The following is a 115,343-nucleotide window of genomic DNA, read 5'->3' on the forward strand; positions in this document are numbered from 1 at the left end:
CCGTTAGGTGGCGTACAGGGGCAGGCTTCTGATATTGAAATTACCGCTCGTGAAATATTGAAGGTAAAGAAAGAATTATATACAATCATTTCTCAACATTCGGGTAAATCTTATGAAGAGGTGGAGCGTGATAGTGATCGTGACTTTTGGATGACTGCGGCAGAAGCGAAAGAATATGGCATGATTGATGAAATTCTTACCCGCAAGTAATAAATCTGGAGACAAGGCATATCGCCTTGTCTTAAATTATTAATTTTAAATAAGGAATATGGCCAAAACAACAGGCGATAATTGTACATTTTGTGGACGCAATGCCCGTGATGTAAATATGTTGATAAATGGTATATCCGGGGCGATATGTGATGATTGCGCAAGACAAGCGTATGAAATTGTGAAAGAACAAACTGCTGCTGGTAAAACATCATTTGGATTGAATCAGCAAGACTTGCCTAAGCCGGAAGATATAAAGAACTTTTTGGATCAATATGTTATTGGTCAAGATGATGCTAAACGTTATCTCTCTGTATCGGTATATAATCATTATAAACGTTTGCTGCAAAAAGTCGATGCGGATGATGTTGAGATTGAAAAATCTAATATAATCATGGTGGGAGCAACGGGCACAGGTAAAACTTTACTGGCACGTACAATTGCCAAATTACTTCATGTGCCGTTTTCAATTGTTGATGCAACGGTTTTGACTGAAGCCGGATATGTGGGAGAGGATATTGAAAGTATCCTGACACGTCTTTTGCAAGCTGCAGATTATGATGTGGAAGCTGCACAACGAGGAATCGTTTTTATTGATGAAATTGATAAAATAGCCAGAAAGAGTGATAATCCTTCTATTACCCGTGATGTTAGTGGTGAAGGTGTGCAACAGGGTTTGCTGAAATTGTTAGAAGGTTCTATTGTAAATGTCCCTCCTCAGGGAGGACGTAAGCATCCGGAACAGAAAATGATTGCTGTAGATACAAAAAATATTTTGTTTATTTGCGGCGGAGCTTTTGATGGCATAGAAAAGAAAATAGCGCAACGGTTGAATACACGGGTCGTAGGGTATGCGGCGAGTAAAGAAGTTGCTTCAGTCGATAGAAATAATTTGCTGAAATACATAACTCCGGTAGATTTGAAATCATTCGGATTGATACCTGAGATCATCGGGCGTTTGCCAATCCTTACATATTTAAATCCGTTGGACCGAAATACGCTTCGTTGTATTCTTACTGAACCAAAAAATTCTATTGTAAAACAATATGTGAAATTGTTTGAAATGGATGATATAAAGCTTACCTTTGATGAGGAGGTATATGATTTTATAGTGGATAAAGCTATGGAATTTAAGCTTGGAGCCAGAGGGCTGCGCTCTATTGTTGAGGCCGTGATGATGGATGCGATGTATAGTATGCCTTCGGAAAATAAAAAGAAATTGCATGTGACATTGAAATATGCAAAAGAAAAATTTGAGAAATCGGATGTGAATCGTTTGCAGGTTGCATAAGTAAAAACGGTCTGTTTAAAATATTACAGGTATGGCTAAGAAGGATAATTTGACTGAAGAACTGAAAAAATATTTTGGCTTTGATACTTTTAAAGGGAATCAGAAAACAATCATTGAAAATGTGTTGGCGGGGAACGATACGTTTGTATTGATGCCTACTGGCGGTGGAAAATCTTTGTGTTACCAATTGCCTTCTCTATTAATGGACGGAACTGCTATTGTAATTTCCCCTTTGATTGCATTAATGAAAAATCAAGTGGATGCCATGCGTAATTTTAGTGAAGAAGATGGGGTAGCTCATTTCATTAATTCTTCATTAAATAAATCGGCAATTGACCAGGTAAAGGCTGATATTATGGCTGGACGTACAAAGTTGCTGTATGTCGCTCCGGAATCATTGACCAAAGAAGAAAATGTGGATTTTTTACGTCAGGTTAAGATTTCTTTTTATGCAGTAGACGAAGCGCATTGTATTTCAGAATGGGGACACGATTTTCGTCCTGAATACCGTAGAATTCGCCCTATTATAAATGAAATAGGAAAACGTCCGCTTATCGCTCTTACCGCAACGGCAACACCCAAAGTGCAACATGATATTCAGAAAAATCTGGGTATGATAGATGCTACGGTTTTTAAATCATCCTTCAATCGTCCTAATCTGTATTATGAAATTCGTCAGAAAAATACGAACATAGACCGCGATATTATCAAGTATATAAAGGCTAATGAAGGTAAATCCGGTATTGTATATTGTCTTAGCCGCAAGAAAGTAGAGGAGTTTGCCGATATTTTAAAGGCAAATGGTATTAAAGCCCTTCCTTATCATGCAGGAATGGATTCGGTACAACGTTCGGCTAATCAAGATGCCTTTTTGATGGAGCAAGTAGATGTTATTGTAGCAACTATAGCTTTCGGCATGGGAATAGATAAACCGGATGTACGTTATGTTATCCACTATGATATACCTAAAAGCCTTGAAGGATATTATCAAGAAACCGGTCGTGCCGGCCGTGATGGTGGAGAAGGGCAATGTATCGCTTTTTATGCGTATAAGGATTTGCAGAAATTGGAGAAGTTTATGCAAGGTAAGCCTGTTGCCGAGCAAGAGATTGGACGTCAATTATTGCTTGAAACAGCAGCTTATGCAGAAACTTCCGTATGCCGTAGAAAGGTTCTATTGCATTATTTCGGAGAAGAATATTTGGAAGATAATTGTGGAAGTTGTGATAATTGTTTGAATCCTAAGAAACAAGTGGAAGCAAAGGAACTGTTGAGTGCCGTATTGGAAGTAATAGGCACATTGAAGGAAAAATTTAAAGCAGAATATATAGTGAACATGCTGACTGGTAATGAAACCTCAGAAATCCAATCTTATAAACATAATGAATTGGAGGTTTTTGGTTCTGGTCAAGATGAAGATGAAAAAACATGGAGTGCAGTTATTCGTCAGGCATTGATTGCCGGGTATCTGATAAAAGATATTGAAAATTATGGTCTGCTGAAAATATCGGATAAAGGAAAAGACTTTATTAAGAAGCCTGTTTCTTTTAAGATTACAAAAGATAATGAGTTTGAGGAAGAAGAGGAAGAAGTTCCGGTACGTGGTGGTGCATCATGTGCTGTAGATCCGATTCTTTATTCAATGATGAAAGATTTACGAAAGAAACTGTCTAAACGTTTGGAAGTCCCTCCGTTCGTTATATTTCAAGATCCGTCACTGGAAGCAATGGCTACTACTTATCCTATTACTTTGGATGAATTACAGAACATTCCGGGAGTAGGTGCCGGTAAGGCCAAGCGTTATGGTAAGGAGTTTGTCGAGCTTATTAAAAAGCACGTTGAAGAAAATGAAATTGAAAGGCCTGAGGATTTGCGTGTTCGTACAGTTGCGAATAAATCTAAATTGAAAGTCTCAATTATTCAGCGTATTGATCGTAAGGTCGCATTAGATGAAATAGCTATGACCAATGGTTTGGAGTTCTCTGAATTGTTGGATGAAATTGAAGCTATCGTATATTCCGGAACACGTATCAATATTGATTATTTTCTGAATGATGTGATGGATGAAGATCATATTGAAGATATTTACGAATATTTTAAAGATTCGGAAACTGATGGTCTGGAAGATGCTATTGAGGAATTAGGCGGAGATTATACAGAGGAAGAGATTCGCCTGGTACGAATTAAATTTCTCTCGGAAATGGCGAATTAGTAAATTTTGATATGATGTCAGTGTTCTTTACGTTTTATAAAAAACACTAATTTAAAGGTATAGCATACTTTTCTTGCTTACTAACCGTTAGGTTAATGTTATTTTGTAAATGTAATTCATAGGTATGGAAAAAGTATTTTTGATGAAAAAGTTACTTGTATTATTTTTTGTGTTGGCTTGTTTTACAGGAAAAGCAGAGACGAAAACGGATTCTGTGGCGATGACTATAGCCGGCAAACAGATTCCTGTTTCAGAGTTTGTTTTTATTGCTGAGAAAAATAAGGAAGTTGATTTATCGGATAGTAAATCTTTAAAAGCCTATGTGGAATTGTTTAAGAATTTCAAGTTAAAGGTAGCCGAAGCAGAAGAATTGGGCTTGGATAAGACTGATGCTTTTAAAGAAGAATTGGAAGGATATCGTACTCAACTTATTTCGAGCTATTTGTCTGATAAGAAAGCAGAGGAAGCAGCTGCTCGCGAAGTCTATGATCGCGGAAGCGAGATGTTGGAATTAAGTCATATTTTATTTCGTTTGAAAGGCAAAGTCGTTTCTAAAGATACGATAGATGCTTATGAAAAGGCGATGAAAGTATATGACAGGATTAATAAAGGAGAAGATTTTGATGCTGTAGGTAAAGAAATTAACGGACAGGATAATGATAATGTACATTATGAATATGTTCGTTGCTTGCTTCCCTTACAAACATTAAAAGCTTTTGAATATGCAGCTTATGGCATGCGGACCGGAGAAGTTTCTAAACCGGTGCGTACGAATATGGGATTTCATTTAATAAAAATTCATAGTCGTAAACCTAATCCGGGGAAGATTCATGTTGCACATATTTTAATAGCATTCCCCAAAGATTCTACTATAAATGGGGAAGCTGATGCTTTGGCTCGGGCAGAAGAGGTTTATAAGAAAGCGAAGAATGGAGAAGACTTTGCCGAGTTGGCAAAACAATATTCGGATGATACGGCTTCTGCAAAAAAAGGAGGAGACCTACCTGTTATCGGTCCTGGCGAGATGATTGATCCTTTTGAAAAAGCGGCATATGCTTTGACTATTCCCGGACAAATATCGGAATTGGTGAAAACACGTTTTGGCTATCATATAATAAAACTTATAGATAAACCGGAAGTCCTTCCTTTTGATAAGGAGAAGAAAAAAATGATGCGTGTTATGGGACAAGGTGAACGTAACTTTGAATTGTTTAAGGCTTTCGATGATCGTATGAAAAAAGAATATGGTTATATTTTCTATCCCGAAGCATACGCAGAACTACAGGCTTTATGTAATGACTATTTTCCAACGGATCCGGCTTTTTATGAAAAGGCGAAAAATATGAACAAAACTTTATTCCATGTAAATAATAAAGATTTTCCGCAGAGTGAATTTGCCTATTATATACAACGTTGTCCGTATTCTACTAAAATATATGCCGGTGATTTCATGCAGGAAGTCTTTGATCTTTTTGTTCGTGATATTGTAACAACAGCAGAACGTGAAAATTTAACGATAAAGCATCCCGAGTTCCAACATCTAATGCAAGAATATAGAGATGGTATTTTGCTTTTTGAAATTAGTAACCGTGAAATTTGGAGTAAACCGGCAGAAGAACAAAAGACACTTGAAGCTGAATGGCTAAAGAAACTAAATCAAAAATACCCGGTCTCTATAAATTGGAAATTGATAAATAATATCAAGAAATAAAAGATAAATCTATGAAATATAGCTTCATTCTTATAGCATTTGTATCTTTGCTGTGTTCTTGTAACAGGACACAACAAATGGATGATGCTGATGTTTTGGTAAGAGTGAAAGATCGTATACTAAAACGTTCGGAAATCGTTAACTTGATTCCTAAGAACGCAACATCCGCAGATAGTTTACTTTTGGCAGAAAGCTATGTAAAGAAATGGGTTAAGGATGCTTTGGTTTATCAGGTAGCCTTACGTAATTTGGGGGATGAAAAAGCAGAAGTAGATAAGTTGGTTGAAGAATACAAAAATTCCTTAGTGCGTTATCGTTATTTGGAAAAATTGGTGAATGAACGTCTTTCTTCTGACATCCCGGAAAGTGATAAATTGAGTTATTACGAAGAAAACCAGAAAAAATTTGTTCTGGATAAGAGTCTTATTAAAGGATTATTTCTGAAAATTCCGGTAGATGCGCCAGGCATTTCAGACGTAAAGGGATGGTATAAATCCACATCTGAGGCTGCATTGGAAAAAATAGAAAAGTATAGTGTGCAGAATGCCACTATTTATGATTATTTCTATGATAAATGGGTCGCTTTTGATGAAGTAATGGATAATATACCGGTTCATGTTTCTGATCCGGCAGACTTCCTAAAGACAAATAAGTTTGTGGAAGTGGCTGATAGCAACTATTGCTATTTGTTGAATATTAAGGAATTCCTTCCGGTTGGAAGTGTATCTCCTTATGATTATGCGACACCTCAGATTACAGAAATGCTAATTAATCAGCGAAAGGTTGATTTTTTGAAAAAGTTTGAAGACGAATTATATAACGATGCTATCAGGGGAGGGGATGTTACATTCTATACTGATCCTGATAAATGATTATAAATATGGACATGATGAAAAAAATTTTAACGGTATTCTTTCTTGCCTGTTGTTCTTGTGTGGTAATGGCACAGGATAATGTGATTGATGAAGTTGTGTGGGTGGTAGGAGATGATGCGATTTTACGTTCGGATATAGAAGCCCAACGTTTGTATCTGCAACAAGAAGGACAACGTCTGGAGGGTGATCCCTATTGTGTGATTCCTGAGAATATGGCTATACAAAAATTGTATTTGAACCAGGCGAAGATAGATAGTATTGAGGTTAGTGAATCTCAAATTATTCAGCAGGTAGATCAATGGATGAACTTCGCTATCAATCAAATTGGTTCGAGGGAAAAACTGGAAGAATATTTTAATAAAAAGTTTTCCCAGATCAAGGAAGAGCGTAAGGAAATGGTGCGTGAACAGCAAATTGTAGACCAGATGAAACATCAATTGATTGGTGAAATTAAGTTGACGCCTTCCGAAGTACGTAAATATTATAATCAGTTGTCTAAAGACAGCTTGCCTTTTATACCGACTACGGTAGAAGTTCAGATTATTACTTTTGAGCCTAAGATTCCTTTTGAAGAAACAGATGCAATCAAAGCGCGCTTACGTGATTTTACGGAACAGATAACAAGTGGGAAAATGGAATTTTCTACTTTGGCTCGCTTATATTCGGAAGACCCTGAATCTGCAAAACGGGGTGGAGAGCTTGGTTTTATGGGCAAGACTCAATTACTGCCAGAGTTTGCCAACGTTGCATTTAATCTGAATGATCCTAAACGTGTTTCTCCGATTGTCCAAACGGAATATGGTTATCATATTATTCAATTGATTGAAAAACGTGGCGACCGTTTGAATTGCCGCCATATTTTATTAAGACCTAAGGTGGCTGATAAAGAATTAAATGATGCGATGATCCGTATGGATTCTCTTTATAATGATTTGAAGGCGGATAAGTTTACGTTTGATGAAGCTGCTACATGGTTATCTTACGATAAAGATACCCGGAATAATAAAGGTTTGATGGTAAACCAGAATTATGAAGGTAATCATGTAGGTACACCTAAATTTGAAATGCAGGAGCTTCCTCAAGAAGTTGGAAAAGTCGTTTATTCCATGAATGTTGGGGAGATATCCAAACCGTTCAAGATGATTACGGACAAACAGAAAGAAGTGGTAGCCATTGTAAAGTTGAAATCTCGTACAGAAGGGCATAAAGCAAACCTGTCTGATGATTATCAAGCATTGAAGGCTCTTGTGGAAGGAAGAAAACGGGCAGAACTATTAGATGACTGGATCCGGAAAAAGCAAAAGACAACCTATGTCCGTATTGCGGAAGGCTGGAGAAATTGTGATTTCAAATATCCTGGTTGGATTAAAGAATGAAATTAAGTAACAGATTTATTTTAATTGGTATATTTTCGATACTATCTTTTGTCTCAGGATTGTCGCAGACAAAGGATAGTATTGCTGTATCTCAGGATAGCGTTCCGCAAAAGATAACAAAGGTTTTTCTGGAACATGCCAATATTTTATCCTATGATAAGGACATAAATGTTGACGCCCAGGTACTGGTTGGTGATGTTTGTTTCCGGCATGACAGTTCTTATATGTATTGTGACAGTGCTTATTTCTATGAGCAGACTAATTCCCTGGAAGCATTCAGTAATGTCCGGATGGAACAGGGAGATACTCTTTTCGTATACGGAAACTATTTGTTCTATAACGGAAATACGCAAATCGCTTATCTGCGTGAGAATGTTCGTATGGAAAATGGACAAGTTACATTGTTTACCGACAGTTTAAACTATGAGCGTATTCCAGATATCGGATATTATTTTGAAGGTGGTATGATTGTCGATTCTTTGAACCAGTTATCATCTTTCTATGGACAATACTCTCCCGCTACAAAACTGGCTGTCTTTAATGATAGTGTACGGTTGGAAAATCCTCAGTTTACATTATATTCAGACACATTGCATTATGATACGGAGACAAAGATTGCTACAATTCTGGGGCCATCGGTTATAGTATCGGATAGTGGCACTATTTATTCGTCTCGTGGCTGGTATGATACGATGAGTAATACTTCATTGCTTTTAGACCGATCCCAAGTTGTATCGGGAGATAGAATATTAACCGGAGACTCTATTGCTTATGACAAGGAATCCGGTTTTGGCGAAGTCTTTGGTAATATGAGTTTGCAGGATACCGTTAAGAAAATTACACTGGAAGGCCAATATGGTTACTATAATGAAAAGACCGAATTTGCTTTTGCAACAGATAGCGCCCGCTTTTTGGAATATTCTCAAGCGGATACTCTTTATCTGCATGCTGATACTTTGAAAATGCAAACTGTAGATTCATTATATCGTGATATTAAGGCTTATTACGGTGTCCGTTTTTATCGTACGGATATGCAAGGGGTTTGCGATTCTATGCAATTCAATACGCGCGACTCTATATTATATATGTATACCGAGCCTATTTTGTGGAATGAGCAATATCAGATATATGGTGATACCATACTCGTCTATATGAACGACAGTACGATAGACCATGCACACGTGAAAGAATTTGCATTTGCCGTTCAATATGTGGATACATCATATTACAATCAGCTGAAAGGAAATGATTTGAAAGCCTATTTTGAAGGACAGGCCGTGCGTCAGATAGACGTTGCGGGAAATGCCGAATCTATCTTTTATCCGTTGGAAAATGATGGTGCTATGGTGGGAATGAATGAGACGAAGAGTGGATTCCTCACAATATGGGTAAAAGACAATAAACTGGAAAAGCTGAAAATATGGCCTACTCCTCAAGGAACGCTTACCCCAATCCCGGATTTGAAGCCGGAGCAGAAGACCTTGAAAGACTTCTATTGGTTTGACTATATCCGTCCAAAGAATAAAGATGATATTTATCAAGTTGTGAAAAGAAAAGTTAAGGATGCACCGAGGAGAAGCAATAAATTCGTACATTAGCAACATTAACATAGTAAAGTAATTAAGTATTATGGCACTTTTCTCATTTTATAATGTACGCAAACCGCGTCAATTCGAGCATAAGCCCATCTACTGGGATCCTCATAAAGAGGCAATGCAAGAGCGTGTGAGTAAAATCAAACATGAGATGGGAATGGAAGAACCTCTTGAAGAGTACAAACCTCAGATAAAAGGAACTTTTATAGAGGGCACGTCTCATTTAAAGAAGAGTCGTGATAAAGGTCAAGACTCCAGAAGCCTTAGATATAGAAATGCAAAATTATTGGTAGCATTAGCCGTCTTGGCGGCTTTGTTTTGGTATTTATTTTGGCAATGAGCGATATAATCCATTTATTACCCGACAGTATAGCAAATCAGATTGCGGCAGGCGAGGTTATCCAGCGTCCGGCTTCCGTAGTGAAGGAACTGGTGGAAAATGCGATAGATGCCGGAGCTAATAATATTCAAGTAAATATTAAAGATGCCGGTAAAACCCTGATACAAGTTGTTGACGACGGAAAAGGGATGTCGGAGACAGACGCCCGTATGGCATTTGAACGGCATGCGACCTCTAAGATATCTACAGCGGAAGATTTGTTTTCATTACACACCATGGGCTTCCGCGGCGAAGCCCTTGCGTCTATAGCGGCAGTTGCCCATATCGAATTGCGTACTCGTCTGAGAGGCTCAGAACTGGGAACCTGTATCACTATAGCCGGCTCGGATGTACAGGATGTAGAGCCGGATGCCTGTAATGAAGGAAGTATTTTCTCGGTAAAAAATCTCTTTTTTAATGTTCCTGCACGTCGTAAGTTTTTGAAATCGAATGAAACGGAGTTTCGTAATATAATTAATGAGTTTGAACGGATCGCTTTGGTGAATCCGCAAGTAGCTTTATCTCTCAACCATAATGAAACAGAGATATTCAACTTGCCCGTGTCCGGACTTCGGCAGCGTATAATAAATGTATATGGAAAGGCTTTAAACCAAAAGTTGCTTTCTTTGGATGCACAAAGTTCGTTGGCAACTATATCCGGTTTTGTGGGCCGTCCCGATTCTGCTAAAAAGCGGGGAGCTTTGCAGTTCTTTTTTGTGAATGGACGTTTTATGAAGCATCCTTATTTTCATAAAGCGATTATGCAGGCTTATGAACAGCTGATTCCTGCAGGGGAAATGCCCAATTACTTTATTTATTTCACATTAGATCCAGCTTCGATTGATGTGAACATCCATCCTACAAAGACAGAGATTAAGTTTGAGAATGAACAGCCCATCTGGCAAATACTGATGGCTGCAACTCGCGAGGCTTTGGCGAAGTCTAGTGCAATTCCTTCCATTGATTTTGATGTAGAAGACGCAATAGATATTCCTGTATATACTCCAACGAAAGAAACTCCTACATATAAAGCTCCTAATGTGCAGGTAAATTCCAACTATAATCCTTTTGAAACCTCGTCATCTTCTTATAAGAAGCCGGAGTTTGATTGGGCGCAGTTATATAAAGGCTTTGAGTCTGAGAGAGCTTCGGTGCAAACCGAGCCTCAGGTCTTTAATGATCTTCCTGCGAATGGAGCGGAAGAAATGTCTGCATCGGATACATTCTTTACCGAAGTGACAAATCCTTGTTACCAATACAAAGGACGGTATATTGTGACTTCTTTGAAGTCCGGTTTGGTTTTGATAGACCAGCATCGGGCTCATGTACGTATATTGTTTGATCAATATATGACGAATTTAAGTCAACAAAAAGGAGCTTCACAGCAGGTCCTTTTCCCCGAAATTATAGAATTTACTACATCAGAAGCTACCGTGTTGCCGTCATTGATGGACGACCTGCATGCTATAGGCTTTGATTTGAGCAATCTGGGCAGTGATAATTATGCGATAAACGGTCTTCCTTCCGGTTTGGAGAATGTTGACTCGTTGGCCCTTTTGAGAGATATTGTAAGTCAGGCATTGGAGATAGGATCAAACGTTCAGGAAGAAATTCGCAAGACGATTGCACTCTCTTTGGCAAAAGCCGCCGCTATCCGTTCGGGCAAAACGCTGTCTACGGAGGAAATGGATCATCTGATTGCCTCTTTATTCTCTTGCTCCGAATCGAATTTGACACCGGATGGCAAAACGATTATATCGGTACTGACAGACGATGAACTGGAGAAGCGTTTTAAATAAATTCGGTTATGAAAGGATGGATAATCTTGAGTGTGTTTTTATGTATTTCTTTTTTTTCTAAAGCAGAGGAAGGAAGAGAACGGATAGATCGCAAAGCTCTTGTTGATCGTCATCGTATAATTACCAATCAATTATCTACTAAAAGTCCCGCGCAGGTTGGGAATGGAGAATTTGCTTTCGGCGTGGATATAACCGGATTGCAGACGTTTGTTCCATTCAATACAATGGCGCAATGGAGCTGGCACAGTTTTCCGTTACCACAAGGACAGAAGGCAGAAGATTTTAAACCGACTCCCTGGCTAACACATGGAAGGCCTGTTTTATATGATTTGCCGGATACGAATAATCCTGAATTATCCGATTGGCTGGCTGCAAACCCCCACAGGTTTAATTTAGGACGAATAGGATTGACACTGCTTAAGTCGGATGGAACAATTGCTACTCCTGATGACTTGACAGGAGCACGTCAGGAAGTTGACCTGTGGAAAGGTATTATTACAAGCCGTTTTATATTGGATGGTGATTCTGTTATCGTTAAGACTGCCTGCCATCCTGTATTAGATGCCATAGGTGTTGCTATAGAAAGCCCACTTCTCAGGAAAGGGCAGATTGCCTTGTTCTTGGATTTTCCTTATCCGGATAAAGGGCAGATGACTGATTATGTAGGAACTTACGCGTTACCGGAGGCACACCAGTCTAAAGTTACAAAGTCTACAAATTCATTTGCTTCTATTGATCGCCGGATGGATGATACGCAATATAAAACGGCTTTGTCTTGGGCCACGCCTGCCCGTTTTGTCTCCATAGATTCTCTTCACCATTATGAATTGATACCTGAAAATACGGATCGTTTGGCCTTTACCTGTCTTTTCTCTCAATCGCCTGTAAATTCTTTACCGGATGCAGAAGAGGTGTTTTTGGAAAGTGCTAAAGGATGGGAAGCATTCTGGCAGTCGGGAGCGGCAATTGATTTGTCGGAAAGTACCGATCCCCGTTGGAATGAACTGGAACGCCGCATCGTTTTATCCCAATATTTAATGCGTGTTAACGAAGCCGGCTCTTTGCCTCCTCAGGAAAGCGGTTTGGTGAATAATGGCTGGTATGGACGCTTCCATTTCGAGATGATCTGGTGGCATGGTGTGCATTATGCCCTATGGAACAGGTGGCCGTTATGGGAGAAGAGCCTTGCTGTTTATAAGGAGTTCTTGCCTACTGCTTTCAAGAGAGCGGAACGGCAAGGATATAAAGGTGCTCGCTGGCCAAAGTGTACGGCCGACTTCGACCGCGAATGGCCTCATATCATCCATGCTACTCTTATCTGGCAACAGCCGCATCCTATCTATTTTGCCGAACTGGATTACCGCTTGCATCCAACTAAGGAGACGTTGGAGAAATGGAAAGATATTGTTTTTGCAACAGCCGACTTTATGGCAAACTATGCTTTTTATGATTCAACTAAAAATGCCTATGTGTTAGGGCCTCCCGTTTATATAGTATCGGAAAATACAGACCCGGGCAAAACAACGAATCCGGCTTTCGAGTTATCATACTGGCGTTTCGGCTTGCGAACGGCCGAAGAATGGGCCTCCCGTCTATCTCTTCCGGTTGATCGGAAATGGAAGGAAGTGCGGGAAAAACTGGCACCGCTTCCGGTTGAATATTCTGTGTATGTTACCTATGAAGGCATCGAAAATATGTGGACAAATTATACGTTCGAGCATCCGGCCTTGACTGGTGTATATGGCATGCTGCCGGGCGATGGAGTGGATAAAGAAACCTTTATACGTACATTGAATAAAGTTGCAAACTGTTGGAACTTTAACTGGACGTGGGGATGGGATTTCCCCATGCTGGCAATGGCGGCAGCTCGCAGTGGAATGCCTTATCAGGCTTTGAATTATCTGTTGCATCCTTCGCTGGGTTTCCAATTTGACGAGCATGGACTGGCAACCGGAGGTCCATTTCCATATTTCCCTTCTAACGGCGCCTTGCTGACGGCTATTGCCATGATGGCAGGAGGGTGGGATGGAGCAACCTCACCAACCCCGGGTTTCCCGAAGGATGGCAGTTGGGTAGTACGTGCCGAAGGTTTTATTCCAATGCCTTAATTATTTCTTTTCCTTCCCCTTACCTTCCAAAGTAACCTGTATTAGCAGTATATGCCGGAAAAAGGTGTGATTCTTCGTTTTATCAAATGTTCCATTTAGTTTCATGGGCTTGAAACTTTTGTTCCATCGGGATGAAACACTTGTTCCTTCAGCTTGAAACATTTGTTCCACCGGCATGAAACAAATGCGTTATCCGCATCCCTTTGACGCAGGGTGTCTGTTCACGTTTTCAGTTGACTATATTTTGTCTTATTAATAAAAGAGGTAGACTCGGTTTAAACTTATTAATAAAAAAGGTTGTCCTGCTTTCTTGTTTATTCATGAACGTATCATCATACTATTCTTATTCGTACGGATATCTTCGTTATAACCTCATTGAATTGTTAATTATATATAAATAGACAAACGCCTTGCCTTGTGGAACGGGAACAAATATGTAACTTTGCACCGTTTTTAGCGCAAATTATATGGAAAAAGTGCGGCAACTTGTTGATAGTCCGAATTTAAATATGTAACTTTGCAGCTCGAAATTTGAAAAAGAGATAATTAAATAATAACACATTCAAAGTTTAAAAAAGAAAAGAAATGCCTACAATTCAGCAATTAGTTAGAAAAGGAAGGGAAACTTTGGTGGTAAAGGGTAAATCACCCGCATTGGATGCATGTCCTCAAAGACGTGGCGTTTGCGTACGTGTTTACACAACAACACCGAAAAAACCTAACTCTGCAATGCGTAAAGTAGCGAGAGTTCGTTTGACAAATGGTAAAGAAGTAAACTCTTACATTCCGGGAGAAGGACACAACTTGCAGGAACACTCAATCGTGTTGGTGCGTGGTGGTCGTGTAAAAGACCTTCCTGGTGTACGTTACCATATTGTACGCGGAACCTTGGATACTGCTGGTGTAAACGGCCGTACACAACGTCGTTCTAAATACGGAGCTAAACGTCCGAAAGCCGGTGCAGCACCTGCAAAAGGTAAGAAGTAAAAAACCTTTTCAATCAGAGAATTAAAATTTAAGTATTAAAGCTGGTTTAGTTATTTGGATAGGCTAGGTTGAGTAAATGGTTCGGCGGAACCGTTGAAGACGATATGAAAGGCAACCAAAAACAAGATCGAAATTTTTGAAACAAAATGAGAAAAGCAAAACCAAAGAAAAGACAGATCCTGCCGGATCCTGTTTTCGGTGATGTAAAGGTTACGAGATTCGTTAACCATTTAATGTATGATGGCAAGAAAAATACTGCCTTCGAGATTTTCTATTCAGCGTTGGAAAACGTAAAGGCCAAACTGCCTAACGAAGAAAAGTCTGCTCTTGAAATTTGGAAAGCTGCGCTCGACAATATTACTCCTCAGGTAGAGGTTAAATCTCGCCGTGTCGGTGGAGCAACATTCCAAGTCCCTACTGAAATCCGCCCGGATCGTAAAGAATCAATTTCAATGAAGAATCTTATTATCTTCTCTCGTAAGAGAGGTGGTAAAACTATGGCTGATAAGTTGTCTGCAGAGATTGTAGATGCTTTCAATAACCAGGGTGGCGCATTCAAAAGAAAAGAAGATATGCACCGTATGGCTGAAGCTAACCGTGCGTTCGCTCACTTCAGATTTTAATTAGCAAATTAAGGAGAAATTAAATAAGATGGCAACAAAAGCTGACGAACAGTTAAAATATACCAGAAACATCGGTATCATGGCGCACATCGATGCGGGAAAGACTACGACTTCTGAGCGTATCCTTTTCTACACGGGTCTGACTCACAAGATTGGTGAAGTTCATGACGGTGCTGCTACTATGGACTGGATGGAGCAGGAACAGGAACGTGGTATTACAATTACCTCTGCTGCTACTACTACATTCTGGAATTATTATGATAATAAGTATAAAATTAACTTGATTGACACTCCGGGGCACGTGGACTTTACTGTTGAGGTAGAACGTTCATTGCGTATCTTGGATGGTGCCGTTGCGGCTTTCTGTGCTGTAGGTGGTGTAGAACCTCAGTCTGAAACTGTATGGCGTCAAGCTGATAAATATAATGTACCTAGAATCGGTTACGTTAATAAAATGGACCGTTCCGGCGCAAACTTCTTTGAAGTTGTTCGTCAGGTTAAAGATGTACTGGGTGCTAATCCTTGTCCGGTTCAGATTCCTATCGGAGCAGAAGAGAAATTCAAAGGTGTTGTTGACCTTGTGAAAATGAAAGCTATCTTCTGGCATGATGAAACGATGGGTGCTGAATATACAACAGAAGAAATTCCTGCCGACTTGTTGGCAGAAGCTGAAGAATGGAGAGATAAAATGCTTGAAGTTCTGGCTGAATGCGATGATGCTTTGATGGAAAAATATTTTGATGATCCTTCTACAATTACAGAAGATGAAATCAAAACAGCGATCCGTAAAGGTACATTGGCAATGCAGATCAACCCTATGATTTGCGGTTCTTCTTTTAAAAACAAAGGTGTTCAGACTTTGCTTGATGCCGTTTGTGCATATTTGCCTAGTCCTGCAGATACAGAAGCTATTGAAGGTACTGATCCTAGAGATCCGGAAAAGGTGATTACTCGCAAGCCGTTGTTCGAAGAACCGTTGACAGCTCTTGCGTTTAAGATCGCAACAGACCCGTATGTAGGTCGTTTGTGCTTCTTCCGTGTTTATTCAGGTTCTTTGTTGGCTGGTTCTTATGTTTACAACTCTCGTTCAGATAAGAAAGAACGTATTTCTCGTTTGTTCCAGATGCATTCAAACAAACAGAACCCGATGGAAGCTATCGGTTGTGGTGATATAGGTGCCGGTGTTGGATTTAAGGATATTCGTACAGGTGATACACTTTGTGACGAAGCTCATCCTATCACACTTGAATCTATGGAATTCCCGGAACCGGTTATCGGTATCGCAGTAGAGCCTAAAACTCAGAAAGACTTGGATAAGTTGGGTATGGGCTTGGCTAAATTGTCAGAAGAAGATCCTACATTCCGTGTTCAGACTAACGAAGAAACAGGCCAGACTGTAATTAGCGGTATGGGTGAGCTTCACTTGGATATCATCATCGACCGTCTGCGTCGTGAATTCAAGGTTGAATGTAATCAGGGTAAACCTCAGGTTACATATAAAGAAGCAATTACCAAATCTGTTGAACTTCGTGAAGTTTATAAGAAGCAGTCCGGTGGTCGTGGTAAGTTTGCGGATATTATTGTTCGTATCGAACCTGCCGACGAAAACTTTGACGGTACACTGCAGTTTATCGACGAAGTGAAGGGTGGTAACATTCCTAAGGAATTTATCCCGTCTGTTCAGAAAGGTTTTGAAAAGGCTATGAAGAACGGTATCTTGGCCGGTTATCCGTTGGATAAACTGAAAGTTACTTTGATCGATGGTTCTTTCCACCCGGTAGACTCTGACCAGTTGTCATTCGAAATATGTGCTATTCAGGCATTCAAGAGTGCTTCTGAAAAGGCAGGTCCTGCTTTGATGGAACCGATCATGCAGATGGAGGTTGTTACTCCGGAAGAAAGCATGGGTGATGTAATTGGTGACTTGAACAAACGTCGTGGCCAGGTGGAAGGTATGGAGTCTAGCCGTACAGGAGCCCGTATTGTAAAAGCAAAAGTTCCATTGGCTGAAACATTCGGTTATGTTACTGCTTTGCGTACAATAACTTCAGGCCGTGCGACTTCTTCAATGCAGTTCTCACACTACGCTCAGGTTTCTTCAGCTATTGCTAAGCAAGTATTGACTGAGGTTCAGGGACGTGCTGATTTGATCAAATAATTTAGAAACATATAATCAATATGAGTCAAAAGATCAGAATTAAATTAAAGTCTTATGATTATTCTCTGGTAGACAAGTCTGCAGAGAAAATCGTAAAGACTGTAAAGGCTACCGGTGCTGTAGTAAGCGGTCCTATACCTCTGCCTACTCACAAACGTATCTTTACTGTGAACCGCTCGACTTTCGTTAACAAAAAGTCTCGTGAGCAGTTCGAACTCTCTTCTTATAAGAGATTAATCGACATCTACAGCTCTACTGCAAAAACAGTTGATGCTTTGATGAAACTGGAATTACCCAGTGGTGTGGAAGTAGAAATTAAAGTGTAAGTTTATTAACAATTAGTGAAATGCCAGGATTATTAGGAAAAAAAATCGGAATGACATCCGTTTTCAGTGCCGAGGGAAAAAATCTTCCATGCACTGTTATCGAAGTAGGTCCTTGTGTAGTTACACAGATTAAGACTTTGGAAAATGATGGCTATGAAGCTGTTCAGTTGGGTTTCGAAGATAAAAAAGAGAAACACACAACTCAGCCGGAAATGGGCCACTTTAAAAAAGCAGGTGTAGCTCCCAAGAGATACTTGGCCGAGTTCAAGAATTTTGAAACTGAGTACAAGTTGGGTGATGTAATCACAGTAGACTTCTTGGAAGATGCAGGTTTCGTAGATGTAGTTGGTACATCTAAAGGTAAAGGTTTCCAAGGCGTTGTAAAACGTCACGGATTTGGTGGTGTAGGTCAGTCTACTCACGGTCAGCACAACCGTTTGCGTGCTCCGGGTAGTATTGGTGCTTGTTCTTATCCTGCAAAGGTATTTAAGGGCATGCGTATGGCAGGTCAGATGGGTAATGAACGTGTAACTGTTCAAAACCTGCAAGTGATCAAGGTAATGCCGGAACATAATCTTTTATTAGTAAAAGGATCTGTTCCAGGAGCAAAAGGTTCAATCTTATTAATTGAAAAGTAATGGAACTGAGCGTATTTAATATTAAAGGTGAAGATACCGGAAGAAAGGTAACTTTGAACGATGCGATCTTCGGCATTGAACCCAATGATCATGCTATCTACTTGGATGTAAAACAGTATTTGGCTAATCAACGTCAGGGAACACATAAGTCAAAAGAGAGAAGTGAGGTATCAGGTAGTACTCGTAAACTAATCCGTCAGAAAGGTGGTGGTGGTGCACGTCGCGGTGATATCAATTCTCCTGTATTAGTAGGTGGTGGCCGTGTATTTGGTCCTAAACCTCGTGATTACAGGTTCAAGCTGAATAAGAAAGTTAAATCATTGGCACGTAAGTCTGCATTGGCTTATAAAGCTAAGAATAATGCAATTGTTGTAGTTGAAGACTTCGCTATGGAAGCTCCTAAGACTAAAGAATTTATAACAATTGCTAAAAACCTGAAAGTGGCTGATAAAAAGTTACTTATGGTTTTACCGGAGAAAAATAATTTTGTATATTTGTCGGCTCGTAATTTAGAAAAGGCAAATGTTATAACAGCTTCTGAACTAAACACATACGGAGTTTTAAATGCTGCGAATGTTGTTATTACCGAAAGTTCTGTTGCTGCTATAGAAAAACTTTTTAACGCATAAGGAGTAAAATAATGGGAATTATTATTAAACCTATAGTAACAGAGAAGCAAACGGCGATTACAGAGAAAATGCCTAATCGCTATGGTTTTCGTGTTTCTCCTGATGCCAACAAGTTAGAGATCAAGAAAGCTGTAGAAGATATGTATAATGTAACTGTGGTTGATGTGAATACTATTAACTATTCAGGCAAGCAGAAAAGCCGTTATACAAAATCGGGTATTATCAATGGTAAGCAGACAGCTTTTAAGAAAGCAATCATAACGTTGAAAGAAGGAGAAACAATTGATTTCTTTAGTAATATCTAAAAAAAGAAATGGGAATACGTAAATTAAAGCCCACAACACCGGGGCAGAGACACAAAGTTATTGGTGCATTTGATAAAATCACTGCAAGTACACCAGAGAAGTCTCTTGTAACAGGTAAAAAGAGTACAGGTGGTCGTAATAACACTGGTAAGATGACAATGCGTTATCTTGGTGGCGGTCACAAACAAAAGTACAGATTTATCGATTTCAAGAGAAATAAAGATGGCATTCCTGCAACAGTAAAGTCTATTGAGTACGATCCAAATCGTACATCACGTATCGCTTTATTGTATTATGCTGACGGAGCAAAGAGCTATATCATTGCTCCTAACGGTTTGGAAGTTGGCCAGACAGTGGTTTCAGGTAGCGAAGCCGCTCCTGAAGTAGGTAATACTTTGCCGATGGCAAATATTCCCGTTGGTACAATTATTCACAATATTGAGCTTCGTCCTGGACAGGGTGCTAAGTTAGTACGTTCTGCAGGAACATTTGCTCAGCTGACTTCTAAAGAAGGTGCTTATGCAATCATTAAGATGCCTTCCGGTGAAACAAGAAAGATTCTTGCAGCTTGTAAAGCTACAATAGGTGCAGTAGGCAACTCAGACCATGGTCTTGAAAAATCAGGTAAAGCCGGTCGTTCTAGATGGTTAGGTCGTCGTCCTCGTAACCGTGGTGTTGTTATGAACCCGGTTGATCACCCAATGGGTGGTGGTGAAGGTCGTGCTTCCGGAGGTCATCCTAGATCTCGTAATGGCTTATATGCTAAGGGCTTGAAAACAAGAGCTCCTAAGAAGCATTCTTCAAAGTATATTATTGAAAGAAGAAAGAAATAATCTGATTAATTAAGTAAACTATGAGTCGTTCGCTAAAAAAAGGCCCGTATATTAATGTAAAGCTTGAGAAAAAGGTGCTGGCTATGAATGAGTCCGGCAAAAAAGCTGTAGTTAAGACATGGGCAAGAGCTTCAATGATTTCGCCTGATTTTGTAGGCCATACTATTGCAGTTCACAATGGAAATAAATTTATTCCTGTTTTTGTAACCGAAAATATGGTAGGTCACAAGTTAGGAGAATTTTCTCCTACACGTACTTTCCGTGGTCACGCCGGTAACAAGAAGAAATAATATCGGTAGTAACAGGAATTCAGGAATCTGAAAATAAAAAGAATCGAATAAAATGGGTGCTAGAAAAAGAATATCAGCTGAAGCAAGAAAAGAAGCCCAGAAGACCATGTATTTCGCGAAGTTGAATAACGTGCCTACCTCTCCTCGTAAGATGCGTTTGGTAGCCGATATGATTCGCGGTATGGAAGTATTCCGTGCACTTGGTGTTTTGAAGTTTTCTAATAAGGAAGCTGCAGCAAGAGTAGAAAAGTTGCTTCGTTCAGCAATCGCAAACTGGGAACAGAAGAATGAACGTAAAGCAGAAGCAGGAGAGTTGTGCGTATCTTCAATTAGCGTTGATTGCGCTACTACATTGAAGAGAATGCGTCCGGCTCCTCAAGGAAGAGGTTACAGAATTCGTAAACGTTCGAACCATGTAACATTGTTTGTAGATACACTTAGTAAAAAAGATAGTCAAAATTAATTTGTAGATGGGACAAAAAGTTAATCCGGTTAGTAATCGTTTGGGAATTATCCGTGGTTGGGATTCCAATTGGTATGGCGGCAAAAATTACGGAGATACTTTGTTAGAAGATAGCAAGATCCGTAAATATTTGAATGCCCGTCTTGCAAAAGCTAGTGTATCTCGTATCGTTATTGAACGTACGCTAAAGTTGATTACAATTACAGTTTGCACATCGCGTCCGGGCATTATCATCGGAAAAGGTGGTCAGGAAGTTGATAAATTGAAAGAAGAGTTGAAAAAGATTACCGATAAAGAAGTTCAGATCAACATCTTTGAGGTAAAAAGACCTGAATTAGACGCTGTTATTGTTGCAAATAATATTGCTCGTCAACTTGAAGGAAAAATTGCTTACCGTCGTGCTATTAAGATGGCTATCGCCTCTACCATGAGAATGGGTGCCGAAGGTATTAAAGTGCAAGTCTCTGGTCGTTTGAATGGTGCTGAAATGGCTCGTTCAGAAATGTATAAAGAAGGAAGAACTCCGTTGCACACATTCAGAGCTGATATAGATTATGCTTTGGCTGAAGCGTTGACAAAAGTGGGATTGATCGGTGTTAAGGTTTGGATTTGTCGTGGTGAAGTATATGGAAAGAGAGATCTTGCTCCTTCATTCACTACTTCTAAAGAGTCTGGCCGCAGAAATGAAAATACCGGTGGCAACAGAGATAAGAACTTCAAGAGAAAGAAAGCTAATCGTTAAACGTTAGAATTTAAGAAGAGATGTTACAACCGAAAAAGACAAAGTTCAGAAGACAGCAGAAAGGCCGTATGAAGGGTGAAGCTCAGCGCGGTAATCAGCTGGCTTTTGGTTCTTTTGGCATAAAATCGTTAGAAAATAAATGGATTACCGGTCGTCAGATCGAAGCTGCCCGTATTGCTGTAACTCGTTACATGCAACGTCAGGGTCAGGTTTGGGTTCGTATCTTCCCGGATAAGCCAATTACAAAGAAGCCTGCAGAGGTACGTATGGGTAAAGGTAAAGGTAATCCGGAAGGATTTGTTGCGCCTGTTACTCCTGGTCGTCTTATTTTTGAAATCGAAGGTGTTCCTTTTGATATCGCAAAAGAGGCTTTGCGCTTAGCTGCTCAGAAGCTTCCGGTAACAACGAAGTTTGTTGTGAGACGTGATTATGACATGCAAAATCAAAATGCGTAATTGTTATGAAGATTGCAGAAATTAGAGAATTAAGCACTAAAGAGTTGCTTGAAAGAGTAGATGCAGAAGTTGCAGCCTACGATCAAAAGGTGATAAACCATAGTATTTCTCCTATGGATAACCCTGCTCAGATTAAACAACAACGCAGGATGATCGCGCGCATGAAAACAGAATTGCGCCAGAGAGAACTTAACAACAAATAATTGAGCCTGATGGAAACTAGAAATTTAAGAAAAGAAAGAACGGGCGTGGTTACAAGCAATAAGATGGATAAAAGCATCACAGTTGCTATTAAATGGAAAGAAAAACACCCCATTTATGGTAAGTTCGTTAATAAAACGAAGAAATATCATGCTCACGATGAAAAGAATGAATGCAACATTGGCGATACCGTAAAGATTATGGAAACTCGTCCTTTGAGCAAAACAAAAAGATGGAGATTAGTTCAAATAATCGAAAGGGCTAAGTAACATGATACAACAAGAATCTAGATTAGTAGTAGCTGACAATAGTGGAGCAAAAGAAGCTTTGTGTATCCGCGTTTTAGGTGGAACAAGAAAGCGTTATGCCACTGTAGGTGATGTGATCGTAGTAGCAATTAAGAGCGTTATTCCTGCTTCTGATGTGAAGAAAGGAGCTGTTTCTAAAGCTATCATCGTTCGCACTAAAAAAGAAATCCGCCGTCCGGATGGTTCATACATCCGTTTTGATGATAATGCATGTGTATTGCTGAATGCCGGTGGAGATATTCGTGGAAGCCGTATCTTCGGTCCGGTTGCCAGAGAACTTCGTGCAACAAACATGAAAATTGTATCACTTGCACCTGAAGTGCTTTAATTTTGTAAAATTTAAAGTAATGAGTAAATTACATATCAAAAAAGGCGATATAGTATTTGTTAATACCGGTGAAGACAAAGGTAAGACTGGTCGTGTTTTACAGGTGCTTGTAAAAGACAGTCGTGCTATTGTTGAAGGTATTAATATGGTATCTAAGCATACCAAGCCTAATGCAAAGAATCCTCAGGGAGGAATCGAGAAGAAGGAAGCCCCTATTCATATTTCAAACCTTAATGTTGTTGATCCTAAATCAGGAAAACCGACACGTATTGGACGTAAATTGAATGAAGAAGGTGCTTTAGTGCGTTATTCAAAAAAATCAGGGGAGGAAATTAAGTAATGAGCAATACTGCCAGTCTTAAGAAAGAATATCAGGACAGAATTGTTCCTGCTTTGACGAAAGAATTCGGTTATAAATCAGTAATGCAGGTACCGGTGTTGAAAAAGATTGTTATCAATCAAGGGTTGGGTATGGCTGCTGCTGATAAGAAAATTATCGATATTGCAATCAGTGAATTGGGCACTATTACAGGCCAGAAAGCTGTTGCAACAATTTCAAAGAAAGATATTTCAAACTTTAAGTTACGTAAAAAAATGCCGATTGGTGTAATGGTTACATTGCGCCGCGAGCAGATGTATGAATTTTTGGAAAGACTTGTTCGTGTAGCCCTTCCTCGTATTCGTGACTTTAAAGGAATTGAAAGTAAGTTGGATGGAAGAGGTAATTATACACTCGGAATCCAGGAACAAATTATTTTCCCGGAAATAAATATCGATAATATTACTAAAATATTGGGAATGAATATTACCTTTGTGACCTCTGCGAAAACAGATGAAGAAGGTTATGCTCTTCTGAGAGAATTTGGATTGCCTTTTAAAAATGCAAAAAAAGACTAAGTAGTTATGGCAAAGGAATCAATGAAAGCCCGCGAGGTGAAAAGAGCAAAGCTTGTAGCTAAATATGCTGCTAAAAGAGCAGAATTAAAAGCTGCTGGAGACTATGAAGCTTTACAGGCTTTACCTAAAAATGCTTCTCCTGTACGTTTGCATAATCGTTGCAAAATAACAGGTCGTCCGAAAGGCTATGTACGCCAATTCGGCATTTCTCGTATTCAACTGCGCGAAATGGCATCTCATGGTTTGATACCAGGTGTAAAGAAAGCAAGTTGGTAAGCGTTTTTTTATTTAAATATTGTCCGGAAGTCCGGATCAATTTAATTTTATATATAATATGACAGATCCTATTGCAGATTATTTGACGAGATTGCGTAATGCAATTAAAGCGAAGCACAGAGTTGTTGAAGTGCCGGCGTCAAATTTAAAGAAAGAGATCACAAAGATTCTTTTCGACAAAGGCTACATTCTTAATTTTAAGTTTGTAGAAGATGGTCCTCAAGGCACAATTAAGATAGCCTTGAAGTATGACTTGGTAAACAAAGTGAATGCAATCAAGAAGCTTGAGAGAGTTTCTTCTCCAGGTTTGCGTAAGTACACTGGTTACAAAGACATGCCGAGAGTATTGAATGGTTTAGGTATTGCTGTTCTTTCTACTTCTAAGGGTGTGATGACAGACAAAGAAGCCCGCGATCTTAAGATCGGTGGTGAAGTATTATGTTATGTTTATTAATTAGGAGGAAGAAGAATGTCAAGAATAGGAAAATTACCAATTCATGTACCGGCCGGTGTTACAGTTACAATTAAGGATAATGTAGTAACAGTTAAAGGTCCTAAAGGTGAACTTGTTCAGGAAGTAAATCCTGATATTAATGTTACTTTGGAAGACGGAGTTCTTCATTTAACTAGACCGTCAGATGATAGAAATCATCGTGCATTACACGGTTTGTATCGTTCTTTGATTAATAACATGGTTATTGGGGTTTCTGAAGGATACAAAAAAGAACTGGAACTAGTAGGTGTTGGTTATCGTGTTACAAATACAGGTCAGTTACTTGATCTTTCTTTGGGTTATACACATAATATTTATATGTTATTACCGAAAGAAGTAAAGGTTGAAACAAAGTCTGAGAGAAATAAGAATCCTCTTATTATCCTTGAATCAGCTGACAAACAATTGATAGGTCAGATTTGTGCTAAGATTCGTTCATTCCGTATGCCGGAACCTTATAAAGGTAAAGGTATTAAGTTTGTGGGTGAAGAAATTCGCAGAAAGTCTGGTAAGTCAGCAGGTAAGTAATCTACGTAAACTGAAATTATCATGACAACGAAGGAAGAAAGAAGACAAAAAATAAAGAAAGGGGTACGTGGCAAGATTTCAGGTACAACTGAACGTCCACGCCTGACTGTGTTTAGAAGCAATAAGCAAATCTATGCACAGGTGATAGATGATATTACAGGCAAAACAATTGCAGCTGCTTCATCTTTAAAGATGGATGTGAAGGCTCCGAAAAGAGAAATCGCAGCAAAAGTAGGTGAGATGATTGCAAAGAGTGCACAGGAAGCTGGCATTCAAACAGTCGTTTTTGATCGTAATGGTTACCTGTATCACGGAAGAATTAAAGAATTAGCAGATGCTGCACGTAACGGCGGCCTTAAATTTTAATGAAGATGGCAGGAGTTAATAATAGAGTTAAATCGACCAACGACTTAGAGTTGAAGGACAGATTGGTTGCAATCAACCGCGTAACTAAAGTTACCAAAGGTGGACGTACTTTTAGTTTTGCTGCTATTGTTGTAGTAGGAAATGAAGATGGTATTGTTGGCTGGGGTTTAGGTAAAGCAGGTGAAGTGACGACAGCTATCGCTAAAGGTGTTGAAGCTGCTAAAAAGAACTTGATCAAGGTACCGGTTCATAAAGGTACTATCCCTCATGAACAATTGGCAAAATTTGGTGGTGCTCAGGTTTTGATTAAACCTGCATCTCATGGTACTGGTGTGAAAGCTGGTGGTGCTATGCGTGCTGTATTGGAAAGTGTTGGTGTTACTGACGTTTTGGCAAAGTCTAAAGGTTCTTCAAATCCTCATAATTTAGTAAAAGCAACAATCGCTGCTTTGAGTGAGTTAAGAAGTCCGTTTATGGTTGCTCAGAACAGAGGTGTTTCGGTAGAAAAAGTTTTTAGAGGTTAATTAGGGAGGATAATGGATTATGGCAACTATTAAAGTTAAGCAAGTAAAAAGTAGAATTAAATGCCCTAAAGACCAAAAGAGAACTCTTGATGCACTAGGTCTGACAAAGATGAATCGCGTAGTGGAACATGAAGCTACTCCGGCTATTCTGGGTATGGTTGAGAAAGTGAAACACTTGGTTTCAGTAGAAAAATAATAATTGATTGAAAAAATAAATTATACGATATGAATTTGTCAAATTTAAAACCTGCTGAAGGATCTACCAAGACTAGAAAAAGAATCGGCCGTGGTCCTGGTTCTGGATTAGGAGGAACTTCAACAAGAGGTCATAAAGGTGCGAAGTCAAGATCTGGTTATAAAAATAAGATCGGTTTTGAAGGAGGTCAGATGCCTATTCAAAGACGTTTGCCTAAATTTGGATTCAAGAATATTAATCGAGTAGAATATAAGGCTATTAATATTTCAACATTACAACAAATGGCTGAATCTCAGCAATTGACAAAGATTGGTGTTGAAGAATTAATTAATGCTGGTTTTATTTCTGCTTCTCAATTGGTTAAGATTCTGGGTAATGGTAATCTTACTGCAAAATTGGATGTTGAAGCACATGCTTTTTCTAAGAGTGCGGAAGCTGCAATTCAGGCAGTAGGTGGAACTGTTGTTAAACTCTAAGCTATGAGAGCAGTCGAAACAATAAAGAATATCTGGAAAATTGAGGATCTGAGAAATCGGATCCTCACCACTCTTTTACTGGTGGCCATATACCGTTTCGGAACGTATGTGGTGCTTCCGGGTATTGATCCAAAAGCGTTAACTGCTTTGCAAGAGCAGACGAAAGGCGGATTACTTGCACTGTTGGATATGTTTTCTGGTGGTGCATTCTCTAACGCGTCTATTTTTGCATTGGGAATTATGCCGTATATTTCTGCATCAATCGTTATGCAGTTGTTAGCCATAGCAGTTCCTTCTTTCCAAAAATTACAGAGAGAAGGTGAAAGTGGCCGTAGAAAAATTAATCAATGGACTCGCTATTTAACTGTTGCGATTCTTTTGTTCCAAGGTCCTACCTATTTAGTGAACTTAAGTGTACAGTTAAAGGCAGCTGGAGCTGCTTTGCCGGCGGGTATCTGGTTTACAATTTCTTCTACCGTAATTTTGGCTGCCGGAAGTATGTTTATCTTATGGCTAGGTGAAAGAATCACGGATAAAGGTGTAGGTAATGGTATTTCATTCATTATCTTAGTTGGTATTATAGCTCGTCTGCCACATTCATTGTTCCAGGAATTTATTTCAAGAACAAGTGAAAAAACTGGTGGTTTGGTTATGTTCTTATTTGAAATGTTGTTCCTTTTACTCGTTATTGCAGGTGCTATTTTATTAGTACAAGGTACTCGTAAAGTTCCTGTACAGTATGCAAAAAGAATAATTGGAAATAAACAATACGGTGGTGCAAGACAGTATATTCCATTAAAAGTTAATGCTGCAAATGTAATGCCTATCATTTTTGCTCAGGCAATCATGTTTATCCCTATTTCAATTGTAGGTTTTTCTCATACAGGCGAACGTAGTGGTTTTTGGGCTGCTTTTATGGATAATTCAGGGTTCTGGTACAACTTTGTATTTGCGGTATTGATTATATTGTTTACATATTTCTATACAGCTATTACAATTAATCCGACTCAGATGTCTGATGATCTAAAGAGAAATAATGGATTTATTCCTGGTGTCAAGCCTGGAAAACATACCAAGGATTATTTGGATACCATTATGGACCGTATAACTTTGCCAGGGGCATTTTTCTTAGCCTTAGTTGCTATTATGCCTGCTTTTGCAAGAATTGCCGGTGTAAGTATGGCGTTCTCCCAATTCTTTGGAGGAACTTCTCTGTTGATTCTGGTTGGTGTAGTGTTGGATACATTACAACAAGTTGAAAGTCATTTGTTAATGCGTCACTATGACGGTTTGTTAAAGTCAGGAAGAATTAAAGGTCGTACAGGCTCAGTTGCCGCTTATTAACTAGGATGATCTATTTAAAAACAGATGAAGAGATTGAGTTGATGCGTGAAGCAAATCAACTGGTGGGCAAAACTTTGGGCGAATTAGCCAAACATATAGCTCCAGGTGTTTCAACGCTTCAACTTGATAAAATTGCGGAAGAATTCATTAGAGATAATGGTGCAGTCCCGGCTTTTTTGGGATACGGAGGTTTCCCTAATTCAATTTGCGCTTCTTTAAATGAGCAAGTAGTCCATGGGATACCTTCATCTAAGACCATTTTGAAAGAAGGTGATGTCATCTCTGTAGATTGCGGTACAATTCTGAATGGATTTGTTGGAGATTCTGCTTATACTTTTTGTGTAGGTGAAGTCGATCCAGCGGTAAAGAGATTATTGAAAACAACAAAAGAGTCTCTATATCTTGGAATCCAGCATGCTCTTGAAGGAAAACGTTTGGGTGATGTAAGTAATGCCGTACAAACATATTGTGAATCCAAAGGATACTCTGTAGTAAGAGAATTGGTTGGACACGGTATAGGGCATAAGATGCACGAAGAACCGGAAGTGCCTAATTATGGAAGACCGGGATGTGGCCCTTTATTACGTAGTGGAATGTGTATTTGCATTGAACCTATGATTAATATGGGAAGCAAGAACGTCGTTTTTGAAAAAGATGGCTGGACTGTACGAACAAAGGATAGAAAATGTTCTGCTCATTTTGAGCATTGTATAGCGATTCGTCCGGAAGGTCCGCAAATTTTGTCTTCATTTAAGTTTTTAGAGGAAGTACTAGGAAATAACGCAATTTAATTTGATTTTATATGGCTAAACAGTCAGCAATAGAACAAGACGGAGTTATTGTAGAAGCGTTATCAAACGCTATGTTTCGTGTGGAATTGGAGAATGGACATGAAATTACTGCTCACATATCAGGAAAGATGCGTATGCATTATATAAAAATTCTTCCTGGTGATAAAGTAAGAGTGGAAATGTCTCCATATGACTTATCGAAAGGTAGAATTGCTTTTAGATACAAATAAAAATAATAAGATATGAAAGTAAGAGCATCTTTAAAGAAGCGTACTCCTGAATGCAAAATAGTAAGAAGAAAGGGACGCTTATACGTAATTAACAAGAAAAATCCGAAGTATAAACAACGTCAAGGATAATTTATTATTTTTGCAAAATAATTATTAGTAAGTAATATGGCTATAAGAATAGTTGGTGTAGACTTGCCACAAAATAAAAGAGGAGAGATTGCCTTGACTTATATCTATGGTATTGGTCGTAGTGCGGCAAACTCAATTTTAGCAAAAGCAGGAATTGATCGTGATATTAAGGTTAAAGACTGGACGGATGACCAGGCTGCAAAAGTGCGTGAAGTAATTGGCGCTGAATACAAGGTAGAAGGTGACCTTCGTTCGGAGGTTCAGCTGAATATTAAACGTCTGATGGATATCGGATGTTACAGAGGTGTTCGTCACCGTATTGGCTTGCCTTTAAGAGGACAGAGTACAAAAAACAATGCTCGTACTCGTAAGGGTAAGAAGAAAACTGTTGCAAATAAGAAAAAAGCTACTAAATAATAAGAGTTGATATGGCAAAAAAAACAGTCGCAGCAAAGAAGAGAGTCGTAAAGGTTGACGCTTACGGTCAAGCTCATATTCATTCTTCTTTTAATAATATTATTGTGTCTCTTGCCAACAGTGAAGGGCAAGTAATTAGTTGGTCTTCTGCAGGTAAGATGGGCTTTAGAAGCTCTAAGAAGAATACTCCTTATGCTGCTCAGATGGCAGCACAAGATTGTGCTAAGGTAGCTTATGATCTTGGTTTAAGAAAAGTAAAAGTATTCGTTAAAGGACCAGGAAACGGACGTGAATCTGCTATAAGAACGATTCATGGTGCAGGTATTGAAGTGACTGAAATTGTAGATGTTACTCCGCTACCTCATAACGGTTGTCGTCCTCCTAAAAAGAGAAGAGTATAATTAAATTATAGTTTCTTGAATATTGAATTTGAAATTGTGAATAGATTGCATATTGACCTTATCCTCTCTGTAATCGCGGCTGCACGGTTTCTGATTCATACAGAACATTAAAAATAATAAGAAAATGGCAAGATATACTGGACCAAAAACAAGAATTGCCCGTAAATTCGGAGAGGCTATATTCGGTGCAGATAAAGTTCTTTCTAAAAAGAATTATCCTCCGGGACAGCATGGAAACTCAAGAAAGAGAAAAACCTCTGAGTACGGCATTCAGCTTCGTGAGAAGCAAAAAGCTAAATACACTTATGGTGTGTTAGAGAAACAATTTAGAAATTTATTTGACAAAGCTCAGCGTTCAAAAGGTATTACCGGGGAAGTGCTACTTCAATTATTGGAAGCTCGTTTGGACAATGTAGTTTATCGTTTGGGTATTGCTTCTACAAGAGCTGCTGCCCGTCAGTTAGTTTCTCATCGTCATATAACAGTAGATGGAAAGGTTGTAAATATCCCTTCTTATGCTGTGAAACCTGGTCAGGTTATAGGAGTTAGAGAAAAATCTAAATCTTTGGAAGTTATTGCTGATGCGTTGTCTGGTTTCAACCATAGCAAGTATCCTTGGATAGAATGGGATCAGTCATCTTTGAGCGGAAAATTACTGCATCTGCCTGAAAGAGCTGATATTCCTGAAAATATTAAAGAGCAGTTGATCGTAGAATTGTATTCTAAATAATAATTGATTCCATGGCGATATTAGCATTTCAAAAACCCGATAAAGTATTAATGTTGGAAGCGGACAACTTCTTCGGAAAGTTTGAATTTCGTCCGTTGGAACCCGGCTATGGTATTACCATTGGTAATGCCTTGCGCCGTATTCTCCTGTCGTCTCTTGAAGGTTTTGCTATTACATCCATAAAAATTGACGGTGTTGATCATGAATTTGCAACAATACCGGGAGTTTTGGAGGATGTGACAAACATTATCTTGAATTTGAAACAAGTGCGTTTCAAACATATAGTAGACGATATTGAGAATGAAAAAGTAAGTATTACTGTTTCGGGTTCGGAAGTGTTCAAAGCTGGTGATATAGGTAAACAACTAACAGGTTTCGAGGTATTGAATCCTGACTTAATTATTTGCCATTTAGATCCGAATGCAAGTTTTCAAATTGAATTGACGATCAATAAAGGTCGTGGTTATGTTCCGGCAGATGAAAATAGAGATCCGAATGCAGACCTTCATGTTATTGCAATTGATTCTATTTATACTCCGATCCGCAATGTAAAATATTCAATTGAGAATTTCCGCGTTGAGCAGAAGACGGACTACGAAAAGTTGGTTCTTGAAATAGCCACAGATGGTTCCATTCATCCGAAAGAAGCATTGAAAGAAGCTGCTAAGATTCTGATTCATCATTTTATGTTGTTCTCAGATGAAAAGATTGCAATCGAGACAGTAGACACTGATGGAAATGAAGAATTTGATGAAGAAGTACTTCATATGCGCCAGTTGCTTAAGAGCAAATTGGCTGATATGGATCTTTCTGTTCGTGCATTGAATTGCTTAAAAGCCGCAGATGTTGAAACATTGGGTGAATTAGTGAAGTTCAACAAAAATGATTTGTTGAAGTTCCGTAACTTCGGTAAGAAGTCGCTCACTGAACTTGATGAACTGCTTGAAAGCTTGAACCTTTCATTCGGTATGGATATCACAAAATATAAATTAGATAAAGAGTAAGTAAAGCGATGAGACATAATAAAAAAATAAATCATTTAGGTCGTACGAACACTCACCGTGACGCAATGCTTTCAAATATGGCTTCTTCTTTGATTAAGCATAAGAGAATTTTTACAACAACAGCAAAAGCAAAAGCGTTACGTAAGTTTGTTGAACCTCTTATTACAAAGTCTAAAGACGATACAACTCATTCAAGGCGTATGGTATTTAGTACTTTACAAGATAAATATGCGGTAACTGAATTGTTTAAGGAAGTTGCACAGAAGATAGGTGATCGTCCAGGTGGTTATACCAGAATTATTAAAACAGGTAACCGGTTAGGAGATAATGCTGCAATGTGTTTTATTGAATTGGTTGATTATAACGAAAACATGTTGAAAGAAAATGTAGCTAAGAAAACTTCTAAAACAAGACGTTCTCGTAAGAAGGCAACTGCTGCAACTGAAGCTGCTCCTGTGGCTGAAGCTCCTGCAACAGAAGCTCCGGAAGCAACAAGCGAAGAAAAAGCTGCTGAATAAAAAAGATTATTCTTTTAATAATATAAAAAGCCGTTTCCTATACAAGGAAATGGCTTTTTTGTTTAGAATCGGGTGCATAGTTCGTTACAATAGAATATGAATGATTGGCTGCGTTAATTGGATTATAGATAAACCCGATGGACTTTTTCAACATTATCTATTCTCCGTTTGTTATATTTGCAAAGGACATGAAAGATAAAAGAACCATTAAATATATTTGTAAATATGGAAATTGTAAAAGTAATAGGTAGAGAAATTCTTGATTCCCGTGGTAATCCAACTGTAGAAGTAGATGTACATTTAGCTTCCGGCGCATTTGGTCGTGCAGCTGTTCCCTCCGGAGCTTCTACCGGTGAGAATGAAGCAATAGAATTACGTGATGGTGATAAGAAACGTTACGGAGGCAAAGGCGTGTTGAAAGCCGTAGAAAATGTTAATAATGTCATAGCTCCTGCTATTTTGGGCATGAGTGCATTGAATCAAAGAGAAATAGATTATAAGTTACTCGAATTGGACGGTACAAAAACAAAGTCTAATCTTGGAGCAAATGCAATGTTAGGCGTTTCGTTAGCGGTAGCTAAAGCTGCAGCAAACTATCTGGACTTACCTCTTTATCGTTATATAGGAGGAACAAACGCATACGTAATGCCTGTACCAATGATGAATATTATTAATGGAGGTTCACATTCTGATGCACCTATAGCCTTTCAGGAGTTTATGATTCGCCCTGTTGGCGCTAGCAGCTTCCGTGAAGGATTGCGTATGGGCGCCGAAGTTTTCCATGCTTTGAAGAAAGTACTCCACGATCGTGGCCTAAGTACAGCTGTAGGAGATGAAGGTGGATTTGCTCCGGCTCTGGAAGGAACAGAAGATGCCTTGAATTCTATTATGGCGGCTATTAAAGCTGCAGGCTATGAACCGGGTAAGGATGTTACTATTGCCATGGACTGTGCTGCTTCTGAGTTTTATAATGATGGTATATATGACTATACAAAGTTTGAAGGAGCTAAGGGAGCAAAACGTACTGCCCAGCAACAAGTGACATATTTAGCAGAGTTAGTAGGCAAATATCCGATTGATTCGATAGAAGACGGCATGGATGAAAACGATTGGGATGGTTGGCAGATGCTGACATCTACTCTGGGGGCAAAATGCCAGCTGGTAGGTGATGATTTGTTTGTAACCAACGTTGAGTTCTTGAAGAAAGGCATTGAGAATGGCTGTGCCAATTCAATATTGATTAAAGTAAATCAAATAGGTACTTTAACAGAAACGCTGGATGCCATTGAAATGGCACATCGGAATGGCTATACATCGGTAACTTCGCATCGTTCGGGTGAAACAGAGGACGCAACAATTGCAGACATTGCAGTTGCCACAAACTCAGGGCAGATAAAGACCGGCTCGTTGAGCCGTTCGGATCGTATGGCTAAGTACAACCAGTTGCTCCGCATAGAAGAAGAATTGGGTAGTCTGGCCGTTTATGGCTACAAGACTTATAAAAAGTGCAAGAATTGCTAATACTACCGTACTCGCTACATAATCACTTCGATTATGTAAACATATACACAAAAAGCCGGCTATAGAAAAGCCGGCTTTTTTCTTAGAGTGTGCTAACCTATTCCTTTTGCTTAAAGAGATACTTTATATCATCTTTTGTAATAGAGAAGTCTTGATTGCGATTTAATCTTTCCAGCACTAATGAACCTGCAGCTTTAGCACTTGTTTCATTGGGAAAAGACATCATTGTATCAATTGAAGGGATGGTAGGTTGGTAAATCAACACTTTCCTGTTCATCCTGATTTTATACCCCCAGCCATCCTCCAATTGAAATGTTTGCAACTCCAGTTGCCGTCTGTCCGGAGACCCCATTTCTCCGGAACGATAAAATAATAAACCAATAAGTACCAGTAGCAGTAACGAACATGATGCAATCATGCTCTTCCTGTCTTTAATAATCGTCATCATCATACTCATAAGGGTGAAGTTCCCAAATGTCATCAAAACATAAAGTACTGCTCTTGCCTGATACTATAAACCCTCTTTCTCCGGAGGAAAAAGAAGCTGTTGATGTACGAGCCGTGCCTTTGAACTTAGCAACATTTTCCCACAAGTCTGTTGCAGGGCTGTATTTCCAAGTATCACTGCGGACACTTCCGCTCTCACCGCAAGCTATATAAGCTGCGCCGTCGATAACGAAAGCCACTCCGTTGGTTCGTACAATATTGTAATCGTCATCATAATCATCATCGGAAGTATCGGAAATGTCGCGTAGTTGTGTCCACAAACCGGTAGAAGGATTATACTTCCAGAAATCATTTACATAATCGCCATTATTTAATCCGCAACATACATATGCTTCATCATTAATAACAAAGCTGGTGGCGCCGGTCCGTTTACTGCCTCCGATACTTATAATCTGTTCCCAAGCGTTGGTTGAAGGGTTGAATGAATAGAAATCCTTCAGGTAATTACCATCGTAACCACAACCGATATATCCTTTTCCCGCCACTCCGAATCCTACGGCTCCATAGCGGGCCGATCCCGGAAAATCGGCTTTCTGTTCCCACGTATTACCGGCAGGATTGTATTCCCAGAAATCTTTCAGGTAGTTCTCTTTGTCGTAGCCGGTCCCCAGATAACCTTTTTCATTGACCGTAAAGGCAACCGCGGTATGGCGGGCTGTTCCGGGAAAAGAAGCCAATTGCGTCCAGCTGTCCATTTCTATGTCATAAACCCATAAGTCGGATAAGCATTTCTTGTTGTCGTATCCGCAAACCAGATACCCTTTATTGCCGATCGTAAAGGAAGAAGCGGCATACCTGGCTAACCCGTCGAAGTCGGAAACGCGATACCACTTGCCTATTAAATCGTCGTCATCATCGCTTTTGCATGATGGTAGGACTGCCAGCAGCAGAAATAGCATGACTGCCAATAATCTTTTTTGTTTCATTCTATAGTGTATTACTGTTCTTTATGGATGCAAAAGAACATGACATTTACGGGCTGCACAACAAAAATCGACAGACGGCCCTTTTCTCTCGGTAAAAGGCTATAGATAAAAGGTTAGCCATTTCACAGAATGAAGCCGCCCGTTCACCGATTATTCTTGTATCCTTTTATGAGATGTCTGTCCTTTGCCGGCAATTAAGGCAAACTGCTGCCCATTCATAAACTGAACACACTATGTATAAATCTGCATGTAGCTTCTCGCTTTTATTCTTTTGCCTGTGCCTGTCGGCTTGTTATGACAGTAATAGCACGTATGGCAGTGGACTGGTAGAGTCTTCTTTCCGGAATGTGACAATGGATTCGTGTACGGTAAACATAACATCCGTGCTGATAGACTCTTTGGAGACATCCGGCAAGGGGCTGGCTTTGATCGGACAGTACCGGCATCCGTTATGGGGAACTGTCAGGGCTTCCGGCTATGTTGCTTATGAACGCCCGGCATACGATACGGAGGCGGAGGCAACGGTTGTATTAGATTCCTGTATGCTGTCACTCTCTTATAGCGGGAATTTCGTGGGAGATACAACACTGGTGCAACAGTTCAACGTATATAAGCTGGCCGATAAGATTATCTTGAATGATAACGGGTATCTGTACAACAACTCTTCGTTTCCGTATGATGCCGCTCCACTGGGTACCTGTTCCTTTAGACCTAAACCCCGTAGTGGAGAGAAGCTGGAGATCCGTTTGCCGGACGAATTGGGGCGGAACTTACTGGACCGCTTCCATAGCCGCGACGAGGCGGTGTCGGCAGACCGCTTCCCCGATTATTTCAAGGGCATTGTCGTTATGCCGGACGAAGCGGTCAGCCAGTCATTGCAGACTTTCAGCGTCTCCGACTCCTCTGCTATCATCGTGCTGTATTACCATGTATCCGAAGAGGTGAAGAGGGAGAAGACCCTGATATTCTCGCCCAATACCGAGACTCAGTTTAACCGCATAGAACACGACCGGACAGGCACTTTGATGGACGGATACCCCTTAAAGCAGGTGGAGATTCCTTCGCAGGCATTGGACGGGAGGGGGGTGCTGTTTGGCGGAATAGGCTGGTACACCCGTTTGGAGTTTCCTCATTTGAATAATATCATGCAGCATGGCGAGCAGGTGAATATAGAGAGTGCACTCTTAAAGATCTATCCGGAGCCGGGCATTTATTCCGACTTCAACCCGTTGCCGGACAGCATCTTCTTATACATTGCCGACGAGAACAATGTGGTAACCGATGCCGTAACCGACTATCTGGGCTCGGAGGTACAAAGCGGGGTGTTGGTAAGGGACTATGCTTTCGAGAGCAACACGTATTACTACTTCGACGTAACGGATTTCATGCAGGAAGAGCTGGGCACGATAGGCATGTACAAACATAACCTGCAACTGGTATTTAGCTCCGACGACTATACGGGAACTGTGCGCAACCTTACGTTTAGCGACCAGAGCGGGCGTTCGCCCATCGTTTTACAACTAACCTATAAGATTTATGAAAGCTATTAAATACGCCGTCGGCTTTGTGCTGATGGCAACGTCCCGCTTGATGGGACAGGGAGTTATGACCTCGTCGCCCTACTCCATGTTTGGTGTGGGCGAGATTGCCTCCGGGCTGTATGGTCAGAATGTGGCGATGGGAGGGGTGGCCTACGGCATGCGCGGGGCTTCGCTTATCAACAGTGATAATCCGGCAGGGCTGACGGGCTTGGACAGCTGTTCGCTGATGGCCGAAACGTCGCTCTTTCTGAGGAGTGAGCGTGCCCAATCCGGAGGAAGTTCCAACCACGCCGTGTCGGGCAACATGTCGGCCTTCTCGCTGGCCGGGCGCATCATTCCCCGTTGGTACGTGGCGGTGGGGATAATGCCTTACAGCTTCGTGGGTTACTACTTCAAAAGCTCCCAGCCGCTGGAAGGTTCTCTCGATACCGGTTACGACAGTGAGTTTGAGGGTAGCGGCGGGCTGTCTAAAGCCTGTCTGACCCATGCTTTCAGGCTTATGCGGCATTTGTCGATGGGCGTAAACCTGAACTATGTGTTCGGGAATATGGAGCAGTCCGAAACGCAAAGCTCCATGTCCGTCACCCAGACCCTTTACGGGCGGGCTTTTCTTGCCGACTTCGGCCTGCAATATTACCGGCAGGTGGGGCGTGAGGCGGCTTTGACGCTGGGGGCTGTGTACGGCTACCGCCGGAAGATCTCTTTGGAGAACTCGATAACGATTATAAACGATGATGCCAGTACGGAGGTGAAGAAAAAGACCGTCAGGCAGTCTCTTCCACAGTTTGCCGGTGCGGGTGGCGCGCTTCAATATAAAAAGATGACCTATGCACTGGATTATACGTTCCGTCAGTACGGTTCGTTATCGTCCGGCGACAGCCGCGTAAAGTTTAACGATGCCCACGAGCTTCGGGCCGGGGCTTGCCCGTAGTGCGGTGAATCTTTACATAGTCGCCGTACCCTTCCAGAAAGAGGATCTCTTCCCTTTGCAGTCGGATGATGCGGCTGCCTTCGCGCACAAAGACAGGTTGCTCTACCTGCTCCTTGTTCAACACCTCGTGTACGTCGGCCAGCGCCTTGTCCAGCTTCTCATTCAGCGCGCCCAGCTGATGGTCTATCGGACGCAGTTTGCCGTTCGGCGTACAGTCCGCAGCTTTCTCGTTGGCCGTGTAGGGGTAAAGAAGGCGTAACTTGCTCAGCGCACGCTCCAGCGACACGGTTGTTACGGGCTTCAGCAGATAATCTATGCTGCTAACCCGGAAGGCCTGCAAGGCGTATTCGTCGTATGCGGTGGTGAATACAACAGGGGCTTCTATTTCCACCTGCTCGAAAATCTTGAACGCCGATCTGTCCGCCAGGTGGATGTCCATAAAGATGATGTCGGGATGCGGATGGCTCCCAAACCAGGCCACGCTCTCCTCGATGCTTTCCAGTTCGGCAACCACCCGTATGTCTGCTACGGAGTTGCGGGCCAATACGGCTTTCAGGCTGCTGACGGCAGCGGTTTCGTCTTCTATAATGATGGCATTCATGGCAGTGGTGCGGGCGAATTAAGTAATGGAAGGCTTACCTTGAAGTATTCCTTCCGGTTGGAAATCTGTATGTCTTTGCCGGTGAGCATGCGGTAGCGTCCCCAAAGGTTTTTGAGCCCGATGCCGCTGCCGGAGCTTTCTTCGGCTTTCGGTTGTATCTTGTTGGATATCACGATCATGTTATCGGCCGTTGTATAGATGTCTATCTGCAGGGGATATTGCTTGCTTATCACGTTGTGCTTTACGGCATTCTCTATCAGCGGGAGGATGCTGAGAATGGGCAGGTACCATAGCAGCAAGAAGGGCGTGTCCACCTGCATGGAGAAGAACAGCTTGCCTTCATATCGTACGCCGAGCAGGTAGGTGTAGGCCTTCACGAACTGGAGCTCTTCGGCCAGCGTAACCAGTTCCTTTTTGTTGCTTTGCAGGATGTAGCGGAATACGTTGGAAAGCTCGTTCAGGTAAGTAATCGTCTTCTCCTTCTCCTCGCTTTGTATCAGGGAGCTCAGCCCGTTTAGAGAGTTAAAGAAGAAATGCGGGTTGATCTGCCCCATGAGGGCGTTGTAAGAGTTCTGGAGCTTCTCGGTCTTTAGCTTCTCGTATTCCAGCATCATCTGCTGCTTGCTGTTGAGCAACCGTACCAGCAATACCGACAGCATCACGGTGAGCAATACGAAGAGGTGCTCTGTCTCCAGCGGATGGGGGAAGGGGAAGCGGTTTCTTATGTCGAATAGGTTCACCATTATCATATCATTTACCGGAGGGTATAGCTTGAATACTCCGAATGCCGTCACAACGCTGGCTACTGCAACGAGCAGCATTGTCTTATATTCCTTTTTACGGAATATCCGGTCTCCCAGCTTGTATAATTGGTCGTTTACAATGAACAGCAGGAATGCGTATATGAAAAACCAGATGAGGGAGAAGTACAGGAAGTCGTTATTCTGTGGTGGAACAGGCATGGGAAAGTTGTCAGGCATATTGATGGCTTTAGCGTTATCGTTGTAATTCCGCATCAGCATGGAAAAGTTTACAAACAGGGTGATGAGTACGGATACTGTAAACCCTATGAGCAAATCGTTCTTTTTGGGGAGGTGCATAATCTGTTCGTTTATGCAGCCAAAGGTAGATAAAGTGCTTGTGCGGAAGAAAGAGAATCGATGAAACGGGCAAACGAATCGATGAATCAGCGGTTTTTCTTGTCTGTTCTATATTCCCGATATTATCGGTTGAAGGATAAATGGTTCGTTGTGGTTATTTTCTGTTTGCATTGGATATAAAAACAAAAAAGCCATTCCGGTAATCGGATGGCTTTTTTGTATGGCAATAGAACCAGAGAGGTATTAAACTCTCTTTTCTTTGATTCTTGCTTTCTTTCCGGTAAGAGCGCGCAGATAGTACAATTTAGCGCGACGTACTTTACCAACTTTGTTTACAGTGATGCTTTCGATAAACGGTGATTCGATAGGGAAAATTCTTTCTACACCAATGTTATCAGACATCTTACGAACAGTGAAACGTTTTTTGTCACCATGTCCTGAGATACGGATAACAACGCCTCTGTACTGCTGGATACGTTCTTTGTTACCTTCTTTAATACGGTAAGCTACTGTAATAGTGTCACCACTTTTGAATGAAGGATGCTCCTTCTTTGTAGCAAACGCTTCTTCTGCAATCTTAATTAAATCCATTGTTTATAGCTTTTTAATTGTAATTTAAAATGAAACGCAATATAACGGGCAACTTTTCCCGACAGAGATTACGCAAAGCGGATGCAAAGTAACGAAATAAATATTTATTGTGCAAGAAGGTGTGGCTTTATTTTTAATAAGACCGGAAGTCTCGTATAATAACGATCCCGATGATTTTGTGAAATGATCCCGATGATTTTATAAAGTCATCGGGATCATTCTATAAATTAACTATTGTCGCTTTAAATACTTTCTTTGTTATCTTATCAGTGGATTCTCGTATTTTTCTTACTTTTGGGGTGGTAAAAGGATTTGGAGAAGATGAAGAAAATATATTTTTGGGTATTGTGCTGTTTCTGTGTATGTTCTGGTTGGGCTCAGACGGAGCCTGCGTTAATGGCTAATGTAGATAAAGAAAAGATGAATCATTGGGTTGATTCGGTTTTTGATGCTATGAGTTATGACGAACGTATCGGCCAATTGTTTATGGTAATTGCTGAACCAAAGTCGGATATGCGGAATATGCAGAAACTGATGCGTTATGTCAATGAAATAAAAGTTGGTGGTGTTTTGTTTCATAAAGGAAATCCGGTTACACAGGCAGAAGTGACAAACCGTCTTCAAAAAGCCTCGCGCATACCTTTGTTTATTTCCTTGGATGGAGAGTGGGGGTTGTCTATGCGTTTAAGTAATACTACTCGTTTTCCGAAAAATATGATGCTGGGCGCTATTGAAGATAATACGCTGATAGAGGAATATGGCAAAGAAGTAGCCCGTCAGTGCCGGGAGATGGGCATCCATATTAATTTTGCACCTGATCTGGATGTAAATAGTAATGTGGATAACCCGGTAATAGGTCTTCGTTCTTTTGGAGAGAACCCGGATATGGTTGCCGATAAAGGAATTGCTTATGCCCGCGGACTTGAAAGTAAAGGCGTACTTTCTGTATCAAAGCATTTTCCGGGACATGGCGATACATCTGATGATTCACATAAGACATTACCCTCCGTATTCCATTCAATGGCGCGTTTGGATAGTGTGGAATTATTACCGTTTAAAAGATATATATATGATGGTTTCTCGGGAGTAATGACAGGGCATTTGTATATTCCGGCTATAGATAAAACACCAAACCGTCCGGCTTCTTTATCCCATGCTGTAGTAACAGATTTGTTGAAAGAAAAGATCGGATTTCAAGGTTTATGTTTTACCGATGCTTTGGCTATGAAAGGAGCAACAACAAAGAAAACGGATAATCCTTCTGTTATGGCACTTTTGGCCGGTAATGATGTGTTGTTGGCTCCTGCTGCTCCGATAAATGATTTTACAGCCGTGAAAGAAGCTATTAATGAAGGTATACTCTCCCTTGAAGAAATAGAAGCGAAATGTATCAAAATATTGCAGTATAAATATATAGCAGGTCTTAATCAATATCGACCGATAGATACGCAAGACTTGATGAAGCGTTTGAATTCTCCCCATGCTGCCTGGTTGGCTGCTAAACTGAATTCGGAGGCAATTACTGTTTTAAAAAATACGTCGGATATTCTTCCGTTGAAGCAATTGGGCAAGAAAAAAATAGCAGCATTAGCTATAGGGGATGATGCAGGAAATGAGTTCCAGACTATGCTGAATCGTTATGATTCGATTGCAAGCTTTAGTATAGGACGTAATACGTCGGCTGCTGCTATTCAAAAAGTTTATAATCAATTGAATAATTATGATATTATTATATGTAGCGTACATACGGTTCGGATTCCGGAGAGTTTGCCGTTGAGGCAGCTATCCGCTAAAAAAGAACTGGTATATGCTTTTTTTACATTGCCGTATTTCTGTAAGGATTATAAAAATTCTATCCAAAAGGCAAAAGCTTTAGTAATGGGGTATGAAAATACTCCTTTAGCTCAAGAATATGCAGCTCAGGTTATTTTTGGAGGTATAGGGGCAAAGGGTAAATTACCTGTTTCAATTCCAGGACTGTATTATTCAGGGACAGGTGTGTTTACAGAAAAGACCCGGCTTGGTTACCATGAGCCCGAAGAAGTTGGTGCAAATGCTGTACGTTTGGATGTGATAGAGTCTATCGTATCGGAAGGTCTGGAGGAAAAGGCTTTTCCCGGCTGCCAAGTCTTGGTTGCAAAGGATGGTATGATAATTTATGATAAGTCGTTTGGATATTATGATTTCGATAAAAGTCGGATAGTAACGGAAACTTCTGTTTATGATCTGGCATCTGCATCTAAAGCTTCCGGTACGTTATTGGCTGTCATGAAAGCGTATGATGAAAAAAAATTTACGCTAAATAATAAGATTGCGGATTTTGTTCCGGCGTTGAAAGGTTCTAATAAGCAAGATTTGTCGATAAAAGAATTACTATATCATCAATCCGGATTGATATCATCCATTAATTTTTATCTGAAAGCTATTGATAAAGACAGTTATACGGGGAGTTTGTATAGTAATGCTAAAAATGCGGTTCACCCCATTCGTTTTGATGCAAAGACATATGTAAGGAATGACTTCTCTTATCTTCCGGATTTGGTATCGGATAAAAAGAAGCCAGGCTTTACGACAGAAGTGGCTCGTAATTTTTATGTGAATGATTCTTTTAAAGATTCTATTATGCAATCTATTGTAGACTCACGTTTGGGAAAACGAGGAAAATATGTATATAGTTGTATCAATTTTATCCTTCTGAAGATGATGGTGGAAAATTTGATGGATAAACCGATGGACCGTTTGCTTCACGATGATTTTTATGCAGGTTTAGGCGCATGGCATGTTACTTATACGCCTTTAAAGATTATGGATACTCTGCAGATTGTTCCTACGGAGGATGACCGGTTTGTACGTCGTCAACTTCTGCGAGGTTATGTGCATGATGAGGCTGCTGCTTTTCAAGGAGGTGTTTCTGGAAATGCCGGACTTTTTTCAAATGCTAATGATTTGGCAAAAGTTCTTCAATTATTCCTTAATCAGGGCGTTTATGGTGGAGAACAATATTTATCTATGGAAACTTGTCGGTTATTTACCCAGAGCAAAAGTCCAACAAGTCGTAGAAGGTTAGGCTTTGATAAACCAGCAATAGGCAGTCCTCAGTCTTCTCCGTGTGCCCCACAAGCTCCTGCATCTGTATATGGACATACGGGGTTTACGGGTACTTGTTTTTGGGTTGATCCGGAAAATCAATTAATCTATATCTTTTTGAGTAATCGTGTAAACCCATCTCGTGCCAATAATAAATTAGGATCTTTAAATATTCGTCTTCGTATACAGGAAGCCATTTATAAAGCAATAAAATAATTAGTATATTTGTGAACTTTTATAGAACTATTATTTATTCATAAAACTAATGGAATATGTTGTTCGGACACGGTGATGATTTTTATAATTCACAGAATGAAATAAAGATAAATTTCAGTTCAAATGTTTGGCATGGAGCCAATTTGGATAAACTAAAAGAGCATTTGATTTTAGAGTTTGATAAATTAACTCGTTACCCGGAGCCGGATGCCGCTTCTTTAAAGCGATTACTTGCCCGTCGTCATGAGATAAAAGAAGATAATATTGTTGTAACGAATGGTTCTATTACTGCTTTTTATCTATTGGCTCAAGCTTGGCAGGGGGCAAAGTCTAAAATAGCAATACCGTCGTTTGCTGAATATGAAGATGCTTGTCGTTTACATGGACATGAAATAACATTCTTCTCTACTTCCGACGATCTTTCGGAATTATCATTGGATGGACAGGATTTTTGTTGGATTTGTAATCCGAATAATCCGGATGGCAAATTAATACATCGTACGGAGTTATTGACGCTGATTGCCGCTAATCGTCAGACAACATTTATTGTAGATCAGGCGTATGTCGCTTTTACAACGGAGGATATGCTAAAACCCAGTGATATACATAATCACGAAAATCTGATAATTGTACAATCTATATCGAAGGCATATAATGTTCCTGGGTTGCGTATTGGTTATTTGGTGGCTTCTCCGGCAATAATAAAGGAAATCAATAAATATATTATTCCTTGGTCTATCAATGCTATAGCAATAGAGGCTAGTAAATATATTTTAATTCATCCTGCACAGTTCACGTTACCTATCCGTAAATGGCAGCGAGAAACGGCAGAACTAATTTATCAACTAAGTAAATTGGATGGAGTGGAAGTGATACCTACGGCAACTACCTTTTTCTTATTGCGCCTAAAAAAAGGTACGGCTGCTGAGCTAAAAAAGTATTTATTGGATAATCATGGTATTTTAATACGTGATGCGTCGAATTTTCGAGGGCTGGATGAAACTTATATTCGTCTTTCTACACAAAAAAGCGATGAGAACCAATTATTGGTAAATGCAATGAGAGAGTGGTTGGATCAACAATAAATAAAAAAGGACGATTATCAAAATCGTCCTTTTTTATTTTGTTTTCTTGAAAGAGTGCTTACTCCACTTTTTTATTGATAACGATGTGTCCGATATAGCCCAAAAGAATTACTCCTAAACCTGCCAAAAGGATACCATTATTCATACCGCCAGTTAATGCCGGTACTGCCAAAATGATTACACCGATAAGGAGTACGATTACTCCAAGATTTTTGATAAACTCGTTCATGGTTATAGATGTTTTTAATTATTTCCTTTTCTACCGCAAATAAAGTAATAATAACCCGATTGCAAAAATATTTTGGAATAAAAATATCAATTCCTTTCAATTTAGCATATATATTTGTAGAATAATAAAAATTGCGTATGGTGCGAATTCTTTACATGATTTATTTGTGGCTGTTTTTTGTACCCATTTTTGTGGTACTTACGATCCTTACTGCATTGACGGTTATTATTGGTTGTTTATTGGGAGGAGAAAGGTTTTTCGCTTATTATCCCGGAATGATATGGTCTCGTTTAGCCTGTTATTTGGCTTTATGTCCGGTACATGTGAAAGGACGTGAAAATATAAATCGCAAAAAATCGTATGTATTTGTTGCCAATCATCAGGGAGCTTTTGATATATTCTTAATTTATGGATTTTTAGGTGTTCCTATCAAATGGGTGATGAAAGCTGGTATTGCTAAAATTCCATTTGTCGGAGCAGCTTGCCGGGCTGCCGGTTTTATTTTTGTAGATAATTCAACGCCTAAAGCAGCAGCGCGTAGTGTAGTGGAGGCTGAGCATTGTTTAAAAAATGGAGCGTCGGTGGTTGTGTTTCCCGAAGGCTCTCGTACTTATACCGGAAAAATGGTTCGTTTTAAGAAAGGGGCTTATCAAATGGCGGCAGATCAACACCTTCCAATTATCCCGATTACATTAAATGGTCCGTTTGATGTATTGCCTATCGGATCATTAAATCTGCGTAGGCATTGTATGGAAATGGTGATTCACCCTGCGATATCGACGGACGGTATGGATGTTTCCCATAAAGGATTGCAGGAAATGGCGAAGGTAACGCAGGAAATTATAGCTTCTTCTTTATGGGAAAAATACAAATAGGCGTATGGTTATTTCCATACTTTTAATATACCTCTTTTGGCTACACTAAAGCTGAAGCCAATACCTTTTCCAACCATCGTCCCTGTATCTGCAGCTACAGAACCGGTGAATGTCCATCCTGTTAAATGTGGATGTGTGTAGGAAATATCAACTAAACAAGACGTTCCGTCTTTCTTATTTCTGAATGGTTGATAGGATGTTCCCCAACCGTTCATAACCGTAAATAGGACTCTATAAGATACTTGTGTGGAGATGTCTCCTTCGGCTCCAATGTGCCAGTCTTTGATTCGGTTATTTGTAAAACCTAATTTTCCGTCGTTATATTCGGGTGAGACTATTAATGGTGATCCGATACCTCTGTTGAAATAAGAAAGTCCTGTCAAGTATTCTAAGTTGTTGTAATAATCATCATTACCCCCTCCAATTCCGGAATACTTATTGTGGTCAAAATCAATAAAATGCATTGGTCCTGTTTGATCGCGGGTCAGAACATATTCCGTAACGATCTTGCGTAGCCAGGGAAGTTTAGGCAAGTCGATTTGTATGCCATATAATCCATCTGTTCCATTATTGAAAATCATACCGGATTTATCGTTAAAATAATGTTGATGGTAAGCATGCAAAGCCCAATCTTTCTTAGTAAAACTTAGCTTGAAATCATAAGAGCCGTAGTGGCTGCCCAATACATTTACTTGATCGGATATAGTAGCATCGTCTCCTCCTTTGCTGCCACAAACAACGCGAATGAAATCTTTGAGAGAATGAGGTTGAACTCCTATTTTAGGATCGGTGGATGTGCCACCCCATTGTGCAAAATGTTGTACGCCGATAGTTGCTGATAGAGGAAAATTATTTCTGGTATCTTTTATTTGTATAAATATTGATTTATGATGCCACAATACGTTTTTGATGTATATTTGTTCTTTACCTGTATACATACCGGTGAAATCTTTGAGGTAATCTGTGTCAAAAGAACGTCCGACGGCAAAGTCTCCTTTTACTTGCATCCAACCTTTTGTGCCTGGAATAATCGTAAATTGCGGCATACTGATTTTTATTTCAGGAATGGGACGCGCATTGGCCGACTGTACCAGGTCTCCGGAGCTTAGATTTCTGTCCCATAAAGAATTATAATCTTCTTTACTACCTATCTTTAGCAACATACTTTTATATCCAATCTCGGCAAATGCTTGCTGTATAAAGATGTTTCGATTTCGAGGCATAGCGCCAATCAAATCAAGTCCTGCTTCCCAATAGAAACCTTTTCCGAATTTCTGATTGTGGAAGACTGCGGCATTCAAATATCCATTGTTAGCATCTAATGGTACTACTCCATACCGATTACTAACCATCCAAAACGGAGTATTGCTGCCACTTGCTGCAGACCCGAATACTTCGGCCTTGTAAGTCGTAGTATTTTGTATGTTGTTTTCGCTTTGGGCAAAAGCTGCGGTTGTGAAACAAGATAGGGCAAAACCTATAAAAATCAATCGCATTAATTTCATTGTATTATTTTTAATATTTTGCAAAGATACATATTTATAAATTCTCGTTGTCATGCCTTGTAAAAAAGAGTCTTAAGCTTTATAAAAATACAAAATAATAGTTGTATATTTGCTCTCAATGCTTGATTTACAAACAGATATGATATGAATAATAGATACGTTTTTGAGGAATTTGTTAAAGCTGAAAAGTATAGATTATCATTGGGTTTGGGCGATTTTGTATTAGAGCCGATGCCATTGGGGTGCGGTGAAAACGGAATTGTTTATAAGGCTCGGCTGAATGATGCGGAAGTTGCTTTAAAGTTTTTTCTTTTTGGAGAAAGGAATAGTAGGCAAGACTGTTTAGATAATTTTAAGAAAGAATTTTTTTCCGTATCTTTACTTGAAACACGCCGAAATATAGTTCAATATATAGACTATGATGTCTTGGAAGTAAAAGGAGAGCAAATACCTGTATTGGTAATGAAATTATACAAGGGCTCTTTAAAGGATTATTGTTCTTCCTTATCTCCCGAAGTTTTTGTGAAATTATTTCGTTTTCTTACAGATTCAGTGCAGTTCCTGCATAGTATGGGCTTATCTCATCGAAATATAAAACCTCAGAATATATTAGTAGACAATCATAATGAATTTGTATTGACGGATGTTGCAATCGGAAATCCTGAAAAAGCTATTAACGATGATATATATGCAATTGGAGAGGTTCTAAAATGGTATGCATTGGGTGACGTAAATGCAGATGTGCAAATAAGTAATGTTTTTCCCGGATTAAAGATGTATGATGAGGTGGTTGAGCGTTGTATGCTTCCGGATAATGAAAACCGTTTCCATACAATAGACGAAATTTTGGCTTATGTGGAAATGCAAAAGGAGCGTGATCCGAAAGAATTGATGCAAGAGTTTAGTTTGATTTGTCGAAAAAATTTTCCCAAAGAACTACCTGAATTTGTCCATTGTACTGATCATAAAAAAATGGCTAAACTTTTTTCTAATTTCACGCAAAAGATGGATTTTTTTGGTAATCATATTATCTATTTTACAGATGTGGAGCGCAAAGTTTTTTCTCCTCAAATAGGTAAAAATGGCTTTTATAAGTTGGATAATGCGACGGAAATTAAAATATTGGATATTTGGATACATTGTGATTATAGTATGCAAAATGATTATATTTTAATACATCATGCCAATACTTTGCCGGAGAAAGTGAATGGCAAAGACTCTTATAAATGGGCCATATATGATAAGAAGATGATTATAACCTGGACAGAAGCTATGAATGGCTATGCCGAAATAGATGGAGACATTATTGCTTTGGATAAAACTAAGATCGAATTTTTTAACAGAATTCCACGTGAAGGCTATATTTTTATTGCTTTAAATCAACTTCACAGTTTGACTTTTCCGGCAAATATAGGGACCCTGCGGGATTATTTTTTTCGTTTTAGTTTTAACTATGTAAACCGTAATATTCTTGAAGATATGAATAATCTGGCACGCCAACATTTAGCAGCAGTAAAAGGGTAAAGAAGGCGATTTTTGGTTATAATCCCTTCATCCAATCGAATACAGTACGGTAGACGTGGTTTCTTGATGATTTTTCCGAGAGAATTAAATCGTGCATTCCGTTTTGTATTGTATCTTGTGTAATATGAAACCCTAATCCTTTTCCGTATTTTTGAATATCTTGAACGTTTAAAACAATATCCGAAGTCATATATTCATTATGCCATTTCTTTGTTTCCGGAAATGATTTATTGGAAGACATTATTAATATCGGACAATCTAGCTCTATCCCTTTTTGGATCGTTTGTTGTGCTTCTTGGATGGCATGAATCCATCCGGCTTTTTTAGGATGTCCGAATATCATTTTCCAATTAGTGTCATATTCCCATTCTCCTTTGAATTGTTTTAACAAGCTGTAAGAATAGTTTGGGTTGCCATAGCCTTGTACTGTTAAATTGGGGAAAAGTTTTCCGATGAATGATACTGTTGGGATTATTATTCTCTCCATAAACCAGCCAAAGTTCCAGTCCAGAAACGGACTATTAAGAATTAGACCGTCTATTGGCATGTTTCCTTTTTTACTATTAAGATAATAAGGGGTAATGAGTCCACCTGTTGAATGAGCCATTAGCAAAATTTTATCATTTCCTTCTGCCTGTATTGTTGCGATAGCCGTGTCTATATCTGCAAAATATTCTTTCAGGCTTTTGCAAAAAAATGGGTTTTGGTTTGGGAGGATTGAGCGTCCGTACTTCCTTAAATCCATAGCGTAAAAATTATAGCCATGTGCATTGATGCTATCTCCCAATTGTTTCTGAAAAAAATAATCGTTGTAACCATGAATATACAGGATTGCTTGTTTTACATCGGGCAACTGAGGTTTTTTTACCAATGTGCAAACCACTTTTCCTTCGTAATCGTCGGGCATTTGGAATGTTCTACGGAGGTAATCGTCTCCTAATACATCAGGTGTATACTGCGCATGTAAACAAACACTTGTAAGTATTAACAGGTAAACGAAAAGTAAACGTCGTGCTATGCTTTTTCTCATTATATTTAAAGTTTCTCTTTTTTATATCAAACAACAAAGGACGATGAATGTTGCTAGTAAAGGTAGAGTTTTTTTTAGAATCTATATGATAATGAGCCTTATAAATACAAGCTGTTTTTCTTTGTTTATTGGCGCTTTTTATCAAATAGTAGAAATATAATAATCAAAATGTTTGTAAGTTAAGATATTCTGCATACCTTTGCACCGCAAAAAATATTAATTATTAAAACAGAGTTTTATGAACAATTACGAAACCGTTTTCATTTTGACTCCCGTTTTGTCTGACGCTCAGATGAAGGAAGCGGTAGAAAAATTCACAAACCTTCTAAAGGCAGAAGGTGCCGAAATTGTGAATGAAGAAAATTGGGGATTGCGCAAATTAGCTTATCCTATCGACAAGAAAACAACAGGCTTTTATCAGTTGGTTGAATTCAAAGCAAATCCTGAAACAATCGCTACTTTGGAAGTTAATTTCCGTCGTGACGAACGTGTGATTCGTTTTCTGACTTTCCGTCAGGATAAATATGCAGCAGAATATGCAGCTAAGAGAAGAAGTTTGAAATCATCTAAAGAAACAGTAAAGGAGAATTAATCATGGCAGCAACTCAATCAGAAATTAGATATTTGACTCCGCCTTCAGTAGACGTTAAGAAGAAGAAATATTGTCGTTTCAAAAAGAACGGTATTAAGTATATCGATTACAAAGATCCTGAATTTTTGAAGAAGTTCCTGAATGAACAAGGTAAAATTCTTCCACGTCGTATTACAGGTACTTCTTTGAAGTTTCAACGTCGTGTAGCTCAGGCTGTAAAGAGAGCTCGTCACTTGGCGTTGCTTCCTTATGTAACCGATTTAATGAAATAATAAAATAAGAGGAGACAGAATATGCAAGTTATTTTGAAAGAAGATGTAATCAATTTAGGTTACAAAGACGATATCGTAACAGTTAAAGACGGTTACGGACGTAACTTTCTAATCCCCACGGGTAAAGCAGTAATCGCTTCAGAATCTGCTAAGAAAGTATTGGCTGAAAATTTGAAGCAACGCGCTCATAAACTGGCTAAGATTAAGGAAGATGCTCAAGCTTTGGCTGCTAAACTGGAAGGTGTTTCATTAACCATCGGTGCTAAGACTAGTTCAACAGGTACTATTTTCGGTTCTGTTACTAATATTCAAGTTGCAGAGGCATTGGCAAAAGCAGGTTTTGAAGTAGAACGTAAGATTATCTACATCAAAGAAGCTGTTAAGGAAATAGGTAGCTATAAGGCCATTCTTAAACTTCACAAAGAGGTTTCTGTAGAAATCCCATTTGAAGTGGTTTCTGAATAATACAAGATTTATTATAGAAAAGAAGAGGATAGTTGTCAATAACTATCCTCTTTTTTATGCTTGTTGACAGCGAAAAGGACTAATATAGAGTTGATAGAAACTACATAAATTATCGTAAAAGGCTCCTATTAATCAGTAAAAAACATTACATTTGCTCCCAATTTGTAAGAAATATTTAAAGTGGGTCCAAGGTCGCTTCTATATATAAATCTATTAATTGCGTTATTCTTCTTTTTGCCCTCTGTCGATGCAAAAGAGAAGACGTTTACAGTTGTTATAGACGCTGGACATGGAGGAAAGGATCCGGGAGCTAGGGGTACGGTCATTAATGAAAAGGAAATAAACTTATCTGTAGCTCTGAAATTAGGACGTTTAATTGAAGATAAAAATGAAGACGTGCGTGTTATTTATACACGCAAAACAGACCGTTTTATTGAATTGGATGAGCGAGCTAATATTGCAAATCGAAATAAAGCTGATTTGTTTATATCTATACACACTAATTCTGTAAAACGCGGTAGCGCAGCAAAAGGTACGGAAACATATACCTTAGGACTTGCACGTAGTGATGAAAATTTGGCTGTTGCTATGCGTGAAAACTCAGCTATTCTTTTAGAAGATAATTATCTGCAAAAATATGAAGGATTTGATCCAAATTCGTCGGAGTCTTATATCATATTTGAATTCATGCAGAATAAACATATGGAACAAAGTATTAGTCTGGCTTCGGAGATTCAAAAATCGTTTGTGCTGGTAAAACGTGCAAATCGAGGAGTACGGCAGGCTGGTTTTTTGGTGCTTCGTAAAACAAGTATGCCTAGTGTTCTTATCGAGTTGGGATATATTTCCAATCAGGAAGAAGAACGTTTTCTGAAATCTGCTGATGGGCAAAGTAAATTGGCTCAGGCAATTTATATGGCTTTTAATCAATATAAGCGGGATTTTGATAGAAAAAGGGGGGCATTGTCTGGTAAGAACTTACCGACAACAGACGTTTCTTCTGCTAATCAATTGAATAAAAAATCAGATGGTAAGAAATTGTCTCAAAATCCTCCTCCAGGAAGTGAAGAAGATATTCGTCGTAAACATAATGAAGTTGCTCAGTCAAAGCAAACAACTTCAAGACAGCTAAAGTTACCCCAACAAACGGTGCAATCAACCTCTTCTAATCGTGTGAACACAGACACAAAGGGAAAGGTTATATATAAGATACAGATTCTTACTTCAGATAAGAAGCTGCCTGCAAATTCTAAACTGTTTAAAGGGTATAAGAATGTGAATTTTTATAAAGAAAAAGGACTCTATAAATATACTTATGGAGAGACAACTGATTTTGATAGCATACGGAAGATGCGCCGTGTGGTGGCAAAGGATTTTAAGGATGCCTTTATTGTCGCATTTAAGGATGGAGTCAAAGTCAAATATTGATGATTAAAAGGGATAAAAATTTTATAAATAGAAAAGATGAAAAGTACATTCACCAAAGAGGCAAAAATAGGTCTTGTTTCTATAGTAAGTCTGGCATTGTTGTATTTCGGAATTAATTATCTGAAAGGAATCAACTTGTTTCAACCGGTAAATCATTATTATGTATCTTTTAGTAATGTGAAAGATGTTACTGTATCAAGCCCGGTGTTTGTTGATGGTTTTAAAGTTGGTTTAGTTCGGGATATAAAATACGATTATGATACCACCGGAAAAATAACAGTTGAAATTAGCTTGGAGGAAGAAATGAAGATAAATAAGGGCAGTTATATTGTGATCTCGAAGAGTTTCTTGGGAGGTGCGGAATTGCATATTTATCTGAATACATATGTAAATGATTTCTTGAAGCCTGGTGCAACAATTGAAGGCCGTATGGGAGAAGATATGATGCAAGCGGTACAGGATAATATTCTTCCACAGGTTGAGCAAATGCTTCCGAAGATAGATTCTATTTTAATCGGGTTGCAGACCCTGGTGAATCATCCGGCTCTATCTCAGTCATTCGATCATGTAGAACGAGCAACTGCAAATTTGGAGATCTCAACACGCAAATTGAACTTGTTACTTGATAAAGACGTTCCTGTTATTGTAAATAATTTAAAAACTATGACGGATAACTTTTCACAGGTAAGTACGAATTTAAAAGATTTAGATTTGGCTTCTACTGTCAATACAATAAATGCGACTTTGAATAATCTTAAACTTACTACAGATAAGTTGAATTCGAATGATAATACATTGGGATTATTGCTTAATGATAAGGCATTATACGAGAATCTGAATGGAACAATGGGGAATGCTTCTAAATTGTTGTTGGATTTACGTGAAAATCCAAAGCGTTATGTGCATTTCTCTGTTTTTTAAAATTGCTTTGAAAATCATAGTTGAAAGATGTATTAATTTAGAATCATTCTAATTAATAAGAAATAAAAAGATTACTTTAAAAAATACTCTCTAAGGCCTTCAAATAAAAACATATAACAATATTTGAAGGCCTTATTCTGTCAAATATGAAGATAATTAGAAGGTTTTGAAAACATGCTATAATAAAGGCTTTTTTAAGTTGTTTTTGTGTAATGTTCATATTGTCAGATTGTTACAAGTAACTTGTTGAGGTTAAATAGGATATTAAACAATTAAAATAACCAAATAAAATAACACTTTTTTTTTCAGAATTAATTTCTAAACTTTGTAGTCATAAAGTATAAAAGTTATAGTTGGGAGATTTTATAAAAATGCAGATTGATTATCAGATATTGTGGAATAAATGCCTCGCCGTTATTAAAGATATTGTACCGGAGGCCGCTTTTAACACATGGTTTATGCCGATTGTTCCATTATCGTATGAGGATAATAAGTTTACTATCCAAGTGCCTAGTCAATTCTTTTATGAATACTTGGAAGAGAAATATGTAAATGTTCTAAAAGTGACATTGTATCGCGTATTTGGACAAGGAACAATTTTAAACTACCGTATAATGGTAGATAAAACAACTGGTGGTACTGTAGATTATCTTGCAGAGACAGGTTCTGCTCCTGTAAAAGCTTCCAAAGATATAAATAAAGCCCCCTCTCCATTTGTTCAAACAGCACCTCAAGATTTGGATCCGCATTTGAATCCGAAATATAGTTTTGATAACTATTTTGAGGGAACGAGTAATCGTTTGGTCCGTGCAGCGGGTGAGGCTATTGCGCAGAATCCGGGAAAAACGACTTATAACCCTTTATTTATTTTTGGTCCGTCGGGAGTAGGTAAAACTCATTTGTGCCATGCAATAGGCTCTCGTATCCGTGAGTTACACCCAGAAAAGAAGGTCCTGTATGTGTCTTCTCATCTTTTTCGTGTTCAGTTTACAGATGCTATTCGTAAAAATACAACGAATGATTTCTTAAACTTCTATCAAAATATAGATGTGCTTTTGTTGGATGATATACAAGAGTTAATAGGTATGGATAAGACACAGAATACGTTCTTCCATATTTTTAATCATTTGCATCAATTGGGGAAACAATTAATTTTGACATCAGATAAAGCTCCGGTAGATTTACAGGGAATGGAAGAGCGTCTGATTACCCGCCTAAAATGGGGCTTGACTGCAGAACTATTCCGTCCCGATTTGGATTTACGTAAGAAAATACTAAAGAATAAGATAAGTCATGATGGTATAGTTATTCCTGATGAGGTATTTAATTTTATAGCAAATAATGTTACTGAAAATGTTCGTGATTTGGAGGGAATTTTGGTTTCTTTAATGGCTAATGCCGTAATTAATAATAAGGAAATTGACCTGTCTTTGACTAAACGCGTGGTTAGTCAGGCTGTTCGTCTGGAGAAGAAACAATTGTCTGTTCAGTCTATCCAAGAAATTGTTTGTAAATATTTTAATTTAGAACAATCTGCCATTCAAACCAATTCCCGTAAACGAGAAATTGTGCAAGCTCGACAAATAACAATGTATTTAGCAAAAAAATATACGGATTGTTCATTTTCTCATATAGGAAAGATTGTAGGAAAGAAAGATCACGCAACTGTTTTACATGCATGCAAAGCAATAAAAGATCAAATGGAAACAAACAAATCTTTTTGTTCCTCTGTAGAGGAAATTGAAGTTTTGTTGAAGAATTAGATTTTATAAAATAGATAGAGAAAGGGTATGTTCATTTGGAACGTGCCCTTTTTTATTTAGGAAACTTGTATATAGGATAGCTTTTCTTTTTGGTAAAACATTGTACGGAAAAAGAAATGATAACTCATTGATAATGTATATGTATTTTCTTGTTTTGGTAAAACTTTTCAACATTATTACTTTTTGATGTTGAATAATTTGGACAATAAATAAAGTATTTATAAACTTGCATTCTCAAATAATAGAAAATATTGTGGACCATAAAACTTACACTTTCGATGAAGCGTTTAAAGCTTCACTAAATTACTTTACCGGTGATGAATTAGCCGCTAAAGTATGGGTTAATAAGTATGCCTTGAAGGATGCCTTTGGAAATATCTATGAACAATCACCAGAGGATATGCATCACCGGCTGGCTAGAGAAATTGCCCGTGTGGAAAAAAAGTATCCAAATCCGTTGTCGGAACAAGAACTTTTCGACCTGTTTGATCATTTCCGTTATATTGTTCCACAAGGAAGTCCAATGACGGGAATTGGCAATGATTATCAAATTGCCTCACTCTCTAACTGTTTCGTTATTGGATTAGATGGACAGGCTGATTCGTATGGTGCAATTATTCGTATTGATGAAGAACAGGTACAATTGATGAAACGTCGCGGTGGCGTAGGACACGATTTGTCTCACATTCGTCCTAAGGGATCTCCTGTGAAAAATTCAGCTCTTACTTCTACCGGGTTGGTACCTTTTATGGAACGATATTCCAATTCTACTCGAGAGGTAGCTCAAGATGGGCGTCGTGGAGCTTTGATGTTAAGTGTTTCTATAAAGCATCCGGATTCAGAATCATTTATTGATGCCAAAATGGTAGAGGGAAAAGTAACGGGTGCGAATGTTTCCGTAAAGATTGATGATGAATTTATGGATGCTGTGGTAAATGGGACTTCTTATAAACAACAATATCCAATAGACTCTTCAAATCCTACAACAGTAAAAGAAATAGATGCTGCTGCTTTATGGCAAAAGATTATCCATAATGCTTGGAAATCAGCAGAGCCAGGTGTTTTGTTCTGGGATACGATTTTAAGAGAATCAGTTCCTGATTCTTATGCGGATTTAGGATTCCGTACAGTGTCTACCAATCCTTGTGGTGAAATACCTTTATGCCCGTATGATAGTTGTCGCTTGCTGGCTATTAATTTATATTCATATGTAGTTAATCCGTTTACCAAAGAGGCTTATTTTGACTACGATTTGTTTAAGAAACATGTCGCTTTGGCGCAACGTATTATGGATGATATTATTGATTTGGAATCTGAAAAGATTGAAAAAATTTTAGATAAAATCGATGCGGATCCAGAATCAATGGAAGTGAGACAAACAGAGCGTCATTTATGGGAAAAGATACAGCGAAAAACTTTACTTGGTCGTCGTACGGGAGTTGGTATTACGGCCGAAGGTGATATGTTGGCGGCTCTTGGTTTACGTTATGGAACTGAGGAAGCGACGGAATGCGCTGAAAATGTGCAGAAAACATTAACGTTGGCTGCTTATTCTTCTTCTGTTGTTTTAGCAAAGGAACGTGGCGCTTTTGAAATTTATGATGCAAAGCGTGAAGAAAAGAACCCGTTTATAAATCGTTTACGTGATGCGGATCCTTCTTTGTATGAAGATATGGTAAAATACGGGCGTCGTAATGTTGCTTGTTTGACAATTGCTCCGACAGGTACAACTAGTTTAATGACGCAGACAACTTCTGGTATAGAACCTGTATTCTTACCGGTTTATAAACGTCGGCGAAAAGTAAATCCGAACGATTCGGAAGCACGAGTCGATTTTGTGGATGAAACGGGTGATGCATTTGAAGAATATATTGTATTTCACCATAAGTTTGTTACTTGGATGCAGGCAAACGGATATTCGGTAACTAAAAAATATACACAGGAAGAAGTCGATGAATTAGTTGCGAAATCTCCTTATTATAAAGCTACTTCTAATGATGTGGATTGGTTACAAAAAGTCCGTATGCAAGGACGTATTCAAAAATGGGTAGATCATTCTATTAGTGTAACAATCAATTTGCCGAATGAAGTATCAGAGGATTTGGTGAATAGCTTGTATGTTGAAGCTTGGAAATGTGGATGCAAGGGTTGTACGGTTTATCGTGATGGTTCTCGTGCCGGTGTTCTTTTGTCTACAGACGGCAAGAAGAAAAAAGATGATTGTAATTGTATGCAACCTCCGGTTATTGTTTCAACCCGTCCTCGAGAGTTGGAAGCAGATGTTGTGAAGTTTCAAAATAACCGTGAAAAATGGATTGCTTTTGTTGGTTTGTTAAATGGCCGTCCATATGAAATTTTCACAGGTCTTGCTGATGATGATGAAGGTATTATGTTACCTAAAAATGTATCTAAGGGTACTATTATCAAAAGTTATGATGAAGATGGCCAGAAGCATTACGACTTCCAGTTTAAGAATAAGCGTGGCTATAAAATGACGATTGAAGGTTTGGACGGTAAGTTTGATCCAGAATATTGGAATTATGCAAAGCTTATATCCGGTGTATTGCGTTATGGTATGCCTATTGATCAAGTTATTAAACTAGTTCAAGGAATGGAGCTAAACAATGAGTCAATTAATACCTGGAAAAATGGAGTAGAACGTGCTTTGAAGAAATACCTGCCTAATGGAACGGAGGCCAAAGGACAGAAATGCCCAAATTGTGGATTGGAAACTTTAATTTATCAGGAAGGTTGTTTGATCTGTACAAATTGTGGTGCATCAAAATGTGGATAAATATATATACATGAATAAATTAAAAAATGCAGAGATTATTCTCTGCATTTTTTATATCTTCGCATCTAAACTAAATTTGAAACACCATGAAAGTAACCTTTAATATTAACTTTCATACTATTTGGGGGCAAAAATTGTATATTGTAGGTTCCATTCCTGAATTAGGTTCTTGGGAGCCTGCTTTAGCAATAAATATGGATTATGTGGGGGATGGAAATTGGCAATTAAAATTAGATATTCCTTCTGATCTGAAATCGATAGAGTACCGATATTTCTTGAGAGCAGGTGATAAACAAGTATTTGAAGAATGGGAAAAAAATCATCAAATAATCTTTGAAGATTGCGCGGTTAAATATATACTTTATGATTATTGGCAGATAAAACCTGATAATTTAGCATTCTATACTTCTGCATTTACAAAAAGTCTGTTTGCGCATCCATGTAATACACATGAGAGAGTTGTGAGAAGCGGTCGTAAATTAGTAATTAAAATTTCAGCGCCCCGAATAGACAAAAATCAAAGTGTGGCAATTACTGGAAATCAGGATTGTTTGTCTAACTGGAATTCGGATAAAGCTCAGATTTTAAGTTGTGATACATTTCCTGAATGGTATATTGAGTTAGACGCAAATGAGATAAAATATCCACTGGAATATAAGTTTTTGGCTTGGGATAATGATAAAAAGCAGCCTTTATACTGGGAATCTGGTGAAAATCGCGTGTTGAATTTGCCGGAACAGGAAATAGGAGAGACCGTTACAATATCAGGTTTATATTTTCGTGATAATTTGGAACCTTGGCGTTGTGCAGGAACAGTTATTCCTGTTTTTTCTTTACGTTCCGAACAAAGTTTTGGCATTGGTGATTTGGGCGATTTACGTATGTTGGTTGATTGGGTAAGGAAAACTCATCAACGAATAATCCAAGTATTACCAATGAATGATACAACGATGACACATTCTTGGAAAGACTCATATCCTTATAGTGCTATTTCTATTTATGCATTGCATCCAATGTATATCTGCTTGCCTTTATTAGGAGCATTAAACGATCAGGAAAAAACTTCGTTTTTTATAGAAAAGCAAAAAGAACTGAATGCGAAAGATTCTGTAGACTATGAGAATGTTGTTAAATATAAAATAGAATATTGCCGTACTTATTTTGAACAAGAAAAGAATAATATTGTACATAATGATGATTTTATTGAGTTTGTTGCACAAAATGACTCATGGTTAATGCCTTATGCGGCCTATTGTTATTTCCGAGATTTATATGTTACTTCAGATTTTACGAAATGGGAACAGGATGCTGTTTATAATAAATCTCGAATAAAACGTCTTTGTGCTAAAGACAGTGAGGCTTATCCTGAGATAGTGTTCTTTTATTTCTTGCAGTATGTGTTACATATTCAATTTAAGGCTGTGTCTGATTATGCCCGTAAGAATGGTATTGTTCTAAAAGGAGATTTGCCTATTGGAGTGAATCGTACCAGTATAGAAGCATGGACAGAACCACAATACTTTAATATGAATGGGCAGGCTGGTGCTCCGCCTGATAATTTCTCTGTTATAGGTCAGAACTGGTCATTTCCAACCTATAATTGGGATGTTATGGAAAGAGACGATTTTTCTTGGTGGAAAAAACGTTTTCATAAATTAAGTGATTATTTCGATTGTTTCCGCATTGACCACATATTAGGCTTTTTTCGTATATGGGAAATCCCTTTGAACTACATACAGGGGTTATGTGGGCATTTTAATCCGGCTCTCCCTTTGACAAAGTATGAGATAGAACAATGTGGTCTCCATTTTAATGAAGCCCGATTTACTACTCCCCATATTAATGATAAATATCTTTCGGAATTATTTGGCGATATTGCAATGGTTGTGAAAGATTCATATTTAGCTCAATCTTCGTCTCATCATTTTGTGTTGAAACCTTTTTGCAATACGCAATACAAGATTGCTCAATTGTTTGACGGAAAGACGGATGAAGTCTCAATGCGTGTTAAAAATGGATTATTTGCTATTGCAAATGAAGTGTTATTTTTGGAGGATCCTTTAGAAAAAGGGAAATTTCATCCTCGCATCTCGGCCAACCAATCTCGAATTTATCAAGAATTGAGTGAAGAAGACCGTTATGCTTTTGATCAATTGTATTGGGATTTCTTTTATCGTCGTCATAATGATTATTGGAAAGATCAGGCTTTTAAACGTTTGACTCCATTGGTCAATTGTACCGATATGCTTGTTTGTGGTGAAGATTTAGGAATGATACCGGACTCTGTACCTGATGTCATGAACAAGCTTCAAATATTTAGTTTGGAGATAGAACGTATGCCAAAGTCTCCATATAGAGAATTTACGGATTTATCTAATTTACCATATCATTCTGTTTGTACAACATCTACACATGATATGTCTCCGCTTCGTAGTTGGTGGAAAGAGAATACAGAAAAAACGCAACATTACTATAATGGTGTATTGCAACGTATAGGAATAGCTCCAAACGATTTAACAGGTGAATTAGCTGCACAGATTATCGCTAATCATTTAGCATCTCCTTCTATGCTTGCTATTATTCCTTTGCAGGACTGGTTTGCAATAGATGACAAAATTAAGCGGAAAGACATTGAAGCGGAGCGAATAAATGTTCCGTCTAATTCTTCTCATTACTGGTGTTATAGGATGCATATTACCCTGGAAAAGCTTTTACAAGCGGACGAATTGAATCAAAAGATTATTTCTTTAATTTCAAAATCAGGAAGAAAATAGAATAAAATAAAAAAGCAGGTGTGTATAGTCAACATCTGCTTTTTCTATTTTATTAGAATTTATTTGGAGGAAATGTGCTCCGTCTTTTCTGTGGACATAGAACATGCTCCATTGAATCTAGCATTAGGTTCTATTTCCAAGGTTTGCGCAAATATATCTCCTTTTATTACGGCTGAACCTTTTAATATTAGCTTAGCGTTTACTCGTATAGACCCTTCTACTTTTCCTAATATTTCCGCATTTGCCGAAATAATATTTCCTGTAACATTACCTTTGGGACCTACTACTATTTTCCCATTGCAATTAACATCCCCTTCCACTTTTCCATCAAGGCGGAAGTCTGTTTCGGTAATAATATTACCTTTTACTGTCGTCCCCGCAGCCAAGGTATTGTGTAATCCACCTCCTGCAGCTTCCTCTTTTTGTTTCATACCAATCATATCTACTTAATTGCTTTATGCAAATATAGGTTATTTTTTGCAGAAGGACTCATTTTTATATACATTTACATATTAAAATATGCGATATGATATCACAAATAGAACTGAGAGAGCTGAAATTCTATGCTTATCATGGTGTTTCTCCTCAAGAGCTAAAAGTTGGGAATACATTTATTGTTGATCTTACGTTGACTGTTTCATTAGAGAATGCTATAGTAAGTGACAATTTGCATGATACTGTTAATTATGCAGAAGTGTACGCTGTTGTTAAAAAACAAATGTCTATACCTTCCAAATTATTAGAACATGTAGCCGGACGTATTATGACTGCTTTAAAAGATAGGTTCCCTCAGCTATTGGGGATCGATTTAAAGCTTTCAAAATTAAATCCTCCTTTTGGTGGTGATATATATAGTGCCTCTATTATTCTTAAAGAAACTTTTTAGCTGAGTGATGATTTTTAACTACCTTTGCACTTTGAAAGCACAAATAAGATAGATTATGGCATTTACCAACAATGTAATGATTGTTCGTCATGGATTACTGGCGAAATTAGTAAAACTTTGGAAAGAAAATCGTCTTTTAGATGAAATAGATCGTTTACCGATTGAGTTATCTCCACGTAAATCTAAAATAAGGGGACGTTGTTGTGTTCATAAAGAACGTGCTGTATGGAAATATAAGACACTTCCTTTATTGGGTTTCGATATGCAAGATGAAGTGGACGAACTGACTCCTCTTTCAGAATATGCTAAACGAGCTTTACTGCGTTCTGAAAATAGAAAAGAAAACATAATGTGTGTTGTGGATGAGGCTTGTTCTTCTTGTGTATCTGTGAATTATGAAATAACAAACCTTTGTCGGGGATGTGTTGCACGTAGCTGCTATATGAATTGCCCCAAAGATGCTATTCGCTTCAAAAAAAACGGACAAGCTGAAATAGATCATGAAGCTTGTATCAGTTGTGGTAAATGTCATCAGAGTTGCCCTTATCACGCAATTGTTTATATCCCTATTCCATGTGAAGAAGTATGTCCGGTAAAAGCTATTAGTAAAGATGAATATGGAGTAGAACATATTGATGAATCTAAATGTATTTATTGTGGTAAATGCGTAAATTCCTGTCCTTTTGGCGCTATATTTGAAATATCTCAGGTGTTTGATATATTGCAACGTTTACGCAATGAAGAAGAAATGGTTGCAATAGTAGCACCTTCTATTCTTGCACAATTTAGTGCTCCGGTGGAAAAAGTATATGGAGCTATAAAATCTTTAGGATTTTCAGAAGTTGTTGAAGTTGCTCAAGGTGCAATGGAAACAACTCGCCATGAAGCAGAGGAACTGAAAGAAAAGCTTAAAGAAGGACAACCTTTTATGACAACAAGTTGTTGTCCTTCATACGTACAATTGGCCGAGAAGCATATCCCGGATTTAAAGAGGTATATCTCTTCTACGGGTTCACCTATGTATTATACAGCACGTATTGTAAAGAAGAAATATCCGGATGCTAAAATTGTTTTCATTGGTCCGTGTGTTGCAAAGCGTAAAGAGGTGAAAATGGATCCTTGTGTAGATTTTACATTAACGTTTGAAGAAATTGGCTCTATATTAACTGGATTTGATATAAAGTTAGAAGAAGTTCAGCCATTTTCTATTTTGTTTAATTCTGTACGTGAAGCTCATGGTTTCGCGCAGAGTGGAGGTGTAATAAACGCAGTCAAAGTATATTTGAAAGATGAAAGTGTAAATGCAGTACAAGTTTCTAATTTGACAAAAAAGAATGTTGCTCTTTTGCGCGCCTATGCTAAGACAGGTAAAGCTCCTGCTCAATTTATAGAGGTGATGGCTTGTGAAGGAGGTTGTGTTACAGGGCCTTGTACACATGCTGATAAAACAGCTGGTCAAAAACAACTTATCAAAGAACTTACTAAATTCTAAACATTAATGATTGTAAAGAAAATTGTATTAATGGTCTCTGTTTTGATGGCTTATATGTTAACCTCATGTGGACCGAAAGAATTACCTGCTATGGGTGATTATTCTCTATGCGTGTTTGATAATACCCCGATATGTTTTAATCCAGATAAATATCCCGGAGCTTATGATCCCGGATTGGATAGCATCTATCATTTAGTGAATGGACGTATTATATTAAAGAAAATAACATTACCCGACTATAAACGAAATGTGGATGTGAATTTACGCGTTACTATTGCTTCTAATGGAGATCGTTGGGACAAGTCTGGTTCTTGTTTTGTATTACCAAAAGCTTCAGGGGTAAATTTGTTAAATGTGGCTCGTGGAGAAAAACAATTTCCTACTGTGGATAGTACAAAATTAGAACAAATGCTAGGTATAGTTCCGGGGAATGATTATTTGCCAACGGTAGAACTGATGCGTTTTATGACTCCATTTGGTGTTGGTTATTACAGTAATCCAGACAATAGCTTAACTAAACATCGTAAACCTGTATATATAGATCATTGGGAGGATAGTGTAAGTTGGGTTCAAAATATTACAGATCTTTATCCTTTGCTGGAAGGTGGGGCTTATGTGGGAGTTTTTATTGATAGTTGGACAGCGGAAGGATATATAGTAAATATGACGATAGAAATTAAAGAATCTGATATTATTAATGATGCCCTTCCGAATAAACATGTTGAGCCGCTTATAAATACTGTGTATTATGTTGGGCAAGCTTATCCGGATATTTTTGCTCGTAAAGATGTCTCAATGGATTTTTATATTCCTGAAAATGCGAAAGATGTCCGCCTAAAATATATTGTAACGGGACATGGAGGCCATTCAGGAGGGGATGAGTTTGTTCAGAAGCGAAATATTGTATCAATAGATGGGAAGCCTGTATTAGACTTTATTCCTTGGCGTACCGATTGTGCTTCTTTCCGTCGTTTTAATCCGGCTACAGGCGTATGGTTACAGAAACGATTGGCTTCCTATATTACAGATAAAGGATACGCTGAGAAAGAGGTGGAAGAACCGATAGGATCTTCAGATTTTTCTCGTTCAAATTGGTGTCCGGGGACAGATGTAATTCCGGAAGAAATTGAATTGACTGATATTCAGCCGGGCAGGCACTCATTTACAGTAAGTATCCCTGATGCACAAGAGATGAAAGGAGACGAATTGAATCATTGGTTGGTTTCCGCTTATCTTATTTGGGAAGAATAATAAAGAGTCGGTGCTTCAATCTCAATAAGAGACCGATATACTAACTTAATATATTTTTTATGGAAACTCTGTTACCTTTTGCTCTATTATGTTTTACTTCATTTTTTACACTTACAAATCCGTTAGGAACAATGCCTGTTTTCTTGACTATGACGAATGGATTAAGTGATCAAGAGCGTCGGGCTATTGTAAAACGGGCAACGATTATATCGTTTATTACCTTAATGATTTTCACTTTCTCCGGTCAGTTTCTGTTTAAGTTTTTTGGTATCTCGACGAATGGTTTTCGTATAGCTGGAGGATTTATTATTTTTAAAATTGGCTACGATATGCTACAGGCTCGTTATTCAAATGCCAAATTGAAGGAAGAAGAAGTTAAGACTTATGCCGATGATATTTCAATTACACCGTTGGCCATACCTATGCTTTGTGGACCAGGAGCAATAGCTAATGGTATTATGTTGATGGATGATGCAAATACATATACCCTAAAAGGCATTTTGATAGGCATTATAGCTATCGTTTATTTCATAACTTTTCTAATTCTTCGTGCTTCTACCCGTTTGGTAAAAATGCTGGGTGAAACTGGTAATAATGTGATGATGCGTCTTATGGGACTTATCCTGATGGTAATAGCAGTGGAATGTTTTGTTAGTGGCATTCGGCCTATATTGACTGATATATTAAAACAAGCACTTTCTTAATATAAATATTCCGATCATCAATTGGAGGTTTTTAGTCTACCAATTGATGATATGTTTTCTTCCCTTTTAGATAAAATTGTAAGATAAGGCTTTGTTGCATCAGTTCGGGGATCTTTTTCAAAATTGTTTTTTTGAGATTCTCTTTACGAATGGATAAATATGAGTTCTTTAGTGAGAAAAATTCCTTACGTGCATCATAAACAGCCTTTGCATTTTTAGGATGTCCACTGAGTAGAAATTTAGTTGCAGCAATATAGTCCAGCCAGAAGCGAACACGCATAACATGCCTTATTTTATCTTCTGGTAAGTTTTTATATAGCATTAATAGATTATTGCGAAAGTTGAGAAATGTTTTCTGAGGACTTTCCATATTAAGGGTTGCTCCACCTACATGATACACTATTGATTGAGGAATACATACTAGACGGTACCCTCGGCAACGGAGACGCCAGCACATATCTACTTCTTCCTGATGAGCGAAAAATTGAGCATCAAGTCCGCCGACGTCCTTATACGTTTGAGTACGAACAAACAGGCAAGCACCTGTCGCCCATAAAATATCTGTAGTTGTGTCATATTGCCCCTGATCTTTTTCGATTATGTGTAATACGCGTCCTCGGCAAAAAGGGTAACCGTAAATATCTAAATAACCTCCGGCAGCTCCAGCATATTCAAAATATTCTTTGTTGCGTTGAGATCGAATTTTAGGTTGAGCGCAAGCTATTGAATTATCAGAGTCTAAAACCGTAATAAGAGCATCAAGCCAACCCGAAGTCACTTCTACATCACTGTTTAACAGTACTGTGTATTCGCTATCAATATGATTCAAGGCTTGATTATATCCTTCTGCAAATCCATAATTCGTGGTAAAAGGAATAATACGAACAGTTGGGAATTTGTCTTTCAATATTTCCAAAGAGTTGTCTGTGGAGCCATTATCTGCTACTACAATTTCAGCTATTTCAGCCGGGGTATAGGTTATGACGGAGGGAAGGAATTCCTCCAATAGTTTAGCTCCGTTCCAGTTGAGGATGACAACGGATATTCTTTTTGTGGTATTGTCTTTCATTCTTTTTCTGTCGTGTTATTTGTTTCTGATTCTGTAGATGATTGAGGTTTTTTGTGTTTGTATTTCCAGCGTTTGTGAGTCCATAACCAATAAGCCGGATTACGAAGAATACATTTTTCCATCAGTCGTGCATATTGTTCTGTGATCCAATATTCTGGAGTTAATTGCGGAGTCTTAGTTATTAAAACCATGTCAACTGTGTAATATCCTCTCTTTACTCGTTTTGTATCTAAAAAAATAACAGGTAAATTGAACTTTTGAGAAATTCGTTCAGGACCAGTTAGCATTGGGGTATCATGGTTTAAGAAATTTGTCCAGTAATGCAAATTCGCTTCACTTGGGGTCTGGTCAGCAAGAAAAATAATTAATGCCCGGGCTGACTTCTGCTTTAGTTTTACAATGTCACGTACAGCTTCTCTCTTTTTTATACCTAAAGAACCGAATCTTGTTCGCAGTTTAATGAACAACTTGTCTACTGCGACATTATTAAGTGGACGGTATATCTGGTAAAGTTTTACATTGTCAAAAAAGGATGATGCCCCCGAGAACCATTCCCAATTGCCATAATGTCCCATTAATAAAACAAAGCCGGTATACCCTTCTTTCAATAGCTGATCGACTACTTCCGGATTTCTTACACATGCTCTGCGTTGTAATTCTTCCAATGGTATATCAGCCAGTTTAATTGTCTCAATTATGTAATCGGCAAAATGGTGATAAAAGTCTTTTTCTATTTGAAGTAATTCTTTTTCTGATTTTTCAGGGAAAGAGTTTCTTATGTTCTGGCGTACTACTTTCAGGCGATATTTTACCACTTTATATATGATTATATAGAGCAAGTCGGCCAATATGTAAAGTATGCACAGTGGAAAAATGGCAATAATCCTGACCAATACGTAGATAATGATGTATAACAAACTAGTTAACATGGTTATTTATTTTGTTTATCAGTTTCTTCTGGGAACTGGCAAGTTAATGCTGTTTTATTCTTATTCCAATCTCCCAGTCTAACTTTTGTTGTTTTATTTATTAAAAAAGGATTGTATGGTATTTCTACCTTAATGTAATTTTCAGTAAAACCGTGCATCATTCCTTCTTTTCGGGTATGCTCAAATAAAACGTTTGCATCATTTCCAATATGAGACTCGTAAAATGCTTGCAGTTTGCTTTCTGACATATCCAATAATTTCTGGCTTCGAGTGTGTTTTGTTTTTGGATCTACTACATACTCTATTTTTAAAGCTTGGGTACCAGGACGTTCTGAATAGCTGAATACATGCAATTGGGAAATATCCAAGCTTTCAATAAAAGTACGTGCCTCCTCAAAATATTCATCAGTTTCTCCCCGGGTACCTACAATGACATCTACACCAATAAAGGCATGCGGCATCAATTTCTTGATCTTTTCTATTTTATGACGGAAAAGAGCAGTGTCATATCGGCGACGCATTAACTTTAGTACAGCATCACTTCCACTTTGCAAAGGAATATGAAAATGTGGAGCAAAACGTTTGCTGGATGCAACAAAATCTATTACTTCATCAGTAATAAGGTTGGGCTCAATGGATGAGATACGATAGCGGGTAATACCTTCAACTTCGTCTAATGCTTGGATTAGGCTTATAAATGTTTCTCCTGTACTTTTCCCAAAGTCACCTATGTTAACTCCTGTCAATACAATTTCTTTTCCCCCTTTACTGGCAACTTCTTTGGCCTGCTCAATCATACTGGCGATTGTCCCGTTGCGACTGCGTCCACGAGCGAACGGTATTGTACAGTAGGAACAATAATAATCGCATCCATCTTGAACTTTTAGAAAGTGCCGGGTGCGGTCATCTGCTGAGCAAGATGGTGAGAATGTTCGTATATCTTTTGATTGGGAAGCAACAATTGTTCCTTCTTCTTTTTTCGCTATATTATCCAGATATTGAAGAATTTCCAATTTTTGCTCAGCTCCTAATACAAGGTCAACTCCTTCAATGTGGGCAACTTCTTCTGGTTTGAGTTGGGCATAACAACCGGTTACCACTATAAATGCTCCTGGATGTTGTTTGTTAATACGACGGATTGCCTGTCTGCACTTTTTGTCTGCCAATTCCGTTACTGAACAGGTGTTGACAACGCAAATGTCTGCTTTTTCACCGGCGCGCACTTTACGTACTCCTTGTTCTGCTAAAACTTTTCCAATAGTTGAAGTTTCTGCAAAATTAAGTTTACATCCTAATGTATAATAAGCAGCTTTTTTATTATTGAATATAGATTGATCTATCATGCTCTATTTTGTTGAGATGCAAAAGTACAAAATATTCCCGACATACTCCTTGTCGTGAAGGCTTTACCAATACGTCAGTTGAGTTTTTTTCATTTCTTACTTGCTTATAAGCCGTTTAGATATTTTCTGTCGTTAAAAATAAAATGAGAGCAAAGAAGAGGCTCTCTGATAAGATATAACTTATTTGTGTAAACTTCTTAATAACTTGCAGATAGTTTGTGTATTTCTCTAAGAGTCTGTATTTTTGCACAAATTTCACAGATGTGTGCTATGATAAAAGAAAATTTCATCAAAATCTACGAAGAGAGTTTTAAAGAAAACTGGGCTTTGCCTGCTCTTACCGATTACAGTAAGAACATTTGTTTTACATTTGGCGATGTGGCAACGGAAATTGCCAGAATACATATTCTATTTGAAGAATGCCAGATTCGTCGTGGAGATAAAATTGCATTAATTGGTAAAGACTGCGCACGTTGGTGTATTGTTTATATGGCAGCGGTTACTTATGGTGCCATTATTGTTCCTATTTTACAAGATTTTAATCCGAATGATGTACATCATATTATTAATCACTCTGAATCGATATTCCTTTTTGTAAGTGATCGTATTTGGGACTCTTTGGAAGAAGATAAGATAGAAGAAGTGAGAGGTGTATTTTCTTTATCCGATTTTCGCTGTCTGCATCAACGTGATGGTGAATCTATTCAGAAATTAATGAAAGGGATGGATGAGAAAATGGCGGAAAAATATCCGAAAGGTTTTACAAAAGAAAATATTAAATATGCAGAACTGGACAATGATAAGGTTGTTTTGCTGAATTATACGTCCGGTACTACTGGATTCAGTAAAGGTGTTATGTTGACCGGCAATAATTTAGCAGGTAATGTAATGTATGCGAAAACGCTGGATTTGTTGTTTCGTGGTGATCGGGAACTATGCTTTCTCCCGTTGGCACATGCTTATAGTTGTGCATTTAATTTTTTAGTGCCTATGGCTGTTGGCGCCCATGTTTATTTATTGGGAAAAGTTCCTTCTCCAAAAATTCTTTTGAAGGCATTTGAAGAGGTAAAGCCGAATCTTATTCTTACAGTTCCGTTGATATTAGAGAAGATTTATAAGAAAATGATTCTTCCTCAATTAAGTAAAACAACGATGAAACTAGCTCTTAATATCCCATTATTGGATAACCGTATTTACTCACAAATTCGTAAACATTTGGTGGATGCAATGGGTGGACGGTTTCGTGAAGTGATAGTTGGAGGTGCGGCTATGAATCAGGAAGTAACGGATTTTTTGTATAAGATTAAGTTTCCGTTTACAATAGGATATGGAATGACGGAATGCGGACCTCTTATCAGTTATGATCATAATGATGAATATATACCAGGATCGTGTGGACAGGTGTTAAAAGGAATTATGCAGGTTCGTATAGATTCAGAAGATCCATATAATAAAGTAGGAGAAATACAGGTCCGGGGTGAAAATGTGATGAAAGGTTATTATAAAAATGATGAGGCTACAAGTAGTGTATTTACAGAGGATGGTTGGTTGAAGACTGGTGATTTGGGTACAATAGACCACGATAATCGTATTTATATACGGGGACGTAGTAAAACAATGATACTGGGAGCTAGTGGGCAAAATATTTATCCGGAAGAAATTGAATCAAAACTGAATAATCTTCCATTTGTTATGGAGAGTATCGTTATTGAGAAAAATGGAAAACTGATAGGGTTGGTTTATCCTGATTATGACACGGTCGATAGTACTGGTGTGTCTCATGAAGATTTGCCGCTTATTATGGAACAAAATCGGATGGAGCTGAATAAGTTGCTGGCTCCTTACGAAGCTGTATCCGAATTACAGCTTTATCCAATGGAATTTGAAAAAACGCCGAAAAAAAGTATTAAGAGATACTTATATAGTAATTATTAAAAAGAGTAATTATTCCTTATTTTCAACCTTTTGCCTAAGCGGTCGAAAATATTTTAAAAAAAAGATACTTATGTTGTACAACATATATGATTAATACATACATTTGCATCGTTTTATAACAAGAAGATATTATAGACCGTTTAAATTTTAAGACAAAATGAAAAAGTTAGTTGCATTTGCTGCTGTTATTGCAGCTGTTTCATTCACATCTTGTGGAAACAAATCTGCTGAGTCTACAGAAGAATCTGCTGTTGCTGAAACTGAAACTGTAGAAACAGAAGCTCCTGTTGTAGAAGAAGAAGCTGTTGCAGTTGAAGAAGAATCTGCTCCTGCCGACTCTACTGCTACTGTTGAAGCTGCACCTGCTGAATAATTTCAGTAAACAGTAAAGAAAAGGATAGTCTGTATGCGTGAACATACAGACTTTTTTTTTGTTTATAAACCTTCTATAATGATTGAGTATGAAAATAAGCTTACTCCTTGTTGCTGTCGTTTTGTTCTCACACCAAGCATTTTCACAAGTTCCTGTTGATACTGTTTTATTCATACAAAATATTGAAGTACAAGGAAGGCGTTTTGCAAGTATTAATGGCAGTGAAATAAGAAGACTGCAAGTTGAAGATAATTTGAGTAGTGTAACCGGAACTACAGCAGATGCTTTTCGCCAAATTCCATCGTTGATTACAGATATTGAAGGAGGTGTAACCTTGCGTGGTTCCAATAAACCTGTCATGTTGATTGATGGGATTCCGTATGGCTTATTGGAAGAATACAGCGGAGATGCATTGCTCCAATTGCCAGCTCTGTTTTTTAATAAAATAACACTAGATCAATTTCCTCCTGTTAATGTTGTGCCTGATGGGGATGTAGGCGTGATAAATTTATCTTCTTCAAAATTGGGTGGAACAAAGGACTCCCCATTAACTCTGACTTTAGGTGCCGGATGGAATGAACGCTATAATGCAGGAGCTATAATAAGTCTGAATCCTAAAAATTTCCATGTTACGGCCAAATATAATTATCGTCGGGAGTATCGAGAACGTAGTTTTAGTAAATCAACTACTACTTCTAAAAATCGCACAGAAATGAACAATAATGCTGCTGCCCGTCCGGACGTACATTTAGCTGATTTAAATGTAGGGTATGATTTGTCTCCACATGATATATTTACAGTTCACGGATTATATCATCTCATGGATTATAGCCGTTACGGACGTATTAATAATCAAGTGTTTAATTTACAAGGTGAGCAAATGAAGTATGTGATTCGTAATCGTTATAACGATCAGCGGCAGGAGGCTTATGCTGCTGAAACCCACTGGAATCATATTTTTTTAGAATGCTGTTCACTCTATGCAGTGTTTAACTATAATAACTTTACGTATAACGAAGATAATGATTTTAAAAATGAAAATCCGGAAAACGGAAAGATCATAGCGGAAGATAATCAATTTTTCAATCAGGAAAAGCATAATTATTATTGGAGTACCGGTTATAGTCGGATGCTTGCTGATAATTGGTCATTAAAGGTTGGGTATACAGGAAGAATAAAAAAAGAAAATTATAAAACTGAGGCAAATAATATAGTAAACGGAAATTGGATATCTAATGAGCAGAAAACTTACAATTATCAATTCCATCGTTATATTAACTTGTTGTATGCTTCTCTGGATAAGGATTGGGGTATGTTTAATGCCGGAATGGGTGTTCAAGCTGAGTTTAATAAACAAGAAATGGATAGAGATAATAACTTCCGTTTTCATCTATATCCTCGTGCCCGTTTTGTATATCTGATGAATAAAAATAATAAGTTGGTTTTAAGTTATCAACAACGTGTAATACGCCCTACAGGGGCTAATTTGAGTTCTTTTATTGATAACAGTGATGTTACTCATGTGTTACAAGGTAATCCTGACTTGAAAGACGAATTTATTCATACTTTGGACTTCGGTTATCAATTTACATCTTCTTGTTTTCGTTTGTTTCCTTCTCTATATTACCGGAATCGGACAAACCGGATTATGGAAATAGCTTTTCAGGAAGGAGAAGAGACAATTTGGAGAAAAGAAAATATGGGCCATAGTCAAACAGTTGGTCTGGATCTGTCTGCAAATTGGAGCCCTTTCAGAATTTTATCAGCCGGACTGGCTGGTGATATATATCGTGATGAAATAGATGGTCGGTTCATAGGATATGAAAATGTGAAAAAATCGCTTGTCTGTTGGGATATAAAGGGTAACGTAAATGTAAATATAACCTCAACGACAGAATTGCAAATTGATGGCTTTTATGTTTCCGATCAACTTACTCCACAAGGAAAAGTAAAAAGTCATTATAGTATAAATGCTGGTTTATCTCAGTATTTAATGAACCGAAAATTTCGAGCAAACCTTAGTATTAACAATATATTTGATAGTTTGGAAGAAAAAACTATTATAGATATGGGAAGTTTACAAATGGTACAAAAACGAAACCGAGATGCTCGTGTTGCATGGTTGATCTTAACGTATTATATATGAGTATTGTTGATATCTGCTTTTGTAAATTAGTGATTATTCAATAATCCAGATAGCAAGATAACCGTATAAAAAAGAATCATCGGGATGATATTACAAAATCATCCCGATGATTCTTTTTTATACGGTCAAAATATTTAACCTTGCCATTTTCGATTTATTTTTGTCGGAATATTGAATTTATGTTATTCATACCTTTTTTGTAAAACAAGTTGTGTTAATGATATATAGATGTTAAATCATATATCTTTACGCTGAAAAATCAATGATTCGAATGAATATAACAAAAAAACTTTGGATATATCATGTAATGGCCATTGTAACTGTGGTTGTATGGGGAACGACATTTGTATCTACAAAAATATTACTTACTTATGGACTGTCTCCGATGGAGATTTTGTTATATCGTTTTTCATTGGCTTATATTGGAATATGGTTTTTTTCTCCTCGTGAAATTTTGTCTAGAAATTTTAAAGATGAACTATTGTTTGTTGCTGCCGGTTTATGTGGTGGCTCTTTGTATTTTGTTTCTGAAAATACAGCATTAGGAATTACTTTAGCATCAAATGTGTCATTGATTATATGTACGTCTCCTATTCTAACTGCATTCTTGTCTTTTCTTTTTTATAAAAAGGAAAAACTGCAAAGTAAGTTGGTCTGGGGTTCTTTAATGGCATTTGCAGGTGTTGCTCTTGTGGTTTTTAATGGTAGTTTTATCCTCAAAATAAATCCTATAGGAGATATGCTTACTGTAATTGCTGCTTTGATGTGGGCTTTTTACGGTTTTATACTGAAACGTTTGGATTCTCATTATCCGGTTTTGTTTATTACTCGTAAAGTTTTCTTTTATGGTATTCTAACGCTGCTTCCGATGTTTTGGTTTAAACCTATTAAAACTGAATGGATGGTATTGACTCAACCTGTAGTTTTCTTGAATTTGTTATTTTTAGGCTTAATAGCCTCTATGCTTTGTTATATAATGTGGAATACTACAGTTAAACAATTAGGAGTGATACGCGCAACTAATTATATTTATATAGTACCATTGGTTACATTATTAACATCGGCTATTGTAATAGATGAAACTATTACGATGATTGGATTATTAGGCTCTGTTCTTATTTTGAATGGTGTATATGTCGCAGAAAGAGGTGTGAATGCTTTTAAATTTTTATCGCGGTGAAAAGATAGGTTTGGAGGAACTAATGAAAGATTTTTTTCTTATGTAACATATGGATTGATTGGATATTAAAGGGTGTCACCAGTTTTTATATGAAAAATAACAGTCAAAATATTTGGAGTATATGTTTAAGAACACTACTTTTGTCCCCGCATTCAAGCGAGAGGGCATTAAATTTAAGTATTAGAAGGAAATGTTTTCCGGGTATCGGGTCACTGAGGTTAGAAGTATCTAAGCAATATGTCGGTTTGTGCGGTGGAAAACAGGTATAAAAACTTTCCACAAAATTTTGTTCATAAAATTTGCGTGAAAGAAAAAAGTCCTTACCTTTGCACTCGCTTTTCAAACGAAAGCAAACAACGTTCTTTGAAAAATTTACATACAACTAAAAAGTAGTACAAGTATTAAAAAATTAATACCGTCAATACTTACAATAAACAAGGTTATTCTGAGCAGAGATAAAAACAATTTAACAACGAAGAGTTTGATCCTGGCTCAGGATGAACGCTAGCGACAGGCTTAACACATGCAAGTCGAGGGGCAGCGAGGTGTAGCAATACACTGTCGGCGACCGGCGCACGGGTGAGTAACGCGTATGCAACTTACCTATCAGAGTAGGATAGCCCGGCGAAAGTCGGATTAATACTGCATAAAACAGGGGCTCCGCATGGAGATATTTGTTAAAGATTCATCGCTGATAGATAGGCATGCGTTCCATTAGGCAGTTGGCGGGGTAACGGCCCACCAAACCGACGATGGATAGGGGTTCTGAGAGGAAGGTCCCCCACATTGGTACTGAGACACGGACCAAACTCCTACGGGAGGCAGCAGTGAGGAATATTGGTCAATGGGCGAAAGCCTGAACCAGCCAAGTCGCGTGAAGGATGAAGGTTCTATGGATTGTAAACTTCTTTTATAGGGGAATAAAGTGCGGGACGTGTCCTGTTTTGTATGTACCCTACGAATAAGCATCGGCTAACTCCGTGCCAGCAGCCGCGGTAATACGGAGGATGCGAGCGTTATCCGGATTTATTGGGTTTAAAGGGTGCGTAGGTGGATAGATAAGTCAGCGGTGAAAGTTTGTGGCTCAACCATAAAATTGCCGTTGAAACTGTTTATCTTGAGTATGTTTGAGGTATGCGGAATGCGTGGTGTAGCGGTGAAATGCATAGATATCACGCAGAACTCCGATTGCGAAGGCAGCATACTAAACCATCACTGACACTGAAGCACGAAAGCGTGGGTATCAAACAGGATTAGATACCCTGGTAGTCCACGCAGTAAACGATGATTACTAGGAGTTTGCGATATACAGTAAGCTCTACAGCGAAAGCGTTAAGTAATCCACCTGGGGAGTACGCCGGCAACGGTGAAACTCAAAGGAATTGACGGGGGCCCGCACAAGCGGAGGAACATGTGGTTTAATTCGATGATACGCGAGGAACCTTACCCGGGTTTGAACGCATTTGGACCGGAGTGGAAACATTCTTTCTAGCAATAGCCATTTGCGAGGTGCTGCATGGTTGTCGTCAGCTCGTGCCGTGAGGTGTCGGCTTAAGTGCCATAACGAGCGCAACCCTAATCACTAGTTACTAACACATCAAGGTGAGGACTCTAGTGAGACTGCCAGCGTAAGCTGTGAGGAAGGTTGGGATGACGTCAAATCAGCACGGCCCTTACATCCGGGGCGACACACGTGTTACAATGGCGTGGACAAAGAGCAGCCACCTGGCGACAGGGCGCTAATCTCCAAACCACGTCTCAGTTCGGATCGGAGTCTGCAACTCGACTCCGTGAAGCTGGATTCGCTAGTAATCGCGCATCAGCCATGGCGCGGTGAATACGTTCCCGGGCCTTGTACACACCGCCCGTCAAGCCATGGGAGCCGGGGGTACCTGAAGTCCGTAACCGCAAGGATCGGCCTAGGGTAAAACTGGTGACTGGGGCTAAGTCGTAACAAGGTAGCCGTACCGGAAGGTGCGGCTGGAACACCTCCTTTCTGGAGCACAGAATTACCGAGTATAGTAACGAAGGTATTAACTTCCTTACTTGTGCTGCTTTAGTTGTAATGTATTTATATATGATCTTAAAACTGGACAACCCAGTAGAGAAAACAGAAGCTTCGACGCGGTATCCCCGCGGAAAGAAAGTTTCAGGAAGAAAAAGATAAGCCAGTCCTATAGCTCAGTTGGTTAGAGCGCTACACTGATAATGTAGAGGTCGGCAGTTCAACTCTGCCTGGGACTACACTCCGGGAGAAGTAGTAAAAGTAGTCAGGAAGTTAAAGTAGATAAGTCTACTAACTACTAACTACCAACTACTATCTACCAAACCAAGAGGGGGGATTAGCTCAGCTGGCTAGAGCATCTGCCTTGCACGCAGAGGGTCAACGGTTCGAATCCGTTATTCTCCACAACACTCAGTAATGAGAAAAGATCTTTGACATGATGGACAGAATCAATAAAGTAAAGAAGTAGAGCGAACTTACAGAGATATCATCCCGACACGNGGTAACCGGTCGTAGAGTGTAATGGCATAAGGGTGCTTGACTGAGAGACCGACAAGTCGATCAGGTAGGAAACTAGAGCATAGTGATCCGGTGGTTCCGTATGGAAGGGCCATCGCTCAAAGGATAAAAGGTACTCCGGGGATAACAGGCTGATCATTCCCAAGAGCTCATATCGACGGAATGGTTTGGCACCTCGATGTCGGCTCGTCACATCCTGGGGCTGGAGAAGGTCCCAAGGGTTGGGCTGTTCGCCCATTAAAGTGGCACGCGAGCTGGGTTCAGAACGTCGTGAGACAGTTCGGTCTCTATCTATCGTGGGCGCAGGATATTTGAGGGGTTCTGACACTAGTACGAGAGGACCGTGTTGGACAGACCACTGGTTTACCGGTTGTACCGCCAGGTGCACTGCCGGGTATCTAAGTCTGGATTGGATAAGTGCTGAAAGCATCTAAGTACGAAGCCAGCCTCAAGATGAGATATCCCTGAAGGGTCGTTGTAGACTACGACGTAGATAGGCTACAGGTGTAAGTGCAGTAATGTGTGAGCCGAGTAGTACTAATCGCCCGAGACTTTCAGAAGGGAAAGTGGGATGATAGTTTTGTAGGAAAGGAGTTTTACTGAAAAGACTTTATTGATAGTCCAGAGTGTTTAAGAAATAAAAGATATTAAGGTGGTTATAGCACGAGGGATCCACCTCTTCCCATACCGAACAGAGAAGTTAAGCCTCGTCACGCCGATGGTACTGCGTAAAAGTGGAAGAGTAGGTAGCCGCCGTTTTTAAGGCTGAGACAGAGATCAGCCGAAGAAAAGAAGGAATCAATCGAAAGGTTGGTTCCTTTTTTTATTTATGCGATAATAGGAAGAGATATCTTAAAAAGTAAGTTTTATAATCTCTCCATAACTCGGAATATTTTTGAAAGCATCTGTTATATCATATTCTCCTGCGTAAACTCTTGCACAGGTTAATACGCCTCCATGAGCAAAGACACATACACGCTCCAGTCCGCTCTCCTTTAGTTCTTCAATAAATGCAGATACGCGTATATATTGGTCTTTAAAAGATTCTCCGCTAGGAATACGGACGTTTAGCCAATCATTGAACCAGTTTTGTGAACGTGGATCAGTAGAAATGTCTTCCCATGATTTCATTTCCCATTCGCCAAAATTCAATTCTTTCACCCTCTCATCTCGTTCCGCATCCGGATAACCACAATAGTCTGCTAATTTAACACATCTACTAAGTGGACTACACCAAACCTTATCAAAGGAAATATTTTGCAGATTGTTTTTTACGATCTCCGCTTCTGTCTGGAAAGAAGAACGGAGTGGAACATCTGTTTGCCCATATGCATATCCTGCCGGAACATCAACAGAAGTATGTCTTATGAAATAAATCTCCATAGTAGATAGTTCTTTATATATTATATATAACAACGACTCCTAAATAAAAGCTCAATTCACAAAGTAAAAAAGTGGCCCCACAACAATCGCCTGTATAACCTTGTATTTTCTTGTTCATAAGAGAAGTGAGTAAGTACCAGGTAATGATTGGAAATATTGCCGCAAATAAATAAGTAGGAGCGGGTAGCCAGAAAAGAGGAAGCAGGCTGCATGTTATACATAATGCACATTCCGTTCCGGACATCCGGCTGTAAATTGTTTTATTTTTAGCTTCCTCTTCTTTTCTTGCATAAGGTAAGCGATTTATTATCATGCTGGAGACTCCTTTGGAATAAGGATCTCCTGCTAAAATAGCACATCCCGCCAGTTCAATAGGCAAGCTGGACAGTAATGCATAATACAATCCAAAGTAAAATATAAGTCCTATTACTCCATAGCTGCCAATAAATGAATCTTTCATGATTGCCAGGATACGTTCCCTGTTTGTCCCTCCTCCAAAACCATCAAAAAAATCGGCTAACCCATCTTCATGGAGACATCCTGTAATAAGAAGGCGGGAAACCATAGCCAGTAAAACGGCTATACTTGCAGAAAACAGTAAAGAACTGGCATATAGAACAAGTACGGATATTCCTGCCGTAAACCACCCGACCAATGCCCAGTAAGTTACTATGTTCTTGAAATACTGGGCCGGAACTTCTGCCAGTTTCCAAAAAGGCAGGCGGGTGAAAAATATGAATGCTGCTAAACCCCGTAACATACTAAAAATATTTGGTGATAGCTTCTTGTTCAAAAGTATGCATTTCGTTGATCATCCGGATAGCCGAGTCAACTATCGGGTAAGCACATACGGCACCTGTTCCTTCTCCAAGACGCAGACCAAGGTTCAGTAATGGGTTTGCTCCCAGAATATCCAGTACGCGTTTATGCCCGGCTTCATCCCCACAATGTCCGAATATACAGTATGGGAGTATTTCAGGATATAAACGAGAAGCAACCAATACGCAATTCGTCATTATAAATCCATCTATCAGGATAATCATTTTCAATTCGGCCGCACGTAACATTCCTCCTACGGCCATTACCATTTCATACCCTCCGAAGTAACGCATAATGTCTAAAGTACTGCCGTCTCCTCTGTAGTTGTCCAGAGAGGCTTTCAATACATTATACTTATGTTTTATGCCTTCCGAGTTAAGTCCGCTTCCGGCACCGACACAATCTATTAGCGGAATTTTGGTCAGGCAGGTCATCCACATACTGGATGCAGACGTATTACCTATTCCCATTTCACCGAAACTTATAATATTGCAGCCTTCTTTGTAACAATCAGTCACAACATCCGCTCCATATTGCAAGGCCAATTCCATCTCTTCCTGAGTCATTGCTGCTTCATGAAGGAAATTTCGCGTACCGTTTTTTCTGATTTTCTTATTAATAAGCTCAGGGATAGTTGGAAATTCAAAATCCACGCCACCGTCTACAATCTTTATTTCGAATCCGTGTTGCCGTGCCAGATAGCATATACCGGCTCCTCCATTCAGAAAATTATAGACCACTTGCCTAGTTACTTCTTTGGGAGATTGGCTTACTCCTTCATCTGCTATACCGTGGTCGGATGCGTAAATTACATTTATAGGATGTGAAAGAGTTGGATTTAAAGTCTGTTGAATAAGACCTATTTGAATGGCTAACTCTTCTAATCTACCCAATGAACCTTTGGGTTTAGTGAGGCTGTTTATTTTCTCTTCTAATGCAGGAGCAAGAGCATTGTCCGGTTTTTCAATATGGAATGTTATCATTGCTATATATACTTAGTTACTACTTTTAATTTTTACAGGTATACCGCTAACCATCATTACAACTTCATCGGCTTTAGATGCAATATACTGGTTTAACCAACCTTGTAAATCTGTAAATTTTCGTTGCAATTCATCTGCCGATACCTCTCCCATACCCAGTTCGTTTGTTACGAAGATAAAGTAGGCATTTTGCAGGATCAGCTTGTCAAATTCATTTTTGGCTTCGGTCAGAGAAAGTTCAACATCACTCTTATTATCGAAAAAGAAGTTAGTTCCCCATAATGTTACACAGTCTATTACAACGACTCTACCTTCCAGATTATGCTTGCTTAATTGCTTTTCCTCTTCTATATTGGTCCATTCCGGGCCTCGTTCGCGTTGGTGTCTTTCAACCCTTTTACGGTATTCATCATCCCATATCCTGGAAGTAGCAAGATATACCGGATTGCCTGATAAAGATAAAGCAAGCCGTTGCGCATATCCGCTTTTACCGGAGCGTTGTCCGCCAGTTACCAATATAATGTGTCTCATCCTATATAAATAATAAAATAATTGTAACGATAATACCTGTTATTAATTCCACATTGCTGTTTATCCGGATGGCCAGTAACATGTCTTCTGTCGTGAAAGAACGTTCATTTGTCCCAATATACGGCTTTTCCACAGGTTTGCCAAAGTAGTCATGAGTTCCTCCGAAACGACAATTCAGTATAGCGGCTAGAGCTGCTTCCGGATAACCGGAATTCGGACTGGCATGCATTGGCCCATATTGCCGTACAAAACTTCTTTTATCCCAATTGCCGGAAACGGCAAGCATTAAGCAGGCAGTTAAGCGTGCCGGTATATAATTAGCCACGTCATCCAGCTTTGCGGCAGCACATCCAAATTCCCGATAACGCTCGTTCTTGTATCCTATCATAGAATCCAGCGTATTCACCATCTTATAAGCCAGCATTCCAGGCAATCCTAAAATAGCAAACCAGAACATGGGAGCAATTACACCATCACTCAGATTTTCAGCTAATGTCTCTAATGCGGCAGCCCTTATCTCCTGTGGAGAAAGATTTGTTGTGTCGCGTCCAACAATACGGCTTACTTGCCTTCTGCCTTCTTCCGTACTTCTGTCAACAGCTTCAAATACGGCTTTTACTTCACGGATAAGAGTTTTTCCTGCCAGGCAATAAAAGACGCCAATACCGGTAAAGATAGTATAAATAGAGGAATCTATTCGATTTGCTAATTGAAGTATCGCTTCACAGACGTAGAAAGTTATTACAATAAGCGTGATGGAGAAAAGGCTTCCTTTCAGGAAACGGTTATTTCCTTTATTCAGTGATTTTTCACCTGTTGAAATAATCTTGCCAAAGACAATGACCGGATGAAACCATCCTTCCGGATCTCCCAATAAACGGTCTGCCAACCATCCACTGAGAAAAGGTATTGCTTTAGACGTATTAATCGCTTGAGTTATCCAATACATGTTCTTTTGTTATGGTGGTACAAACTTACATAAACATATCCGATCTTCAATTACTCTTACCGGAAAATTAAATTGTGCGTTAAAACTGTACAAGAATCCGGATGTTTTCTTACTTTAGCAACCTATTTGCTATTTACTTTAAATCTAAATAATATTATGAAGTACATCTATTGTCTTTTACTATTGGTTTTATCCTGTTTGAATGTGGATGCCAAGACAAAGAAAGCTGTTTATATAATTGTTGATGGAATTCCTGCAGATCAGATAGAACGTTTGCATACTCCGGCTATTTTCGATATTGCGTCACATGGTGCTTACAGTCGTGCTTATACAGGTGGAGAAGTAGGCGCATATTCTGAAACTCCTACTATTTCGGCAATAGGTTATACCAATTTGCTAACATCTACCTGGCTGAACAAGCATAACGTAGGAGGAAATGATAACCTGAAACCTAATTATAATTATTGGACTATCTTCCGGATAGCAAAAGAACAGGCCAAAGATTATAAAACGGCTGTTTATTCGAGTTGGACGGATAACCGGACAGTTTTGATAGGGGAGGGCAAACCTGAAACGAATCATCTTAAAATAGATTATGTTGCTGATGGTTACGAATTGGATACTACCCGCTTCCCACAAGAACCTAAAGATTTGCATATATATAAGATAGACGAATTAGTATCTGAAAAAGCCGCCAAAGGCATCCGTGAAGATGCTCCCGACTTGAGTTGGGTATATTTATGGTATACAGATGATGCCGGACATTTGGAAGGTAATGGCGCCTATTTTGATGACTATGTGTATAAAGCGGACAAACAGATCGCTCGTGTTTGGGAAGCAGTAAAGTACAGGGAAGCTAACTTTGACGAAGAATGGATGATTGTTGTTACTACTGATCATGGAAGGGAAGAGAACGGACATGGTCATGGAAAACAATCGGAAAGGGAACGTACCACCTGGATAGCAACTAATATTGCGGTCAATGAGCATTTCAATCCTCCGTATTTATCTATAACGGACATCGCTCCTTCTATTTGCCGTTTTATGGAGTTTGAAATCCCTCAAGCAATAAGATGGGAACAGGATGGTATGCCATTTACAGGCAAGGTTGATATTTATGATCTGCGTACTTTACCTTATGATAATACAGTGTTGCTTACGTGGAAATGCTATTCGGAAGAAGCTCCGGTAACAATTTACGCTGCTTCTACAAATACATTTAAAGAAGGTAAAGAGGACAAATGGATTAAAATTGCTACGGTTTCGTCCGGACAAAAAGAATATACGGTGGATTTATCCATGCTGCCGGCTTCCGGTTTTTATAAATTTGTATTGGTTACTCCTAATACTAATTTGAACCGCTGGGTAATAAAGTGATACTTTTCTTTGGAAGTTTTGTGAATTAATATATATCTTTGTATTATGCTTAGGATAGTAACACATATTGAACATCTGTTATTGGTACACGATTGTGTCATCGTGCCGAAGTTTGGAGGCTTTGTCCTTCAATCTATTCCTGCTAAGTATCAGGCAGAAGAGCACCTGTTTTATCCTTCCCGCAAAGAGATTGTTTTTAATACGACATTGCAACATAATGATGGTTTGCTTACGGAATCTTATATGCAGATATACGATGTGGATTATAAGAAAGCCTTTTATATGTTGGAGGAAGACATTACCGATTTAAAAGAAACTCTGCAAAAGCATAAAAACATATCACTAGGCAATATCGGCTCTTTTTCGGTAGAGGATGAAGGGCAGATCGTTTTTCATCCGTCAGATTCGACACTGTTCAGTGCTGCTTCATTTGGTTTATTTTCTTTCTGTTTTCCAACGCTTGATTCATGTATGCAAGAAAAAGAATTGTCTGTTACAAAACAGAAAGGGACAAAGGATACTTTGTATATTCCGGTTAACCGTAAACTGATTCGTGTGGTTGCTGCTTCCGCTGCAGCAGTTGCTCTGTTCCTGCTTGTTTCTACTCCTGTGAAAGATGTAAACCAGTCGGCCTATAGAGCTAGTTTCGTGCCCACCGAAATGGTTATTCATAGAACACTTGAAGCTCCCGCTCCTGCAAGTACTTCAATAGAAGTTACGAGCAATTTAAAGAAAGAAAATGATGCTAGCGTTCCTGTTTCTACCCCTTCTGTTACAAAGGAAGTAAAGAAACAACCGGCATTATCAGTTGCTCCTAAACCTAATAAAGCTGCCAGTACAGCAATAAAGAGCGAAGAAGGTAAAAAAATGTATCATATAATAATAGCCAGTTTTCCTTCGGAAAGCCAGGCTAACGAATACATTGCCGGTGTACGGAATGAATGTAAGGGTGTGAACAAAATTCTGCGTGATGGAAAGTATCGTATTTATGCTAATAAGTATGATAACCGTAAACAGGCTGAAAGTTATATGGACAACTTACGCAAAAATGATAAATTTAAAGATGCCTGGTTGTTTATCAGCCGTTGATTCCCAACCAAGCAATTTAGTATTCTACTCTTTATTACCTTCACCGGATTCTGATTTTCGTTTTTTTTTAAGTCGACCGGCTTTCCGCAAGGCTTGATCCAAAATATATTGTATTTGACCGTTAGTACTGCGGAACTCATCTGCAGCCCAGGCTTCTATAGCCTCCATCATTTCTGCATCTATACGCAGTATGAAGTTTTTGGTTGCATTCCCGTTTTCCTTTTTAGCCATATTGGATACTACTATTAATTATTGGTATAAAGTGCCTGTGTTTACTACTGGTTGTGCAGATTCGTCGGCACAAAGAACGACTAATAAATTACTTACCATAGCAGCTTTTCGCTCTTCATCCAATTCTACAACATCATCTTTCTTTAGTTTCTCCAAAGCCAGATGAACCATGCTGACAGCCCCTTCTACGATACGCTCCCGGGCGGCAATAATCGCATCAGCCTGTTGGCGGCGTAACATTACACTGGCAATTTCGGATGCGTATGCCAGGTAATTTATGCGTGCTTCTACAATCTCGATTCCTGCAATGTCCAACCGGCTGTTTAATTCTGTTTCCAGTCGTTTTGTTACCTCTCCGCTTTCATCGGAACGGAGTGTTACTTTGTCTGTTGTCTCGTTCGTATCGTAGGCATACATACCTGCTACCTGGCGAAGGGCGGCATCGCTCTGTATCTGGACAAACTCACGTATGCTTCCGGAAATATCAAAAGAGGCTTTGTAAGTGTCTTTGATTCTCCATACAACTACTGCTCCAATCATGACAGGATTTCCAACCTTATCGTTTACCTTAATCGGCTCGATATCCAGATTCAGAATACGCAAAGTTACTTTTGATTTCTGGAAAAAGGGATTTACCCAATAGAAACCATTTGTCAGCACTGTTCCCACATATCTACCAAAGAAGGTTAATACACGGGAATTATTCGGTTCGATAATCATAAATCCGCGAAGCATGATAATTGCACATATTCCGCAGAGTATACCGGCAACTTCACTCCATGATTGTGACAAAGACAATAGGAATATGGCTGATCCTGCTAAGATCAAAAGGAGGAAAAGTGCCATAAATCCAGACATCTTAATACCGTCGAAACTTTTTTCTTGTGTCTTCATGATGATTTATTTTGATATTATTTTGATATCACAAATCAAAGCATTATTATGAACTTATGCAAATAAATTATGAACTTTTTGTAGGCAGATATATAAAATATTCTATAGTTTTGTCTACTCAAAATTTAAGTGGTTGGAATTTCAATTAGATACTAATAATAAAGAGTTTCAGGATGCACTGCAACTGATTACCCATACGCGCCAGTCTGTTTTCCTGACAGGAAAGGCCGGAACAGGTAAATCTACATTCCTTAAATATATCTGCGCGCATACTAAAAAGAAATATGTTGTGTTAGCTCCTACTGGTATTGCTGCTATTAATGCCGGTGGTGTAACGTTGCATTCATTCTTCAAGTTGCCATTCCGTCCGATGCTGCCCGATGACCCGGACTTAAGTCTAAAAGGCGGGCGGATATTTGAGTTTTTTAAATACAGGAAAGAACATCGCAAAATTATATCCGAGGTTGAGCTGATAATTATTGATGAAATTTCAATGGTGAGAGCGGATATTATTGACTGCGTAGACAGAATATTGCGTGTTTTTTCAGGGAACATGCGTCTGCCGTTCGGAGGGAAACAACTTTTATTCGTAGGGGATGTGTTCCAATTGGAACCGGTTGTTCCTTCTGACCAGAAAGAAATACTGAGCCTGTTTTACGCCAGTCCTTTTTTCTTCTCAGCCCATGTTTTTAAATCTATCAACCTGGTGCCGATAGAACTTCAAAAAGTGTACCGCCAGACAGACCCTGTCTTTATCAATATATTGGATCGTATTCGTAATAATGCCGCCCGAAAGCAGGAGCTGGATACTCTGAATGCCCGTTATTTCCCTTCATTTGAACCGGAGAATGATGACATGTATATTACCCTGGCAACCCGCAGGGATCAGGTGGATTATATAAATGAAAAGAAACTGGCGGAGCTTCCCGGAGAGGAGTTTGTTTCGGAAGGAAAGATAGATGGCGACTTTCCCGAATCTTCTCTTCCTACGCAACTAAACTTGTCAATTAAGGAGCAGGCTCAAGTAATATTTATTGATAACGATCACGAACGCCGCTGGGTGAATGGCACGATAGGTATGATATCGGGCATTGACGAAAACGGTAACGTATATGTTTTACTTGAAAGCGGGGTGGAATACTTGGTAGAACCTACATCATGGCGCAACTACAAGTACAAATATAATGAGAAGGAAAAACGAATAGAGGAGGAGATTGTAGGTACGTTTGAACAACTTCCTATTCGTCTGGCCTGGGCTATTACCGTACATAAAAGCCAGGGATTGACCTTCTCGCGGGTAGTTGTAGATTTGACAGGAGGCGTATTTGCCGGCGGACAAACGTATGTTGCTTTGAGTAGATGCACATCTTTGGACGGGCTGGTATTGAAGAGTAAGATTTCGTCTAATGATATTTTTGTACGGAAGGAAATCGTCGAGTTCAGCCAGGTGTTTAACGACCGGCAATTAATAGAAAAGAGTTTGTGCGAGAGTGAAGCCGAGTTATTATATGCTAAGGCCGCCCATGGTTTTAACAATGGAAATATGAAAGAGTCCGTAGAGGCTTTCTCTGCGGCGATAAAGAAACGGAATGAATTGGATAATCCTTCCGTCCAGCGGCTGATACGTTTGAAACTACAACGTCTCGATTCACAGAAGGAACAGATAAAGGCTTTACGTGAAGATATACACGCGATGCGTGAAATCCAGAAAGAATATGCCCACGAATATTATCTGATGGGCAACGAATGTATAACGAAAGCCAAAGATGCCAATGCTGCAATACGTAACTTTGATAAAGCTTTGAAGCTGGATCCTTATTATGTGGATGCCTGGGTGCGAAAAGGGGTCACCCTTATGGACCAGGGGGAAGATTATGAAGCTCAGGTTTGTTTGAATAAAGCAGTGAAGTTGAACCCCGGTTCTTTTAAAGCCCGTTATAATAGGGGGAAATGTTTATTGCGTTTAAAATATTATGAAGAAGCTGTTTCCGATTTGTTGAAAGCTGTGGATTTGAAACCCAAACATGCTTATGCACACGATTATCTGGCCGAGTGTTATGCTGCTTTGGGAGATGAAGAAAGTGCACAGAATCATCGTGACATAGCCGATGAGTTAAGGGATAACTCTTAATATCCTGCTTCCCTTTTATCTCTATCCTTATATCTGTTTATGGTAAAAGAGCTTTGTAAATCTCTTGTTTACCGGGCTGGCTAAGCTTTTCTACCTTGCTGGCTAACCATTGTTACCTTGCTCGAAAAGCTTGCTTACCTGGGTGAAAAAGCTATTATGTGCAGTATCCGTAGCTAAAATGTGTGCACTTGGGGGATAAAATAAAATGAGGTTGCTCCTAATAAGAAGCAACCTCATTTATATGTATTTTGCTATTATCTATTAATTGAAGATATAGCGAACGCTGAACTGTACAGAAGAGGTAGATGCAAAACCCTGATAATTCATAAATGTTTCAGTCAACTTTTGGCTACCACTCATATTCATGTTATAGGTAACTTCACCAGACTTGCTAACATTCACTTTCAGAGGAGAGTTAGCATTGGTAGTTGTTTGCTTATACAATCCCCATTTGTTGTTCAATAAGTTCCCTAAGTTTTTGATGTCAACACCCACTTGAATTGTATTGCGTTTGCTACCCGTCTTTATATAGAAATCTTGCATGAACTTGAAGTCAAACTGATGATGCCAAGGCATGATAGCTCCGTTGCGGTCGGCATATTCGCCTTTGTGTTTGCTTAAATATTTATCTTGATTTACGTATGCCCAGAAATCGTTAGCTTGATCTTCTTTTGAATAAGTAACTTTTCCGGTTTTACTGTCAATTATATCGGCAAACTTCAATTCATCCTTAGAAGCAGGGATATACATCAAAGGATTAGCGCCACCGTCATTCAGCGGGTTGTTGCTGTATGTATAACCAAAGCGGGAATAAGAATAACCGCCGGCATAACCTATCTGGCTTCCTTCATAAATCAAAGATACGGCAGAAGCAAAGTTCTTTCCATATTCTTTGCGATAACCTACAGAAGCAATGATACGGCTTGGTGCTACATAGCTGGCATAACCTATTTCGTGAGCGTTGGAACCGTTTATACTGTTCGTATTTGTCTTCCATGCAGAAGTAACCTGGTCACCAATACCGTCGCTATATGATTTGGCATGCGAATATGTATAAGCGAATGACAAATCAAGACCAAAGTTGAAGCGTTTGCTCAATTGGCTTGTGATAGAATAGTAATAAGCTTTGCCGCCTCCGTTTTCTATTACATACGGAGTAACGCCGCGGCCTTCACCGTTAACAGCTGTGTAACCATTATTATAGTATAAACGCGTATCGTTCGGAGAAAGTTTTATTTCACTTGGGTCGTTCAAACCTGCGTTTGTTACGACAATAGGATTGATATCACGGTTGTAGATACCTTCTACTGTGAAACCAATATCACCCGGTAACTTGGCATCGAATGCCAAAGATGTTTTGAATGTAGATGGCATCTTCAGATCGTCTGTCATGATTGTAGGAGACTGAGGCGCAACTAATTCTTGAGGTTCAAATTTACCATTGTACATCTCATTCAAGATACCGTTCATATCCGCATGGAAATAAGGAGCATCTTCGGATTTGTAAGTAAACATCTGATATTGTCCTACATTGGAGTTACCAACGGCAGAAACGATCCATACGAATGGAATACGTCCGGTATAGAGTCCCATACCGCCGCGGAGAACGTATTTACGTTCTCCGGTTAAGTCCCAGTTGAAACCTACGCGCGGAGACATATTAATAGTTGTTTTAGGCATCTGATCCGTAGAGTAATGTTTGCCATGGAACAGTAAGCTTGCAAACTCTTTGTTGAAATTATCCTTTAGTGCCGGATAGATCGGCAATTCCAAACGCAAACCGGCTGTTAACTTAAAGTTTTCGGAGAAAGCCATTTCATCCTGATAGTAAAGAGAAAGCTGCTCATAGTTGAATGCAGCATTTTCTTGCTTCAAGCTGCTATTATTCGGATGTGTGATTGCAAAGGCTGCTGGCTTCTTGTTATTTGCGAAATCATCCCATGATGAGAATACGTAATAACCCGAACCTGCCGGCATGAATCCGTTTTCAGAATGGTCGAATTCAAATTGTACACCTCCCAACATGCTGTGAATGCCCGTTGAGTAGCTTAATTCATCTGTAGCAACGAATGTCTTTGTTCTACGAAGGTTGCCGTATGTGAACGGATCAGGACCGAATGAAGCGTATACATCTCCGTCTTTCAAGATATCTACAGTCGGGAAGAAACCTCCATCTGTTTCACGAGGTTCATCCTGATATGAATAGGTTAAACGTACCATGTTGTTCATTCTTCCGTCCATAAAACGAGAATTCAATTCGGTAGCCAAACTCATGAAATCACGGATCTGATAGTAACGTGAGTTCTCGTAAGTCATAGAATATTTAGACGTTCTTCCGCCGCTGTTACCATGTCCCGGATAAATATCGTTAACGCTCATAGGACTGGTAGAAGAGGAAGGAGCATTGGAATCTTTTGTGTGTGTCTTAGAGAAACGGAAGTTGATTTTATTATTATCGTTTATGTTCCAGTCCAAGCGGGCCATAATGCGATAAGAAGGAGTTTTTAAATCATATCCGGAATAACGTCCTGTGCTGTAACCGTATTTGTCGGCCATGTATTTGCTCATCATGTCCATATCACTTACGGTTGGACGGTTAATATTGTTTTCGCCCCAGTCTGCACTTTCGTTTTCACGAGGACGAGAGAGTGGGCCTGCTGTTACGTTGTCTTCATATTCACCGTTGACGAAATAGAACAATTTGTCTTTCAGAATAGCTCCTCCGATACTTGCACCGTATGTGTAATACTGTGCTTTTGAACGTTCCAATGTATAATCATCTACATGAACACCTTTCAAGCTCTGATTATTCAAATACGTATAAGCGGTAGCTTTGAAATCGTTACCACCCGAACGGGTAACAGCATTGATAGAACCTCCTGTAAATCCACTCTGGCGAACGTCATACGGAGTAACAGATACTGTAATTTGCTCTAAAGCATCGAGAGAAATAGGGGAACCGTTTGCCGGTAAATTCTGGCCGATACCGAATGCATTGTTGAATGCAGCACCGTCTACGGTAACGTAAGACTGGCGATAGTTACCGCCACCTACGGCAAAACCGTTTGTCGTTGTAGACGATTGCGGTGATAAGCGCATGATGTCGTTCATGCTGCGGCTGATGGTAGGAATAGCTTCAATACCTTCACGGTTGATGCTTGTAATAGCTCCAGCACGGTCACTTTTCATGTTACTGTTATTGGAGCCGATAACCACAACTTCTTCCAAAAGTTCGGAAGATTCTTTCAGGGAAACATTCAGTACATAATTATCTCCCAGGTTTAGTGCGATGTTTGTATAAGACATCGGTTGATATCCGATATAGGAAATATCAACTTTGTAAGGGCCGCCGGCACGCATATTCGGAAGGTTATAACGTCCGTCTACGTTTGTAACGGTTCCGTAGCGTGTACCTGAAGGCTCGTGAATTGCAACAATAGTTGCACCGATAACCGGTTCATCTTCATACACAACTTTTCCGCTGATACTGGCAGTCGTCACCTGAGCCACTGCAGGGATGGTGAACAAGAAACTCAATACCGTCAATAGGAACAGAGCTTGTAAATGTTTACGCATAATATGATTTGTTTAATTAATAAATCAGCCACAAAGTTAAGTTTTGTTTTTTAAATAGATGCTATATTCTTGTTTCTTTATTAATACAATTCTTTTAAAACTGTTGTTATTTATAGTTTTTTTATTGCATATAGCACTTGATTATGTAGACCTCGAGCTTTGGTTTTATTTATTTAACGCAGCCCGAATCTTTTTTAATTTTATCTTTGCAGCCATAAACAATAAAACAATTTATGAAACGCTTTTACCTTTATAATATAGTATGCTTATTTGTTGCATGCTTATTTGTTTTGGCATTTATTGCCTGTAAACCAACGCCTCCTTCTACCGATCGTTATGTGGTAGTTCTTTCTATGGATGGTTTCCGTTCGGATTATCCTGCCCGGGCTAATACGCCTACATTGGATTCATTGGCAAATGTGGGAATACGTTCAGCTTTCCGTCCTTGTTTTCCCAGCGTAACGTTTCCTAATCATTATTCTATGGCTACGGGACTGCATCCAGATCATCATGGCTTGGTGAATAATTTCTTTTATGATTCCGAATTAGATAGCATTTACCGGATGGGATGTCTTGATCACCGGTTTTACGGGGGAGAGCCTATTTGGAGGACAGCGGAAAAGCAAGGAGTTCATGCGGCCGCTTTTTATTGGGTCGGCAGTGAAGTTCTTGTAGACGGTAAGAATCTTTCAATCTCGAAGACATTTGATAAATCGGTTTCTTATACGGCCCGTGCGGATTCTGTTGTTTCCTGGCTGAAACTTCCGGAAGATATTCGTCCTCATTTAATTATGTGGTACATAGAAGAACCTGACGGAATAGGACATAAATGTACTCCGGATTCGTCTGCGACTTTGGCGAAAGTAGAAGAACTGGATGGAGTGTTGAATCATTTTTTTACGGAAGCACGTAAACTGGATATATTCGATAAGATAGATTTTCTTGTAGTTTCAGACCATGGTATGGCTACCTGCTATCCTGATAAATATGTAAACCTGATAGATTATCTGCCTATCGATAGTTTCGACTATGTGTTTGATGGAGTTCCTACATTGCTTTATCCTAAGAAAACATATTTGGACAGTGCTTATGCCATATTGAAACGCGTACCTCATATTACAGTTTGGAAAAAGAATGAGATTCCAGTTAAATATGTATATGGATCAAATCCTCGCATCGGAGATTTGGTTGTTGTGCCGGATATAGGGACATACTTGCATTTCAGGAAAGGTAAAATCACTCCTTATAAAACGGCTACTCATGGATTTGATAATTATACGCCTGAAATGGAGGCTATATTTTATGCAGCCGGTCCTTCATTTAAGAAACATACAGAGATTCCTGTTATGGCCAATGTAAATCTATATTTATTAATTGCACGCCTGTTGGGATTACAACCTGCTCCGAATGATGGTGATAGTGCCGTTGTTGAGCAGTTGCTTGTGAAATAAATAAAATCCAAAGCAAGGAAACATTATTCCCTTGCTTTAGATTGCACATACTTTACTTAGAAATAAAAGTTAGTTCCGGGGCAGAAAATTAGTTTACTGCTTGACGTGTCGATTTCGATTTTGTTTTCTCTTGCCAACCAACCGATTGCAGACCAAAGTTCTGCATCTGATAGGAATGTTCTTCTCTTCAACGTCTCAAAACTCCAGCGGTCGCCATCTGATAGTAGATTCCAGACGGCTCCTGCATTCAAACCGATAGATCCTTTTGTCATGATAATATTATGTTTTATGTTATGGTACGTGTAATAGTAGAACACAAATCAAGACTGAAATGATATATTTCAGGTGAATTTTTAGCGTGTTTTAAAAGATATCACCCAATTGTTAACCCTTGTTGCCTTTTATAGCTTCCGAGTAAAAGATTTTTGTGAATTTAACGTCAATGTAAATTCTTTGCCGAAATAACCCCCGCTTCCTTTATAAACGTTTTTTAGAAATATTAGTTTGAAAAAGATGGGTATAAATCATGGTGGTGTCGAATTAAACCTTACATTTGCGGCATATTGAGATTGATTTAAACTTGTATTTGAAGTTTTGCTCACAACTTTGATTTGTTAAGTACATCCATTCAATTATTTTTCTTTCATCCCTCAATTAACAATTAACTAAATAAGTTTTTATAAATGAATCTTTACATTTCAAATTTGAGTTACAACGTCACAGACGCTGACTTAAACGAGTTGTTTGCAGACTACGGAGAAATCCTTTCAGCAAAAGTTATCACAGATAGAGAAACCGGCCGTTCAAGAGGTTTTGGTTTCGTAGAATTGAAGGATGACGAAATGGCCAGGAAAGCAATCGAAGAATTAAACCAGGCTACTTATGATGAAAAAATAATTAATGTAACAGAAGCACGCCCTAGAGAAGATCGTGGCGGCAATCGCGGTGGTGGCTATGGTGGCAACCGTGGAGGCTACGGCGGTGGAAATCGTGGTGGTGGAAGAAGATATTAATTCAATTTATATCAAATAAAAAAGCGACTTATTACCAGGTCGCTTTTTTTATTTGATAACAATGATTCAAAGACCTATTTCCCGTTGGGATTTTAGGCTTTTACTCCATTCCTTCAAAAATAGATTCATCATAAACATTATGCTCATCTTTATGATGAGACGCATGCCATACTTGGGCAAAGAAAGGGTTTCCTTTCGCTATTTCATCGTAATTCCAAGGTAAAGGCAAGCATTCCGGACACCAATGTCCTCCCAGCAAAATTAAATTGGGTGAAGCCTTGAACCGATGGCCGAACTGACATTCCCACTCTAAAGGTGTAGAAAGGTCGCCTTTATTCATCGTTGTTGAAATACACTTGCCTCCACGAAACTCGGCTGCCTGTTTCATGTCTTCGATGTCCAGTACCTCTTTTGGCTTTGTTTCATCATATCCGTGATTCAGCAATACAGGTGATTCGGACGGACGTTGCTTGTCTACCTTGTCCCAGCCGGGAATAGCTTTCCATGCTTCGTATGACCCGAAATAGGCGGAAATACGATTTTTATTATTGGTTTTTATCCAGTTCAGAGTGCCCAATCCTTCTTTGGATGCGATTGTTTTCATCATTGTTTTAATAATGAATGCCGGCGTGATTTTAGACAGATGGAAATACCAGGGAACTTGTTTTGCCATCCACTGGAAATAATCATCGCATGATTGATTACTGCGGAAATGAAGATAATTTTCCAACAAATCGGAATCGGTGTACCATTGTCCGTGGAAGTTTCGCAAAGCAAACCAATTAGGTTCAAATATTTTTTCAGGAGCCGGACACGAGAGCGCCTTTAATAGTTTGCATTCAAATTCATAATTGGTAAGCCGGAAAGACGGGCCGCTGCTGATATTATAAAAACGGTTCCAGAATTGATCCGGTACATTTTCTTCACACACATTTGCCAGCAAACGTCCCGAATCCTCGGCTGTAGCCCACTCCAGCACACCGTCTATAGGTACATGAAACGTGATAGGATCGGAGCCTTTGTATAATAGTTCGGGGCAAAGGATACCCGTCTGACGGAGGCAAGCCCAATGCTTGATGCCCGATTCAACAAATATACGTTCCGCTATGGCTTTCGATACGGCGTAATGGTCGTATATGCTGGCGCAGATAGGATCGCCGGTTCGTCCCCAATGAATTGGGGCGTTTCGATGTCCTGTTTGTGCAACAGAACCAATATAAACGACTTTTATCCGGTCCGCATTTGGCTGAGCCTTCACTGCCCGGACAATATATTCGGCCGCAGTAACATTTACTTTCCGGGTTTGCTTCGGATAGTAATCCGCGGCGGGAGAAACCATTCCTCCTACGTGTAAAACATAATCCGCGCTGGTTACGCCATTGAGAATATCATCGTAATTAGTCAAATCTCCCCATACAATACGGATACCTTCTTTGTTTTCATACGCCGCCAGTTTTTGTTTGTTTATCTTGCTTGGCCGCGCTAATAGAGTAATGTTGAAACGGTCGGTTCTTTTGGACAGTTCTTCCAGTCCTGCTTTACCCATAGTGCCGGTAGCACCGGTAAGAAAGACAGTTTTTTTACTTTTCATAATAGCCGAATTAAGTCATTTTGTTCTACAAATATGATGAATCTTTTTCTTTTTGCCTATTGTATGATTGTAAAAGTATGGATATATTTATTGATGTCATCGGGAAGAACTAATCGGATCACGGCTGTGATTCATATAGATCACACGGGTGATCCGATCAGATCACAAACGTGATTTATATAGATCACAGCTGTGATCCAATTAATTTGTCGGGATGAAATGGCTAAATAGTTGCTGCCTGTTCATTAAATATCGGGATTTGGGGCAACTAATCGGGATAAGAATTGTTTTTTATAAAGAACTATTAAATTAAAAGATATGAGTTTTATTTGGTATATATTGATTGGGATTGTTGCCGGCTATCTGGCCGGTAAGATCATGCGTGGCGGTGGTTTCGGATTAGTAATAAACTTGCTTTTAGGAATAATCGGAGGAGTTGTAGGTGGCTGGGTATTCAGCATGTTTGGAATTTCAGCTATCGGATTGATAGGGAGCTTGATTACTGCTACGATTGGTGCTGTGATTGTGTTATGGCTTGCTTCTGTATTTAGCAAACCTCGTGGAGATTAAATCAAATTGATAAATATGAAAAGAGGATATTTCAATAAAGAAGTATCCTCTTTTTTTTGTAGTGCGTCCGGGGGTCGAACCCGAGTTTCCGCCGTGAGAGGGCGGCGTCCTAGACCACTAGACGAATGCACCGTTGTATAGTCTTGCATGTCGTTGAACGACGGGACAAAATTAGTGATAATTTTGATCTGTCAAATAATTGAATTGTTTTTTTTGCGGAATATTTTTGCGTTCTCTGTCATTTTGTAAACTAAAGATAGCAGTGTAGCACTAAAAGGCGTTAAAATTGGGAGTGATTTCATTTATTTTTCGTTGTTCTTCCTGTTTATTTATTCTACCTTTGCGACCTGTAATTGAACAGGATATATTGGACATTACTAAATAATACGTTTTATAAAATAACTAATATTATGGCAGAACTAAAAGAAAAACTTTTCTCAGAATTCGCTCCCGTATCTACTGAAGAGTGGATGGCGAAGATTACGGCCGACCTGAAAGGGGTACCGTTTGAGAAAAAACTCGTCTGGAAGACAGGCGAAGGATTTAATGTAAATCCTTTCTACCGTGCAGAAGACATCGAAGGCTTGAAGACTACAGAATCTCTTCCCGGTGAATTCCCTTATGTTCGCGGTACAAAGAAAGATAACGATTGGAAGGTACGCCAGAACATTGAAGTGACTTGTTTCAAGGGTGCGAATGAAAAAGCTCTTGACATTTTAAACAAGGGGATTACTTCACTCGGTTTCATCATCAAAGGTGATGAGGTAAATGCCGAAAATATTGCAACTCTACTGGATGGTATTTGTCCGGGCGCTGTTGAACTGAATTTCAATACATGCAATTGCAAAGCAGAGAAGTTGATTGGCATCTTGGTTGAGAACTACAAAGCTAAAGGTGTAGATTTAAGCAAATGTATTGGTTCTGTCAATTATGATCCGTTCAAGAAACCTTTAGTAAAGGGAAAAGAAAATGAAAACTGGGTGGAAGCTGCAGCTGCTGTGCTCAAAGCAGGTCAGGCTTTACCGGGTTATAAGGTGCTGGCAGTAAACGGATTTTATTTTAATAATGCCGGTGCTTACATCACTCAGGAACTGGGCTACTCATTGGCTTGGGGTAACGAATTGATGGCAAAACTGACAGAAGCCGGATTCAGTGCGGAAGAAGTTGGTAAAAAAATCAAATTCAACCTGGGTATCAGTTCTAATTACTTTATGGAAATTGCCAAGTTCCGTGCAGCACGTTGGTTGTGGGCTGAAATCGTTGCCGCTTACAATCCTGCATGCAAATGCGCCTGCAAGATGAATGTCCATGCACAGACTTCCGAATGGAACATGACTGTTTACGATGCTCACGTAAACCTGTTGCGTTCTCAAACAGAAGCCATGTCGGCTGCTTTGGCTGGCGTTGATTCCATCACGGTTCGTCCGTTCGATAAGACTTATCAGACTCCGGACGATTTCTCTGAACGTATCGCACGCAACCAGCAGTTGTTGCTGAAAGAAGAATGTCATCTGGACAAGGTGGTTGACCCATCAGCCGGTTCTTATTATGTAGAAGTGTTGACTAATTCTTTGGCAGAAGTTGCTTGGAATTTGTTCCTGGAAGTAGAAGATAAAGGTGGCTTTGGTGCAGAAGTAGCTAATGGAAATATCCAAAACGCAGTTAATACATCTAATGTAGCCCGTAAGAAAGCGGTTGCTACTCGTCGTGAAATCCTGCTGGGCTCTAACCAGTTCCCGAACTTTACGGAAGTGGCTGCCGGTAAGATTAAAGAAACAGCCTCTTGTTGTTGCGGTGGTGGCCATTCTTGTGGCGAAGCTACGGTTACTCCTCTTGATTTCTCTCGTGGGGCTTCCGAATTCGAAGCATTGCGTCTGGCAACAGAAAAGAGCGGTAAGACACCGAATGTATTTATGTTGACTATCGGTAACTTGTCTATGCGTATTGCACGTTCACAGTTCTCAAGCAACTTCTTTGCTTGTGCAGGATATAAGGTTATTGATAACTTAGGTTTCGAAACTGTAGAAGCTGGCGTTGAGGCAGCGATGAAGGCCGGTGCTCAAATCGTTGTTCTTTGTTCTAGTGATGACGAATATGCAGAGTATGCTCCTGCCGCTTATAAGGCTTTGGCCGGACGTGCAGAGTTTGTTGTAGCAGGTGCTCCAGCATGTATGGACGATCTGAAAGCTCAGGGTATTGATCAGTTTATCAATGTGAAGAGCAATGTGCTTGAAACATTAAAGGCATTCAATGCTAAATTAGGGATTAATTAATTGAAGTTAGCAGTTGGTCGATAGTATATTGGTTGAAGACTTTCTTCTGCTGTTTGCTACTAACTACCAGCTACAAACTACTAACTACATAAAAAATTATGAGACCAAATTTTAAGAATATAGATATAAAGAATGCCGGTTTTGCAGCCACCAATGCTGCCGAATGGGCAAAAGCCAACGGCATCGAAGCCAATTGGAAAACACCTGAGCATATCGAGGTGAAACCAGTATATACAAAAGAAGACCTGGAAGGTATGGAACATTTGCATTACGCATCCGGCCTGCCTCCTTATCTGCGTGGTCCGTATAGTGGTATGTACGCTATGCGTCCCTGGACAATCCGCCAGTATGCAGGTTTCTCTACAGCAGAAGAATCTAACGCATTCTACCGCCGTAACCTGGCTTCCGGCCAGAAAGGTTTGTCTGTTGCATTCGACCTTCCTACACACCGCGGATATGATGCCGACAACGAACGTGTTGTAGGTGATGTTGGTAAAGCCGGTGTATCTATTTGTTCATTGGAAAACATGAAGGTATTGTTCGATGGTATTCCTTTGAACAAGATGTCTGTTTCCATGACAATGAACGGTGCTGTTCTTCCGGTATTGGCATTCTACATCAACGCTGGTTTGGAGCAAGGAGCTAAGTTGGAAGAAATGGCCGGTACGATCCAGAATGATATCCTGAAAGAATTCATGGTGCGTAATACCTATATTTATCCGCCTGAATTCTCTATGAAGATTATTGCTGATATCTTCGAATATACTTCTCAGAAGATGCCTAAGTTCAACTCTATCTCTATCTCCGGTTACCACATGCAGGAAGCCGGTGCAACAGCAGATATTGAAATGGCTTATACCCTGTGCGACGGTATGGAATATCTTCGTGCCGGTGTGAACGCCGGTATCGATGTGGATGCTTTTGCTCCGCGTCTGTCATTCTTCTGGGCTATCGGTGTGAACCACTTCATGGAAATCGCCAAGATGCGTGCCGCACGTATGTTGTGGGCGAAGATCGTGAAGAGCTTTGGTGCCAAGAATCCGAAATCTCTTGCTTTGCGTACTCACTGCCAGACTTCAGGATGGTCGTTGACAGAACAAGACCCGTTCAACAACGTAGGCCGTACTTGTATCGAGGCTATGGCTGCTGCACTGGGACATACCCAGTCTTTGCATACCAACGCTTTGGACGAAGCTATCGCATTGCCTACCGATTTCTCTGCACGTATCGCACGTAATACACAGATTTATATTCAGGAAGAAACAAAGATCTGTAAGGAAATCGACCCGTGGGCTGGTTCTTATTATGTAGAATCTTTGACAAACGAACTGGTACACAAAGGTTGGGCGTTGATTCAGGAAATAGAAAGCATGGGTGGTATGGCTAAGGCTATTGAAACAGGCCTTCCGAAGATGCGTATCGAAGAAGCAGCCGCACGTACACAGGCTCGTATCGACTCAGGTGTTCAGACAATCGTTGGTGTTAACAAATACCGTCTGCCGAAAGAAGATCCGATCGATATCCTTGAAATTGATAATACTGCCGTTCGTAACGAACAGATTGCTGCCTTGAAGGTTTTGCGTGAAAACCGCGACGAAGCTGCTGTTCAAAAAGCATTGGCTGATATTACCGAATGTGTGAGAACAAAGAAAGGCAACTTACTGGAGTTGGCTGTTAAAGCAGCCGGCTTGCGTGCATCACTGGGAGAAATCTCCGATGCTTGCGAAGTGGTTGTAGGTCGTTATAAAGCAATTATCAGAACTATATCAGGCGTGTATTCATCAGAAACAAAGAAAGATGCAGACTTCCAGAAAGCATGTGAGCTGACTGCCGAGTTTGCCAAGAAAGAAGGTCGCCAGCCACGTATCATGATCGCTAAGATGGGTCAGGACGGACACGACCGTGGTGCTAAAGTTGTAGCTACAGGTTATGCAGACTGTGGTTTCGACGTAGACATGGGACCGTTGTTCCAGACTCCGGCCGAAGCTGCCCGCCAGGCTGTAGAAAACGACGTTCACGTAATGGGTGTTTCTTCATTGGCTGCCGGTCACAAGACGTTGGTTCCGCAGGTAATTGAAGAATTGAAGAAGTTAGGCCGTCCCGATATTATTGTGATTGCCGGCGGTGTTATTCCTGCACAGGATTATGACTTCCTGTACAAAGCAGGTGTTGCTGCTATCTTCGGTCCTGGAACTTCTGTAGCGAAAGCTGCTGTTCAGATTCTGGAGATACTGTTAGGTGAGTAAACCGTAACTTATCATACGTAAAAGAGGTATCCAAACGGATACCTCTTTTTTTATTGTAATTTTTGATATTCAAGAGGTTTTGAAATAAACTCTTTGTATCTTTGTTTGTTAGGAAACTATAAAGTCCTTTATATCGTTAGTGAGATAATAGGGTTGAGCATTAATAAAAAACGGAGGGATTATGATAACAAATTATTCGAGCAAGATAGACGATTCTGAATATAGTACATTCATGAGCATGATGAATGTAGGTATAAGTAAAAATCTGTTTGATGAACATTTTACTGTTATTTGGGCTAATGATTATTACTATGAGATGATCGGATATTCTAAGGAAGAATACGAGACTTTATATCATAATCATGTGGATGAATATTATAAAGAAGATTCTGAGTTACTGGCAGAAATATCCAGATATGTACTTGATGCTTTTGAACGTAAGGAATCTACCTATAAATTTGAATGTAAAATGCATATCAAAGGAGGAAAATATAGATGGATGTGGGTGGTTGGACGATTTACGGACGAAGAATATGGAGGCTGCCCGGTAATCTATACAGTATACACGGATATTACGCACCAGAAGGAAATGCAGGCACAATTAGAAGAACGTTCCAATCTGCTTCACGACGCATTGGAGGCTGCGGAATGCGCTAATCGTGCAAAATCGGATTTCCTTTCCCGAATGTCTCATGATATCCGTACGCCGATGAATGCTATTATTGGCATGACGGATATTGCTTCTTCCTATTTAAATAATCCTGAAAAGATAAAGGATTGCCTGAAAAAAATATCACTTTCCAGCCAATATCTGTTGGGCTTGATTAATGATGTGTTGGATATGTCTAAAATAGAAAGTGGTAAAATGTCCTTGAATAAAGATTGTATGTCGCTTCCGGATCTGTTGGAAAATGTCGTGACCATTATTCAACCAAGTATAAAAGCAAAGCATCAGCAGTTTTCTATTCGGTTGAAAAAGGTTAAACATGAACAATTTGTTAGTGATGCTTTGCGGCTACGCCAAGTTTTTATTAATATATTATCTAATGCTGTCAAATTTACCCCTGAGGGTGGAAGTTTGACGTTTGATATAGAAGAATCCGTTTCGGATCGACCGGGATTTGCCCTTTTCAAGTTTATTTTTACTGATACGGGAATTGGTATTAAGCCGGAATTCATAGATCATATTTTTGACGCATTTACGCGTGAGAAGGATAGCAGGGTGGATAAAGCCGAAGGAAGTGGATTAGGGTTGGCAATCTCAAAAAAGATTGTGGATATGCTTGAAGGGGATATCCAGATAATCAGTGAGGTGGGAAAAGGAACATCGTTCATTGTTACAATACCTTTACAAATAAGTGATACTGAGGAAGAACTATTGGAGGAAGTTTCTTTTCCAGGTTTAAAAATCATGGTGGTAGACGACGATGAGATTATGTGTGAATATATGGTTCAGATGCTAAAGAAGATCGAAATTCAGGCTGATTGGGCAAGTGATAGTGGGGAAGCTATCACCAGGATAAAAGATAACTTTTTGTCTGGTAAAGGATATGATGCTGTCATTTTAGATTGGCAGATGCCGGGTATGGATGGTATAGCAATGGCACGTCTTATCCGGAAATATACAAGAAACGATTTGCCTGTTATTGTCATATCTGCTTATGACTGGTCGGATATTGAAGATGATGCGAAGCTGGCAGGAGTAAATGGCTTTTTGTCGAAACCTGTTTTTATGTCTACGCTTTGCCGTGGGATAAAAAAGTACGTGCTTAAACAATCTTTATTTGTAAGTGAACAGACAAAGCGTTACGATTTTACAGGGAAACGTTTTTTATTGGCAGAGGATAATGAGTTGAATAGAGAGATTGCGATTGAAATACTATCTTCTATCGGCGCTACTATTGATTATGCATGTGACGGGGCAGAAGCTGTAAAGAAATTTGAACAATCTCCTGAGTATTATTATGATTTAATTTTAATGGATATCCAGATGCCTGTAATGAACGGATATGCTGCAGCGAGAAAAATCAGGGAATTATCTCGTAAAGATTCTTCTACCATACCTATTTTAGCTATGACAGCAGATGCTTTTTCGGAAGACATTAAGGCTGCGAAAGATGCAGGAATGAATAGCCATTTGGCAAAGCCGTTGGATATAGCGACTATGAATCGTGAAATAAATAAGTTCTTGAATCAGAGTACGTGAAATTTATTTTTATTTAAATTTGCCGCTTGATATAAACTAATTGAATCAGAAAAGAGAGATTCTTGTTTGTGAAAATCTTTTTTATGGTGCTAATAAAATAACAAGGAAATGGGTATTGTTATAGGTATTGATGTTGGCGGAAGTACTACCAAAATCGTTGGTGTAGAAGAAAAGAAGATAAAAAGCCCGATGTTTGTAAAAGCAACAGATCCGGTCACGTCTCTTTTTGGTGCATTAGGTAAATATATATATGATAATGATATTTCTCTTTCGAATATAGAGAAAGTGATTCTTACCGGAGTAGGAAGTGCTTATATCGACCAGTCTTTATATGGCTTGCCTACAGCTAAAGCGGATGAGTTTATTGCTAACGGCTTAGGTGCGCAATATTTATCGGGATTGCATAATTTGCTTGTCGTTAGTATGGGAACGGGAACTTCCCTCGTTAAAGTGACAGATGATAACGTAGAGCACATAGGCGGATTAGGAATAGGTGGCGGTACTATTTTAGGATTATCCAAACTACTTTTAAAGACGCAGGACTTTCAGCAGATAGTCAGCCTAGCCGAACATGGTTCTCTTTCCAATATCGACTTGCAAATCAAGGATATTACCCGTTATCCCTTGCCGGGTCTTCCATTGGATGTAACTGCTTCTATATTTGGGAAAGCTGGCGCTAATGCTCCGGCCGAAGATGTCGCTTTAGGCATTATACACATGGTTCTGCAAACTATTGGGCAATGTACGGTTTTTGCCTCCTTAAACAGTAACATTAAAGATTTTGTATTAATCGGTAATCTGACTCGGCTACCTCAATGCGCCGATATTTTTTCAGGGTTGGAGAAGATGTGTAATGTACGTTTCCTGATACCGGAGTATGCCGAGTATCGTACAGCTATAGGAGCTGCGCTAGCCTATATTCATAAAAAGATTTACAAAGAAGTTGTTTGAAATAAAACTTTACTTATCTTTGCAACAAAGCTTTGTTTCCGATTTGTATCCACAAGGAGGAATTAAAAGGGAACCGGGTGAAAATCCCGGACAGTCCCGCTGCTGTAAGCTTCATAATCGGTTGGACAAATACAACTGCCACTGTTCACAAGAGTGAATGGGAAGGCGTCCAGACCGGAAGTAAGTCAGAAGACCTGCAAAGCCTGTATATTTCGACGGCCTCGAGGAAAGACCGGAAGAAAAGAACAAAAGAGCCGTTTGGCATCTATCTATTCTTTTATCCATCTATCTTTTACAGGCACGTTGTACAAGCGTTTTTAATTATTTTGCCATAATAATTAGGAAAAGAGGCACGGGTCTGTATAACGGGATGAGCTCCGTTTACGGTTCGTGCTTTTCTTCTTGTTTGGCTCCATTGAACTCTCGTAGAAGAATATTTGTTTATTAGCTGAAAAGTCTGTTTATTTGTGATACTCAAATTAAATAAAAAGAAAATGAAAAAGATTGCGACTCTCTTCGTTATAGCATTGTTTGCGTTAATTGTCTGTCCGGCAAAAGCGCAGGTAAAGTTCGGTATAAAAGGAGGAGTAAATATAACCTCTGTTCGTTTTAGTAGAGATATTGTAAAGTCGGATAATGTAACCGGCTTTCAAGTAGGGCCGATGATTGAAGCAACGATGCCCTTGTTTGGCGTGGGTATAGATGCCGCTCTTCTGTATTCACAGAAAGGTATGGATGCTTCCAATCAAATCGGATCGGAGAATATTAAAACCGACTATATAGATATTCCCGTTAACTTAAAATGGAAATTTGGTTTGCCGATTATAAAAGCCTATCTGGCAGCTGGTCCTTACGTTGGGTTTCGAGTAGGCGGAGATAAGTTTTGGGATATTCCCGGTGAGATAAGTGGACAAATGAAAGCTAAGAATTTTAACGCCGGTTTGAATTTCGGTGTTGGCGCTGAGCTTATCAAGCATCTGCAAGTCGGTTTTAACTATGGATTGGGATTAACGGATGATTTTACCTCCTCAAAAGTCGATTTGAGCGCTAAAAATAGAGGTTGGTCTATAACAGCGGCTATTTTATTTTAAATAGGAATTAAACAAGATAAGGAAAGGCCGGGCTGTTAAAGTCCGGCCTTTTTTGTTACTTTTGACAGCGTAAATGAAAGTATAGAAAGTATAGATGAAGTACGCAGACGTAATACTCCCATTGCCACTGGAGAATAGTTATACATATAGTATTCCTATGGATATGGAAAAGGCTCTGACGCCTGGTTGCCGGGTGATCGTGCATTTCGGAAAGAAACGTTACTATACGGCTATTGTGATGAGTATACATGAACGAAAACCTGATCCTTCTTTTGAGACAAAGGAAATTTATGCCGTACTGGATGCTGCTGTTCCTGTTCTCCGTCGTCCGCAACTACGTTTCTGGCAATGGATTGCATCATATTACCTGTGTAAGCTAGGTGATGTATATAAGGCGGCTTTGCCTTTCGGTTTAAAGCTGGAGAGTGAAACGGCCGTCTCCCGTATAGACGACTTCGAAGCTGAAGAACGGTTGCGTCCTGCTGAACAATCTGTGTTAGATGCTTTTCAAAACGCGTCAAAACTGACTGTCTCCGAGTTGGAAAAGAAGACCGGTCTGCGTAATGTCGTGCCTATTGTAACCTCGCTGATGTCGAAAGGAGCTGTTGAAGTGAGCGAAGAGATGAAACGAGGCTATGTCCCCAAGACTCAAACCTATATCCGACTGACCGAAGCATACCATAACGAAGAAAAGTTACACGAAGCCTTCGACATGTTAAAGCGGGCCAAAAAGCAAGAACTTCTTCTCATCAGCTACCTTGATTTGAGTCGTGCACTGAATCCTATGTTATCTCGGGAGCTGTCGAAGAAAGAGCTTCTGGAGCATGCCGGGAATACGCCAAATGTATTGGATAGCTTGTTGAAGCGCGGTATCCTTGAAGCTTATGAAAAAGAAGTAGGCCGTTTACAGATGCAAATCTGCCGTTTACAGCCTCTTTTACCGCTCAGTTCCGCGCAAGAGAAAGCTTATAATGAAATACACGATACATTTAAGACCCACGATGTCTGCCTTCTTCATGGTGTTACTTCCAGTGGAAAGACAGAGATATACATCCATTTGATTGACGAAGTACTCAAGATGGGCCGGCAGGTGCTCTACTTGTTGCCGGAGATAGCTATCACGACACAAATTACCGAGAGGCTCGCTAAACAGTTTGGAGATCGCTTGTTGGTATACCATTCAAAGTTCTCCGATAACGAACGGGTGGAAGTATGGAACAAACTGCTTCATACCAATGAGCCGATGCTTATTCTGGGCGTTCGTTCTTCCCTTTTTTTGCCGTTTAAAGATCTGGGATTGATTATTGTTGATGAAGAACACGAGAACACCTACAAACAGCAAGATCCTGCGCCCCGCTATCATGCCCGCAATGCTGCCATCGTGCTGGCCGGCATGCACGGAGCTAAAACCCTGTTAGGTTCGGCAACGCCTTCTATTGACTCGTACTTCAACGCTACCATTGGCAAATATGGACTGGTGGAGCTTACTACACGCTATGGCGAATGTCTGATGCCCGAAATTATCTCTGTCGACATCAAGGAGCTAAAGCGGAAAAAGATAATGAAAGATACCCTGTTTTCCCCTTTGCTCGTAGAGAGAATGAATCAAGCTCTTTCTCAAGGCGAGCAGGTAATTTTATTCCAGAACCGTCGTGGCTTCGCTCCGATGGTGGAATGCAAGAGTTGCGGATGGATTCCTCGCTGTGTCAACTGTGACGTAAGCCTGACATATCACAAAGCTCATGGGCAGCTAGTCTGCCACTATTGTGGCTACTCTGTTTCCTTGCCTAAGCAATGTCCTGAGTGCAAAGAGGGTGAGATAAAAATGCTAGGTTTCGGCACGGAAAAGGTAGAAGAAGAGATCGCTTCGCTTTTCCCTGCAACAGTGAAGGCCGATCGATTGGACTTTGATACCGCCCGTACCCGTACGGCCTACGAACGTATTATTGCGGACTTTGAGAAAGGAAAAACACAGATACTAATAGGTACGCAGATGTTATCTAAAGGGTTGGATTTTGGCAACGTTAGTGTAGTGGGGATACTGAATGCCGACAGCCTGATGAATTTCCCCGATTTCCGGGCTCACGAGCGGGCATTCCAACTAATGATACAAGTTAGCGGTCGTGCCGGCAGACGAGACAAGCGAGGTACTGTCATTCTTCAGACTTCACAGCCCGAACATCCTCTTATCCGTATGGTACAGCAATTTGCCTATAAAGAAATGGTAAGCCTGCAACTGAGCGAACGCAGTATGTTTCATTATCCGCCTTACTACCGGTTGATTGTGTTGATACTTCGCAGTCGTAATGAAGTTGCCTTACGGGAAATGTCTATTTTATATGCCGGAAAGCTGCGCCTGCGTTTAGGGGATCGCGTGCTCGGACCGGTAACCCCGCCTGTGACCCGCGTGCAAACGCTCCATATAAAGAAGATTGTATTGAAAATAGAGACTGCCGCTGCTATAGCTCCCGTGCGCGAGATATTGGAACATATTTATGCCGAAATGCAGGAACAACCAGCCTTCAGACAATTGTTAGTGCATTATGATGTAGATCCGGCCTAGAAGATAAAAGGTATAGTTAATGACAAGATTAAATAATAAAACATGGAATCAACAACAGAATATAAGATACTTTTTGTATGTCTCGGTAATATTTGTAGATCACCATCGGCTGAGGCAGTTATGAAGAAGCTTGTGAAAGACGTTGGATTGCAAGATCGTTTTGAAATCGACTCAGCCGGGCTGATAGGCTATCACGAAGGAGAGCCTGCCGATTCACGTATGCGTGCTCACGCTTCGCGACGGGGATACTCGTTGGATTCTATTTCGCGTCCTGTGCGGATGAGCGATTTCTATCATTTCGACTTGATTATCGGTATGGACGACAGCAATATTGACAAGCTGAAACAAATGGCTCCCGATCTGGAGTCGGAGGCAAAAGTCCGTCGTATGACGGACTTTTGCTGCAATAAGCTTTACGATTATGTGCCCGATCCTTATTATAGTGGAGCTGAAGGATTCGAACTTGTTCTAGACTTATTGGAGGATGCCTGTGCAGGTTTGCTTGCATCCCTTGTGCCTCCTTGCTCGTGATCTGTATTCTCCCTGATTCTCTTGTTTACAAAGCCGCCATATTCGTTCGATGATTTCGCAGAGCACCAGCGAGATCATCGAACTTAATATGACGGTTTGATTTGAACTAATAAGGATTACCTAAATGGTATGATAAAGAACGTCTATCCTGTTTTAATCTAGTGGACAGATACAGGAAAAAACTCGCCAAATTTCGGAAAAGTGTATGTGTAATGAGTGTTCTTATCCGACAATAGTGGTGAACGTCTCAGTTTTTCCCGGAGAAAAGACGGCGGTATTCAGAGGGGGTAAGTCCGGTTTCTTCCTTAAAAAGACGGTTGAAAGTACGCAGCGATGGGAAGCCGGAACAAAGTGCAGTGTCTTCTATCGAGTAAGTACTGTGAGGAGCAGTAAGTAATTGGCGTGCATGTTGCAGTCTTCGGGCGGTGATGTAGCCTTGTATGGTTTGTCCCGTTTGTTTATTAATGGCAGCAGCAAGATATTTCTCGTTAGTATAAAGAGAGTGTGTGAGTTCTTTCCGTCCGAAGGCAGGGTTGAGGTAAGGCTGTTGTTGCTCCATTATTTGTTCTATTTCATTGAATAGCCTGACTTCGGAAGAGGTGGGAACTTGCGTTGCATGAGGAGTGGCGAGAGGCCGGAGGGGCTCTTGAAGGGATGTGTTTTGATTGCCAAGTTCGCGATGTACCATCTCATAGGTATAATGATGGTTTATATAACGGATGGTCATGCCGATGTAGAACAGGGTGAAAATGACAGTGAGCACTTCGTCGAACATCCGGGTAGGATGAAAGCAGATACTTACTGCTACTATGCCAATGGTGAGGGCTGCAAAGAAGCCTCGAGTGGCCCAGCGTATTTCCAGCCGTTTCATGTTGCCGAACGTTTGCCGTACCTGATGGATATAAATGTATCTTTCGCGCATGAACAGTCGCGTGTAAATCGCCAGTTGTATGAGATAAACAAAACAATAGGCCGTGCGTATCAATAGTGGCGGACTATCTGCGTTTTTTACCCATTCGCCAAAAGTATATACTTGGGGATTGTCCCATATAAACCGCGATGCGCTATAAAACACGATGAATATAATAGAGGGCGTAGCATGGCGCAAAATGTTACGGCGCGTGACAAATTCTTCACGAAACAACAGGATGAGCAAGAATGTGAATAGTAATGCTTGCGAGGAGGCTATCAGCATTACGGGAAAGGAAAAAAGGTCTACTATCCCATGCCGCCCTTTGCCGGCGATGAACATTATTGCATTGCCTATACCTACCGACAGCGAGGCGAATGCGAGCGCATAACAGGCATTGCGGTATTTATGGTCTCGGGCCTGACGCAACTGGCGTAATCCGAATAGCAAAGCTGCTATCAGAAGATAAGCCAGTGTGCTGAGGCAGTAGATCAAAAAAAGAGAGCTGTTAGTTTGAGGCATATTTGTGTGTAATGATGCGGATTATTTCTTCAAATCCGGGTAACTGATTCGCGTATGGTACATAATCTTGAGTTTTTCAACAAACACATCTTTGATTGTTTCCACATCTTTATAGGTCAACGGTGTGTTTTTCAGTAATCCGTCGGCAATCTGTCCGTCTATTATTTTGTCCACCAACTCCCGGATACCTTCTTCTGTGTGTTCTTTAAGACTGCGTGAAGCTGCTTCCACGGAATCCGCCATCATCAGTACGGCTGTTTCTTTTGTAAAAGGATTCGGACCGGGGTAGGTGAAGAGCTCATCGTTCACTTCTTTGTCTGGGAACCGGTTCTTAAAAGAGTTGTAGAAGTACTTTGCTTTTCCGCGTCCATGATGGGTGCGTATAAAGTTGATGATCGCCTTGGGCAGTCCTGCCTTTTCGGCAATGCGTACACCATCGGTTACATGGTTGATGATGATTTGTGCGCTTTCGTCAAAGGCCAGTTTGTCGTGTGGATTTACGCTGTTTTGGTTTTCGGTGAAGAACACTGGGTTCGCCATCTTCCCAATATCATGATACATAGCTCCGGTACGCACCAACTGGGTGTTTGCTCCAATTGCAGCGGCGGCTTCGGAGGCAAGAATAGAGACTTGCAGGGAGTGCTGGAACGTACCCGGGCATGTCTCGCTAAGTTTCTTTAAAATAGGATTGTTGATGTTGGACAGTTCCACCAGCGTAATGCTCGATACGTAGCCGAAAGTCTTTTCAAGCATGTAAACAAGTACGTAGGTAAACATCAGCAGGATAAAATTAATGCCGAAATACAGCATCATCATCCAGTTAATTTTCTTGAAGTCTGCTTCCTGATAGAGTGTCAGACTGATATATACAATCGTGTAGGATAAGAAGATAAAAACGGCGCAGCGGATCAGTTGTGAACGTTGCGACAGTTCTTTCAGACTGAATGTTACCACCATGCCGGCGATAATTTGCAGCAGTAAGAATTCATGGGGGAAAGGCGCCATCAACGAGCACATCAACACGGTGACAATGTGTGTAAACAATGCTGTACGCGAGTCGAAGAAGGTTCGCACCACGATTGGAATGATGGCATACGGCAGGATGTACACGTTGAACAGCCCATAGGTAACGCATAACTCCGTGAGTATGCTTGCGGTGAATATACACGACAGCAGGAAGAAGGTGTTCTTCCGGTTGTTAAATATTTTCGGGCGGAATGACCACAGGTACATCCAGAAGCAGAACATGATGCCGAACACAAGTACGAACTGCCCGCCCAGAATGATACTCTGGCGTTGTGACCCTCCTGATTTTATCTCATGCACGATCTTTAGCGAGCGAAGGACATTATAGGTATGGTGGTCTACTATCTCGCCACGGTCTACAATGCGTTCTCCAGCCTGTACCATCCCATTGGAGATGGCTACGCTCTGGAGTATGTCGGTACGGACTTTCTCGGAAGTAGATTGGTCGTAGGTGACGTTCTCACGGAGGTAGTTGTTTATATCGCACGACTGCAGAATGGCCTTGTCCAGATATGCCGGACAATTATTGATGATATATTCATAAGCCGTCTTTACCGTGAAGAACTCGCTGACGTAGCGTGGCGTGGCAATGTTGTTTTCAAGCAGATTGACGCGCTGATGGTCTTCTTTCTTAAGATCATCCAGTTCTTGTGTCGTAACAATGCCATTGTTGTATAAGTAGACCAGACTCTTCTCAATGTACTGCATGTAGGCCGGCGATACCTTGCCTTGTAGCGTGGAGTTGTAGTTGGATCGCAGCTTAGCTATCTCCGACGTTTCCACTTCCTTGTCTTGCCGGTAGTAAGGCTCGAACTTCTTGAGGATGCTGTCTTTTTCAGCCTTTACTTCCTCATCGGTCTTGTAGATAGGGAAATCTCCCGGTGCTGTGAGCAAGCCGTAGCGCCAAGGCTTTCCTTCATAGAACTGATAACGGAACTTCCCTTCCCGCGGGAAAAAATAGGCTATAAGTAACGCCGCGACGATAAAGTATATGGCGGATGGTATGCTGTAATTCTTTAGTTTCATACGTAATAGATGTTTGAAGGCGAAATGTACGTAATAATTTTGAATTATGTACCATTAATAATGAAGTAGGAGGAATCCATTTGTAATTCATAATTAGCAATTCATATTTCTTTCCTATCTTTGCCGCGTTATTAAATAATGGTAAAGTTATGATACAAAGAAAAGTTAGAGTGCGTTTCGCACCAAGTCCTACGGGGGCACTGCATATTGGAGGTGTTCGTACTGCTTTATATAATTATTTGTTTGCAAAACAGAATGGCGGAGACTTGATTCTCCGTATTGAAGATACAGATTCACAACGCTTCGTACCCGGAGCGGAAGATTACATCATTGAGGCTTTAACATGGCTGGGCATCAAGTTTGACGAAGGCGTGGGGTTCGGCGGAAACTACGGACCGTACCGTCAGAGCGAACGCCGACCTATCTACAAGCAGTATGTAGATCAACTGTTGAATGATGGCCTGGCCTATATCGCCTTCGATACACCCCAGGATCTGGAAGCCAAGCGTGCCGCGATACCGAACTTCCAGTACGATGCTTCCACCCGCATGCAGATGCGTAACTCCCTTACGCTTGCCCCGGAGGAAACAAAGGGATTGATCGATGCGGGACAGCAATACGTAGTACGCATCAAGATCGAACCGAACGAAGATATCCACGTAAACGACGTAATCCGTGGCGAAGTAGTGATAAACTCCTCCGTACTGGACGACAAGGTGCTGTATAAGTCGGCCGACGAGCTGCCTACTTACCATCTGGCCAACATTGTAGACGACCACCTGATGGAGGTTACACACGTGATCCGCGGTGAAGAATGGCTTCCAAGCGCACCCCTGCACGTGTTGCTGTACCGCTATCTGGGATGGGCAGACACCATGCCCCGCTTTGCCCACCTCTCCCTGCTCTTGAAGCCCGAGGGCAACGGCAAACTGAGCAAGCGCGATGGCGACCGGCTGGGCTTCCCCGTCTTTCCGCTGGAATGGCACGACCCCAAGACCGGAGATGTATCTTCGGGATACCGTGAAAGCGGCTACCTGCCCGAAGCCGTAGTAAACTTCCTGGCCCTGCTGGGATGGAATCCGGGCAACGATCAGGAAGTTATGAGCATGGACGAGCTGATCAGCTCCTTCAACCTGGCGCACTGTAGCCGCAGCGGGGCCAAGTTTGACTACGAGAAGGGCAAGTGGTTCAACCATCAGTATATCCAGAAAAAAGACAACAAAGAAGTAGCCGCCCTCTTCATGCCCTATCTCGAAGAACACGGCGTAAAGGCCGATCCCGCCTATGTAGAGAAAGTAGTGGCCATGATGAAAGACCGTGTGAACTTCGTGAAAGAACTGTGGGACGTTTGCTCCTTCTTCTTCGTAGCCCCTGTGGAATACGATGAGAAGACCCGCAAGAAACGCTGGAAGGAAGACTCGGCCGCACAGCTTGCCGAACTGATAGAAGTACTCCGCACACGTGAGCCCTTCGACATAGAAGGAACGGAAGAAGAAGTAAAAGCATGGATCGAGAGCAAAGGCTATCACCTGGGCAATATCATGAATGCCACCCGTCTGGCCCTGGTGGGCGAAGGCAAAGGGCCGCATATCTTCGATATAACCGAAGCCCTGGGCAAGGACGAATCCATCCGCCGCATCCAACGGGCAATCGAGACGCTTAAATAACAGTCATTAAACCCCCATAGGCTCTATGTATAGCATACTGATACACTTCTACGGCTTCATCATCGCGCTGATCTCCCCCTTTCACAAAAAGGCCCGGATGATGCGCCTGGGGCAGTGGAAGACCAACTCCATACTGAGGAGTAAAATAGACCGCGACGCCAAGTACATCTGGTTTCACGCCTCTTCACTGGGCGAGTTTGAACAAGGCCGTCCGATGATGGAAAAGATTAAGGACCTCTACCCCGGGTACAAGATACTGCTTACCTTCTTCTCGCCCTCGGGCTATGAAGTGCGCAAGAACTACAAAGGGGCCGACGTAATCTGCTACCTGCCCTTCGATACCCCCTACCGGGTGAAGAAGTTCATGAACCTGGCCAACCCGGCAATAGCCGTCTTCATCAAGTACGAGTTCTGGGGCAACTATCTGAAAGAGCTGAAACGCCGTAACATCCCCGTCTACATCATCTCCGCCATCTTCCGCCCGGAGCAGCTGTTCTTCCAATGGTACGGCAAGCCCTACCGCAAGATGCTGAACTGCTTCAACCACCTGTACGTGCAAGACGAACGCTCGCGCAAGCTGCTGGAAGAATACGGCATCACGAACGTAACCGTAACCGGCGATACCCGTTTCGACCGCGTGCAGGACGTGCGTGCCCAGGCCCGTGAGATCCCTTTGGTGGAGAAGTTCGTTGCCAACCACACGGGCGGTGATCAAGTCACCCTTATAGCCGGCAGCTCCTGGCCGCAGGACGAAGAGATACTGATTCCCTACTTCAACGAGCATCCCGGGATGAAGCTCATAATCGCCCCGCACGAGATACACCGCGAGCATCTGATGTATATCGAATCGCTGCTGAGGCGTCCCTCCGTCCGTTTGTCGGAGGCTCACGAAGACGATCTGACCGATAAGCAGTGCCTCATAGTAGACAGCTTCGGACTCCTTTCGTCCATCTACCGGTATGGCGATATAGCCTACATCGGCGGAGGCTTTGGCGCCGGGATACACAACACGCTGGAAGCCGCCGTATATGGCGTACCGGTGCTGTTCGGCCCCCGATACCATAAATTCAAGGAGGCAAAAGACCTGATTGCCGTTGGCGGCGGTTTCTCCCTCTCCGATGCGAAAGCGTTCCGGGCAAAGATGGACGAATTGCTTGCCAACCGCGAGGCATTGGAGGCATCCGGCAAAGCATCCGGCAGTTTTGTAAAGAATAACGTAGGCGCTACTGACAAGGTACTCAATGAGCTAACATTGTAGCAGTAAAGCGCACAAAATAATGCGGACAAGCGCAGAGCACCGCAGACGGAGTTGGTTTGAAAGAACGAACAATGTCTGCGACGCTCTGCGCTTGTCTTTGTTATATGCGTGCCACAGCCTAATGGTGAGAGCATCCCCTCGTACGGTGTAAGAGCTTCCCTCCGTACTAGGTGGGAGAATCCCCTTAGCTATGGGGAAATAATCCCCTTACCTATCGGGATTCATTCACTCCGTACGGGGGAGACGCGTTCCCTCGTGTTGGCGGGCTCTTTCGGCAGTAGCGAAGGTTGGTCAGTCCTCATCGGCAAACATAGGGTCCCACGCCGGAAGGCGGACGGGTTGCTGCTTGAGTACCTCCTTCACCTTGTCGGTGATGTATTTCTTTTCTACTACCAGGCGGAACATGTACTCGTTGAACCACTGGTCGGTCATGATGAGGTGTCCGTTATTGGCGCCCGGCCCCCAGCTGTTCTCCACCATCCACTTCCTGGGCCGGCCGTTGGCGTCCAGGTCTACCGCCATCAAGGTCATGGCATGCGATGAGCCGCTCGAGAAGGTTTGTATGCGTTGCTTCTTGTCCATGCCGAAAGTAGTTCCCATCAGCGAACCGTAGTCGTAATAGTCTACATCCAGCAGTCCGCGCTGGCGGTCGAGGAACTTGCCAACGTCGCACGAGAAGTACATCATGGTGCTGTCTTTGATGGAGGCTATCGCCATCTGCTTGATGTCTTCGATGGGGAGGTTTACGTACGTCCAGTTCTTGCCGTCGTAGGCGTGGCGGTCGTAGTCTATCTCGTACAGCTTGTAGAACTCGCGGCTCGGGTCGTTCATCAGCATGACGTAGTTGCTTTTCAGGTCTTGCCCGATGTATTCACGGTAGAAAGACTGCGGCGTGTACTCTTTGGTTTCTACCGGATTACCGTCCGCATCCTTGCGCGTCCATACGAACGAGGCGGGGGGCTCGCCCAGGTTGAGTACGAGCATGCGGTAGACGGTGCCCAGCATTTCGGTCTTCTTCTTCTCAAGCGCCTCCGGGGTTGCGCCTTTTGTGGCGGAGAGTTCACGCAGTTGCAGCCCGAACTCTTTCAGCTTTAGCCCGATCAGGTTGCTCATGCTCCGGGTGTTTTCGCTGCTGTTGGTCTCTACCATTACTTCGGAGGGGACAACGCCGTATTTGGTCAATATGTCGGATATGCCGGTGAATTGTCCGCCGTCGCCGATGGGGTTCTTGAAGAGCCATTCCACCATCTTGTCGTCCATCGCTTTCTGGCGCGTGTCGATGATGCCTTGCAGGAAGAGGTTGGCCTTTTCGAGCTGATCCCAGAAGAAGGAGTAGTTCTGCGAGAACTGGAAGTCGCCCATGCCGAACTTGTCGATGGCTTGCGAGCGGAACACGTTCAGTCCGGTGAATAGCCAGCAGCGTCCGGACGACTTCTGGTTGGTGATGCCCCGGCTGTCTATCTTGTTGGAGAAGTAGGTGTCGAAGTGGTTCTTGCTTTCGCCGTTCACCGCCAGCTTGTTGATGTCGTTGTTGCCGATGGCGTTGCGTATTGCCCGGTCGGCGGGTGTCCCTTGATAGGCTTGCTTGATTTGTTGCAGCATCTGAGGGGTGATGCCTCCCTTGCTTTGCTGCCCGTTGGCCGGCAGTGCGAGGCTCAGGGCCAGGACTGCCATCCATAGGTTGTTTTGTTTCATGATCTATTGTATGTTATGTATGTTACTGAATGCGTTACTGTCTTCTGCCATGCTTATTTCCTGGCCAGAAACTTCCGGCTCAGCCATCTTCTTACCGGCTCGTCGTACAACTTCAAGCAGAGATAAGCTACGATGATGCTGCCGATATAGACACATGCTACCACCTGCCAGGTCTGCCCCAGCGTGAAGAGCTGCTTGTCTATCAGCCAGGCGTAGAACAGGTACATGAAGGGGTAGTGTATGATATAGAGCGGGTAGGAGATGTCGCCCAGGAACTTGCATATCCGGGTGGAGCTTTTGTCGGTAGTGCTTCCCGATGCCCCCAGCCAGATAAGGAGGGGGAATACGATGATGATGCAGAACGATTCGTAGAGGCCGTTTATGCAGATGAGGTCTGTCCCTTCCAGATAGGGTACTGAAAACAGTCCCAGCAGTACCGCCGAGCATATCCAGAAAGCGCCTCTCACCCTCAGGGGCTTGAAGTTGCGCGACATGAGCAGTCCCATGGAGAAGGGGAA

General features: G+C 40.2%; 107 protein-coding genes, 3 tRNA genes, 2 rRNA genes, 1 riboswitch and 3 other annotated features (2 of these 116 cut by a window edge). Of the genes, 85 read left to right on the forward strand and 27 right to left on the reverse strand.

Features of this window, described 5'->3' with window-relative positions; genetic code table 11:
• The 44 genes from clpP to eno all read left to right on the forward strand — a co-directional run.
• On the forward strand, positions 1–210 hold the final stretch of the coding sequence (gene clpP, locus C1721_RS08170; protein WP_102407921.1) for an ATP-dependent Clp endopeptidase proteolytic subunit ClpP. It extends 453 nt beyond the left edge of the window; the window shows 210 of its 663 coding nt (coding positions 454–663); its start codon lies beyond the left edge, outside the window; the stop codon is at positions 208–210.
• Positions 211–268: 58 nt separating this feature from the next.
• Positions 269–1,501: an ATP-dependent Clp protease ATP-binding subunit ClpX gene (clpX, locus tag C1721_RS08175; RefSeq protein ID WP_102407922.1), complete on the forward strand. Its 1,233-nt coding sequence runs from the start codon at positions 269–271 to the stop codon at positions 1,499–1,501.
• Between the two features lie 31 nt (positions 1,502–1,532).
• The gene (recQ, locus tag C1721_RS08180) at positions 1,533–3,713 is read left to right on the forward strand and encodes a DNA helicase RecQ (RefSeq protein ID WP_102407923.1); all 2,181 of its coding nucleotides are present in this window, start codon (positions 1,533–1,535) and stop codon (positions 3,711–3,713) included.
• A gap of 124 nt (positions 3,714–3,837) precedes the next feature.
• Positions 3,838–5,424 (forward strand): peptidylprolyl isomerase, encoded by a 1,587-nt coding sequence (locus C1721_RS08185; protein ID WP_102407924.1) that lies wholly within the window; start codon positions 3,838–3,840, stop codon positions 5,422–5,424.
• 11 nt (positions 5,425–5,435) lie between these two features.
• Positions 5,436–6,296: a hypothetical protein gene (locus tag C1721_RS08190; RefSeq protein ID WP_102407925.1), complete on the forward strand. Its 861-nt coding sequence runs from the start codon at positions 5,436–5,438 to the stop codon at positions 6,294–6,296.
• A 14-nt stretch (positions 6,297–6,310) separates the two neighbouring features.
• Positions 6,311–7,675, forward strand: coding sequence for a peptidylprolyl isomerase (locus C1721_RS08195; protein ID WP_102409340.1), 1,365 nt, complete (start codon positions 6,311–6,313; stop codon positions 7,673–7,675).
• On the forward strand, positions 7,672–9,273 hold the full coding sequence (locus C1721_RS08200; protein ID WP_102407926.1) for an OstA-like protein: 1,602 nt from the start codon (positions 7,672–7,674) through the stop codon (positions 9,271–9,273). The genes C1721_RS08195 and C1721_RS08200 overlap by 4 nt, the downstream gene beginning before the upstream one ends.
• A 31-nt stretch (positions 9,274–9,304) precedes the next feature.
• The gene (locus C1721_RS08205) at positions 9,305–9,610 is read left to right on the forward strand and encodes a hypothetical protein (protein WP_102407927.1); all 306 of its coding nucleotides are present in this window, start codon (positions 9,305–9,307) and stop codon (positions 9,608–9,610) included.
• A complete protein-coding gene (gene mutL / locus C1721_RS08210) occupies positions 9,607–11,448 on the forward strand; it encodes a DNA mismatch repair endonuclease MutL (RefSeq protein WP_102407928.1) in 1,842 nt (613 codons plus the stop codon). Before C1721_RS08205 ends, mutL begins: the two co-directional genes overlap by 4 nt.
• An 8-nt stretch (positions 11,449–11,456) precedes the next feature.
• Complete coding sequence (locus tag C1721_RS08215) at positions 11,457–13,556, forward strand: hypothetical protein (protein ID WP_102407929.1); 2,100 nt, start codon at positions 11,457–11,459, stop codon at positions 13,554–13,556.
• Between the two features lie 585 nt (positions 13,557–14,141).
• Complete coding sequence (rpsL, locus tag C1721_RS08220) at positions 14,142–14,543, forward strand: 30S ribosomal protein S12 (RefSeq protein ID WP_009859549.1); 402 nt, start codon at positions 14,142–14,144, stop codon at positions 14,541–14,543.
• A 146-nt stretch (positions 14,544–14,689) separates the two neighbouring features.
• Positions 14,690–15,166 (forward strand): 30S ribosomal protein S7, encoded by a 477-nt coding sequence (rpsG, locus tag C1721_RS08225; RefSeq protein WP_102407930.1) that lies wholly within the window; start codon positions 14,690–14,692, stop codon positions 15,164–15,166.
• Between the two features lie 28 nt (positions 15,167–15,194).
• Complete coding sequence (fusA, locus tag C1721_RS08230) at positions 15,195–17,324, forward strand: elongation factor G (RefSeq protein ID WP_102407931.1); 2,130 nt, start codon at positions 15,195–15,197, stop codon at positions 17,322–17,324.
• A gap of 20 nt (positions 17,325–17,344) precedes the next feature.
• Positions 17,345–17,650 carry a 30S ribosomal protein S10 gene (gene rpsJ, locus C1721_RS08235; RefSeq protein ID WP_005634728.1) on the forward strand — a complete coding sequence of 102 codons (306 nt, stop codon included), beginning with the start codon at positions 17,345–17,347 and terminating at the stop codon, positions 17,648–17,650.
• 20 nt (positions 17,651–17,670) lie between these two features.
• On the forward strand, positions 17,671–18,288 hold the full coding sequence (rplC, locus tag C1721_RS08240; RefSeq protein ID WP_102407932.1) for a 50S ribosomal protein L3: 618 nt from the start codon (positions 17,671–17,673) through the stop codon (positions 18,286–18,288).
• Positions 18,288–18,917: a 50S ribosomal protein L4 gene (gene rplD, locus C1721_RS08245; protein WP_102407933.1), complete on the forward strand. Its 630-nt coding sequence runs from the start codon at positions 18,288–18,290 to the stop codon at positions 18,915–18,917. The genes rplC and rplD overlap by 1 nt, the downstream gene beginning before the upstream one ends.
• Before the next feature lie 11 nt (positions 18,918–18,928).
• A complete protein-coding gene (rplW, locus tag C1721_RS08250) occupies positions 18,929–19,222 on the forward strand; it encodes a 50S ribosomal protein L23 (RefSeq protein WP_102407934.1) in 294 nt (97 codons plus the stop codon).
• Positions 19,223–19,230: 8 nt separating this feature from the next.
• Entirely contained in the window at positions 19,231–20,055 is an 825-nt protein-coding gene (gene rplB / locus C1721_RS08255; RefSeq protein WP_102407935.1) for a 50S ribosomal protein L2, read from the forward strand.
• Between the two features lie 20 nt (positions 20,056–20,075).
• The gene (rpsS, locus tag C1721_RS08260) at positions 20,076–20,345 is read left to right on the forward strand and encodes a 30S ribosomal protein S19 (protein ID WP_005634738.1); all 270 of its coding nucleotides are present in this window, start codon (positions 20,076–20,078) and stop codon (positions 20,343–20,345) included.
• A 52-nt stretch (positions 20,346–20,397) separates the two neighbouring features.
• Complete coding sequence (gene rplV, locus C1721_RS08265; RefSeq protein ID WP_102407936.1) at positions 20,398–20,808, forward strand: 50S ribosomal protein L22; 411 nt, start codon at positions 20,398–20,400, stop codon at positions 20,806–20,808.
• Between the two features lie 7 nt (positions 20,809–20,815).
• A complete protein-coding gene (gene rpsC / locus C1721_RS08270) occupies positions 20,816–21,550 on the forward strand; it encodes a 30S ribosomal protein S3 (RefSeq protein WP_102407937.1) in 735 nt (244 codons plus the stop codon).
• Between the two features lie 20 nt (positions 21,551–21,570).
• The gene (gene rplP / locus C1721_RS08275; protein ID WP_005853976.1) at positions 21,571–22,005 is read left to right on the forward strand and encodes a 50S ribosomal protein L16; all 435 of its coding nucleotides are present in this window, start codon (positions 21,571–21,573) and stop codon (positions 22,003–22,005) included.
• 5 nt (positions 22,006–22,010) lie between these two features.
• On the forward strand, positions 22,011–22,208 hold the full coding sequence (gene rpmC / locus C1721_RS08280) for a 50S ribosomal protein L29 (RefSeq protein ID WP_099463565.1): 198 nt from the start codon (positions 22,011–22,013) through the stop codon (positions 22,206–22,208).
• Between the two features lie 9 nt (positions 22,209–22,217).
• On the forward strand, positions 22,218–22,475 hold the full coding sequence (gene rpsQ, locus C1721_RS08285) for a 30S ribosomal protein S17 (RefSeq protein ID WP_009859539.1): 258 nt from the start codon (positions 22,218–22,220) through the stop codon (positions 22,473–22,475).
• Position 22,476: 1 nt separating this feature from the next.
• Positions 22,477–22,842 (forward strand): 50S ribosomal protein L14, encoded by a 366-nt coding sequence (gene rplN / locus C1721_RS08290; protein WP_005853982.1) that lies wholly within the window; start codon positions 22,477–22,479, stop codon positions 22,840–22,842.
• Positions 22,843–22,861: 19 nt separating this feature from the next.
• Positions 22,862–23,182, forward strand: coding sequence for a 50S ribosomal protein L24 (rplX, locus tag C1721_RS08295; RefSeq protein WP_102407938.1), 321 nt, complete (start codon positions 22,862–22,864; stop codon positions 23,180–23,182).
• Positions 23,182–23,739 carry a 50S ribosomal protein L5 gene (rplE, locus tag C1721_RS08300; RefSeq protein ID WP_102407939.1) on the forward strand — a complete coding sequence of 186 codons (558 nt, stop codon included), beginning with the start codon at positions 23,182–23,184 and terminating at the stop codon, positions 23,737–23,739. The genes rplX and rplE overlap by 1 nt, the downstream gene beginning before the upstream one ends.
• Positions 23,740–23,745: 6 nt before the next feature.
• Positions 23,746–24,015 carry a 30S ribosomal protein S14 gene (gene rpsN / locus C1721_RS08305; RefSeq protein WP_005634756.1) on the forward strand — a complete coding sequence of 90 codons (270 nt, stop codon included), beginning with the start codon at positions 23,746–23,748 and terminating at the stop codon, positions 24,013–24,015.
• A 58-nt stretch (positions 24,016–24,073) separates the two neighbouring features.
• Positions 24,074–24,469: a 30S ribosomal protein S8 gene (rpsH, locus tag C1721_RS08310; RefSeq protein WP_102409342.1), complete on the forward strand. Its 396-nt coding sequence runs from the start codon at positions 24,074–24,076 to the stop codon at positions 24,467–24,469.
• A gap of 15 nt (positions 24,470–24,484) precedes the next feature.
• A complete protein-coding gene (gene rplF, locus C1721_RS08315) occupies positions 24,485–25,036 on the forward strand; it encodes a 50S ribosomal protein L6 (protein ID WP_102407940.1) in 552 nt (183 codons plus the stop codon).
• A gap of 21 nt (positions 25,037–25,057) precedes the next feature.
• Positions 25,058–25,402, forward strand: a complete 345-nt coding sequence (gene rplR / locus C1721_RS08320; protein ID WP_102407941.1) for a 50S ribosomal protein L18 — start codon at positions 25,058–25,060, stop codon at positions 25,400–25,402.
• Positions 25,403–25,407: 5 nt separating this feature from the next.
• Positions 25,408–25,926, forward strand: a complete 519-nt coding sequence (gene rpsE / locus C1721_RS08325; RefSeq protein WP_102409344.1) for a 30S ribosomal protein S5 — start codon at positions 25,408–25,410, stop codon at positions 25,924–25,926.
• A gap of 19 nt (positions 25,927–25,945) precedes the next feature.
• Positions 25,946–26,122 (forward strand): 50S ribosomal protein L30, encoded by a 177-nt coding sequence (gene rpmD / locus C1721_RS08330; RefSeq protein ID WP_102407942.1) that lies wholly within the window; start codon positions 25,946–25,948, stop codon positions 26,120–26,122.
• Between the two features lie 29 nt (positions 26,123–26,151).
• Positions 26,152–26,598: a 50S ribosomal protein L15 gene (rplO, locus tag C1721_RS08335; RefSeq protein ID WP_102407943.1), complete on the forward strand. Its 447-nt coding sequence runs from the start codon at positions 26,152–26,154 to the stop codon at positions 26,596–26,598.
• Positions 26,599–26,601: 3 nt separating this feature from the next.
• The gene (gene secY / locus C1721_RS08340; protein ID WP_102407944.1) at positions 26,602–27,942 is read left to right on the forward strand and encodes a preprotein translocase subunit SecY; all 1,341 of its coding nucleotides are present in this window, start codon (positions 26,602–26,604) and stop codon (positions 27,940–27,942) included.
• 5 nt (positions 27,943–27,947) lie between these two features.
• Positions 27,948–28,733 (forward strand): type I methionyl aminopeptidase, encoded by a 786-nt coding sequence (map, locus tag C1721_RS08345; protein ID WP_102407945.1) that lies wholly within the window; start codon positions 27,948–27,950, stop codon positions 28,731–28,733.
• A gap of 11 nt (positions 28,734–28,744) precedes the next feature.
• Positions 28,745–28,963, forward strand: a complete 219-nt coding sequence (gene infA / locus C1721_RS08350) for a translation initiation factor IF-1 (RefSeq protein WP_005634776.1) — start codon at positions 28,745–28,747, stop codon at positions 28,961–28,963.
• 12 nt (positions 28,964–28,975) lie between these two features.
• Positions 28,976–29,092, forward strand: a complete 117-nt coding sequence (gene ykgO / locus C1721_RS08355) for a type B 50S ribosomal protein L36 (protein WP_005645768.1) — start codon at positions 28,976–28,978, stop codon at positions 29,090–29,092.
• A gap of 36 nt (positions 29,093–29,128) precedes the next feature.
• Positions 29,129–29,509, forward strand: coding sequence for a 30S ribosomal protein S13 (gene rpsM / locus C1721_RS08360; RefSeq protein WP_102407946.1), 381 nt, complete (start codon positions 29,129–29,131; stop codon positions 29,507–29,509).
• Positions 29,510–29,520: 11 nt separating this feature from the next.
• Positions 29,521–29,910, forward strand: coding sequence for a 30S ribosomal protein S11 (gene rpsK / locus C1721_RS08365; RefSeq protein ID WP_102407947.1), 390 nt, complete (start codon positions 29,521–29,523; stop codon positions 29,908–29,910).
• A gap of 124 nt (positions 29,911–30,034) precedes the next feature.
• The gene (rpsD, locus tag C1721_RS08370) at positions 30,035–30,640 is read left to right on the forward strand and encodes a 30S ribosomal protein S4 (RefSeq protein WP_102407948.1); all 606 of its coding nucleotides are present in this window, start codon (positions 30,035–30,037) and stop codon (positions 30,638–30,640) included.
• Positions 30,641–30,651: 11 nt separating this feature from the next.
• Positions 30,652–31,644 (forward strand): DNA-directed RNA polymerase subunit alpha, encoded by a 993-nt coding sequence (locus C1721_RS08375; protein ID WP_102407949.1) that lies wholly within the window; start codon positions 30,652–30,654, stop codon positions 31,642–31,644.
• An 8-nt stretch (positions 31,645–31,652) separates the two neighbouring features.
• Complete coding sequence (rplQ, locus tag C1721_RS08380; protein WP_102407950.1) at positions 31,653–32,162, forward strand: 50S ribosomal protein L17; 510 nt, start codon at positions 31,653–31,655, stop codon at positions 32,160–32,162.
• 225 nt (positions 32,163–32,387) lie between these two features.
• A complete protein-coding gene (eno, locus tag C1721_RS08385; protein ID WP_102407951.1) occupies positions 32,388–33,683 on the forward strand; it encodes a phosphopyruvate hydratase in 1,296 nt (431 codons plus the stop codon).
• Positions 33,684–33,780: 97 nt separating this feature from the next.
• On the opposite strand, the gene C1721_RS08390 is transcribed toward eno, so the two are convergent.
• Both C1721_RS08390 and C1721_RS08395 read right to left on the reverse strand, forming a co-directional pair.
• Positions 33,781–34,140, reverse strand: coding sequence for a DUF4907 domain-containing protein (locus C1721_RS08390; RefSeq protein WP_102407952.1), 360 nt, complete (start codon positions 34,138–34,140; stop codon positions 33,781–33,783).
• Positions 34,115–35,116: a Kelch repeat-containing protein gene (locus tag C1721_RS08395; RefSeq protein ID WP_102407953.1), complete on the reverse strand. Its 1,002-nt coding sequence runs from the start codon at positions 35,114–35,116 to the stop codon at positions 34,115–34,117. The genes C1721_RS08390 and C1721_RS08395 overlap by 26 nt, the downstream gene beginning before the upstream one ends.
• Positions 35,117–35,349: 233 nt before the next feature.
• On the opposite strand from C1721_RS08395, the gene C1721_RS08400 reads away from it, so the two are divergent.
• Positions 35,350–36,666: a DUF4270 family protein gene (locus C1721_RS08400; RefSeq protein ID WP_102407954.1), complete on the forward strand. Its 1,317-nt coding sequence runs from the start codon at positions 35,350–35,352 to the stop codon at positions 36,664–36,666.
• Positions 36,653–37,588: a PorV/PorQ family protein gene (locus C1721_RS08405; RefSeq protein ID WP_102407955.1), complete on the forward strand. Its 936-nt coding sequence runs from the start codon at positions 36,653–36,655 to the stop codon at positions 37,586–37,588. The genes C1721_RS08400 and C1721_RS08405 overlap by 14 nt, the downstream gene beginning before the upstream one ends.
• Here C1721_RS08405 and C1721_RS08410 read toward each other — a convergent pair.
• The 3 genes from C1721_RS08410 to rplS all read right to left on the reverse strand — a co-directional run bounded on the left by C1721_RS08410 (position 37,548) and on the right by rplS (position 39,880).
• Positions 37,548–38,189: a LytR/AlgR family response regulator transcription factor gene (locus C1721_RS08410; protein WP_102407956.1), complete on the reverse strand. Its 642-nt coding sequence runs from the start codon at positions 38,187–38,189 to the stop codon at positions 37,548–37,550. The genes C1721_RS08405 and C1721_RS08410 overlap by 41 nt on opposite strands.
• Entirely contained in the window at positions 38,186–39,289 is a 1,104-nt protein-coding gene (locus C1721_RS08415; RefSeq protein WP_102407957.1) for a sensor histidine kinase, read from the reverse strand. Before C1721_RS08415 ends, C1721_RS08410 begins: the two co-directional genes overlap by 4 nt.
• Positions 39,290–39,532: 243 nt before the next feature.
• Positions 39,533–39,880, reverse strand: a complete 348-nt coding sequence (gene rplS, locus C1721_RS08420; protein ID WP_102407958.1) for a 50S ribosomal protein L19 — start codon at positions 39,878–39,880, stop codon at positions 39,533–39,535.
• 321 nt (positions 39,881–40,201) lie between these two features.
• Between rplS and C1721_RS08425 the strand changes: the two genes are divergently transcribed.
• Both C1721_RS08425 and C1721_RS08430 read left to right on the forward strand, forming a co-directional pair.
• A complete protein-coding gene (locus tag C1721_RS08425; RefSeq protein WP_102407959.1) occupies positions 40,202–43,183 on the forward strand; it encodes a serine hydrolase domain-containing protein in 2,982 nt (993 codons plus the stop codon).
• A gap of 56 nt (positions 43,184–43,239) precedes the next feature.
• On the forward strand, positions 43,240–44,268 hold the full coding sequence (locus tag C1721_RS08430) for an aminotransferase class I/II-fold pyridoxal phosphate-dependent enzyme (protein ID WP_102407960.1): 1,029 nt from the start codon (positions 43,240–43,242) through the stop codon (positions 44,266–44,268).
• Positions 44,269–44,326: 58 nt separating this feature from the next.
• Here C1721_RS08430 and C1721_RS16165 read toward each other — a convergent pair whose 3' ends face one another.
• Entirely contained in the window at positions 44,327–44,497 is a 171-nt protein-coding gene (locus C1721_RS16165; protein ID WP_187117326.1) for a hypothetical protein, read from the reverse strand.
• Between the two features lie 137 nt (positions 44,498–44,634).
• On the opposite strand from C1721_RS16165, the gene C1721_RS08435 reads away from it, so the two are divergent.
• Positions 44,635–45,372: a lysophospholipid acyltransferase family protein gene (locus C1721_RS08435; RefSeq protein WP_102407961.1), complete on the forward strand. Its 738-nt coding sequence runs from the start codon at positions 44,635–44,637 to the stop codon at positions 45,370–45,372.
• Positions 45,373–45,380: 8 nt separating this feature from the next.
• On the opposite strand, the gene C1721_RS08440 is transcribed toward C1721_RS08435, so the two are convergent.
• On the reverse strand, positions 45,381–46,877 hold the full coding sequence (locus C1721_RS08440; RefSeq protein ID WP_102409345.1) for a capsule assembly Wzi family protein: 1,497 nt from the start codon (positions 46,875–46,877) through the stop codon (positions 45,381–45,383).
• 144 nt (positions 46,878–47,021) lie between these two features.
• Here C1721_RS08440 and C1721_RS08445 point away from each other — a divergent pair, with 144 nt between their 5' ends.
• Entirely contained in the window at positions 47,022–48,401 is a 1,380-nt protein-coding gene (locus tag C1721_RS08445; RefSeq protein WP_102407962.1) for a protein kinase domain-containing protein, read from the forward strand.
• Positions 48,402–48,417: 16 nt separating this feature from the next.
• On the opposite strand, the gene C1721_RS08450 is transcribed toward C1721_RS08445, so the two are convergent.
• Positions 48,418–49,419: an alpha/beta hydrolase gene (locus C1721_RS08450; protein WP_234347602.1), complete on the reverse strand. Its 1,002-nt coding sequence runs from the start codon at positions 49,417–49,419 to the stop codon at positions 48,418–48,420.
• Positions 49,420–49,669: 250 nt separating this feature from the next.
• Between C1721_RS08450 and rpsF the strand changes: the two genes are divergently transcribed.
• The 8 genes from rpsF (at position 49,670) to C1721_RS08490 (ending at position 60,440) form a co-directional block, all read left to right on the forward strand.
• On the forward strand, positions 49,670–50,023 hold the full coding sequence (rpsF, locus tag C1721_RS08455; protein ID WP_102407964.1) for a 30S ribosomal protein S6: 354 nt from the start codon (positions 49,670–49,672) through the stop codon (positions 50,021–50,023).
• 2 nt (positions 50,024–50,025) lie between these two features.
• A complete protein-coding gene (gene rpsR, locus C1721_RS08460) occupies positions 50,026–50,295 on the forward strand; it encodes a 30S ribosomal protein S18 (protein ID WP_005637107.1) in 270 nt (89 codons plus the stop codon).
• A gap of 21 nt (positions 50,296–50,316) precedes the next feature.
• Positions 50,317–50,760, forward strand: a complete 444-nt coding sequence (gene rplI / locus C1721_RS08465; protein ID WP_102407965.1) for a 50S ribosomal protein L9 — start codon at positions 50,317–50,319, stop codon at positions 50,758–50,760.
• A 180-nt stretch (positions 50,761–50,940) separates the two neighbouring features.
• Positions 50,941–52,188, forward strand: a complete 1,248-nt coding sequence (locus C1721_RS08470) for an N-acetylmuramoyl-L-alanine amidase family protein (protein WP_102407966.1) — start codon at positions 50,941–50,943, stop codon at positions 52,186–52,188.
• Positions 52,189–52,224: 36 nt separating this feature from the next.
• On the forward strand, positions 52,225–53,109 hold the full coding sequence (locus tag C1721_RS08475) for an MlaD family protein (protein ID WP_102407967.1): 885 nt from the start codon (positions 52,225–52,227) through the stop codon (positions 53,107–53,109).
• 371 nt (positions 53,110–53,480) lie between these two features.
• Positions 53,481–54,872 (forward strand): chromosomal replication initiator protein DnaA, encoded by a 1,392-nt coding sequence (dnaA, locus tag C1721_RS08480; RefSeq protein ID WP_102409347.1) that lies wholly within the window; start codon positions 53,481–53,483, stop codon positions 54,870–54,872.
• Between the two features lie 253 nt (positions 54,873–55,125).
• Positions 55,126–57,666, forward strand: a complete 2,541-nt coding sequence (locus tag C1721_RS08485; RefSeq protein WP_102409349.1) for an adenosylcobalamin-dependent ribonucleoside-diphosphate reductase — start codon at positions 55,126–55,128, stop codon at positions 57,664–57,666.
• An 86-nt stretch (positions 57,667–57,752) separates the two neighbouring features.
• On the forward strand, positions 57,753–60,440 hold the full coding sequence (locus C1721_RS08490) for a 4-alpha-glucanotransferase (RefSeq protein WP_102407968.1): 2,688 nt from the start codon (positions 57,753–57,755) through the stop codon (positions 60,438–60,440).
• A 59-nt stretch (positions 60,441–60,499) separates the two neighbouring features.
• On the opposite strand, the gene C1721_RS08495 is transcribed toward C1721_RS08490, so the two are convergent.
• Positions 60,500–60,880: a bactofilin family protein gene (locus tag C1721_RS08495; RefSeq protein WP_102407969.1), complete on the reverse strand. Its 381-nt coding sequence runs from the start codon at positions 60,878–60,880 to the stop codon at positions 60,500–60,502.
• An 86-nt stretch (positions 60,881–60,966) separates the two neighbouring features.
• Between C1721_RS08495 and folB the strand changes: the two genes are divergently transcribed.
• Genes folB through C1721_RS08515 form a run of 4 tightly spaced genes read left to right on the forward strand, consistent with a single transcriptional unit; the run spans position 60,967 to position 64,773 of the window.
• Positions 60,967–61,326 carry a dihydroneopterin aldolase gene (folB, locus tag C1721_RS08500; protein ID WP_102407970.1) on the forward strand — a complete coding sequence of 120 codons (360 nt, stop codon included), beginning with the start codon at positions 60,967–60,969 and terminating at the stop codon, positions 61,324–61,326.
• Positions 61,327–61,381: 55 nt separating this feature from the next.
• Entirely contained in the window at positions 61,382–62,818 is a 1,437-nt protein-coding gene (locus C1721_RS08505; protein WP_102407971.1) for a monomeric [FeFe] hydrogenase, read from the forward strand.
• A 6-nt stretch (positions 62,819–62,824) separates the two neighbouring features.
• Positions 62,825–64,069: a PNGase F N-terminal domain-containing protein gene (locus tag C1721_RS08510; RefSeq protein WP_199830402.1), complete on the forward strand. Its 1,245-nt coding sequence runs from the start codon at positions 62,825–62,827 to the stop codon at positions 64,067–64,069.
• A gap of 59 nt (positions 64,070–64,128) precedes the next feature.
• Entirely contained in the window at positions 64,129–64,773 is a 645-nt protein-coding gene (locus C1721_RS08515) for a MarC family protein (protein ID WP_102407972.1), read from the forward strand.
• Between the two features lie 31 nt (positions 64,774–64,804).
• Here the strand turns inward: C1721_RS08515 and C1721_RS08520 are convergent, their stop codons facing one another.
• The 3 genes from C1721_RS08520 to mtaB are packed head-to-tail and all read right to left on the reverse strand — an operon-like array spanning position 64,805 to position 68,114.
• Positions 64,805–65,842 (reverse strand): glycosyltransferase family 2 protein, encoded by a 1,038-nt coding sequence (locus C1721_RS08520; RefSeq protein WP_102407973.1) that lies wholly within the window; start codon positions 65,840–65,842, stop codon positions 64,805–64,807.
• Positions 65,839–66,771 (reverse strand): lysophospholipid acyltransferase family protein, encoded by a 933-nt coding sequence (locus C1721_RS08525; RefSeq protein WP_102407974.1) that lies wholly within the window; start codon positions 66,769–66,771, stop codon positions 65,839–65,841. The genes C1721_RS08520 and C1721_RS08525 overlap by 4 nt, the downstream gene beginning before the upstream one ends.
• A gap of 2 nt (positions 66,772–66,773) precedes the next feature.
• Positions 66,774–68,114, reverse strand: a complete 1,341-nt coding sequence (mtaB, locus tag C1721_RS08530) for a tRNA (N(6)-L-threonylcarbamoyladenosine(37)-C(2))-methylthiotransferase MtaB (RefSeq protein WP_102407975.1) — start codon at positions 68,112–68,114, stop codon at positions 66,774–66,776.
• Between the two features lie 270 nt (positions 68,115–68,384).
• Here mtaB and C1721_RS08535 point away from each other — a divergent pair, with 270 nt between their 5' ends.
• The 8 genes from C1721_RS08535 to rrf all read left to right on the forward strand — a co-directional run bounded on the left by C1721_RS08535 (position 68,385) and on the right by rrf (position 77,031).
• Positions 68,385–70,049: an AMP-binding protein gene (locus C1721_RS08535; RefSeq protein ID WP_102407976.1), complete on the forward strand. Its 1,665-nt coding sequence runs from the start codon at positions 68,385–68,387 to the stop codon at positions 70,047–70,049.
• Between the two features lie 157 nt (positions 70,050–70,206).
• On the forward strand, positions 70,207–70,422 hold the full coding sequence (locus tag C1721_RS08540; RefSeq protein WP_102407977.1) for a PG1828 family lipoprotein: 216 nt from the start codon (positions 70,207–70,209) through the stop codon (positions 70,420–70,422).
• A gap of 88 nt (positions 70,423–70,510) precedes the next feature.
• Entirely contained in the window at positions 70,511–72,568 is a 2,058-nt protein-coding gene (locus C1721_RS08545; protein WP_102407978.1) for an outer membrane beta-barrel family protein, read from the forward strand.
• Positions 72,569–72,839: 271 nt separating this feature from the next.
• Positions 72,840–73,748, forward strand: a complete 909-nt coding sequence (locus tag C1721_RS08550) for a DMT family transporter (RefSeq protein WP_102407979.1) — start codon at positions 72,840–72,842, stop codon at positions 73,746–73,748.
• A gap of 469 nt (positions 73,749–74,217) precedes the next feature.
• A 16S ribosomal RNA gene (locus C1721_RS08555) occupies positions 74,218–75,744 on the forward strand.
• A 174-nt stretch (positions 75,745–75,918) separates the two neighbouring features.
• A tRNA-Ile gene (locus C1721_RS08560) sits at positions 75,919–75,992 on the forward strand.
• 92 nt (positions 75,993–76,084) lie between these two features.
• Positions 76,085–76,158: transfer RNA gene (locus C1721_RS08565), tRNA-Ala, on the forward strand.
• A 70-nt stretch (positions 76,159–76,228) separates the two neighbouring features.
• Positions 76,229–76,374 (forward strand) — a sequence feature (23S ribosomal RNA rRNA prediction is too short).
• 20 nt (positions 76,375–76,394) lie between these two features.
• Positions 76,395–76,554 (forward strand) — a sequence feature (23S ribosomal RNA rRNA prediction is too short).
• Between the two features lie 19 nt (positions 76,555–76,573).
• Positions 76,574–76,821: a sequence feature (23S ribosomal RNA rRNA prediction is too short), on the forward strand.
• 99 nt (positions 76,822–76,920) lie between these two features.
• A 5S ribosomal RNA gene (gene rrf, locus C1721_RS08570) occupies positions 76,921–77,031 on the forward strand.
• Positions 77,032–77,124: 93 nt separating this feature from the next.
• Here rrf and cobC read toward each other — a convergent pair.
• Genes cobC through cbiB form a run of 5 tightly spaced genes read right to left on the reverse strand, consistent with a single transcriptional unit; the run spans position 77,125 to position 80,937 of the window.
• Positions 77,125–77,655: an alpha-ribazole phosphatase gene (cobC, locus tag C1721_RS08575; RefSeq protein ID WP_102409353.1), complete on the reverse strand. Its 531-nt coding sequence runs from the start codon at positions 77,653–77,655 to the stop codon at positions 77,125–77,127.
• Between the two features lie 13 nt (positions 77,656–77,668).
• The gene (locus C1721_RS08580) at positions 77,669–78,415 is read right to left on the reverse strand and encodes an adenosylcobinamide-GDP ribazoletransferase (protein WP_102407980.1); all 747 of its coding nucleotides are present in this window, start codon (positions 78,413–78,415) and stop codon (positions 77,669–77,671) included.
• A gap of 1 nt (position 78,416) precedes the next feature.
• The gene (gene cobT / locus C1721_RS08585; RefSeq protein WP_102407981.1) at positions 78,417–79,457 is read right to left on the reverse strand and encodes a nicotinate-nucleotide--dimethylbenzimidazole phosphoribosyltransferase; all 1,041 of its coding nucleotides are present in this window, start codon (positions 79,455–79,457) and stop codon (positions 78,417–78,419) included.
• A gap of 12 nt (positions 79,458–79,469) precedes the next feature.
• Positions 79,470–79,988 (reverse strand): bifunctional adenosylcobinamide kinase/adenosylcobinamide-phosphate guanylyltransferase, encoded by a 519-nt coding sequence (locus C1721_RS08590; protein ID WP_102407982.1) that lies wholly within the window; start codon positions 79,986–79,988, stop codon positions 79,470–79,472.
• A 1-nt stretch (position 79,989) separates the two neighbouring features.
• Positions 79,990–80,937 (reverse strand): adenosylcobinamide-phosphate synthase CbiB, encoded by a 948-nt coding sequence (gene cbiB / locus C1721_RS08595; protein WP_102407983.1) that lies wholly within the window; start codon positions 80,935–80,937, stop codon positions 79,990–79,992.
• A gap of 156 nt (positions 80,938–81,093) precedes the next feature.
• On the opposite strand from cbiB, the gene C1721_RS08600 reads away from it, so the two are divergent.
• Positions 81,094–82,314 carry an alkaline phosphatase family protein gene (locus tag C1721_RS08600; RefSeq protein WP_102407984.1) on the forward strand — a complete coding sequence of 407 codons (1,221 nt, stop codon included), beginning with the start codon at positions 81,094–81,096 and terminating at the stop codon, positions 82,312–82,314.
• 45 nt (positions 82,315–82,359) lie between these two features.
• Positions 82,360–83,403: an HU domain-containing protein gene (locus tag C1721_RS08605; protein ID WP_102407985.1), complete on the forward strand. Its 1,044-nt coding sequence runs from the start codon at positions 82,360–82,362 to the stop codon at positions 83,401–83,403.
• A 24-nt stretch (positions 83,404–83,427) separates the two neighbouring features.
• Here C1721_RS08605 and C1721_RS08610 read toward each other — a convergent pair whose 3' ends face one another.
• Complete coding sequence (locus C1721_RS08610; protein ID WP_102407986.1) at positions 83,428–83,634, reverse strand: type II toxin-antitoxin system antitoxin; 207 nt, start codon at positions 83,632–83,634, stop codon at positions 83,428–83,430.
• Between the two features lie 18 nt (positions 83,635–83,652).
• Positions 83,653–84,528 (reverse strand): SPFH domain-containing protein, encoded by an 876-nt coding sequence (locus tag C1721_RS08615; protein ID WP_102407987.1) that lies wholly within the window; start codon positions 84,526–84,528, stop codon positions 83,653–83,655.
• 133 nt (positions 84,529–84,661) lie between these two features.
• Between C1721_RS08615 and C1721_RS08620 the strand changes: the two genes are divergently transcribed.
• Positions 84,662–86,659: a tetratricopeptide repeat protein gene (locus C1721_RS08620; protein WP_102407988.1), complete on the forward strand. Its 1,998-nt coding sequence runs from the start codon at positions 84,662–84,664 to the stop codon at positions 86,657–86,659.
• A 261-nt stretch (positions 86,660–86,920) separates the two neighbouring features.
• Here C1721_RS08620 and C1721_RS08625 read toward each other — a convergent pair whose 3' ends face one another.
• Positions 86,921–90,235 carry a TonB-dependent receptor gene (locus C1721_RS08625; RefSeq protein WP_102407989.1) on the reverse strand — a complete coding sequence of 1,105 codons (3,315 nt, stop codon included), beginning with the start codon at positions 90,233–90,235 and terminating at the stop codon, positions 86,921–86,923.
• Between the two features lie 233 nt (positions 90,236–90,468).
• On the opposite strand from C1721_RS08625, the gene C1721_RS08635 reads away from it, so the two are divergent.
• The gene (locus tag C1721_RS08635; protein ID WP_102407991.1) at positions 90,469–91,686 is read left to right on the forward strand and encodes an alkaline phosphatase family protein; all 1,218 of its coding nucleotides are present in this window, start codon (positions 90,469–90,471) and stop codon (positions 91,684–91,686) included.
• Positions 91,687–91,742: 56 nt separating this feature from the next.
• Here C1721_RS08635 and C1721_RS08640 read toward each other — a convergent pair whose 3' ends face one another.
• On the reverse strand, positions 91,743–91,958 hold the full coding sequence (locus tag C1721_RS08640; RefSeq protein WP_102407992.1) for a winged helix-turn-helix domain-containing protein: 216 nt from the start codon (positions 91,956–91,958) through the stop codon (positions 91,743–91,745).
• A gap of 411 nt (positions 91,959–92,369) precedes the next feature.
• On the opposite strand from C1721_RS08640, the gene C1721_RS08645 reads away from it, so the two are divergent.
• The gene (locus tag C1721_RS08645) at positions 92,370–92,699 is read left to right on the forward strand and encodes an RNA recognition motif domain-containing protein (RefSeq protein ID WP_102407993.1); all 330 of its coding nucleotides are present in this window, start codon (positions 92,370–92,372) and stop codon (positions 92,697–92,699) included.
• A gap of 100 nt (positions 92,700–92,799) precedes the next feature.
• On the opposite strand, the gene C1721_RS08650 is transcribed toward C1721_RS08645, so the two are convergent.
• On the reverse strand, positions 92,800–94,290 hold the full coding sequence (locus C1721_RS08650; protein WP_102407994.1) for an NAD-dependent epimerase/dehydratase family protein: 1,491 nt from the start codon (positions 94,288–94,290) through the stop codon (positions 92,800–92,802).
• A gap of 318 nt (positions 94,291–94,608) precedes the next feature.
• Between C1721_RS08650 and C1721_RS08655 the strand changes: the two genes are divergently transcribed.
• On the forward strand, positions 94,609–94,860 hold the full coding sequence (locus tag C1721_RS08655) for a GlsB/YeaQ/YmgE family stress response membrane protein (RefSeq protein WP_102407995.1): 252 nt from the start codon (positions 94,609–94,611) through the stop codon (positions 94,858–94,860).
• 59 nt (positions 94,861–94,919) lie between these two features.
• Here C1721_RS08655 and C1721_RS08660 read toward each other — a convergent pair.
• A tRNA-Glu gene (locus C1721_RS08660) sits at positions 94,920–94,992 on the reverse strand.
• A 278-nt stretch (positions 94,993–95,270) separates the two neighbouring features.
• On the opposite strand from C1721_RS08660, the gene mutA reads away from it, so the two are divergent.
• From mutA to C1721_RS08695, 7 genes are all read left to right on the forward strand, one after another.
• Positions 95,271–97,133 (forward strand): methylmalonyl-CoA mutase small subunit, encoded by a 1,863-nt coding sequence (mutA, locus tag C1721_RS08665; protein WP_102407996.1) that lies wholly within the window; start codon positions 95,271–95,273, stop codon positions 97,131–97,133.
• A gap of 98 nt (positions 97,134–97,231) precedes the next feature.
• Positions 97,232–99,379, forward strand: a complete 2,148-nt coding sequence (scpA, locus tag C1721_RS08670) for a methylmalonyl-CoA mutase (RefSeq protein ID WP_102407997.1) — start codon at positions 97,232–97,234, stop codon at positions 99,377–99,379.
• 181 nt (positions 99,380–99,560) lie between these two features.
• Positions 99,561–101,585 carry a PAS domain-containing hybrid sensor histidine kinase/response regulator gene (locus tag C1721_RS08675; protein ID WP_102407998.1) on the forward strand — a complete coding sequence of 675 codons (2,025 nt, stop codon included), beginning with the start codon at positions 99,561–99,563 and terminating at the stop codon, positions 101,583–101,585.
• A 108-nt stretch (positions 101,586–101,693) separates the two neighbouring features.
• The gene (coaW, locus tag C1721_RS08680) at positions 101,694–102,536 is read left to right on the forward strand and encodes a type II pantothenate kinase (protein ID WP_102407999.1); all 843 of its coding nucleotides are present in this window, start codon (positions 101,694–101,696) and stop codon (positions 102,534–102,536) included.
• 15 nt (positions 102,537–102,551) lie between these two features.
• A riboswitch (cobalamin riboswitch) is annotated at positions 102,552–102,752 on the forward strand.
• Between the two features lie 278 nt (positions 102,753–103,030).
• Positions 103,031–103,627 carry a porin family protein gene (locus C1721_RS08685; RefSeq protein WP_102408000.1) on the forward strand — a complete coding sequence of 199 codons (597 nt, stop codon included), beginning with the start codon at positions 103,031–103,033 and terminating at the stop codon, positions 103,625–103,627.
• A 94-nt stretch (positions 103,628–103,721) separates the two neighbouring features.
• Positions 103,722–106,190, forward strand: coding sequence for a replication restart helicase PriA (priA, locus tag C1721_RS08690; protein WP_102408001.1), 2,469 nt, complete (start codon positions 103,722–103,724; stop codon positions 106,188–106,190).
• A 42-nt stretch (positions 106,191–106,232) separates the two neighbouring features.
• On the forward strand, positions 106,233–106,721 hold the full coding sequence (locus C1721_RS08695) for a low molecular weight protein-tyrosine-phosphatase (protein WP_102408002.1): 489 nt from the start codon (positions 106,233–106,235) through the stop codon (positions 106,719–106,721).
• Between the two features lie 247 nt (positions 106,722–106,968).
• Here the strand turns inward: C1721_RS08695 and C1721_RS08700 are convergent, their stop codons facing one another.
• On the reverse strand, positions 106,969–108,126 hold the full coding sequence (locus tag C1721_RS08700; RefSeq protein WP_159063563.1) for a helix-turn-helix transcriptional regulator: 1,158 nt from the start codon (positions 108,124–108,126) through the stop codon (positions 106,969–106,971).
• 48 nt (positions 108,127–108,174) lie between these two features.
• Entirely contained in the window at positions 108,175–110,205 is a 2,031-nt protein-coding gene (locus C1721_RS08705) for an HD family phosphohydrolase (protein WP_102408004.1), read from the reverse strand.
• Positions 110,206–110,354: 149 nt separating this feature from the next.
• Between C1721_RS08705 and gltX the strand changes: the two genes are divergently transcribed.
• Positions 110,355–111,872: a glutamate--tRNA ligase gene (gltX, locus tag C1721_RS08710; RefSeq protein WP_102408005.1), complete on the forward strand. Its 1,518-nt coding sequence runs from the start codon at positions 110,355–110,357 to the stop codon at positions 111,870–111,872.
• A gap of 25 nt (positions 111,873–111,897) precedes the next feature.
• Positions 111,898–113,130: a 3-deoxy-D-manno-octulosonic acid transferase gene (locus tag C1721_RS08715; RefSeq protein ID WP_102408006.1), complete on the forward strand. Its 1,233-nt coding sequence runs from the start codon at positions 111,898–111,900 to the stop codon at positions 113,128–113,130.
• Positions 113,131–113,421: 291 nt separating this feature from the next.
• On the opposite strand, the gene C1721_RS08720 is transcribed toward C1721_RS08715, so the two are convergent.
• Together C1721_RS08720 and C1721_RS08725 are read right to left on the reverse strand one after the other, a co-directional pair.
• The gene (locus C1721_RS08720) at positions 113,422–114,825 is read right to left on the reverse strand and encodes a C1 family peptidase (protein ID WP_102408007.1); all 1,404 of its coding nucleotides are present in this window, start codon (positions 114,823–114,825) and stop codon (positions 113,422–113,424) included.
• Positions 114,826–114,878: 53 nt separating this feature from the next.
• On the reverse strand, positions 114,879–115,343 hold the 3' portion of the coding sequence (locus C1721_RS08725) for an acyltransferase family protein (protein WP_102408008.1). Its footprint extends 690 nt past the window's final position; only the last 465 of its 1,155 coding nucleotides appear in the window; its start codon lies off the right edge, out of view; its stop codon occupies positions 114,879–114,881.

Source organism: Parabacteroides bouchesdurhonensis (genome assembly GCF_900186615.1).
Taxonomy (GTDB): domain Bacteria; phylum Bacteroidota; class Bacteroidia; order Bacteroidales; family Tannerellaceae; genus Parabacteroides; species Parabacteroides bouchesdurhonensis.

Coding starts and splice junctions, on each gene's coding strand:
- C1721_RS08545 (WP_102407978.1), top strand. CDS start 70,511: ATGAAAATAAGCTTACTCCTTGTTGCTGTCGTTTTGTTCTCACACCAA.
- folB (WP_102407970.1), top strand. CDS start 60,967: ATGATATCACAAATAGAACTGAGAGAGCTGAAATTCTATGCTTATCAT.
- C1721_RS08505 (WP_102407971.1), top strand. CDS start 61,382: ATGGCATTTACCAACAATGTAATGATTGTTCGTCATGGATTACTGGCG.
- rpmD (WP_102407942.1), top strand. CDS start 25,946: ATGGCAACTATTAAAGTTAAGCAAGTAAAAAGTAGAATTAAATGCCCT.
- C1721_RS08590 (WP_102407982.1), bottom strand. CDS start 79,988: ATGAGACACATTATATTGGTAACTGGCGGACAACGCTCCGGTAAAAGC.
- C1721_RS08405 (WP_102407955.1), top strand. CDS start 36,653: ATGAAAGCTATTAAATACGCCGTCGGCTTTGTGCTGATGGCAACGTCC.
- rplO (WP_102407943.1), top strand. CDS start 26,152: ATGAATTTGTCAAATTTAAAACCTGCTGAAGGATCTACCAAGACTAGA.
- recQ (WP_102407923.1), top strand. CDS start 1,533: ATGGCTAAGAAGGATAATTTGACTGAAGAACTGAAAAAATATTTTGGC.
- rplD (WP_102407933.1), top strand. CDS start 18,288: ATGGAACTGAGCGTATTTAATATTAAAGGTGAAGATACCGGAAGAAAG.
- rplE (WP_102407939.1), top strand. CDS start 23,182: ATGAGCAATACTGCCAGTCTTAAGAAAGAATATCAGGACAGAATTGTT.
- C1721_RS08655 (WP_102407995.1), top strand. CDS start 94,609: ATGAGTTTTATTTGGTATATATTGATTGGGATTGTTGCCGGCTATCTG.
- coaW (WP_102407999.1), top strand. CDS start 101,694: ATGGGTATTGTTATAGGTATTGATGTTGGCGGAAGTACTACCAAAATC.
- C1721_RS08195 (WP_102409340.1), top strand. CDS start 6,311: ATGATGAAAAAAATTTTAACGGTATTCTTTCTTGCCTGTTGTTCTTGT.
- dnaA (WP_102409347.1), top strand. CDS start 53,481: ATGCAGATTGATTATCAGATATTGTGGAATAAATGCCTCGCCGTTATT.
- rpsS (WP_005634738.1), top strand. CDS start 20,076: ATGAGTCGTTCGCTAAAAAAAGGCCCGTATATTAATGTAAAGCTTGAG.
- infA (WP_005634776.1), top strand. CDS start 28,745: ATGGCTAAACAGTCAGCAATAGAACAAGACGGAGTTATTGTAGAAGCG.
- C1721_RS08540 (WP_102407977.1), top strand. CDS start 70,207: ATGAAAAAGTTAGTTGCATTTGCTGCTGTTATTGCAGCTGTTTCATTC.
- cobC (WP_102409353.1), bottom strand. CDS start 77,655: ATGGAGATTTATTTCATAAGACATACTTCTGTTGATGTTCCGGCAGGA.
- C1721_RS08635 (WP_102407991.1), top strand. CDS start 90,469: ATGAAACGCTTTTACCTTTATAATATAGTATGCTTATTTGTTGCATGC.
- C1721_RS08640 (WP_102407992.1), bottom strand. CDS start 91,958: ATGACAAAAGGATCTATCGGTTTGAATGCAGGAGCCGTCTGGAATCTA.
- rplI (WP_102407965.1), top strand. CDS start 50,317: ATGCAAGTTATTTTGAAAGAAGATGTAATCAATTTAGGTTACAAAGAC.
- C1721_RS08695 (WP_102408002.1), top strand. CDS start 106,233: ATGGAATCAACAACAGAATATAAGATACTTTTTGTATGTCTCGGTAAT.
- clpX (WP_102407922.1), top strand. CDS start 269: ATGGCCAAAACAACAGGCGATAATTGTACATTTTGTGGACGCAATGCC.
- rplS (WP_102407958.1), bottom strand. CDS start 39,880: ATGGATTTAATTAAGATTGCAGAAGAAGCGTTTGCTACAAAGAAGGAG.
- C1721_RS08645 (WP_102407993.1), top strand. CDS start 92,370: ATGAATCTTTACATTTCAAATTTGAGTTACAACGTCACAGACGCTGAC.
- C1721_RS08435 (WP_102407961.1), top strand. CDS start 44,635: ATGGTGCGAATTCTTTACATGATTTATTTGTGGCTGTTTTTTGTACCC.
- C1721_RS08720 (WP_102408007.1), bottom strand. CDS start 114,825: ATGAAACAAAACAACCTATGGATGGCAGTCCTGGCCCTGAGCCTCGCA.
- rpsL (WP_009859549.1), top strand. CDS start 14,142: ATGCCTACAATTCAGCAATTAGTTAGAAAAGGAAGGGAAACTTTGGTG.
- C1721_RS08550 (WP_102407979.1), top strand. CDS start 72,840: ATGAATATAACAAAAAAACTTTGGATATATCATGTAATGGCCATTGTA.
- C1721_RS08410 (WP_102407956.1), bottom strand. CDS start 38,189: ATGAATGCCATCATTATAGAAGACGAAACCGCTGCCGTCAGCAGCCTG.
- ykgO (WP_005645768.1), top strand. CDS start 28,976: ATGAAAGTAAGAGCATCTTTAAAGAAGCGTACTCCTGAATGCAAAATA.
- rpsD (WP_102407948.1), top strand. CDS start 30,035: ATGGCAAGATATACTGGACCAAAAACAAGAATTGCCCGTAAATTCGGA.
- rpsF (WP_102407964.1), top strand. CDS start 49,670: ATGAACAATTACGAAACCGTTTTCATTTTGACTCCCGTTTTGTCTGAC.
- secY (WP_102407944.1), top strand. CDS start 26,602: ATGAGAGCAGTCGAAACAATAAAGAATATCTGGAAAATTGAGGATCTG.
- C1721_RS08495 (WP_102407969.1), bottom strand. CDS start 60,880: ATGATTGGTATGAAACAAAAAGAGGAAGCTGCAGGAGGTGGATTACAC.
- C1721_RS08525 (WP_102407974.1), bottom strand. CDS start 66,771: ATGTTAACTAGTTTGTTATACATCATTATCTACGTATTGGTCAGGATT.
- rpsE (WP_102409344.1), top strand. CDS start 25,408: ATGGCAGGAGTTAATAATAGAGTTAAATCGACCAACGACTTAGAGTTG.
- C1721_RS08390 (WP_102407952.1), bottom strand. CDS start 34,140: ATGAGTATGATGATGACGATTATTAAAGACAGGAAGAGCATGATTGCA.
- cobT (WP_102407981.1), bottom strand. CDS start 79,457: ATGATAACATTCCATATTGAAAAACCGGACAATGCTCTTGCTCCTGCA.
- C1721_RS08535 (WP_102407976.1), top strand. CDS start 68,385: ATGATAAAAGAAAATTTCATCAAAATCTACGAAGAGAGTTTTAAAGAA.
- rpsR (WP_005637107.1), top strand. CDS start 50,026: ATGGCAGCAACTCAATCAGAAATTAGATATTTGACTCCGCCTTCAGTA.
- C1721_RS08510 (WP_199830402.1), top strand. CDS start 62,825: ATGATTGTAAAGAAAATTGTATTAATGGTCTCTGTTTTGATGGCTTAT.
- rpsK (WP_102407947.1), top strand. CDS start 29,521: ATGGCAAAAAAAACAGTCGCAGCAAAGAAGAGAGTCGTAAAGGTTGAC.
- fusA (WP_102407931.1), top strand. CDS start 15,195: ATGGCAACAAAAGCTGACGAACAGTTAAAATATACCAGAAACATCGGT.
- C1721_RS08650 (WP_102407994.1), bottom strand. CDS start 94,290: ATGAAAAGTAAAAAAACTGTCTTTCTTACCGGTGCTACCGGCACTATG.
- rplV (WP_102407936.1), top strand. CDS start 20,398: ATGGGTGCTAGAAAAAGAATATCAGCTGAAGCAAGAAAAGAAGCCCAG.
- rplF (WP_102407940.1), top strand. CDS start 24,485: ATGTCAAGAATAGGAAAATTACCAATTCATGTACCGGCCGGTGTTACA.
- C1721_RS08490 (WP_102407968.1), top strand. CDS start 57,753: ATGAAAGTAACCTTTAATATTAACTTTCATACTATTTGGGGGCAAAAA.
- C1721_RS08610 (WP_102407986.1), bottom strand. CDS start 83,634: ATGGCTAAAAAGGAAAACGGGAATGCAACCAAAAACTTCATACTGCGT.
- C1721_RS08600 (WP_102407984.1), top strand. CDS start 81,094: ATGAAGTACATCTATTGTCTTTTACTATTGGTTTTATCCTGTTTGAAT.
- scpA (WP_102407997.1), top strand. CDS start 97,232: ATGAGACCAAATTTTAAGAATATAGATATAAAGAATGCCGGTTTTGCA.
- C1721_RS08675 (WP_102407998.1), top strand. CDS start 99,561: ATGATAACAAATTATTCGAGCAAGATAGACGATTCTGAATATAGTACA.
- rplQ (WP_102407950.1), top strand. CDS start 31,653: ATGAGACATAATAAAAAAATAAATCATTTAGGTCGTACGAACACTCAC.
- C1721_RS08185 (WP_102407924.1), top strand. CDS start 3,838: ATGGAAAAAGTATTTTTGATGAAAAAGTTACTTGTATTATTTTTTGTG.
- C1721_RS08200 (WP_102407926.1), top strand. CDS start 7,672: ATGAAATTAAGTAACAGATTTATTTTAATTGGTATATTTTCGATACTA.
- map (WP_102407945.1), top strand. CDS start 27,948: ATGATCTATTTAAAAACAGATGAAGAGATTGAGTTGATGCGTGAAGCA.
- rpsM (WP_102407946.1), top strand. CDS start 29,129: ATGGCTATAAGAATAGTTGGTGTAGACTTGCCACAAAATAAAAGAGGA.
- C1721_RS08395 (WP_102407953.1), bottom strand. CDS start 35,116: ATGAAACAAAAAAGATTATTGGCAGTCATGCTATTTCTGCTGCTGGCA.
- cbiB (WP_102407983.1), bottom strand. CDS start 80,937: ATGTATTGGATAACTCAAGCGATTAATACGTCTAAAGCAATACCTTTT.
- C1721_RS16165 (WP_187117326.1), bottom strand. CDS start 44,497: ATGAACGAGTTTATCAAAAATCTTGGAGTAATCGTACTCCTTATCGGT.
- rplR (WP_102407941.1), top strand. CDS start 25,058: ATGACAACGAAGGAAGAAAGAAGACAAAAAATAAAGAAAGGGGTACGT.
- C1721_RS08615 (WP_102407987.1), bottom strand. CDS start 84,528: ATGAAGACACAAGAAAAAAGTTTCGACGGTATTAAGATGTCTGGATTT.
- C1721_RS08715 (WP_102408006.1), top strand. CDS start 111,898: ATGTATAGCATACTGATACACTTCTACGGCTTCATCATCGCGCTGATC.
- priA (WP_102408001.1), top strand. CDS start 103,722: ATGAAGTACGCAGACGTAATACTCCCATTGCCACTGGAGAATAGTTAT.
- C1721_RS08520 (WP_102407973.1), bottom strand. CDS start 65,842: ATGAAAGACAATACCACAAAAAGAATATCCGTTGTCATCCTCAACTGG.
- rplP (WP_005853976.1), top strand. CDS start 21,571: ATGTTACAACCGAAAAAGACAAAGTTCAGAAGACAGCAGAAAGGCCGT.
- C1721_RS08705 (WP_102408004.1), bottom strand. CDS start 110,205: ATGAAACTAAAGAATTACAGCATACCATCCGCCATATACTTTATCGTC.
- C1721_RS08425 (WP_102407959.1), top strand. CDS start 40,202: ATGAAGAAAATATATTTTTGGGTATTGTGCTGTTTCTGTGTATGTTCT.
- rplX (WP_102407938.1), top strand. CDS start 22,862: ATGAGTAAATTACATATCAAAAAAGGCGATATAGTATTTGTTAATACC.
- rplB (WP_102407935.1), top strand. CDS start 19,231: ATGGGAATACGTAAATTAAAGCCCACAACACCGGGGCAGAGACACAAA.
- rpmC (WP_099463565.1), top strand. CDS start 22,011: ATGAAGATTGCAGAAATTAGAGAATTAAGCACTAAAGAGTTGCTTGAA.
- C1721_RS08190 (WP_102407925.1), top strand. CDS start 5,436: ATGAAATATAGCTTCATTCTTATAGCATTTGTATCTTTGCTGTGTTCT.
- rplW (WP_102407934.1), top strand. CDS start 18,929: ATGGGAATTATTATTAAACCTATAGTAACAGAGAAGCAAACGGCGATT.
- mutL (WP_102407928.1), top strand. CDS start 9,607: ATGAGCGATATAATCCATTTATTACCCGACAGTATAGCAAATCAGATT.
- C1721_RS08445 (WP_102407962.1), top strand. CDS start 47,022: ATGAATAATAGATACGTTTTTGAGGAATTTGTTAAAGCTGAAAAGTAT.
- rpsQ (WP_009859539.1), top strand. CDS start 22,218: ATGGAAACTAGAAATTTAAGAAAAGAAAGAACGGGCGTGGTTACAAGC.
- C1721_RS08475 (WP_102407967.1), top strand. CDS start 52,225: ATGAAAAGTACATTCACCAAAGAGGCAAAAATAGGTCTTGTTTCTATA.
- eno (WP_102407951.1), top strand. CDS start 32,388: ATGGAAATTGTAAAAGTAATAGGTAGAGAAATTCTTGATTCCCGTGGT.
- C1721_RS08415 (WP_102407957.1), bottom strand. CDS start 39,289: ATGCACCTCCCCAAAAAGAACGATTTGCTCATAGGGTTTACAGTATCC.
- rpsC (WP_102407937.1), top strand. CDS start 20,816: ATGGGACAAAAAGTTAATCCGGTTAGTAATCGTTTGGGAATTATCCGT.
- gltX (WP_102408005.1), top strand. CDS start 110,355: ATGATACAAAGAAAAGTTAGAGTGCGTTTCGCACCAAGTCCTACGGGG.
- C1721_RS08205 (WP_102407927.1), top strand. CDS start 9,305: ATGGCACTTTTCTCATTTTATAATGTACGCAAACCGCGTCAATTCGAG.
- rplC (WP_102407932.1), top strand. CDS start 17,671: ATGCCAGGATTATTAGGAAAAAAAATCGGAATGACATCCGTTTTCAGT.
- C1721_RS08375 (WP_102407949.1), top strand. CDS start 30,652: ATGGCGATATTAGCATTTCAAAAACCCGATAAAGTATTAATGTTGGAA.
- mtaB (WP_102407975.1), bottom strand. CDS start 68,114: ATGATAGATCAATCTATATTCAATAATAAAAAAGCTGCTTATTATACA.
- rpsJ (WP_005634728.1), top strand. CDS start 17,345: ATGAGTCAAAAGATCAGAATTAAATTAAAGTCTTATGATTATTCTCTG.
- rpsH (WP_102409342.1), top strand. CDS start 24,074: ATGACAGATCCTATTGCAGATTATTTGACGAGATTGCGTAATGCAATT.
- rplN (WP_005853982.1), top strand. CDS start 22,477: ATGATACAACAAGAATCTAGATTAGTAGTAGCTGACAATAGTGGAGCA.
- C1721_RS08685 (WP_102408000.1), top strand. CDS start 103,031: ATGAAAAAGATTGCGACTCTCTTCGTTATAGCATTGTTTGCGTTAATT.
- rpsN (WP_005634756.1), top strand. CDS start 23,746: ATGGCAAAGGAATCAATGAAAGCCCGCGAGGTGAAAAGAGCAAAGCTT.
- C1721_RS08580 (WP_102407980.1), bottom strand. CDS start 78,415: ATGTTACGGGGTTTAGCAGCATTCATATTTTTCACCCGCCTGCCTTTT.
- rpsG (WP_102407930.1), top strand. CDS start 14,690: ATGAGAAAAGCAAAACCAAAGAAAAGACAGATCCTGCCGGATCCTGTT.
- C1721_RS08440 (WP_102409345.1), bottom strand. CDS start 46,877: ATGAAATTAATGCGATTGATTTTTATAGGTTTTGCCCTATCTTGTTTC.
- C1721_RS08215 (WP_102407929.1), top strand. CDS start 11,457: ATGAAAGGATGGATAATCTTGAGTGTGTTTTTATGTATTTCTTTTTTT.
- C1721_RS08400 (WP_102407954.1), top strand. CDS start 35,350: ATGTATAAATCTGCATGTAGCTTCTCGCTTTTATTCTTTTGCCTGTGC.
- C1721_RS08430 (WP_102407960.1), top strand. CDS start 43,240: ATGTTGTTCGGACACGGTGATGATTTTTATAATTCACAGAATGAAATA.
- mutA (WP_102407996.1), top strand. CDS start 95,271: ATGGCAGAACTAAAAGAAAAACTTTTCTCAGAATTCGCTCCCGTATCT.
- C1721_RS08605 (WP_102407985.1), top strand. CDS start 82,360: ATGCTTAGGATAGTAACACATATTGAACATCTGTTATTGGTACACGAT.
- C1721_RS08625 (WP_102407989.1), bottom strand. CDS start 90,235: ATGCGTAAACATTTACAAGCTCTGTTCCTATTGACGGTATTGAGTTTC.
- C1721_RS08515 (WP_102407972.1), top strand. CDS start 64,129: ATGGAAACTCTGTTACCTTTTGCTCTATTATGTTTTACTTCATTTTTT.